Source organism: Pseudomonas sp. Y5-11 (assembly GCF_022368695.1).
Classification (GTDB): domain Bacteria; phylum Pseudomonadota; class Gammaproteobacteria; order Pseudomonadales; family Pseudomonadaceae; genus Aquipseudomonas; species Aquipseudomonas parakoreensis.
On record NZ_CP058974.1, the window covers coordinates 5,800,554 to 5,910,913 of the forward strand.

General features: G+C 60.2%; 91 protein-coding genes. 51 read left to right on the forward strand and 40 right to left on the reverse strand.

Annotated elements, in window-relative coordinates:
* Positions 1-75: 75 nt before the first annotated feature.
* From HXW87_RS26070 to HXW87_RS26080, 3 genes are all read right to left on the reverse strand, one after another.
* Positions 76-930, reverse strand: a complete 855-nt coding sequence (locus HXW87_RS26070; protein ID WP_239777999.1) for an ATPase — start codon at positions 928-930, stop codon at positions 76-78.
* Positions 931-1,046: 116 nt separating this feature from the next.
* On the reverse strand, positions 1,047-2,039 hold the full coding sequence (locus HXW87_RS26075) for an NAD-dependent epimerase/dehydratase family protein (protein ID WP_239778000.1): 993 nt from the start codon (positions 2,037-2,039) through the stop codon (positions 1,047-1,049).
* Between the two features lie 53 nt (positions 2,040-2,092).
* Positions 2,093-2,986, reverse strand: coding sequence for a LysR family transcriptional regulator ArgP (locus tag HXW87_RS26080; protein ID WP_041068427.1), 894 nt, complete (start codon positions 2,984-2,986; stop codon positions 2,093-2,095).
* Between the two features lie 96 nt (positions 2,987-3,082).
* Between HXW87_RS26080 and HXW87_RS26085 the strand changes: the two genes are divergently transcribed.
* The 10 genes from HXW87_RS26085 (at position 3,083) to HXW87_RS26130 (ending at position 17,212) form a co-directional block, all read left to right on the forward strand.
* Positions 3,083-3,484 (forward strand): ACT domain-containing protein, encoded by a 402-nt coding sequence (locus HXW87_RS26085; protein WP_121186941.1) that lies wholly within the window; start codon positions 3,083-3,085, stop codon positions 3,482-3,484.
* A 6-nt stretch (positions 3,485-3,490) separates the two neighbouring features.
* Positions 3,491-4,093, forward strand: coding sequence for a LysE/ArgO family amino acid transporter (locus tag HXW87_RS26090; protein ID WP_047296156.1), 603 nt, complete (start codon positions 3,491-3,493; stop codon positions 4,091-4,093).
* Between the two features lie 176 nt (positions 4,094-4,269).
* The gene (locus HXW87_RS26095; RefSeq protein ID WP_003227660.1) at positions 4,270-4,866 is read left to right on the forward strand and encodes a Fe-Mn family superoxide dismutase; all 597 of its coding nucleotides are present in this window, start codon (positions 4,270-4,272) and stop codon (positions 4,864-4,866) included.
* A 321-nt stretch (positions 4,867-5,187) separates the two neighbouring features.
* Positions 5,188-7,239, forward strand: coding sequence for a GGDEF domain-containing phosphodiesterase (locus tag HXW87_RS26100; RefSeq protein ID WP_041068421.1), 2,052 nt, complete (start codon positions 5,188-5,190; stop codon positions 7,237-7,239).
* 228 nt (positions 7,240-7,467) lie between these two features.
* Entirely contained in the window at positions 7,468-8,811 is a 1,344-nt protein-coding gene (locus HXW87_RS26105) for an imelysin family protein (RefSeq protein WP_239778001.1), read from the forward strand.
* 292 nt (positions 8,812-9,103) lie between these two features.
* On the forward strand, positions 9,104-10,531 hold the full coding sequence (locus HXW87_RS26110; protein ID WP_239778002.1) for a di-heme oxidoredictase family protein: 1,428 nt from the start codon (positions 9,104-9,106) through the stop codon (positions 10,529-10,531).
* 26 nt (positions 10,532-10,557) lie between these two features.
* Entirely contained in the window at positions 10,558-11,622 is a 1,065-nt protein-coding gene (locus HXW87_RS26115; RefSeq protein ID WP_108183658.1) for an imelysin family protein, read from the forward strand.
* Positions 11,623-11,636: 14 nt separating this feature from the next.
* Entirely contained in the window at positions 11,637-12,737 is a 1,101-nt protein-coding gene (locus HXW87_RS26120; RefSeq protein WP_131671121.1) for a DUF1513 domain-containing protein, read from the forward strand.
* Positions 12,738-13,020: 283 nt separating this feature from the next.
* The gene (locus HXW87_RS26125) at positions 13,021-14,169 is read left to right on the forward strand and encodes an efflux RND transporter periplasmic adaptor subunit (RefSeq protein WP_239778003.1); all 1,149 of its coding nucleotides are present in this window, start codon (positions 13,021-13,023) and stop codon (positions 14,167-14,169) included.
* Between the two features lie 13 nt (positions 14,170-14,182).
* A complete protein-coding gene (locus tag HXW87_RS26130; protein WP_239778005.1) occupies positions 14,183-17,212 on the forward strand; it encodes a multidrug efflux RND transporter permease subunit in 3,030 nt (1,009 codons plus the stop codon).
* A gap of 184 nt (positions 17,213-17,396) precedes the next feature.
* On the opposite strand, the gene HXW87_RS26135 is transcribed toward HXW87_RS26130, so the two are convergent.
* From HXW87_RS26135 to colR, 5 genes are all read right to left on the reverse strand, one after another.
* Positions 17,397-17,624: a hypothetical protein gene (locus tag HXW87_RS26135; protein ID WP_041068407.1), complete on the reverse strand. Its 228-nt coding sequence runs from the start codon at positions 17,622-17,624 to the stop codon at positions 17,397-17,399.
* 2 nt (positions 17,625-17,626) lie between these two features.
* Positions 17,627-18,340: a lipopolysaccharide kinase InaA family protein gene (locus tag HXW87_RS26140; RefSeq protein ID WP_086791790.1), complete on the reverse strand. Its 714-nt coding sequence runs from the start codon at positions 18,338-18,340 to the stop codon at positions 17,627-17,629.
* Positions 18,341-18,344: 4 nt separating this feature from the next.
* Positions 18,345-19,013, reverse strand: coding sequence for a class I SAM-dependent methyltransferase (locus HXW87_RS26145; protein ID WP_041068703.1), 669 nt, complete (start codon positions 19,011-19,013; stop codon positions 18,345-18,347).
* Positions 19,014-19,164: 151 nt separating this feature from the next.
* Positions 19,165-20,439 (reverse strand): HAMP domain-containing sensor histidine kinase, encoded by a 1,275-nt coding sequence (locus HXW87_RS26150; protein WP_239778007.1) that lies wholly within the window; start codon positions 20,437-20,439, stop codon positions 19,165-19,167.
* Positions 20,429-21,112 (reverse strand): two-component system response regulator ColR, encoded by a 684-nt coding sequence (colR, locus tag HXW87_RS26155; protein WP_041068401.1) that lies wholly within the window; start codon positions 21,110-21,112, stop codon positions 20,429-20,431. The genes HXW87_RS26150 and colR overlap by 11 nt, the downstream gene beginning before the upstream one ends.
* Before the next feature lie 203 nt (positions 21,113-21,315).
* On the opposite strand from colR, the gene HXW87_RS26160 reads away from it, so the two are divergent.
* Complete coding sequence (locus HXW87_RS26160; protein WP_239778008.1) at positions 21,316-23,265, forward strand: LTA synthase family protein; 1,950 nt, start codon at positions 21,316-21,318, stop codon at positions 23,263-23,265.
* Between the two features lie 216 nt (positions 23,266-23,481).
* Here HXW87_RS26160 and groL read toward each other — a convergent pair whose 3' ends face one another.
* The 4 genes from groL to HXW87_RS26180 all read right to left on the reverse strand — a co-directional run bounded on the left by groL (position 23,482) and on the right by HXW87_RS26180 (position 27,004).
* Positions 23,482-25,128, reverse strand: a complete 1,647-nt coding sequence (groL, locus tag HXW87_RS26165) for a chaperonin GroEL (protein WP_007964008.1) — start codon at positions 25,126-25,128, stop codon at positions 23,482-23,484.
* Between the two features lie 50 nt (positions 25,129-25,178).
* Positions 25,179-25,472, reverse strand: coding sequence for a co-chaperone GroES (locus HXW87_RS26170; protein ID WP_007916610.1), 294 nt, complete (start codon positions 25,470-25,472; stop codon positions 25,179-25,181).
* Between the two features lie 258 nt (positions 25,473-25,730).
* Positions 25,731-26,207: an FxsA family protein gene (locus HXW87_RS26175; RefSeq protein ID WP_095668424.1), complete on the reverse strand. Its 477-nt coding sequence runs from the start codon at positions 26,205-26,207 to the stop codon at positions 25,731-25,733.
* Between the two features lie 65 nt (positions 26,208-26,272).
* Positions 26,273-27,004 carry a HugZ family protein gene (locus HXW87_RS26180; RefSeq protein WP_095668423.1) on the reverse strand — a complete coding sequence of 244 codons (732 nt, stop codon included), beginning with the start codon at positions 27,002-27,004 and terminating at the stop codon, positions 26,273-26,275.
* Between the two features lie 163 nt (positions 27,005-27,167).
* Between HXW87_RS26180 and HXW87_RS26185 the strand changes: the two genes are divergently transcribed.
* Positions 27,168-27,926: an SDR family oxidoreductase gene (locus tag HXW87_RS26185; protein WP_239779189.1), complete on the forward strand. Its 759-nt coding sequence runs from the start codon at positions 27,168-27,170 to the stop codon at positions 27,924-27,926.
* A gap of 95 nt (positions 27,927-28,021) precedes the next feature.
* Here HXW87_RS26185 and apbC read toward each other — a convergent pair whose 3' ends face one another.
* A complete protein-coding gene (gene apbC / locus HXW87_RS26190) occupies positions 28,022-29,116 on the reverse strand; it encodes an iron-sulfur cluster carrier protein ApbC (protein WP_182402265.1) in 1,095 nt (364 codons plus the stop codon).
* 321 nt (positions 29,117-29,437) lie between these two features.
* On the opposite strand from apbC, the gene metG reads away from it, so the two are divergent.
* The 8 genes from metG to HXW87_RS26230 all read left to right on the forward strand — a co-directional run bounded on the left by metG (position 29,438) and on the right by HXW87_RS26230 (position 36,483).
* A complete protein-coding gene (gene metG / locus HXW87_RS26195; RefSeq protein ID WP_121186959.1) occupies positions 29,438-31,489 on the forward strand; it encodes a methionine--tRNA ligase in 2,052 nt (683 codons plus the stop codon).
* Between the two features lie 132 nt (positions 31,490-31,621).
* A complete protein-coding gene (locus HXW87_RS26200) occupies positions 31,622-32,191 on the forward strand; it encodes an Rnf-Nqr domain containing protein (protein WP_121186961.1) in 570 nt (189 codons plus the stop codon).
* Complete coding sequence (rsxB, locus tag HXW87_RS26205) at positions 32,188-33,411, forward strand: electron transport complex subunit RsxB (protein ID WP_239778010.1); 1,224 nt, start codon at positions 32,188-32,190, stop codon at positions 33,409-33,411. Before HXW87_RS26200 ends, rsxB begins: the two co-directional genes overlap by 4 nt.
* Positions 33,398-34,381 carry an RnfABCDGE type electron transport complex subunit D gene (locus HXW87_RS26210; protein ID WP_239778011.1) on the forward strand — a complete coding sequence of 328 codons (984 nt, stop codon included), beginning with the start codon at positions 33,398-33,400 and terminating at the stop codon, positions 34,379-34,381. Before rsxB ends, HXW87_RS26210 begins: the two co-directional genes overlap by 14 nt.
* On the forward strand, positions 34,378-34,983 hold the full coding sequence (locus tag HXW87_RS26215) for an RnfABCDGE type electron transport complex subunit G (protein ID WP_182402271.1): 606 nt from the start codon (positions 34,378-34,380) through the stop codon (positions 34,981-34,983). Before HXW87_RS26210 ends, HXW87_RS26215 begins: the two co-directional genes overlap by 4 nt.
* Positions 34,980-35,561 carry an Rnf-Nqr domain containing protein gene (locus HXW87_RS26220; RefSeq protein WP_182402273.1) on the forward strand — a complete coding sequence of 194 codons (582 nt, stop codon included), beginning with the start codon at positions 34,980-34,982 and terminating at the stop codon, positions 35,559-35,561. Before HXW87_RS26215 ends, HXW87_RS26220 begins: the two co-directional genes overlap by 4 nt.
* Positions 35,558-36,196 (forward strand): endonuclease III, encoded by a 639-nt coding sequence (gene nth, locus HXW87_RS26225; protein WP_003227707.1) that lies wholly within the window; start codon positions 35,558-35,560, stop codon positions 36,194-36,196. Before HXW87_RS26220 ends, nth begins: the two co-directional genes overlap by 4 nt.
* 107 nt (positions 36,197-36,303) lie before the next feature.
* Entirely contained in the window at positions 36,304-36,483 is a 180-nt protein-coding gene (locus HXW87_RS26230) for a hypothetical protein (protein ID WP_041068377.1), read from the forward strand.
* An 87-nt stretch (positions 36,484-36,570) separates the two neighbouring features.
* Here the strand turns inward: HXW87_RS26230 and HXW87_RS26235 are convergent, their stop codons facing one another.
* Positions 36,571-37,197: a response regulator transcription factor gene (locus tag HXW87_RS26235; RefSeq protein WP_003227711.1), complete on the reverse strand. Its 627-nt coding sequence runs from the start codon at positions 37,195-37,197 to the stop codon at positions 36,571-36,573.
* Positions 37,198-37,693: 496 nt separating this feature from the next.
* On the opposite strand from HXW87_RS26235, the gene HXW87_RS26240 reads away from it, so the two are divergent.
* Complete coding sequence (locus HXW87_RS26240; RefSeq protein ID WP_239778013.1) at positions 37,694-38,398, forward strand: hypothetical protein; 705 nt, start codon at positions 37,694-37,696, stop codon at positions 38,396-38,398.
* Between the two features lie 149 nt (positions 38,399-38,547).
* Here HXW87_RS26240 and HXW87_RS26245 read toward each other — a convergent pair whose 3' ends face one another.
* Both HXW87_RS26245 and HXW87_RS26250 read right to left on the reverse strand, forming a co-directional pair.
* Positions 38,548-39,765 (reverse strand): argininosuccinate synthase, encoded by a 1,218-nt coding sequence (locus tag HXW87_RS26245; RefSeq protein WP_027612065.1) that lies wholly within the window; start codon positions 39,763-39,765, stop codon positions 38,548-38,550.
* Positions 39,766-39,894: 129 nt separating this feature from the next.
* Complete coding sequence (locus HXW87_RS26250) at positions 39,895-40,803, reverse strand: OmpA family protein (RefSeq protein ID WP_086791774.1); 909 nt, start codon at positions 40,801-40,803, stop codon at positions 39,895-39,897.
* Between the two features lie 160 nt (positions 40,804-40,963).
* Here HXW87_RS26250 and pyrC point away from each other — a divergent pair, with 160 nt between their 5' ends.
* Together pyrC and rnt are read left to right on the forward strand one after the other, a co-directional pair.
* The gene (gene pyrC / locus HXW87_RS26255; RefSeq protein WP_239778014.1) at positions 40,964-42,010 is read left to right on the forward strand and encodes a dihydroorotase; all 1,047 of its coding nucleotides are present in this window, start codon (positions 40,964-40,966) and stop codon (positions 42,008-42,010) included.
* Entirely contained in the window at positions 42,007-42,684 is a 678-nt protein-coding gene (gene rnt / locus HXW87_RS26260; RefSeq protein ID WP_003227721.1) for a ribonuclease T, read from the forward strand. The genes pyrC and rnt overlap by 4 nt, the downstream gene beginning before the upstream one ends.
* A gap of 74 nt (positions 42,685-42,758) precedes the next feature.
* On the opposite strand, the gene HXW87_RS26265 is transcribed toward rnt, so the two are convergent.
* Positions 42,759-43,361, reverse strand: coding sequence for a peroxiredoxin (locus HXW87_RS26265; protein ID WP_007963972.1), 603 nt, complete (start codon positions 43,359-43,361; stop codon positions 42,759-42,761).
* Positions 43,362-43,675: 314 nt separating this feature from the next.
* On the opposite strand from HXW87_RS26265, the gene HXW87_RS26270 reads away from it, so the two are divergent.
* Positions 43,676-43,894 (forward strand): bacterioferritin-associated ferredoxin, encoded by a 219-nt coding sequence (locus HXW87_RS26270; protein WP_003227725.1) that lies wholly within the window; start codon positions 43,676-43,678, stop codon positions 43,892-43,894.
* Between the two features lie 200 nt (positions 43,895-44,094).
* Entirely contained in the window at positions 44,095-44,568 is a 474-nt protein-coding gene (gene bfr / locus HXW87_RS26275; protein WP_007963971.1) for a bacterioferritin, read from the forward strand.
* 184 nt (positions 44,569-44,752) lie between these two features.
* Here the strand turns inward: bfr and grxD are convergent, their stop codons facing one another.
* From grxD to HXW87_RS26290, 3 genes are all read right to left on the reverse strand, one after another.
* Positions 44,753-45,094, reverse strand: coding sequence for a Grx4 family monothiol glutaredoxin (grxD, locus tag HXW87_RS26280; protein ID WP_003227729.1), 342 nt, complete (start codon positions 45,092-45,094; stop codon positions 44,753-44,755).
* Between the two features lie 97 nt (positions 45,095-45,191).
* On the reverse strand, positions 45,192-47,297 hold the full coding sequence (locus tag HXW87_RS26285; RefSeq protein WP_239778016.1) for a molybdopterin oxidoreductase family protein: 2,106 nt from the start codon (positions 47,295-47,297) through the stop codon (positions 45,192-45,194).
* A gap of 137 nt (positions 47,298-47,434) precedes the next feature.
* Complete coding sequence (locus HXW87_RS26290; RefSeq protein WP_027612069.1) at positions 47,435-47,725, reverse strand: hypothetical protein; 291 nt, start codon at positions 47,723-47,725, stop codon at positions 47,435-47,437.
* A gap of 404 nt (positions 47,726-48,129) precedes the next feature.
* Here HXW87_RS26290 and argF point away from each other — a divergent pair, with 404 nt between their 5' ends.
* Positions 48,130-49,050 (forward strand): ornithine carbamoyltransferase, encoded by a 921-nt coding sequence (argF, locus tag HXW87_RS26295; RefSeq protein WP_047296204.1) that lies wholly within the window; start codon positions 48,130-48,132, stop codon positions 49,048-49,050.
* A complete protein-coding gene (locus HXW87_RS26300) occupies positions 49,047-50,156 on the forward strand; it encodes an ABC transporter ATP-binding protein (protein ID WP_239778017.1) in 1,110 nt (369 codons plus the stop codon). Before argF ends, HXW87_RS26300 begins: the two co-directional genes overlap by 4 nt.
* A 188-nt stretch (positions 50,157-50,344) precedes the next feature.
* Here HXW87_RS26300 and HXW87_RS26305 read toward each other — a convergent pair whose 3' ends face one another.
* Both HXW87_RS26305 and ybaK read right to left on the reverse strand, forming a co-directional pair.
* A complete protein-coding gene (locus HXW87_RS26305) occupies positions 50,345-51,127 on the reverse strand; it encodes a PhzF family phenazine biosynthesis protein (protein WP_239778018.1) in 783 nt (260 codons plus the stop codon).
* A 95-nt stretch (positions 51,128-51,222) separates the two neighbouring features.
* Positions 51,223-51,693: a Cys-tRNA(Pro) deacylase gene (ybaK, locus tag HXW87_RS26310; RefSeq protein ID WP_047296209.1), complete on the reverse strand. Its 471-nt coding sequence runs from the start codon at positions 51,691-51,693 to the stop codon at positions 51,223-51,225.
* 362 nt (positions 51,694-52,055) lie between these two features.
* Between ybaK and HXW87_RS26315 the strand changes: the two genes are divergently transcribed.
* The 11 genes from HXW87_RS26315 (at position 52,056) to HXW87_RS26365 (ending at position 64,869) form a co-directional block, all read left to right on the forward strand.
* Positions 52,056-52,907 (forward strand): MIP/aquaporin family protein, encoded by an 852-nt coding sequence (locus HXW87_RS26315; RefSeq protein ID WP_027612073.1) that lies wholly within the window; start codon positions 52,056-52,058, stop codon positions 52,905-52,907.
* A 78-nt stretch (positions 52,908-52,985) separates the two neighbouring features.
* On the forward strand, positions 52,986-54,488 hold the full coding sequence (gene glpK, locus HXW87_RS26320) for a glycerol kinase GlpK (protein WP_047296213.1): 1,503 nt from the start codon (positions 52,986-52,988) through the stop codon (positions 54,486-54,488).
* A gap of 238 nt (positions 54,489-54,726) precedes the next feature.
* Positions 54,727-55,482: a DeoR/GlpR family transcriptional regulator gene (locus HXW87_RS26325; RefSeq protein WP_007916700.1), complete on the forward strand. Its 756-nt coding sequence runs from the start codon at positions 54,727-54,729 to the stop codon at positions 55,480-55,482.
* Between the two features lie 314 nt (positions 55,483-55,796).
* Entirely contained in the window at positions 55,797-57,332 is a 1,536-nt protein-coding gene (glpD, locus tag HXW87_RS26330; RefSeq protein ID WP_182402279.1) for a glycerol-3-phosphate dehydrogenase, read from the forward strand.
* 491 nt (positions 57,333-57,823) lie between these two features.
* Positions 57,824-58,750 (forward strand): glutamate/aspartate ABC transporter substrate-binding protein, encoded by a 927-nt coding sequence (locus HXW87_RS26335; RefSeq protein WP_182402281.1) that lies wholly within the window; start codon positions 57,824-57,826, stop codon positions 58,748-58,750.
* 190 nt (positions 58,751-58,940) lie between these two features.
* Positions 58,941-59,687, forward strand: coding sequence for an amino acid ABC transporter permease (locus HXW87_RS26340; protein WP_182402283.1), 747 nt, complete (start codon positions 58,941-58,943; stop codon positions 59,685-59,687).
* A complete protein-coding gene (locus tag HXW87_RS26345; RefSeq protein WP_047296216.1) occupies positions 59,687-60,358 on the forward strand; it encodes an ABC transporter permease subunit in 672 nt (223 codons plus the stop codon). Before HXW87_RS26340 ends, HXW87_RS26345 begins: the two co-directional genes overlap by 1 nt.
* On the forward strand, positions 60,355-61,089 hold the full coding sequence (locus HXW87_RS26350; protein WP_042560754.1) for an amino acid ABC transporter ATP-binding protein: 735 nt from the start codon (positions 60,355-60,357) through the stop codon (positions 61,087-61,089). Before HXW87_RS26345 ends, HXW87_RS26350 begins: the two co-directional genes overlap by 4 nt.
* 215 nt (positions 61,090-61,304) lie before the next feature.
* Complete coding sequence (locus tag HXW87_RS26355; RefSeq protein WP_047296219.1) at positions 61,305-63,206, forward strand: sensor histidine kinase; 1,902 nt, start codon at positions 61,305-61,307, stop codon at positions 63,204-63,206.
* Between the two features lie 44 nt (positions 63,207-63,250).
* Positions 63,251-64,531 carry a sigma-54 dependent transcriptional regulator gene (locus HXW87_RS26360; RefSeq protein WP_230679393.1) on the forward strand — a complete coding sequence of 427 codons (1,281 nt, stop codon included), beginning with the start codon at positions 63,251-63,253 and terminating at the stop codon, positions 64,529-64,531.
* An 8-nt stretch (positions 64,532-64,539) separates the two neighbouring features.
* A complete protein-coding gene (locus HXW87_RS26365; protein WP_179295015.1) occupies positions 64,540-64,869 on the forward strand; it encodes a GlpM family protein in 330 nt (109 codons plus the stop codon).
* A 152-nt stretch (positions 64,870-65,021) separates the two neighbouring features.
* Here the strand turns inward: HXW87_RS26365 and HXW87_RS26370 are convergent, their stop codons facing one another.
* Together HXW87_RS26370 and HXW87_RS26375 are read right to left on the reverse strand one after the other, a co-directional pair.
* Positions 65,022-65,690, reverse strand: a complete 669-nt coding sequence (locus HXW87_RS26370; RefSeq protein ID WP_239778020.1) for a DsbA family oxidoreductase — start codon at positions 65,688-65,690, stop codon at positions 65,022-65,024.
* A gap of 179 nt (positions 65,691-65,869) precedes the next feature.
* Positions 65,870-66,889, reverse strand: a complete 1,020-nt coding sequence (locus HXW87_RS26375) for an alpha/beta hydrolase (protein WP_239778021.1) — start codon at positions 66,887-66,889, stop codon at positions 65,870-65,872.
* A gap of 264 nt (positions 66,890-67,153) precedes the next feature.
* On the opposite strand from HXW87_RS26375, the gene HXW87_RS26380 reads away from it, so the two are divergent.
* Positions 67,154-72,319, forward strand: a complete 5,166-nt coding sequence (locus HXW87_RS26380) for a DUF6543 domain-containing protein (protein ID WP_239778022.1) — start codon at positions 67,154-67,156, stop codon at positions 72,317-72,319.
* Between the two features lie 120 nt (positions 72,320-72,439).
* Positions 72,440-73,357 carry a transcriptional regulator MetR gene (metR, locus tag HXW87_RS26385; RefSeq protein ID WP_239778024.1) on the forward strand — a complete coding sequence of 306 codons (918 nt, stop codon included), beginning with the start codon at positions 72,440-72,442 and terminating at the stop codon, positions 73,355-73,357.
* Positions 73,358-73,393: 36 nt separating this feature from the next.
* On the opposite strand, the gene HXW87_RS26390 is transcribed toward metR, so the two are convergent.
* From HXW87_RS26390 to HXW87_RS26410, 5 genes are all read right to left on the reverse strand, one after another.
* Positions 73,394-73,891, reverse strand: a complete 498-nt coding sequence (locus HXW87_RS26390) for a GNAT family N-acetyltransferase (protein ID WP_047296233.1) — start codon at positions 73,889-73,891, stop codon at positions 73,394-73,396.
* Between the two features lie 2 nt (positions 73,892-73,893).
* Complete coding sequence (locus HXW87_RS26395; protein ID WP_041068320.1) at positions 73,894-74,532, reverse strand: LysE family translocator; 639 nt, start codon at positions 74,530-74,532, stop codon at positions 73,894-73,896.
* 24 nt (positions 74,533-74,556) lie between these two features.
* On the reverse strand, positions 74,557-74,991 hold the full coding sequence (locus HXW87_RS26400) for an NUDIX domain-containing protein (protein WP_182402295.1): 435 nt from the start codon (positions 74,989-74,991) through the stop codon (positions 74,557-74,559).
* Between the two features lie 76 nt (positions 74,992-75,067).
* Complete coding sequence (locus HXW87_RS26405; RefSeq protein WP_239778025.1) at positions 75,068-76,393, reverse strand: APC family permease; 1,326 nt, start codon at positions 76,391-76,393, stop codon at positions 75,068-75,070.
* A 207-nt stretch (positions 76,394-76,600) separates the two neighbouring features.
* Positions 76,601-77,422 carry a carbon-nitrogen hydrolase family protein gene (locus tag HXW87_RS26410; RefSeq protein WP_239778026.1) on the reverse strand — a complete coding sequence of 274 codons (822 nt, stop codon included), beginning with the start codon at positions 77,420-77,422 and terminating at the stop codon, positions 76,601-76,603.
* 125 nt (positions 77,423-77,547) lie between these two features.
* Here HXW87_RS26410 and HXW87_RS26415 point away from each other — a divergent pair, with 125 nt between their 5' ends.
* Both HXW87_RS26415 and HXW87_RS26420 read left to right on the forward strand, forming a co-directional pair.
* A complete protein-coding gene (locus HXW87_RS26415) occupies positions 77,548-78,348 on the forward strand; it encodes a LuxR C-terminal-related transcriptional regulator (protein WP_041068300.1) in 801 nt (266 codons plus the stop codon).
* Between the two features lie 241 nt (positions 78,349-78,589).
* Positions 78,590-80,209 (forward strand): FMN-binding glutamate synthase family protein, encoded by a 1,620-nt coding sequence (locus HXW87_RS26420; protein WP_145594724.1) that lies wholly within the window; start codon positions 78,590-78,592, stop codon positions 80,207-80,209.
* Here HXW87_RS26420 and HXW87_RS26425 read toward each other — a convergent pair.
* The 4 genes from HXW87_RS26425 to HXW87_RS26440 all read right to left on the reverse strand — a co-directional run bounded on the left by HXW87_RS26425 (position 80,130) and on the right by HXW87_RS26440 (position 85,340).
* Positions 80,130-81,767: a glycosyltransferase family 39 protein gene (locus HXW87_RS26425; protein WP_239778027.1), complete on the reverse strand. Its 1,638-nt coding sequence runs from the start codon at positions 81,765-81,767 to the stop codon at positions 80,130-80,132. The genes HXW87_RS26420 and HXW87_RS26425 overlap by 80 nt on opposite strands.
* Positions 81,764-82,123 (reverse strand): polysaccharide synthesis protein GtrA, encoded by a 360-nt coding sequence (locus HXW87_RS26430; RefSeq protein WP_239778029.1) that lies wholly within the window; start codon positions 82,121-82,123, stop codon positions 81,764-81,766. Before HXW87_RS26430 ends, HXW87_RS26425 begins: the two co-directional genes overlap by 4 nt.
* A gap of 114 nt (positions 82,124-82,237) precedes the next feature.
* Positions 82,238-83,725: a glucosyltransferase domain-containing protein gene (locus HXW87_RS26435; RefSeq protein ID WP_239778030.1), complete on the reverse strand. Its 1,488-nt coding sequence runs from the start codon at positions 83,723-83,725 to the stop codon at positions 82,238-82,240.
* A gap of 196 nt (positions 83,726-83,921) precedes the next feature.
* A complete protein-coding gene (locus HXW87_RS26440; RefSeq protein ID WP_095668395.1) occupies positions 83,922-85,340 on the reverse strand; it encodes an amino acid permease in 1,419 nt (472 codons plus the stop codon).
* Positions 85,341-85,965: 625 nt separating this feature from the next.
* On the opposite strand from HXW87_RS26440, the gene HXW87_RS26445 reads away from it, so the two are divergent.
* From HXW87_RS26445 to HXW87_RS26455, 3 genes are all read left to right on the forward strand, one after another.
* Complete coding sequence (locus HXW87_RS26445) at positions 85,966-86,424, forward strand: transposase (RefSeq protein ID WP_239778031.1); 459 nt, start codon at positions 85,966-85,968, stop codon at positions 86,422-86,424.
* Positions 86,425-86,690: 266 nt separating this feature from the next.
* Positions 86,691-89,804 carry a transglycosylase domain-containing protein gene (locus HXW87_RS26450; RefSeq protein WP_239778032.1) on the forward strand — a complete coding sequence of 1,038 codons (3,114 nt, stop codon included), beginning with the start codon at positions 86,691-86,693 and terminating at the stop codon, positions 89,802-89,804.
* Positions 89,805-89,960: 156 nt separating this feature from the next.
* The gene (locus tag HXW87_RS26455) at positions 89,961-94,649 is read left to right on the forward strand and encodes an NEL domain-containing protein (protein ID WP_239778034.1); all 4,689 of its coding nucleotides are present in this window, start codon (positions 89,961-89,963) and stop codon (positions 94,647-94,649) included.
* 122 nt (positions 94,650-94,771) lie between these two features.
* Here the strand turns inward: HXW87_RS26455 and HXW87_RS26460 are convergent, their stop codons facing one another.
* From HXW87_RS26460 to HXW87_RS26480, 5 genes are all read right to left on the reverse strand, one after another.
* Positions 94,772-95,266, reverse strand: coding sequence for a CS1 type fimbrial major subunit (locus HXW87_RS26460; protein WP_047296272.1), 495 nt, complete (start codon positions 95,264-95,266; stop codon positions 94,772-94,774).
* Between the two features lie 60 nt (positions 95,267-95,326).
* Positions 95,327-96,070: a pilus assembly protein gene (locus HXW87_RS26465; RefSeq protein WP_047296274.1), complete on the reverse strand. Its 744-nt coding sequence runs from the start codon at positions 96,068-96,070 to the stop codon at positions 95,327-95,329.
* Between the two features lie 59 nt (positions 96,071-96,129).
* The gene (locus tag HXW87_RS26470) at positions 96,130-97,395 is read right to left on the reverse strand and encodes a hypothetical protein (RefSeq protein ID WP_095668390.1); all 1,266 of its coding nucleotides are present in this window, start codon (positions 97,393-97,395) and stop codon (positions 96,130-96,132) included.
* Positions 97,396-99,918: a CS1-pili formation C-terminal domain-containing protein gene (locus tag HXW87_RS26475; protein ID WP_239778035.1), complete on the reverse strand. Its 2,523-nt coding sequence runs from the start codon at positions 99,916-99,918 to the stop codon at positions 97,396-97,398.
* A 113-nt stretch (positions 99,919-100,031) separates the two neighbouring features.
* Complete coding sequence (locus tag HXW87_RS26480) at positions 100,032-100,508, reverse strand: CS1 type fimbrial major subunit (RefSeq protein ID WP_174376817.1); 477 nt, start codon at positions 100,506-100,508, stop codon at positions 100,032-100,034.
* Between the two features lie 516 nt (positions 100,509-101,024).
* Here HXW87_RS26480 and HXW87_RS26485 point away from each other — a divergent pair.
* Positions 101,025-101,606: a PadR family transcriptional regulator gene (locus tag HXW87_RS26485; protein WP_182402306.1), complete on the forward strand. Its 582-nt coding sequence runs from the start codon at positions 101,025-101,027 to the stop codon at positions 101,604-101,606.
* Positions 101,603-102,388: a siderophore-interacting protein gene (locus HXW87_RS26490; RefSeq protein WP_239778036.1), complete on the forward strand. Its 786-nt coding sequence runs from the start codon at positions 101,603-101,605 to the stop codon at positions 102,386-102,388. Before HXW87_RS26485 ends, HXW87_RS26490 begins: the two co-directional genes overlap by 4 nt.
* Positions 102,389-102,487: 99 nt before the next feature.
* Here the strand turns inward: HXW87_RS26490 and HXW87_RS26495 are convergent, their stop codons facing one another.
* Together HXW87_RS26495 and HXW87_RS26500 are read right to left on the reverse strand one after the other, a co-directional pair.
* Entirely contained in the window at positions 102,488-103,126 is a 639-nt protein-coding gene (locus tag HXW87_RS26495; RefSeq protein ID WP_239778037.1) for a Pr6Pr family membrane protein, read from the reverse strand.
* A 1-nt stretch (position 103,127) separates the two neighbouring features.
* Positions 103,128-103,358, reverse strand: a complete 231-nt coding sequence (locus HXW87_RS26500; protein WP_041068262.1) for a VF530 family protein — start codon at positions 103,356-103,358, stop codon at positions 103,128-103,130.
* A 300-nt stretch (positions 103,359-103,658) separates the two neighbouring features.
* On the opposite strand from HXW87_RS26500, the gene HXW87_RS26505 reads away from it, so the two are divergent.
* From HXW87_RS26505 to HXW87_RS26520, 4 genes are all read left to right on the forward strand, one after another.
* Positions 103,659-105,020 (forward strand): carbohydrate porin, encoded by a 1,362-nt coding sequence (locus HXW87_RS26505; protein ID WP_239778039.1) that lies wholly within the window; start codon positions 103,659-103,661, stop codon positions 105,018-105,020.
* A gap of 223 nt (positions 105,021-105,243) precedes the next feature.
* A complete protein-coding gene (locus HXW87_RS26510) occupies positions 105,244-107,655 on the forward strand; it encodes a glucose/quinate/shikimate family membrane-bound PQQ-dependent dehydrogenase (protein ID WP_239778040.1) in 2,412 nt (803 codons plus the stop codon).
* 362 nt (positions 107,656-108,017) lie between these two features.
* Positions 108,018-108,902: a hypothetical protein gene (locus HXW87_RS26515; protein WP_239778042.1), complete on the forward strand. Its 885-nt coding sequence runs from the start codon at positions 108,018-108,020 to the stop codon at positions 108,900-108,902.
* Positions 108,903-109,683: 781 nt separating this feature from the next.
* Complete coding sequence (locus HXW87_RS26520; RefSeq protein ID WP_047296289.1) at positions 109,684-110,049, forward strand: DUF6124 family protein; 366 nt, start codon at positions 109,684-109,686, stop codon at positions 110,047-110,049.
* Positions 110,050-110,360 lie beyond the last annotated feature (311 nt).

The following is a 110,360-nucleotide window of genomic DNA, read 5'->3' on the forward strand; positions in this document are numbered from 1 at the left end:
CTGGGAGCTGCTGCGCAGCCCCATCGGGGCTGAATCCCCTCACCACAAAGGTCCCTGGCTACAGTTCATGAGGCCCTACGGCCGGGCATTGATCTGCTGTTGCAGGTTCTGGATCTGCGCCTGCAGGGTGTTGAGGTTGCGGGTCATCTGGCCACGAAATGCGTCGAACTCGGCGGTATTGCCGCCACCCTGCGCAGCGGCCGGGCGATTGTCCTGTTCACTCTTGAGGACGACAATTTCCTGCTCCAGACGCTCGATCGCCGCGTTCGAATTGCCCTGCTTCTTCAGTGCCGTGATATCAGCGCCGAGGCTTTTCAGCTGAGCGTCATAACTCTTGAGCTGGGCGTCGACCTTGCCGGTGTCGGCCGGGGCGCTTTTCAGGGTCGCCAGTTCGGCACTCAAGGCTTTGACCTGAGCCTGCAACTGGGTATTGGCGTTCTGTTGCTCGGTGGTCTGCGCGGTCATTTGCGCCAGACGCTTGTCCAGATCACTGGCCTGACCGACCACGCCTTGCTGCTGCTTGCTTTGATCCAGCAACTGGGTTTCCAGCTGTTTGATCTGCAGCTTCAAGGCTTCGCTGTCGCTGTTGACGTTGCTCTGGCTGGCCACCACCTTGCCGGAAATGTCCTGTAACCGCCCCGCCGCTTCCTCGCTGATGCGCGCAAAGCTTTCCTGAGTCGCGACCAACTGCTGCTCCATCAGCGAAATCTGCTGAAAACTCCACCAGGCCAGACCGATGAAGGCGAAGAACAACGCGCCGACCAGTGCCCACAGCGGCCCGGTACTCGCAGCCTTGACCTTGACCACCGGCGGCGTGCGCGAGTGCACGGAGGTGCGGGCGCTGGGCGGAATGTCATCGTCGTCAAAGGTGTCGGCCCGCAGGCTCGGCACATCGTCGAAATCGTCGTTGGCATCGTTACGCATGGACATTGAGGCAACCTTTGTGGAACGCGGTGATGGCTAAATGCTGCGAAGTATAACCGCCGCAGCCGCAGGGATTGACCCTCAAGCGGCAGTGCGGTTCATTACTGGCCGGGCGACTTGTATCAACGGATGTCCTGGGCTTTCCACCAGCCACAGAACTCGTCGAGGGCCGACCACAGGCTGACTTTCGGATCGTAGTCCAGATAATGCCGGGCGCGGCTGATGTCGAGGGTGAAATTTTTCTTCATGACCTGCATGCCCAGCCGCGACAGGGTCGGCTCCGGACGGCCCGGCCAGAGTTTGCACACGCCTTCATTGAGCGCAGCAACGCTGTAGGCCAGGCCGTACGAACGGTATTTGGTGACCTGCGGCACTTCCATCTTGCGCATCACGTAATTGACCACATCCCACAACGGTACCGGCGCGCCATTGCTGATGTTGTAGGCCTTGCCCAGCGCGGAGCCGGCCGCCAGCAAGCTGCTGAGCAGCGCTTCGTTGAGGTTCTGCACACTGGTGAAGTCGACTTTGTTCAGACCGTCGCCAATGATCGCCAGACGGCCCTTGCGCTGCATGTTCAACAGCCGCGGGAAGATGCTCATGTCGCCGGCACCGGTGACAAAGCGCGGACGCAGGGCGATGGTTTCCAGACCGAACTCCTGCGCACCGAAGACCTTTTGTTCGGCCAGGTATTTGGTCGCCGCGTAGTGATGTTTGAAACGCTTGGGCACTTGTTCTTCGGTCAGACCGAGGTGATCGCGGCCATCGAAATAGATCGACGGCGACGACAGATGCACCAGGCGCCGCACGCGTTGTTTGAGACAGGCTTCGACGACGTTTTCAGTGACCTGCACGTTGCCCTGATGAAAGTCCTGATAGCGTCCCCACAAGCCGACGGCACCGGCGCAGTGCACCACGGCTTCGACGTCGGCGCAGAGTTCGCGCACCAAGTCCGCATCGGCGAGATCGCCCGGGACGAACTCGGCCCCACGGCGCACCAGATGCTCGACGCTTTCGGCCCGGCGACCGTTGACCCGCACGTCCAGGCCTTGCTCCAGGGCGAAACGCGCAAAGCGCCCGCCGATGAAGCCGCTTGCGCCGGTGAGCAGAATTTTCATGTAACGCTCCGATGACTTTCGTTTACCTGATACGTCTGTCTTGACGCTGATCATCAGCCCAAGGGCACCAGCCAGCGCGATGAAGAACGTAGCAATTGTTCGGTCAGCAAGGCCAGCAGCTGACCGCCATTGCGCCAATGATGCCAGTACAACGGCACATCGATCGGTTTATCTGGCAACAGTTCGCGCAATACGCCGCGTTGCAGCTGCTCGCGCACTTGCAGTTCCGGCACCAGTCCCCAGCCAAAACCGGCTTCGGTCAGGCGCACAAATCCTTCGGAGGACGGACACAAATGGTGCTCGAATCCGCCATCGACACCCAGCGACGCGAGATAGCGATGCTGGAGGAAATCGTCCGGGCCAAACACCAGCGCCGGGGTGCGCGGCAACTGTTCGGCGCGCACCCCGTCGGGGAAATGCCGCTCGATGAATGCCGGACTGGCCAGCGCCCGATAGCGCATCGCCCCGAGCAACACGCTGCGCGCACCGGCCACGGGGCGTTCGCTGGCGCAGACACATGCCGCCACTTCCCCGGCCCGCATGCGCTTGAGGCCGACGGTCTGATCTTCCACTACCAGATCCAGCAATAAATGCTGCTCGGCGCAAAAATCGCCCACGGCTTCGGCCCACCAGGTCGCGAGGCTGTCGGCGTTGAGGGCGATGCGCAAACGCTCCGGCAGGCCCTCCTCGTCGAGTGCGGGGACCAGGGTCTGCAAGTCCCGCTCAAGCAGGCGCACCTGCTGCACATGGTTGAGCAGACGTCGGCCAATCTCGGTCGGCGACGGCGGCGTACCGCGCACCAGCACCGGTTGGCCAACCCGCGCTTCCAGCAGTTTGATCCGCTGGGAGATCGCCGATTGCGACAGGCCCAGCACCTGCGCGGCACGTTCGAATCCGGCCTGCTCGACCACGGCGGCCAACGCGGAAAGCAATTTGTAGTCGAACATCAGTTTTCCTAATGAGCGATCAGCACTATTGGTTTTTCTTATACAGCTTTCGACCGGAGAATAGCCAGCAAGCACTCTTTATCAAGGAACACGGCAATGGCTGGCGAAACCTCTCTCACGACTCTGCTGCGCAGCATGAGCCCGCAGCTCAATGCCGGCGAATACGTGTTTTGCACCCTGCGCGACGCGCCGTTGCCCAATGGTCTGGAAATTGTCGGCAGCTTCCGCGAGCAGGAAGGCCTGACCGTGATTCTCGAGCGTTCCCAGGCTGAACACGCCGGGTTCAGTTTCGATTATGTCGCGGCGTGGATCACCCTCAACGTGCATTCGGCACTGGAAGCGGTCGGCCTCACTGCTGCGTTCGCCACGGCATTGGGCAAGGCCGGGATCAGTTGCAACGTGATCGCCGGTTACTACCACGATCATTTGTTTGTCGGTCAGGCCGACGCCGAACGCGCCATGCACGTGCTGCGCGATCTCGCAGCCAACGCGGAGTAATTATTGATGTGGCAAAGCTACGTGAACGGGCTGTTGGTGGCCCTGGGGCTGATCATGGCGATCGGCACCCAGAATGCTTTCGTATTGGCTCAGAGCCTGCGCCGCGAACATCACCTGCCGGTGGCGGCGCTGTGTGTCGCCTGCGATGCGCTGCTGGTGGCGGCCGGGGTGTTTGGCTTGGCCACTGTGTTGGCGCAGAACCCGACGTTGCTCGCGGTGGCGCGCTGGGGCGGCGCCGTCTTTCTGATCTGGTACGGCAGCCAGGCGCTGCGCCGGGCGTTCTCGAAACAGAGTCTGGATCAGGGCGAAAACCACACTGTGCGCTCGTTGCGCGCGGTGATGCTCAGCGCATTGGCAGTGACGCTGCTCAATCCGCACGTTTATCTGGATACCGTATTGCTGATCGGCTCGCTCGGTGCGCAGCAGTCGGTGCCGGGGGCTTATGTAGTGGGCGCCGCGAGCGCGTCACTGCTGTGGTTTTTCACCCTCGCCCTCGGTGCCGCATGGCTCGCGCCGTGGCTGGCGCGGCCGAGTACCTGGCGGATTCTCGATCTTCTCGTGGCAGTGATGATGTTCACCGTAGCCGGTCAGTTGATCCTGGCCTCGTGATTTATTCCAAAAGGCTCTGGAACCTCTATCCCACACAGTTGTTGCGTGGTTAAGCCTTGACCCCGGTGCTATGATCCGAACCCTGCGCCGCAAAGAGTAAAAACTCGTCGGTGCATTTCTGGCCGCCCGTGATCGGCCTTGCGCTCACCGCAACAGACCTGATTAGGAGAATCATCATGGCTTTCGAATTGCCGCCGCTGCCTTACGCACACGATGCCCTGCAGCCGCACATTTCCAAGGAAACCCTGGAATTTCACCACGACAAGCACCACAACACCTATGTCGTGAACCTGAACAACCTGGTGCCAGGCACCGAGTTCGAAGGCAAGACCCTGGAAGAGATCGTCAAGACTTCCTCGGGCGGCATCTTCAACAACGCCGCTCAGGTCTGGAACCATACGTTCTACTGGAACTGCCTGGCGCCAAACGCCGGCGGTCAACCAACCGGCGCACTGGCTGAAGCCATCAACGCAGCGTTCGGTTCGTTCGACAAGTTCAAGGAAGAGTTCAGCAAAACCTCGATCGGCACCTTCGGTTCCGGCTGGGGCTGGCTGGTGAAGAAGGCTGACGGTTCCCTGGCCCTGGCCAGCACCATCGGCGCCGGTAACCCGCTGACCAGCGGCGACACCCCGCTGCTGACCTGCGACGTCTGGGAACACGCTTACTACATCGACTACCGCAACCTGCGTCCGAAGTACGTTGAAGCGTTCTGGAACCTGGTCAACTGGAAGTTCGTTGCCGAGCAGTTCGAAGGCAAAACCTTCACCGCTTAAGCTGCGCGCCAGTCAAAAAACCCGGCTATTGCCGGGTTTTTTTATGCCTGCGTGTATCTCACGATGAACACCGTCTCCGGCCACTTGCCGGTGAAGCACAGCGGGCTACCATCAAATCAGCAAAAATTTGTTCCAGCCTGCTCAAGTTGAGGGCCGAAACTACCGACACAGTACAAATAGAGCTGACACTCCAGACAGCAGCATTTCGGCCAACGCCACAGGCAAATATCCTTGGGCTTGATTGTCCCTTTGACTGCCAACACGGGATTGCCAATACTCATGGCAACTTGACGCTACCCGCACGGAACAAGGAATAACCCTTTGAAGCTGGAACTCAAGAACAGCTTGTCGGTGAAGTTGCTCCGGGTCGTGCTCCTTTCGGCATTGATCGTCGGCGTGGTCTTGAGCTGCGCCCAGATTGTTTTCGATGCCTATAAAACCCGCCAGGCGGTGGCCGGCGACGCGCAGCGCATCCTCGACATGTTCCGTGATCCCTCGACTCAGGCGGTCTACAGCCTGGACCGGGAAATGGGCATGCAGGTGATCGAAGGCCTGTTCCAGGACGACGCCGTGCGCCAGGCCTCCATCGGCCATCCGAACGAAGCGATGCTCGCGCAAAAATCCCGTGAGTTGCAGCACTCCAACAGCCGCTGGCTGACCGATCTGATCCTCGGCCAGGAACGCACCTTCACCACCCAACTGGTCGGTCGTGGCCCCTACAGCGAATACTACGGCGACCTGAGCATCACCCTAGACACCGCCACCTATGGCGAGAGTTTCATCGTCAGTTCGGTGATCATTTTCATTTCCGGCGTACTGCGCGCCCTGGCCATGGGCCTGGTGCTGTATCTGGTCTATCACTGGCTGCTGACCAAGCCGCTGTCGCGGATCATCGAGCACCTCACCGAAATCAATCCCGATCGCCCCAGCGAGCACAAGATTCCGCAGCTCAAGGGCCATGAGAAAAACGAACTGGGGATCTGGATCAACACCGCCAACCAGTTGCTCGAGTCCATCGAGCGCAACACCCACCTGCGCCACGAAGCGGAAAACAGCCTGCTGCGCATGGCCCAGTACGACTTCCTCACCGGCCTGCCGAACCGCCAGCAATTGCAGCAGCAACTGGACAAGATTCTGGTGGACGCCGGCAAGCTGCAACGCCGGGTCGCGGTACTGTGCGTGGGGCTGGATGATTTCAAGGGCATCAACGAGCAATTCAGCTATCAGACCGGCGACCAGTTATTGCTGGCACTGGCCGATCGCCTGCGCGCCCACAGCGGTCGCCTTGGCGCCCTTGCTCGTCTGGGTGGCGACCAGTTTGCCCTGGTGCAGGCCGATATCGAGCAGCCTTACGAGGCGGCAGAACTGGCGCAAAGCATCCTCGATGATCTGGAAGCGGCGTTTGACCTCGATCATCAGCAGATCCGCCTGCGCGCGACCATCGGCATTACTCTGTTCCCCGAAGACGGCGACAGCACCGAGAAGCTGTTGCAGAAGGCCGAGCAGACCATGACGCTGGCGAAGACCCGCTCGCGCAATCGCTATCAGTTCTACATCGCCAGCGTCGACAGCGAGATGCGCCGCCGTCGCGAACTGGAAAAAGACCTGCGTGACGCGCTGATTCGCGACCAGTTCTACCTCGTCTATCAGCCGCAGATCAGCTACCGCGATCACCGCGTGGTCGGGGTCGAAGCACTGATTCGCTGGCAGCATCCGGAGCATGGTCTGGTGCCGCCGGACCTGTTCATCCCGCTGGCCGAGCAGAACGGCACCATCATCGCCATCGGCGAATGGGTGCTGGATCAGGCCTGCAAACAACTTCGGGAATGGCACGATCAGGGCTTCGTCGACCTGCGCATGGCGGTCAACCTGTCCACCGTGCAACTGCACCACGCCGAGCTGCCGCGGGTGGTCAACAACCTGCTGCAGATCTACCGCCTGCCGCCGCGCAGCCTCGAGTTGGAAGTCACCGAAACCGGCCTGATGGAAGACATCAGCACCGCCGCCCAACACCTGCTGAGCCTGCGCCGCTCCGGGGCGCTGATTGCCATCGACGACTTCGGCACCGGCTACTCATCGCTGAGTTACCTGAAAAGCCTGCCGCTGGACAAGATCAAGATCGACAAGAGCTTCGTTCAGGACCTGCTGGATGACGACGACGATGCGACCATCGTTCGCGCCATCATCCAGCTGGGCAAGAGCCTGGGCATGCAGGTGATCGCCGAAGGCGTGGAAACCGCCGAGCAAGAGTCCTACATCATCTCCGAAGGCTGTCACGAAGGTCAGGGTTACCACTACAGCAAGCCGCTGCCTGCCCGGGAGTTGACGGCCTACCTCAAGCAAGCCCAACGCAGCAACGCGGCTATTTTATAAAGTCAAAAGATCGCAGCCTGCGGCAGCTCCTACAGGGATCGCATTCCCCTGTAGGAGCTGTCGAGTGAAACGAGGCTGCGATCTTTTGATCTGCGCCATCACACCGGCGTAAACAAGAAATATTTCCAGCCACAACCCTTTACACATAATGCGAAAGATTTGCATTATGTCGCAGCTTTGCGCACCCCCGCGCCCTGTCCATTCCATTACCGAAGCAGGATGTTCGCCATGATTCGTATGCCTCTGGCTACCGCCAGTCTGCTGGCCATCGCTATTTCCCTCGCCGGTTGCGGCGAAGGCAAAGACAAGGCTGCCGCTCCGGCCGCGCCGACGCCGGCCGCCAGCACCGCCGCTGCACCGGCCCCCGCCGCTGCCGGTAAAGTCGATGAAGCCGCCGCCAAGGCTGTGGTTGCGCACTACGCGGACATGGTCTTCGCCGTCTACAGCGATGCCGAATCCACTGCGAAAACCCTGCAAACCGCGGTCGACGCGTTCCTCGCCAAGCCGAACGCCGACACCCTGAAAGCCGCCAAGGCTGCCTGGGTCGCTGCGCGCGTGCCTTACCTGCAGAGCGAAGTGTTCCGCTTCGGCAACACCATCATCGACGACTGGGAAGGTCAGGTGAACGCCTGGCCGCTGGACGAAGGCCTGATCGACTACGTCGACAAGTCCTACGAACACGCACTGGGCAACCCGGGTGCCACCGCCAACATCATCGCCAACACTGAAGTACAGGTCGGCGAAGACAAGGTCGACGTGAAGGACATCACACCGGAAAAACTCGCCAGCCTCAACGAGCTGGGCGGTTCCGAAGCCAACGTCGCCACTGGCTACCACGCGATCGAATTCCTGCTCTGGGGCCAGGACCTGAACGGCACCGGCCCGGGCGCCGGCAACCGTCCGGCGTCGGATTACCTGGAAGGCGCCGGCGCCACTGGCGGTCACAACGATCGTCGCCGTGCCTATCTCAAAGCCGTGACCCAACTGCTGGTCAGCGACCTGGAAGAAATGGTCGGCAACTGGAAGCCGAACGTGGCTGACAACTACCGCGCCACCCTGGAAGCCGAGCCGGCTGAAAGCGGTCTGCGCAAAATGCTGTTCGGCATGGGCAGCCTGTCCCTGGGTGAACTGGCGGGCGAGCGCATGAAGGTTTCGCTGGAAGCCAACTCGCCGGAAGACGAACAGGATTGCTTCAGCGACAACACCCACAACTCGCACTTCTACGATGCCAAAGGCATTCGTAACGTGTACCTGGGCGAGTACTCCCGGGTTGACGGGACCAAGATGACCGGCGCCAGCCTGTCGTCGCTGGTGGCCAAGGCTGACCCGGCTGCCGACACCGCGCTGAAAGCCGATCTGGCCGCTACCGAAGCCAAGATCCAGGTCATGGTCGATCACGCCAACAAGGGTGAGCACTACGACCAGTTGATCGCTGCGGGCAACACCGCCGGCAATCAGATCGTGCGTGACGCCATCGCCGCGCTGGTCAAGCAGACCGGTTCGATCGAAGCCGCTGCCGGCAAGCTGGGCATCAGCGACCTGAACCCGGACAACGCTGATCACGAGTTCTGATCAAGCGCGTCTGCGTCAAAAAAGGCGACCTTCGGGTCGCCTTTTTCATGCCTGCTTTTTGCGGTGATGCTGATGGCCTCATCGCTGGCAAGCCAGCTCCGACAGGTTTCGCGGCGTTCACACACTCCGGGTACAACACAAATACTGTGGGAGCTGGCTTGCCAGCGATGGCTGCGCCTCGGTCTCGAGTGAAACCCTGCCGCAAATCAAGCAAACGATAATTCCTCTTATTCAAACTCCCCCGCCCTGTTAGACTTTGCGCCTTTGTTTTCGCCCGTCCGCAGGATGTCTGATGCCCTCGCTGCTGCTTCGCTTGTCCGCACTGTTTCTGGCCCTGGGCCTGAGTGCCTGCGATGACGCCCCGCGCTTTACCAAGGCTGAGCCCGGTGAAGCGCGTTCGGGCGGGGCGACGACCGTGCGCAAGACCGATCAGAATGCGTTCTCGCTGCCTTCGGCCAATCTGCCGCCGTCGCGTCGGGTCGACTTCAGTGTCGGCAACAGTTTCTTCCGCAGTCCGTGGGTGATCGCGCCGTCGACCACCACCGCCCGCGATGGCCTCGGCCCGTTGTTCAACACCAACGCCTGCCAGAACTGCCACATCAAGGACGGCCGTGGCCACCCGCCGGCACCGGATGCGGCGAACGCGGTGTCGATGCTGGTGCGCCTGTCGATTCCCGATTCGCCGGCCTACGCCAACGTCATCGAGCAACTCGGCGTAGTGCCGGAGCCCGTCTACGGCGGCCAGTTCCAGGACATGGCCGTACCCGGAGTCACGCCCGAGGGCAAGGTGCGCGTCGAGTACACCCCGGTGCCGATTCGTTTCAAGGACGGCACCGAAGTCGAGCTGCGCAAACCGGTGCTGCAATTCACTCAGTTGGGCTACGGCCCGATGCACCCGGACACGCGCTTCTCGGCCCGGGTTGCGCCGCCGATGATCGGCCTCGGCCTGCTCGAAGCGATTCCCGAGGACGCGATACTCGCCAACGCCGCCGCGCAAGCCAAAGAGAACAACGGCATCAACGGCCGAGCGAATCGGGTCTGGGATGACGCGCAGCAAAAGACCGTCATGGGTCGATTCGGCTGGAAAGCCGGGCAACCCAATCTCAATCAGCAGAATGTCCACGCGTTTTCCGGAGACATGGGCCTCACGACCAGCCTGCGCCCCTTCGATGACTGCACCGACGCGCAAACCGCGTGCAAACAGGCACCCAACGGCAATGGCCCGGACGGCGAGCCGGAAGTCAGCGACAACATCCTGCGTCTGGTGCTGTTCTACACGCGCAACCTGGCGGTGCCGGCGCGCCGTGGCGTCAACGACGGGCAAGTGCTGGCCGGCAAGAACCTGTTCTTCCAGGCCGGTTGCCAGTCCTGCCACACCCCGAAATACACCACCGCCGCCAACGCCGCCGAACCTGAACTGGCCAATCAAGTGATTCGCCCGTACAGCGATCTGCTGCTGCACGATATGGGCGAGGGTCTGGCCGACCACCGCAGCGAATTCCAGGCCTCCGGCCGCGACTGGCGCACCCCGCCGTTGTGGGGCATCGGCCTGACGCAGGCAGTCAGTGGCCACACTCAGTTTTTGCATGACGGCCGCGCCCGCAACCTGCTCGAAGCCGTGCTCTGGCATGGCGGCGAAGCGCAGCAGGCGCAGCAACAGGTTTTGTCTTTCAACGCCGAGCAGCGTGCCGCGCTGCTGGCGTTCTTGAACTCACTTTAAACACTTAAAAGAATCGGGAGCCCGACATGTTCCGTCCCAAATTGTTGTTCACCAGCCTTGCCGCACTTGCTCTTGGCGCCTGCTCGCCGCAGGACCCGCAAGCAGTCACGTCGGCGGCCATCGCCAAATCGGTGATCCTGCCGACCTACACCCGTTGGGTCGAAGCTGACAAGCAACTGGCGGTCAGCGCCCTCGCCTACTGCCAAGGCAAGGAAACCCTGGAAACCGCCCGCGCCGACTTCCTGCACGCGCAGAAAGCCTGGGCCGAACTGCAACCGTTGCTGATCGGGCCACTGGCCGAGGGCAACCGTTCGTGGCAGGTGCAGTTCTGGCCGGACAAGAAAAACCTCGTTGGCCGTCAAGTCGAGCAACTGGTCACCGCCCAGCCGCAGATCGACGCCGCCGCACTGGCCAAATCCAGCGTGGTGGTGCAGGGCCTGTCGGCTTACGAATACATCCTCTTCGATGAAAAACCGGACGTCGCCAACGCCGAGCAAAAAGCCAAATACTGCCCGTTGCTGATCGCCATCGGCGAGCGCCAGAAGCAACTGGCCGAAGAGATTCTGCAGAGCTGGAACAACACCGACGGCATGCTCGCGCAAATGAGCAAATTTCCCAACCAGCGCTACGCCGACTCCCACGAAGCGATCGCCGATCTGCTGCGTGTGCAGGTCACCGCCCTCGATACCCTGAAGAAAAAACTCGGCACGCCAATGGGCCGTCAGAGCAAGGGGGTGCCGCAACCGTTCCAGGCCGATGCATGGCGTAGCCAGTCGTCGCTGACCGCGCTGGAAGCCAGCCTCGCTGCCGCCAAAACCGTCTGGGAAGGCGTCGACAACAAGGGCCTGCGCGGTCTGTTGCCGGCCGAGCAGAAACCGTTGGCAGACAAAATCGACGCCGCTTACGCCGCATCGCTGGAGCTGTTCGGCAGCACGCAGCGCTCGCTGACCGAAATGCTCCAGGACGACGCCGGTCGTCAACAACTCAACGATCTCTACGACAGCCTCAACGTCGTCCATCGCCTGCACGAAGGCGAACTGGCCAAGGCGCTGGGCATCCAACTGGGCTTCAACGCCAACGACGGTGACTGATGAGGGCAAGTGCCATGCTGCGACGCCAGGCTCTGACTTTAGGTAGTTTGCTGCTGGGAGCAGTGACACTGGGCGGCTGGACGCTGTTCAAGCGCAAGGATCAGAGCCCGCTGCTGCTCTCGGCGCGCGACGACACCGACGGCAAGCATTACGCCGTCGGTTATCGGCTGGACGGTACTCGGGTGTTCGCCACCCAGGTCGGCCAGCGTTGTCACGACATAATCAACCACCCGACGCTGCCGATCGCGCTGTTCGTCGCCCGCCGCCCGGGCACCGAGAGTTACCTGATCGACCTGCGCGACGGGACCTTGCTGCAAACCGTGACCTCGCAGCCGAACCGGCATTTCTACGGCCACGCCGTGGTGCACAAGGACGGCGAATACCTGTACGCCACCGAGAACGACACCACTGATCCGGGGCGTGGCCTGCTCGGGGTGTACAGGTTCGAAGGCGAGCGGCTGGTGCACAGCGGCGAGATCTCCACCCATGGCCTCGGACCACATCAAGTGTCGTGGATGCCCGATGGCGAAACCCTGGTGGTGGCCAACGGCGGGATCCGCACCGAGGCCGAAAGCCGCGTCGACATGAACCTCAACGCCATGGAACCGAGCCTGGTGCTGATGCAGCGCGACGGCACGCTGCTGAGCAAGGAAACCCTTGCGCAGCAGATGAACAGCGTGCGCCACCTGGGCATTGCCAGCGACGGCACCATCGTCGCCGGCCAGCAGTTCATGGGCGCCTCGCATGAGCGTTCCGAACTGTTGGCGATCAAGCGTCCGGGTCAGCCCTTCGTGGCGTTCCCGGTGCCGGAGCATCAGTTGCAGTCGATGGGGCATTACACCGCCAGCGTTGCGGTGCACAGTGAACTGCGACTGGTGGCGTTGACCGCACCGCGCGGCAACCGCTTCTTCATCTGGGATCTGGACAGCGGCGAAGTGCGCCTCGACGCGCCGCTGCCCGATTGCGCCGGCGTCGGTGCGGTGCAGGACGGCTTCGTCGTGACCTCGGGTCAGGGCCGTTGCCGCTACTACGATTGCCGCCAGGATGAGCTGCTGGCCAAGCCGCTGGAACTGCCGGCGGGGCTCTGGGACAACCATCTTCATCTGATGGCGTAACCCACCTGTTCTGAGTACGACTCATAACCTGTGGCGAGGGGATTTATCCCCGATCGGCTGCGCAGCAGTCGCAAAACCATCGCACCCGGTTCAATTGACAGTCCGCGGTTGCAAGTTTTGGGGCGGCTTCGCCACCCAACGGGGATAAATCCCCTCACCACAGGTTCAGTGTTCAGACTTCTTCACTCCGAACTCCCCTGTAATAACTGGCAGTTGGAATCCCCACCTGACTCGGGGTAATGTGCCCGCCTGTCTCACCTGATTTATCCAAGGAACTGGAAAAATGCTGCGTCGCCGCATGCTGATCATGTTGGGTGTTGTCTTGCTGGTCGTCCTGGTATTGGGCGGGTACAAAGCCTTTTCGATCTACACCATGATCCAGGGCTTTGCCAAACCGAAACCGCCGATCAGCGTCGCCGTGGCTCGCGCTACCGAACAGCCGTGGCAGATGCGTTTGCCCACCGTCGGTTCGCTCAAGGCCTTGCAAGGCGTCGAGCTGAGTCTTGAAGTCGCCGGCACCGTCACCGAACTCAAATTCGAATCCGGACAGAAGGTCAAGGCCGGGCAGCCACTGCTGCAGCTCGACAGTGCCGTCGAAGCCGCCCTGCTGGAAACCGCCAAGGCTGACCTGGGCCTGGCGCAACTGGATTTCGGCCGTGGCAGCCAGTTGATCGACAGCCGGGCCATCTCCAAAGGTGAATACGACCGGCTCTCGGCGGTGCTGCAAAAGGAGCGGGCCACGGTCAATCAGCTCAATGCAGCACTGGCGAAAAAGCGCATCGTCGCGCCGTTCAGCGGCACCATCGGGATTCGTCAGGTCGACATCGGCGACTACCTCGCCAGCGGCACTAAAATCGCCACCCTGCAGGATTTGAGCAGCCTCTACGCCGACTTCTATGTGCCGGAGCAATCGGTGCCAAAACTGGCCATCGGCCAACCGGTGCAGATCGGTGTCGCGGCCTATCCCGGACAGACCTTCCCCGGCGCCATCAGCGCGATCAACCCGATTGTCGAGAGCACCACGCGCAATATTCTGGTGCGCGCGACCCTGGCCAACCCCGACGGCAAGTTGCTGCCGGGCATGTTTGCCAGCCTCGACGTGCTGCTGCCCGATCCGCAACAACACATCGTGGTGCCGGAAAGCGCGATCACCTACACCCTCTACGGCAACTCGCTGTACGTGGTCGGGCAACAGAAGGCCGAGGATGGCAGTGTGGTCAAGGACGACCAGGGCCAGCCGGTGCTGATCGCCGAACGCCGTTTCATCGAGACCGGTGAACGCCGCAATGGCCTGGTGATGATCAACAAGGGCGTGCAGAGCGGCGAACAAGTGGTGACCGCCGGCCAGATCAAACTGGACAACGGCGCACACATTGCCATCAGCGACGACAAGACCCTCGGCGAGCAGAACAGTCCGCCCCGCGCCGACTGATCAAGGAATCCCCATGGCTTTTACCGATCCGTTCATCCGCCGCCCGGTGCTCGCCACCGTGGTCAGCCTGCTGATTGTGCTGCTGGGTTTCCAGGCCTGGAGCAAACTGCCGCTGCGCCAATACCCGCAAATGGAAAACGCCCTGATCACGGTGACCACCGCCTACCCCGGGGCAAACGCCGAGACCATTCAGGGCTACATCACCCAACCGATGCAGCAAAGCCTGGCCAGCGCCGAAGGCATCGACTACATGACCTCGGTCAGCCGCCAGAACTTCTCGGTGATCTCGATCTACGCGCGCATCGGCTCCAACACCGACCGCTTGTTCACCGAACTGCTGGCCAAGGCCAACGAGGTGAAGAACAAACTGCCGCAGGACGCTGAAGACCCGGTGCTGAGCAAAGAATCGGCCGACGCCTCGGCGCTGATGTACATCAGCTTCTTCAGCAAGGATTTGAGCAACCCGCAGATCACCGACTACCTGTCGCGGGTGATCCAGCCGAAACTGGCGACCCTGCCGGGCATGGCCGAGGCGGAGATTCTCGGCAATCAGGTGTTCGCCATGCGCCTGTGGCTCGACCCGGTGAAGCTCGCCGGTTTCGGCCTCAGCGCCAGCGATGTGACCAACGCCGTGCGCCAGTACAACTTCCTCTCCGCCGCCGGCGAGGTGAAGGGCGAATACGTGGTCACCAGCATCAACGCCAACACCGAACTGAAATCCGCCGAAGCCTTCGCGGCGATTCCGCTCAAGGTCAGTGGCGACAGCCGCGTGCTGCTCAGTGATGTGGCGCGGGTCGAGATGGGCGCGGAAAACTACGATTCGATCAGCTCGTTCGGCGGCACGCCGTCGGTGTACATCGGCATCAAGGCCACGCCCGGGGCCAACCCGCTGGACGTGATCCGCGAAGTGCGCAAGCTGATGCCGGAGCTGGAAGCACAGCTGCCGCCCAACCTCAAAAGCGAGATTGCCTACGACGCCACCCTGTTCATCCAGGCCTCGATCGATGAAGTGGTGAAAACCCTGTTCGAAGCGGTGCTGATCGTCATCGTGGTGGTGTTCCTGTTCCTCGGCGCGTTGCGCTCGGTGGTGATCCCGGTGGTGACCATCCCGCTGTCAATGATCGGCGTGATGTTCTTCATGCAGATGATGGGCTACTCGATCAACCTGCTGACCCTGCTGGCAATGGTGCTGGCCATCGGTCTGGTGGTGGACGACGCGATCGTGGTGGTGGAGAACATCCACCGGCATATCGAGGAAGGCAAGACGCCGCTGGAGGCCGCACTGGAAGGCGCACGGGAAATCGCCATGCCGGTGGTGTCGATGACCATTACCCTGGCGGCGGTGTATGCGCCGATCGGCTTTCTCACCGGACTGACCGGGGCCTTGTTCAAGGAGTTCGCCCTGACCCTGGCCGGCGCCGTGGTGATTTCCGGGATTGTCGCCCTGACCCTGTCGCCGATGATGTGCGCCCTGCTGTTGCGCCACGAAGAAAACCCCAGTGGCCTGGCGCACCGCCTCGACCGTATTTTCGACAGCCTCAAACGCCGCTACCAGAGCATGCTCCACGGCACATTGAACACGCGGCCGGTGGTGCTGGTGTTCGCAGTGATCGTGCTGTGCCTGATCCCGGTGTTTCTCAAGTTCACCAAGTCGGAACTGGCTCCTGATGAGGATCAGGGCATCATCTTCATGATGGCCACGGCCCCCCAGCCGACCAACCTCGATTACCTGAGCACCTACACCGACGAATTCATCAAGATCTTCAAAGAGTTTCCGGAGTACTACTCCTCGTTCCAGATCAATGGCTACAACGGTGTGCAAGCGGGCATCGGCGGCTTCCTGCTCAAGCCGTGGAACGAGCGCAGCCGCACCCAGATGCAGATCCTGCCCGAGGTGCAAGGCAAACTGGCGAGTATCCCCGGCCTGCAGATTTTCGGTTTCAACCTGCCCTCCCTGCCCGGCACCGGTGAAGGTCTGCCGTTCGAGTTTGTGGTCAACACGGCCAACGACTACGAGTTGCTGTTGCAAGTCGCTGACCGGATCAAGAAACGTGCGATGGAGTCGGGCAAGTTCGCCTTCGTCGACCTCGATCTGGCGTTCGACAAGCCGGAAGTGGTAGTCGACATCGACCGCGCCAAAGCCGCGCAGATGGGCGTGTCGATGCAGGACCTCGGTGGAACACTGGCGACGCTGCTGGGCGAGGCGGAAATCAACCGTTTCACCATCGAAGGCCGCAGTTACAAGGTGATTGCCCAGGTCGAGCGACCGTTTCGCGAGAACCCCGGCTGGCTGAACAATTACTACGTGAAAAACACCCAGGGCGAGCTGCTGCCGCTGTCGACCCTGATCAAGGTCAGCGACCGGGCACGGCCGCGCCAGCTCAACCAGTTCCAGCAACTCAATGCGGCGAAGATTTCCGGATTCCCGCTGGTCAGCATGGGCGAAGCCATCGACACCGTGCTGCAGATCGCCCGGGAAGAAGCGCCGGCGGGTTTCGCTTTCGACTATGGCGGCGCCTCGCGCCAGTACGTGCAGGAAGGCAGCGCCCTGTGGGTAACCTTCGCCCTCGCGTTGGCGATTATTTTCCTGGTGCTGGCGGCGCAGTTCGAAAGCTTCCGCGACCCGTTGGTGATTCTGGTGACGGTGCCGCTGTCGATCTGTGGTGCATTGATTCCGCTGTTCCTTGGCTGGTCGAGCATGAACATCTACACCCAGGTCGGCCTGGTGACATTGATCGGGTTGATCAGCAAGCACGGGATCCTGATCGTCGAATTCGCCAACCAGTTACGCAAGGACAAAGGCCTGACCGCGCGCGAAGCGGTCGAGGAAGCCGCGGCAATCCGCTTGCGTCCGGTGTTGATGACCACGGCGGCGATGGTGTTCGGCATGGTGCCGTTGATTCTGGCGACCGGTGCCGGTGCGGTGAGCCGGTTTGATATCGGCATGGTGATTGCCACGGGGATGTCGATCGGCACCTTGTTTACCCTGTTTGTGCTGCCGTGCATCTACACCCTGCTGGCAAAGCCCGATCCCAAATCATGACCATGTCCGTGTAGGAGCTGCCGAAGGTTCGGGCCGCGTTCGGACGATCTTTTGATTTTGTTTTTCAAAGCCGAGATCAAGATCAAAAGATCGCAGCCTGCGGCAGCTCCTACACAGGGGATTTTCATTCATGCATAAAAAAGGCCTCGCATCTGCGAGGCCTTTCATTTTGGCTTCAATCGGTTCAACTCTGTGGCCTCATCCCTTGAGAAAGTCCGAACATGAACAACAACAGATCATGGTCGGGTTTAGTCGCCACGGTGGCTTTCGCCACCCGTGGTACTGCGCAGTGAGCATCGCCGGTCGTGGCACCGATCACCTGCATGCGGGGCTGCTCCCAGGCCGCCACCGCCAATGAAGCAACTGCCAAGGCTCCAACCAAAAACAAACCTCGTGCAATTTCGAGTTTCATCGCTATAAACCTTTGATAGCGCTGCCAAACGCCGTCTCATAAAAGTAGACGAGTTTTTTCCAGTCCGTGTCGCTGAACGACGAATGGCGACGCAATTGCTTCATGTCATGGGAGGCCGCGCGATAAGCGGTCAGACGCTGGCGGCATTTTTCCAGATCGATCAATGCCACTTCGACCTGCGCCGCGTCGCCCTCACCGGTCACCCGTACAAATACGTGTTTGATGTAGATACAGCTGTGCTGCCAGCGGCCCTTGTGCATGCGCGCCAGGTTTTCTGCCAGGTCCTTGAGCACGCGCTCGTAGACGGCTTCGCCGTATTGCGCACGACCACCGGCGGCTTCCCACTTTTCAAGTTCGTCGAAGCCGTCCAGTGATTTGGTCACCAACAGCGCACGCCACTTGTGTTGCGGATCGGGCTGCGCGCCGCAGAACACGATTTGCGGTACGCGGACGCCGAGACGGCTGACGCCGGTCAGCGCATCCAGCTCGCGCAAGACCGTCGGACGGCCGAAAGGGTGCAACCAGCTGCGATAGATATGTCCGGTCTGGCGCTTGGCATACAGTAACTGGCCGTCACGGCCCACGACCCGTTGCACACCACTTTCCCCGCCACGGCGTACGTTGGGCTCTTCCACCCATTCACCGCGCTGGTTCCAGTAGTAATCGAAGCGATCCTGGGGAGCGACTTCCGTTTCTGCTGCTATTTGCACCACCATCCTGTTACCTCTTGCGTAATACGTAAACCCGCCACATGGCATAGAGCGGGATAAAATCGAGTTGTTCCTGAATGCGAAAACCTGCTTCTTCGAATTCTTTTTCAACTGTCACAGCCGGTAACACAAACCGGTTCTGGTAACCTTCCTGCCCGCGACGCCGCTCGGCGCGCTTGCGCTTCCAGGCCTTGAAATTACCGTCCACCCACAACGAAATGATGACGCTATCACGGGTGACGCGCTCGAACTCGCGCAGAATCGCCCGCCGGTGCTCGGCTTCACCGATGTGATGCAGCAATCGCATGCAGAAAATGCTGTCGACGGCGTTATCGGGCAAAGCAATGTCGAACGCTGAGGTGTGCAAAGGTTGTACCCGTTTCACGACGTCAGCCGGTTGCGATTGCATCGCGGTCTTGATCATCGACTCGGAATTGTCCGCACCAATGATCACCCGGTTGGGCTTTTCCGCCAGCAACGGCCAGAAACGCCCTGCACCACACGGCAGATCCAGAACCAGCCCCGGCTCGCCGGCCAGCGTCAACGCCTTGCGGGCCAACTGCTCGTCCCGCCAGTGAGACAACCGACGACCTAGACCGTCCTGATGCTTGCGCAAATATTTTTGTGCATGCTGGTCATCATACTTTTCGGAAAAATCGAGCTTGATCGGTCTGCTCATCATGGGGGCTCCTGAATGACTGATACCCTTACCATAGGTAGTGGCATGTCAGCGTCAGGTCGTCCCTATGTGAAAATTACGTCAGGTAAACCGGCAAATTATTACAGGGTTTTACACGCGAAAAGCAATAGCGCGGGGCCATCAACGATCTTCAGCGCTTGCCCAGCGTGACCTCGAAGCGGCAACCATTAGGCTCCATGGTGCTCAACGTCACCTCCCAGCCCTGGTTTTCACAGATTCGCTGCACCAGTGACAAGCCCAGCCCCAAGCCTTCACCGCGCTTTTCATTGCCACGCACGAAGGGCTGGAACATGGCTTCGCGTTTTTCCTCGGGAATGCCCACGCCAGAGTCTTCGACGACGAAACCGTTGTCGTTGAGTGTCAGGCGAATGAATCCGTGTTCGGTGTAGTGACAGGCATTGCGCAGCAAATTACCCATGACCGCGCTGAGCAGGGTGGCATTGAAACAGGTGTCCGGCGGGTTGCCCGGCTCGAATATCAGCCGCAACCCTTTGGACTCGATGGGTTCGCGCCAGATACCCAGCAGTCCGTCGGCCACCTGGGCGAGGTTCTGCTGCGGCGCGGAACCGGCGTCTTCCCGCTGAGCGCGGGCGAGCATCAGGAAGGTCTGCACCAGTTCGCGCATTTCCTCGCTGGCTCGGGCAATTCGCTCGACCTGGGCCCGACCGCGCTGATCCAGCCCGGGGTTTTCCAGAAGCAGCTCGCAGGAACTGGCCAGCACCATCAACGGCGTACGCAGTTCGTGACTGACATCGCTGGTGAACAGCCGCTCGCGGGTCAGTGCCTGTCGCAGACGCCCGAGCGTGGCATCGAACGCCACCGCCAATTCGCCGACTTCGTCAGCCGCATAGTCCGGTGCCAGGGGCGGCGCCAGCCCCAGTAATTGATCGCGATGGCGCACTTGCCGCGCCAGGCGCACCACTGGCGCCATGACCTTGCGTGCCAACACCCAGCCGAGAAACACCGCCAGCGCCAGACTGAGCACAAAACCCACCAGCACCACGGCAAACAGCACGCGTTCACGTTCTTCGAAATCGCTTTGATCCTGCAGCAGGACATAACGACGGCCGTCGACGATCTCGACCATCGCGTGATAAGACAACTGCTCGCGGAACACTTCGTGGAAGCCCGCATCAAGGTGACGCAGATCCTTGGGCAGCTCGAAATCGCCTGGCCCACCGCTGAAATAGAACAACTGATCCGGTTCCGGGCGATGGCTCCAGTCCGAGACGTTGTCCATCAGCAACAGACGCTGCAGGTCGCCGCCCAGCCCCGCCGAAATCAGTTTTTCCTCCACCAGGTGCACGGTCGCCACAATACCCATGGCAAAGGCCCCGGCCACCAGCGCACTCATCAGCGCAAAGGCGATGATGATCCGCTGGGAAAGGCTTTGCTTAAACTCCATCACGCCCCTCGGCCAGGCGGTAACCCACGCCGTGCACGGTTTGCAGCAACGGCTTGGCGAAGGGCTTGTCGATCACCTGACGCAATTGGTGGACATGGCTGCGCAGGCTGTCGCTGTCCGGGCAGTCATCGCCCCACAGCGCTTCTTCGAGAATTTCCCGGCGCAGGACATGCGGACTCTTCTGCATCAACACCGCCAGCAGTTTGAGGCCGACCGGGTTGAGCTTGAGCAGCTTGCCCTCGCGGGTCACTTCCAGGGTGTCGAGGTCGTAGCTCAAGTCACCGACCTGCAACGCACGGCGTCCGCCACCCTGGGTCCGGCGCATGACGGCCTCGACGCGCGCCGCCAGTTCGGACAGGGCAAACGGCTTGACCAGGTAATCGTCGGCCCCGGACTTGAAGCCCTGCAGACGATCGTCCAGTTGATCGCGAGCGGTGAGCATGATCACCGGTGTGTCGCGCCGCGCGTCTTCACGCAGGCGCTTGCACAGGGTGTAGCCATCGATCCCGGGCAACATGATGTCGAGCACAATCAGGTCGTAATGCTCGGTGGCCGCCAGATGCAAGCCTGACAAACCATCCTGGGCACAATCGACGGTATAGCCTTTGAGCCCCAGGTAATCGGCCAGATTGGCCAGGATATCGCGGTTGTCTTCGACCAATAGAATTCGCATTGGCATTTCCTCCGTACACAGTAACGGCCGTCTTGGCCCGCGCAGCTTAAGGCCTCCGCCGATTCAGGGCTAGGGCCGGCATACGCGCAAGTCCATTTGCCCGGACAAATTAAATAATTAACAAAGTTTTCACTATCGATTCACAACCTGATTACAGTGACGCCGCGACACTCGCGCGCCATTGATATAAGGAAAACGAGACAATGGACTCTTTCAAGACCGCGCCCGTGCGCTTTCTGCTGCTGATCACCGGCACCTGGCTGGTCATTTTTCTCCTGACGCGAGCGGTCCTGTTGCTGACTCACCTGGATGAGGCCGGTGGCCTCGCCCTTTCCGTGTTCGGCATCGGTGCGCTGTATGACCTGGGGTTCCTTGCCTACGCGGCACTGCCAATGGGCCTGTACTTGCTACTCTGCCCGCCGGGCCTGTGGCGCCGTCGCGGACATCGCGGGTTCCTGCGCGTCCTGCTGACGATCAGCCTGTTCGCCATGTTGTTCGTGGCGGTGGCCGAATGGCTGTTCTGGGACGAGTTCGGCGTGCGCTTCAACTTCATCGCCGTCGATTACCTGGTGTACTCCGACGAAGTGCTGAACAACGTCCTTGAATCCTACCCGATCGGCAAACTGATGAGCCTTCTCGCCGTATTGGCCGTGGTCATCAGTTTCGCTTTGCGCAAGCCGTTCAATGCCGCCATGAATGCCCCGCTGCCAGCGCTGCGCGGACGCCTGCTCAGCGCCTTGGGCCTGCTGATCGTCGCGGGCCTGAGCCTGCAACTGCTCAGCCAGGACGCCCCACGCGCCCAGGGCGGCAACGCCTACCAGAACGAGCTGGCCAGCAACGGCCCGTATCAGTTCTTCGCCGCGTTCCGTAACAATGAATTGGACTACACCCAGTTCTACAAAAGCCTGCCGGCGGAAAAAGTCGCCAGCCAGATCCGTTCCGAGCTGAGTGAGAGCGACGCGCGCTTCATCGGCAAAGATCCACAGGACATTCGCCGGGTGATCGACAACCCGGGCACCCCGCGCAAGCCGAACATCGTGCTGGTGACCATCGAAAGCCTGAGCGCCAAGTACCTGGGCAGCAACGGCGACGGTCGCAACCTGACGCCGAACCTCGACGCCTTGCGCAAGCAGAGCCTGTACTTCAATAACTTCTACGCCACCGGCACCCGCACCGACCGCGGTCTGGAAGCCATCACCCTGGCCATCCCGCCAACGCCGGGCCGCTCGATCGTCAAGCGCATCGGCCGTGAGAGCGGTTTCGCCAGCCTTGGCCAACAGCTCAGCGCCGTAGGTTACGACAGCGTGTTCGTCTATGGCGGACGCGGTTACTTCGACAACATGAACGCGTTCTTCAGCGGCAACGGCTATCGCGTCGTCGATCAGAGCAGCGTCGATGAAGCCGAAATCCACTTCAAAAACGCCTGGGGTATGGCTGACGAGGATCTGTATCGCCAGACCCTGAAGCTGGCGGACGCCGATTACGCCAGGCAACAGCCGTTTCTGCTGCAATTGATGACCACCTCCAATCACCGCCCTTACACCTACCCGGACAACCGCATCGACATCAAGTCCGGTAACGGCCGCGATGGCGCGGTGAAGTACACCGACTATGCGATTGGCCAGTTCCTCGAGCAGGCGCGGCAGAAACCGTGGTTCGACAATACGATCTTCATTTTCGTCGCTGACCACACTGCAGGCAGTGCCGGTAAAGAAGACTTGCCGATCACCAACTATCAGATCCCGCTGTTCATCTATGCGCCGAAAATGATCGAGGCTCGCGAAAGCGCGCAACTGGCCAGCCAGATCGATCTGGCCCCGACGCTGCTGGGCCTGCTGAACCTGGATTACACCTCGACGTTCTTCGGCCGCAACCTGTTGCAGGACAACCCGCTGCCACCGCGCGTGGTGGTCGGCAACTACCAGCATCTGGGCCTGTTCGATGGCAAGGATCTGGCGATCCTCAGTCCGCGCCAGGGCTTGCGCCGGCATGACGATGCGTTGACCGAGAGCCGCGAGTCGCGGGTCAGCAGCGACGACCCGCTGATTACCCGCGCGATCACCTATTACCAGACCGCCAGTTATGGCTTCAAACAGCAGTTGCTGAGCTGGAAGCCTGTGAAAGAAGAGGCTCCGCAGGTCAGTGATCGTTAACTGAAGACGGACGTTGTTGTGTCAGTCAGCCTCTGTGTTGACTGACATGACGCCTTCGCTGGCGAGCCAGCTCCCACAAGGATTGCGCTAAACCTGTGGGAGCTGGCTTGCCAGCGATGGGCGCACCTCGGTATAGCGCCAACGACAAATCGAAGGCAATAAAAAACCCCGCCTGCTCATCGCAGGCGGGGTTTTTCGTTACAGGGTAAGGCTGGCTTACATCATGCCGCCCATGCCACCCATGCCGCCCATGTCTGGCATACCGCCGCCAGCCGAGCCTTCTTTCTTCGGTGCATCAGCAACAGCTGCTTCGGTGGTCAGGATCAGACCGCCGATCGAGGCTGCAGCTTGCAGAGCGGAACGGGTGACCTTGGTTGGGTCCAGGATGCCCATTTCGATCATGTCGCCGTATTCGCCGGAAGCGGCGTTGTAACCGAAGTTACCTTTGCCGTTCTTCACTTCGTTGACCACTACGCTTGGCTCGTCACCGGAGTTGGCAGCGATCTGACGCAGCGGCGCTTCAACAGCGCGACGCAGCACAGCGATACCGACGTTCTGGTCAGCGTTGTCGCCGGTCAGTTCGGTCAGGGCTTCCAGAGCGCGGATCAGCGCAACGCCACCGCCAGGTACCACGCCTTCTTCAACGGCTGCACGGGTTGCGTGCAGGGCGTCTTCAACGCGGGCCTTCTTCTCTTTCATTTCAACTTCGGAACCAGCGCCAACCTTGATCACTGCAACGCCGCCGGACAGTTTGGCCAGACGCTCTTGCAGTTTTTCACGGTCGTAGTCCGAGGAAGTTTCGGCAACCTGGGCGCGGATCTGAGCGATACGTGCTTCGATGTCGCCTTGTACGCCAGCACCGTCAACGATGATGGTGTTCTCCTTGGACAGGGTCACGCGCTTGGCGTTACCCAGGTGCTCCAGGGTGGTGCTTTCCAGGCTCAGGCCGATCTCTTCGGAGATCACGGTACCGCCAGTCAGAACGGCGATGTCCTGCAGCATGGCCTTGCGACGGTCGCCGAAGCCTGGCGCCTTGACGGCTGCAACCTTGACGATGCCACGCATGTTGTTCACGACCAGCGTCGCCAGGGCTTCGCCTTCAACGTCTTCGGCTACGATCAGCAGTGGACGGCCGGCTTTGGCAACGGCTTCCAGCACTGGCAGCATTTCGCGGATGTTCGAGATCTTTTTGTCGACCAGCAGGATCAGCGGGCCGTCGAGCTCGGCCACCATGGTGTCCGGCTTGTTGACGAAGTACGGGGACAGGTAGCCACGGTCGAACTGCATGCCTTCTACAACCGACAGTTCGTTTTCCAGGCCCGAGCCTTCTTCAACGGTGATCACGCCTTCTTTACCGACCTTTTCCATGGCTTCGGCAATGATGTCGCCGATGGAGTTGTCGGAGTTGGCGGAAATGGTGCCGACCTGAGCGATGGCCTTGGTGTCAGCGCATGGCTTGGACAGGGCTTTCAGCTCTTTGACGATGGCGATGGTCGCTTTGTCGATACCGCGCTTCAGGTCCATCGGGTTCATGCCGGCAGCGACGGCTTTCAGGCCTTCGTTGACGATCGATTGAGCCAGAACGGTCGCAGTGGTAGTACCGTCACCAGCGTCATCGTTGGCACGGGAGGCAACGTCTTTGACCAGCTGCGCGCCCATGTTTTCGAAGCGATCTTCGAGTTCGATTTCCTTGGCGACGGAAACGCCGTCCTTGGTGATGGTCGGAGCGCCGAAGCTCTTCTCGAGAATCACGTTACGGCCTTTCGGGCCCAGGGTCGCTTTTACCGCGTCAGCCAGAACGTTGACGCCTTTGAGCATCTTGGAGCGAGCGGCATCGCCGAACTTAACTTCTTTAGCAGCCATGATCGATATTCCTTAAATACTTTGTAGTAACGGGAAAATGAACGGGGGTATCAGCCTTCGATAACAGCGAGGATTTCGTTCTCGCTCATTACCAGCAGGTCTTCGCCGTCAACTTTCACAGTGTTGCTGCCGGAGTAAGGACCGAACACAACCTTGTCGCCTTCCTTCACGGACAGTGCACGCACTTCACCGTTTTCCAGAGCCTTGCCCGGGCCTACAGCGAGAATCACACCGTGGTTGGCTTTTTCAGCAGCCGAACCTGGCAGGACGATACCGCCAGCGGTTTTCTTTTCTTCTTCGCTGCGACGGATGACGACGCGGTCATGCAGAGGACGAAGCTTCATTGTCGATCTCTCCTAATTGTGGTTTTCATCGGCCGGTGTAGTCCCGGCGGGTTTAACAAATCCGGCCTGCGCCGGTTGCGGTTCGTCGAGCGAACCGCGGAAGTCTGTCCGGCTTGAATGCCGGAAACCTTTCGGTGACCGATACATAAGGGCGCATAAGCTGATTACAAGGGCGGGGACAGAAAATTTTTCATCCTGTGCCCCTTGAATGCCGCGCATAAACAAACGGCACCCGAAGGTGCCGTGTCTATGCAGGGGTTACTGGCTGTCGCGATGTTCGAACTCGCCTTCGATCACATCACCCTCGCGGCCCAGAGGCTGGCGCGGTGCAGGACCGCCACGGGGTTGCAGGTCATCGGCAAAGGCCCGCTGACGCATCGCCTGTTCTTCGGCGCGCTGACGCATTTTATTGGCCAGCAAACGACGGGTGAACGGCAACAACATCACCAGACCGACCACGTCACTGACGAAACCCGGCAGGATCAACAGGCCGCCAGCCAAGGCGAGCATCAAGCCTTCAAGCATGGTCTGTGCGGGCAACTCACCGCGATTCAGGCTTTCACGGGCACGCAGCGCAGTTGCCAGACCGGCGACGCGCAGTACGAACACACCGAACATCGAGCCGAGAATGATCAGCAGCAGGGCCGGGAAAAACCCGATCGCCCCTGCCACTTTGACGAATACGAACAGCTCCAGCACCGGAAACAGCAGAAAGAGCAACAAAAAAGGGCGCATCAAAGATTCCTCAACGCAAGAAATGCCTTGCAGTAAGCCTTAGATGACGTCGCCCTTTCGTGAATTCAAGCGTCGGCCACCGCATTTTTTGGCCAGACCTCGGCGTGAGCCAGAGAAACCAAGGCTTCGCGCACTTGTATCGGCGTATGACAAGGCGCTTGAAAGGGCAACCAGTACAGTGCCTGACCGATGCGCAGGTGCATGCCTTCGCTGTCGATTCCGGCCAGTTGCGCCGGCACGGTTTGCGGCAACCCGCTGAGCTCCACGTAATGCGCGATGGCTTTGGCGTGATCGCTGTTCATGTGCTCGACCATGCTGATTTCCGCCTTGCCGGCAAACGGGTTGGCCAGGGTCAACTGATCGACCCAGTGAATCGCGCCGAAACCGCCGATGTAGCGGTGACGTACCGGGTTGAGCACCCAGAAATCAAAATCGTGGGCCTTATGGTAGTTCTGCGAATCGGGGAAATACCGGTAGTAACGCTCGGCGGCGGCTTCGATAGCCGCCGGATCTTCGAGCTTTTGCGCCTCGGCCAGATAGGTCAGGCGACCAACGGCCTGCACGTCGTCGGCCTCACGCTCGCCCACCAGCAGCGAACACTTCGGGTCCTTCTGCAAGTTGTGAGTGTGTTGGGCGATGCGGCTGATCAGGATCAGCGGACGGCCTTGCTCGTCCAGGCAATACGGCACCACTGAGCCGAACGGGAAACCGGGCATCGATTTGGAGTGGGTCGACAATACGCCACGGTATTCCTTGAGAAGCAATTCTCGGGCATTCTTGGCCGCTTCAACGCTCAATTTATGACTCCTTAAATAGAATCCGTCGAAAAAACGGACAGGCGCCTGGGGATAAGTCCCTGTAACGCCATCGGGCAATGCTCATGTGCAATCTGGCCATACCGGTACGGATCGAGCGTCGCCAATAACAAAAACCACTCAGACCGGCTATCGGGGCATGCGCATGCAACTCAACGACAAAGTAATCATTATCACCGGCGGTTGCCAGGGTTTGGGCCGTTCCATGGCCGAGTATTTCGCCGGCAAAGGCGCCAGGCTTGCACTGTTTGACCTCAATCAGGAAAAACTCGATGACGCGGTGGCAGCCTGCAAGGCCAAGGGTGTCGAGGCGCGCAGCTATCTGTGCAACGTGGCCAATGAAGAACAGGTTGAACACATGGTCGCGCAGGTTGCCGAAGATTTCGGCGCGATCCACGGCCTGATCAACAACGCCGGAATCCTGCGCGATGGCCTGCTGCTCAAGGTCAAAGATGGCGAAATGACCAAAATGAGCCTGGCCCAGTGGCAGGCGGTGATCGACGTTAACCTGACTGGCGTGTTCCTGTGCACCCGTGAAGTGGCGGCGAAAATGGTCGAGCTGAAGACCAGCGGCGCGATCATCAACATTTCCTCGATCTCCCGCGCCGGTAACGTCGGCCAGACCAACTATTCTGCGGCCAAGGCAGGCGTGGCCGCAGCCACCGTGACTTGGGCCAAGGAACTGGCGCGTTACGGCATTCGTGTGGCGGGCATTGCGCCGGGCTTCATCGAAACCGAGATGACCCTGGGCATGAAGCCCGAAGCGCTGGAGAAGATGACCTCGGGGATTCCGCTCAAGCGCATGGGCAAGCCGGAAGAGATCGCCCATTCGGCCGCGTACATCTTCGAGAACGACTACTACACCGGGCGGATTCTGGAGATGGATGGCGGGTTGCGCATCTAAAGCAAGATCAAAAGATCGCAGCCTGCGGCAGCTCCTGCACAGAGCTTTTCTGTAGGAGCTGCCGCAGGCTGCGATCTTTTAGCAAACGACGCCGATCAATCGTCACTGATGCTGATATTCGGCATTGCCGGCGTCGCCGCTTCCTGCAACACAATGCGCGCGCCGACGTGGCGGGCCAGTTCCTGATAGACCATGGCGATCTGGCTGTCCGGCTCGGCGATCACCGTTGGCTTGCCGCCATCGGCCTGCTCGCGGATCAGCATCGACAGCGGCAGCGAGGCCAGCAGTTCGACACCATATTGAGTCGCCAGCTTCTCGCCACCGCCCTCACCGAACAGATGCTCGGCATGTCCGCAGTTCGAGCAGATGTGCACCGCCATGTTTTCCACCACGCCCAGCACCGGGATGTTGACCTTGCGGAACATTTCCACGCCTTTGCGTGCGTCCAGCAGCGCCAGATCCTGAGGGGTGGTGACGATCACCGCACCGGCTACCGGGACTTTCTGCGCCAGGGTCAGCTGGATGTCGCCAGTGCCTGGCGGCATGTCGATGACCAGATAATCCAGATCGCCCCACGCGGTTTGCGTAACCAGTTGCAGCAAGGCGCCGGAGACCATCGGCCCGCGCCAGACCATCGGCGTGTTGTCGTCGGTCAGGAACGCCATCGACATGACTTCGACACCGTGGGCCTTGAGCGGCACGAACCACTTCTGATCCTTGACCTCGGGGCGAGTGCGCTCGGGGATGCCGAACATGATGCCCTGGCTCGGGCCATAGATGTCGGCGTCGAGAATCCCCACCCTGGCGCCTTCGCGGGCCAGCGCCAGTGCGAGGTTGGCCGCAGTGGTCGACTTGCCCACACCGCCCTTGCCCGACGCCACGGCGACCACGTTCTTGACGTTGGCCAGGCCCGGGATCTGGGCCTGGGCCTTGTGCGCGGCGATCACGCTGTCGACCTCGACCCTGGCGATCGTCACCCCATCGAGGTTTTCGATGGCCAACTGCAGCAACTGCGCCCAGCCACTCTTGAACAGGCCGGCGGCGTAGCCGATTTCCAGCTGAACCTTGACGCGGTCGCCATCGATCTCGATGTGCTTCACGCAACCGGCGCTGACCGGGTCCTGGTTCAGGTAGGGGTCGGTGTATTGGCTGAGGACGGCTTCCACCGCTGCGCGAGTGACGGCACTCATGGGCAACTCCGATAACAAGACTGGGAAAAGATGGCGGGTATCGTACGCTGGACGCTGATTTGTGGCGAACTGATTACTTCAACCCGTTAACCCCTGTGGCGAGGGGATTTATCCCCGATCGGCTGCGCAGCAGTCGCAAAACCATCACCCGCAGTGTGTCTGACAGGCCCTGATATCGGGTTTGGGGGCGGCTTCGCCACCCATCGGGGATAAATCCCCTCGCCACAAATGCTCTCAAAGTACCCAGCGGCACAGGGTGAAAAATATGCGCCAGCGCTTTATAGTGGCCGACCTCCGTTTCATCAAGTAGCGAAGCCCCACATGTCCGAACCACGCAAGATCCTCGTCACCAGCGCCCTGCCCTACGCCAACGGTTCGATCCACCTTGGCCATATGCTGGAATACATCCAGACCGATATGTGGGTGCGCTTCCAGAAGCATCGCGGCAATCAATGCATTTATGTCTGCGCCGACGACGCCCATGGTTCGGCGATCATGCTGCGCGCGGAAAAGGAAGGCATCACTCCGGAACAACTGATCGCCAATGTGCAGGCTGAACACAGCGCCGACTTTGCCGAATTCCTGGTCGACTTCGACAACTTCCACTCCACTCACGCCGAAGAAAACCGTGAGCTGTCGAGCCAGATCTACCTGAAACTGCGCGATGCCGGGCACATTGCCCAGCGCTCGATTACCCAGTATTTCGACCCGGAAAAGAAAATGTTCCTGGCCGACCGCTTCATCAAGGGCACCTGCCCGAAATGCGGCACTGAAGACCAGTACGGCGACAATTGCGAAAAATGCGGTGCGACCTACGCCCCGACCGACCTGAAGGATCCAAAGTCGGCCATCTCCGGCGCGACTCCGGTGCTGAAGGATTCCCAGCACTTCTTCTTCAAGCTGCCAGACTTCCAGCAGATGCTGCAGACCTGGACCCGCAGCGGCACCCTGCAGGACGCCGTGGCCAACAAGATCGCCGAGTGGCTGGACGCCGGCCTGCAGCAGTGGGACATCTCCCGCGATGCGCCGTACTTCGGTTTCGAGATTCCGGACGAGCCGGGCAAATATTTCTATGTGTGGCTGGATGCGCCGATCGGCTACATGGCCAGCTTCAAGAACCTCTGCGACCGAACGCCGGAGCTGGACTTTGACGCGTTCTGGGGCAAGGACTCGACCGCCGAGCTGTACCACTTCATCGGCAAGGACATCGTCAACTTCCACGCCCTGTTCTGGCCTGCCATGCTCGAAGGCGCCGGTTTCCGCAAGCCGACCGGGATCAACGTGCACGGCTACCTGACCGTCAACGGCCAGAAGATGTCCAAGTCCCGTGGCACGTTCATCAAGGCGCGCACCTACCTGGATCACCTGTCGCCGGAATACCTGCGTTACTACTACGCGGCCAAACTGGGCCGTGGTGTCGATGACCTCGACCTGAACCTCGAAGACTTCGTGCAGAAGGTCAACTCCGACCTGGTCGGCAAAGTGGTCAACATCGCCAGCCGTTGTGCCGGTTTCATCCACAAGGGCAACGGCGGCCTGCTGGTCGACAACAACGCTGCGCCAGAGCTGACCGAGGCCTTCCTCGCCGCAGCACCAGGCATTGCCGACGCCTATGAAGCCCGCGACTTCGCCCGCGCCATGCGCGAAACCATGGCCCTGGCCGACCGCGCCAATGCCTGGATCGCCGACAAGGCGCCATGGTCGCTGAACAAACAGGAAGGCAAGCAGGATGAAGTCCAGGCGATCTGCGCCACCGGCATCAACCTGTTCCGCCAACTGGTGATCTTCCTCAAACCGGTGCTGCCGCTGCTGGCCGCCGACGCCGAGGCATTCCTCAATGTCGCCCCGCTGACCTGGAACGACCACACCACCCTGCTGGCCAACCATCAGTTGAACGAGTTCAAACCGTTGATGACCCGCATCGACCCGGTAAAAGTGCAGGCCATGACCGACGCCTCGAAAGAAGACCTGACCGCCAGCCAGACCGACACCGGTGCTGCCGCACCTGCGGGCAATGGCGAACTGGCCAAGGATCCGCTGTCGCCGGAAATCGACTTCGACACCTTCGCCGCCGTCGACCTGCGCGTGGCCCTGATCGTCAAGGCTGAACACGTGGAAGGCGCGGACAAGCTGCTGCGCCTGACCCTGGACATCGGTGATGAGCAGCGCAACGTGTTCTCCGGAATCAAGAGCGCCTACCCGGACCCGTCGAAACTCGACGGTCGCCTGACCATGATGATCGCCAACCTCAAGCCGCGGAAAATGAAGTTCGGCATGTCCGAAGGCATGGTGATGGCCGCCGGCCCTGGCGGTGAAGAAATCTACCTGCTGAGCCCGGACAGCGGCGCCAAGCCGGGTCAACGCATCAAGTAAGACCCAGCGGTAAAACGATCCCACAGGCATGTTCTGCAGGCCTGTGGGATTTTTCATATCTGGCCCACCCTTCGCGGGTGCCGGATAATGCCTAACCTTAAGTGACACCCGCCCGTTGCTGCCGGCAGAACCATGACCGAACTTGCGCTTACGCTGATCAGTGCCGCCCTGCTCAACAACTTCGTGTTGCATTGGCCGCTGGGTGTCGATCCGTTGCTGGCCGGCAGTCGGCGCCTGGTGCATGCGCTGGGGCTGGCGACGGGGTGCCTGATGCTGAGCGTCGGCATCTTCGGTTACGCAATCTGGCACTGGCTGCTGGTACCGCTGCAACTGCAGGCCCTGCACCTGTTCGTGTTCTTGCCGCTGAACGTGCTGCTGATCGCGCCAGTATTGAAACTGCTGACCCGTGCGCTGCCTGACTGGCCCTTCGATGGGCTATGGCCATTGTTGTTGGGCAATGCCGGCGTGCTGGGGCTGGCCTTGATCAATGCGCAAAATGATCATGGCCTGTTGCAGGCGGCGGCACTGAGCCTCGGCGCCGGGCTAGGTTTCTGGCTGGTGCTGAGCCTGTTCAGCGACTTGCGTGAACGCACGGCGGACAACGACATTCCCCTGCCCTTTCGCGGCTTGCCGATCGACCTGATCGGCGCCGGACTGATCGCAGTGATTTTTCTCGGATTCAGTGGACTGATCAAAACATGAGTCTGATTCAACTCATCGACGCCCTCCTGCCGCAGACCCAGTGCGGCAAATGCGGCCACCCCGGGTGCAAGCCCTATGCGCAAGGCATCGTCGACGGCGAACCGATCAACAAGTGCCCGCCCGGCGGCGACGAAACCATCGCCGCCCTGGCTGAACTGTTGAAAGTACCGGTGCTGGAACTGGACGTCAGCCGCGGCGCGGCACCGCCACAAGTGGCCTACATCCGCGAAGCCGAGTGCATCGGCTGCACCAAGTGCATCCAGGCCTGCCCGATCGACGCCATCGTCGGCGCGGCGAAACTGATGCACACCGTGCTGATCGACGAATGCACCGGTTGCGACCTGTGCGTGGCACCGTGTCCGGTGGATTGCATCGAGATGCACCCGCTGCCGCTCGGCACCTTGCCGGTGGTCGGTGGTCTGGCGACCCGCCTTGAAGAGCTGCACGCACGCACGGCCAAACGCGATCATGCGCGCCAGCGTTTTGAACGCCGCAACGCCCGCCTGCAACGTGAAGAACAGCACAAACAGGCTGAGCGCGAAGCCCGCGCGCAACGGGCGGCGCAACCGGCGGCGCAACCGGCGGCGGCCACTCTCGACCCGGTGCAGGCAGCTCTGGAACGGGTGCGCGCGCAGAAAGCCGCAACCGCCGATGCGGCGCTGAAGAAAGCCAAGATCGATGTCGCCATGAGCCGCGCGCAATTGCATAAATCGCTGAAAGCCTTCGGCCATCCACCGACCTTCGAACAGCAATCGCAACTGATCGTGCTGCAGCAGCAGTTCGAAGCGGCAGAACAGGCGCTGGCGAAACTCGAAAGCAGCGCCGCCGTTCCAGCCGCTGCGGCTCCGGCTCCAGGGAAAGACGCGGATCTGAAACGGGCAAAAATCCAGTTGGCCATGCGTCGCGCCGAACTGAAAAAGGCTCAGACCGCTGAAGTACCCGCGCAGCAGATTGCCACGCTGGAACAGGCCCTGCGTGATGCCGAGCAAGCCCTGCATGTGGCCGAGGCGGCCAGTGAGCAGCCTGTGCCTGATCGGGTCCGGGTGGAAAAGCGCCCGATCGACAACCAGCTCCGCCAGTTGAAAACCGAATTGGCCTACGCCCGCGCCGACCTGAGCAAACTCGAACGCCGCGCCGACACACCGAATGACATCCTCGACAAGGCCCGCGCTCGCCTGCTGGCCGCCGAGCGTCAGGTGCAAGACCATGTCGCCCCGTGAGGCACCGGATGATCGCCTGCAACAGGCGATGAAGCAGGTGCTGCTGGCCACGCTGCCGGGATTGTTGGCACTGTTCTGGTGTTACGGCTGGGGCGTGCTGATCAATTTGATTCTGGCGGCGAGCACGGCGCTGCTGATCGAAGCTGGCGTCACCCGCCTGCGGCGCCAACCTTTGCAACCGACGCTCAGCGATGGCAGCGCGCTGGTCAGCGCGACACTGCTGGCCGCTGCCCTGCCGCCTTACTGCCCGTGGTGGCTGACCGTGACCGCGGTGGCTTCGGGTCTGCTGTTCGGCAAGCATTTGTACGGTGGTGTCGGCAAGAATCCGTTCAACCCGGCCATGCTCGGTTTCGCCCTGGCGATGCTGCTGTTCCCACAACCGATGACCCACTGGCCGGCACACGGCATGAATCTGCAGGCCGCTTTTGCCCAAGTCCTGAATCTGGGCCAGGCCCCGGACGCCTGGGTGCAGGCCACTGCGCTGGACAGTCTGCGCATCAACAAGAGCCTGACCATGGATGAGTTGTTCGCCGCCAATCCGGCGTTCGGCCGCTTTGGCGGACGCGGCGTGGAGTGGATCAATCTGGCGTTTCTCGCCGGCGGGCTGTGGCTGTTGCAGCGCCGGGTAATCGCCTGGCAAGCGCCGGTCGGCATGCTGGCCAGCCTGTTTGTCGTCAGCCTGCTCTGCTGGAACGGTTCGGGTTCCGATTCCCACGGCTCACCGCTGTTTCATCTGTTGAGCGGGGCAACCATGCTCGGTGCCTTTTTCATCATCACCGAACCGGTGTCGGGCGCCAAAAGTCCGCTGGCCCGGCTGCTGTTCGGCGTTGGCGTCGGCTTGCTCACCTACCTGATTCGCACATGGGGCGGCTACCCCGACGGTGTCGCGTTTGCGGTGTTGCTGATGAATCTCTGCGTGCCAGCGCTGGAACGTTTTGCCGCCGCCCGCCAGACGCAGGTGCAATCATGAGCCGCACGGTTTCTGTCGTGACGCTCGTGCTGCTGGCCGGCGCGGGGCTCGGCCTGACTTATGTGGTGCAACGCGCCAGTGCGCCGCAGATTGCCAGCGAGCAAGCCCTGCTCGACAGCCGCAAGCTGCTCGATGTGCTCGCGGCCGATGCATACGACAATCAGCCGCTGGAGCAGCCACTGGCATTGACTGATGCGACGTTGAGCCACAGCAAATTGCTGGCGGGTTACCGCGCCAGCAAAGCCGGACAGCCGGTGGCGGTGCTGTTGCGCACGCAGACCGAGGGTTATGCCGGCGTTATCGAACTGCTGATCGCCATCGATGCCAACGGCAGACTGCTGGGCGTAAAAACCCTGCGGCACAACGAAACGCCCGCGCTCGGCGGGCGGATTGGCGACTGGCCGAACCACTGGCTGGCGACATTTACCGGTCAATCGCGTCACGCGCCTGACGACGCAGGCTGGGCGCTGAAAAAGGATCAGGGACAGTTCGATCAACTGGCGGGCGCGACCATCACCTCCCGGGCCACCGTCAATGCAATCCACGACGCCTTGCGCTACTTCGATGAGCACCGGGCAACCTTGCTCGGGATCGGATCATGAACCGGCCGACAAACCTGACGAATGCCTTGATGCTGGTTGTTCTGCTTGGCACCAGTACAACACTGGCTAGCGCATTGGGCATGCTGCTGATGTCGGGCGTCGTCGTGGCGGTTTACGGTGTCTGTTTCGGCGCATTGCGCTCGCGACTGTCTGACCGCGACCGGATGCTGGCCAGTCTGCTGCTGGCCGCCACCCTGACCAGTTGCGCCAATATCCTCGCGCAACGCTGGGCGTTGCAGTGGCAACAGTCACTCGGAATCTATACCGGGCTGATCGCCTTGCAATGCGTGGTGCTGGAATACAATGGATTCTTTGCCCAGGCATTTGGCCTGCGCCTGAAGTTTTTTGGCCTGTCGAGCGGGTTGCTGATCGCGCTGGCTGGACTGCGTGAACTGTTCGGTCAGGGCCATATCGGCCGTGGCCTGCCTGAGCACTGGCAAGGCCTGGTGCTGTTCGACGAAGGGCTGCACCTGTTCACCCTGGTTCCCGGCGCCTTTATCGTGCTTGGGCTTCTGCTCGCCGCCCGCCAGGCCTGGACCCGTTCGAACGCTCTCTCCAAGGAAACACATCATCCATGAATGCCGCAAAACGTCTGGAAATCTTCCGCAGACTTCATGAAGACAATCCCGAGCCGAAGACCGAGCTGGCCTATTCCTCGCCGTTCGAGTTGTTGATCGCGGTCATTCTTTCGGCGCAATCAACCGACGTCGGCGTCAACAAGGCCACGGCCAAACTGTTCCCGGTGGCTAACACCCCCGCTGCGATCCACGCACTGGGCGTCGAAGGGCTGTCCGAATACATCAAAACCATCGGTCTCTATAACAGCAAAGCGAAAAACGTGATCGAGACCTGCCGCATGCTGGTCGAACTGCACAATGGCGAAGTCCCGCAGACGCGCGAGGAACTGGAAGCGCTGCCCGGCGTCGGCCGCAAGACGGCCAACGTGGTCCTGAATACCGCTTTCCGTCAGTTGACCATGGCGGTCGACACGCACATTTTTCGTGTGAGCAACCGCACCGGTATTGCCCCGGGTAAAAATGTCGTTGAAGTTGAAAAGAAGCTGATGAAATTTGTGCCAAAAGACTACCTGCTGGATTCTCACCACTGGCTGATTCTGCACGGTCGCTATGTGTGTCTGGCGCGCAAGCCACGCTGTGGCAGCTGCCGGATCGAAGATTTGTGCGAGTACAAACACAAAACCTCGGACGATTGATTGGCTATTGGAATAATTGATTTACCGATTGAAAAAATCTTTTTTACCCGCAGCAGGAATATCGATATAAGGAGCGCCAAAGGCAGTCTTAGCCTGGAGTTCACCTTATGACTGACAGCAAAGAACAACTGGATGTAGATGACGATTTCACCGCTGTAGAAACCGACGACGCCGAACCGGTGGTCGAAGTCGCCAAGACCAATCTGAGCAAACGCCGCACCATCGACAACCTGCTTGAGGAGCGCCGACTGCAAAAGCAATTGGCCGACTACGATTTTGATCTTTGACACTTGAAAGCCTCCCTGACCGGAGGCTTTTTACTTTCTGCAGCATCTGACATGGCGCAGCGCACGTTGCCTCGGGCTTCAGGAGCATCAGACAAGCCCGTTGCGTTGCGCCAGTTCAATCAGATCCACCAACGACCGGGCATTAAGTTTCAATAGCAGGCGGGTCTTGTAAGTGCTGACCGTCTTGTTGCTGAGAAACATGCCATCGGCGATTTCCTTGTTCGTTTTACCCCGCGCCAACTGCTGCAACACCATCATTTCCCGCCCTGACAGGCGGTCTACCATATCGGCCTCGCTGGCATTACCAAGGCTGGTACGTACGGTATGCAGGGCCTGATTGGGAAAATAACTGTATCCGGACAGTACGGCTTTGATCGCACTGAGCAGCTCCGTCAGATCCTGCTGTTTACAGACATACCCTGCCGCCCCCGATTGCATGCAGCGCATTGAAAAATGCCCTGGGGCCTGGGAAGTCAACACCAATACTTTCAGGGGCATCGGTGTCGAGTTCAGGCGCGCAATAACTTCAAGACCATCGAGCTTCGGTATTCCAATATCCAGGATAACGATGTCCGGCATCTGTTCACGCGCAAGTTGCAAGGCATCTACACCGTTATCCGTTTCTGCAATGACTTCGTAGCCATGACGTTCCATCAGCATACGCACAGCAAGACGAATGACGGGATGATCATCCACGATCAGCACTTTATTCATGGGCAAGTCCAGTTTCGCTGTTCGAATTTTTAGAGCACGCACAATAGCCCAGTCACTTCCGACATGGCACAAGAGAGTTCCATTGCACTCCCAGCGAAAGACATTCCCTACAACAAATAAAGACTATTCCTACAAAAAAACCCACTGACGCACTATTTCCATGACACGACTGTTTTTCCACCCCCTGCACCGACGTGAAAAATACTACGCCCTGAAGCCCTTGCGCACTCGCTTTCAGAGCAAGTTGCTCATCGAATGCAGACCGAATATTCCTGTTCGACGAATACCTGTGACTCACCCGCCATCGGCACTTGGCAGATGACCAATTGTAAAAAGCAACATACAAACCATTCAAAGCACTTTAACAATCAATGTCTGAAACAAGATACTTCTACCCAACTGATTTTCTTTAATATAAAAATAGCCTCAAGCATAAACTTCAACCCACACCCAACCACTCCACCTATCGGAAACACACATTTAATGAGCACTTCCCATGATAAAAGTCAGAAAAAAGATAACCAACCCCATGACTATAATTGCGATATTTGCATTTATTTCCGAATCATCAGCCGCCATTTCCTTGCCTTTTTTAGATAACGACGAAAGGGAGGTCTATGTCTGGTTTCTGATCAGCTTCCCGTTTTACTTGTTGCTGCTGTTTTTTCTAACACTGAACTTCAACTACCGCTCTCTGTACGCCCCCTCGGATTTCGAGAAAGATGACAGCTTTCTAAAAACCTTTGAGGAACTCAAGACCACCGAGAGTACCCCTGATTTGTCTCCAACAGACTCTTCAATTGCAAGCGGCAAGAAATCAAATTCGAATAAACCAGAACGAACGCTACTAAAACAAGGTACTGACCAGACGTACTCCCATCGGTCTGCTGAAATAGCCTGCCCGGAGGAACCGTGGATAGAACACAACATTCAGTTCCCTAAACCCATGGGCACGTTGCGTGCCATAGATGTACGTCCGATGAACAATTCACAGGCGTTCAATATTCTGGTCGAACACTTTCCGCGCCTGAGCAAGCAATCAACCAAGGCAGTGCTGTTTTTGACCGATCCCGTATCCGAAGTTTTGCTCAAGCAAAGGACGCTCAGCCTTATCAGACAGTCGAAGAAAAGCGGCGGCGCGAAACTCTTTGTCGCCTATAACGTGAGTACACAAAGCACTACGGTTCTGAGAGAACTATGAAACGCAAGGCAGATGCCTGAAATGGGTATTCAAGAAAACCCCGGAATGGGCCGTAGCGACAGACAATCCAGGAGAGCGCCAGACGAGCACAAAAAAATGGCGGCTTTGTCCAGAGACAAGCCGCCATTTTTCATACAGGCCTGCGTGACTTAAAACAGCTTGCGGCCCTTGTTGGCTGCAATGCGCATGCGCAGCGCGTTGAGCTTGATGAAGCCCGCCGCATCGGCCTGGTTGTATGCGCCGCCGTCTTCTTCGAAGGTCGCGATATTGGCGTCGAACAGCGAATCGTCGGACTTGCGACCGGTGACGATCACGTTGCCTTTGTACAGCTTCAGACGAACCACACCGTTCACGTTGACCTGCGAAGCGTCGATCATCTGTTGCAGCATCAGACGCTCCGGGCTCCACCAGTAACCGGTGTAGATCAGGCTGGCGTATTTCGGCATCAGCTCGTCTTTGAGGTGAGCGACTTCGCGGTCCAGAGTGATCGATTCGATGGCGCGGTGTGCACGCAGCATGATCGTGCCGCCCGGGGTTTCGTAGCAACCACGGGACTTCATGCCGACATAGCGGTTTTCCACGATGTCGAGACGGCCGATGCCGTGAGCACCACCGATCTTGTTCAGTGTCGCCAATACGGTGGCCGGGGTCATTTCGACGCCGTCGAGGGCAACGATGTCGCCGTTACGGTAGGTCAGTTCCAGGTATTGCGGGGTGTCGGGAGCCTTCTCCGGGGAGACGGTCCAGCGCCACATGTCTTCTTCGTGCTCGGTCCAGGTGTCTTCCAGCACGCCGCCTTCGTAGGAGATGTGCAGCAGGTTGGCGTCCATCGAGTACGGGGACTTCTTCTTGCCGTGACGCTCGATCGGGATCGCGTGCTTCTCGGCGTAGTCCATCAGCTTCTCGCGCGACAGCAGGTCCCACTCACGCCATGGCGCGATCACTTTCACGCCTGGCTTGAGGGCGTAGGCACCCAGTTCGAAACGCACCTGGTCGTTGCCCTTGCCGGTGGCGCCATGGGAAATGGCGTCGGCGCCGGTTTCGTTGGCGATTTCGATCAGGCGCTTGGCAATCAGCGGACGTGCGATGGAAGTACCCAGCAGGTACTCGCCTTCGTAAACGGTGTTGGCGCGGAACATCGGGAACACGAAGTCACGCACGAATTCTTCGCGCAGGTCGTCAATGTAGATTTCTTTGACGCCCATGGCCTGAGCCTTGGCGCGAGCCGGCTCGACCTCTTCGCCCTGACCCAGGTCAGCGGTGAAAGTCACCACTTCACAGTTATAAGTATCCTGCAGCCACTTGAGGATCACCGAAGTGTCCAGGCCGCCGGAATACGCCAGAACGACCTTGTTTACGTCCGCCATGCCATCACTCCACGGGGTTCTACGGAAAGCCGAGGAGTCTACCGCTCAAATCCGATAATTTACAGAGGCGCGACAGCTTAAGACGACAAAGCGACAGAATCTGTCGAGAGCGCGACGATGACCGGCGGGTCAGGAAGTCGCCGCAGCATTGGCGGGTGTGCTGGCTTGCGGCGCTGGCGCGGTGGTCGGCGCCACTCGTGCAAGCTTCACGCTGACCCGGCGATTCTTCGCCCGGTTAGCCGCATTGTTGTTCGGCACCAGCGGGTACTGCTCGCCGTGGAAGCGCACGGTGATCTGCGATTCGGCGATGCCGTTGGCCTTGAAGAAGTCGACCACCGCCAGCGCGCGCCGGCGCGACAGTTCACGATTGGTGAGGCGATTACCGCTGTTGTCGGAATAGCCATCCAGTTCGATGTGATTGACCGTCGGGTCGGCCTTCATGAACTCGAGCATCACCTGCAGCCTGGCCTTGGCGTCGGCATCCAGATCGGTGCCTTCGCCAGGAAAGCCTATCTGCGAGTGTTTGACCTGATCGAAATTCTGCGGCAGCAGCTTCGCCACGCAGGTCTGGTATTCGTTGAACGCCTTGCTGAACTTCACCGGCAACAGACGCACTTCAGAAACCCGGCCATCGCCGGACGCACGACGCACCACCGGACTGCGACCGTCGAGCAAACCGCTGATCAGTCCGCCGGCCTGGGATTGCGAACTGTTGAACAGCACGTTGCCGGTGCCGATCCTGACACTGCCCAGATTGATGTCGTTGCGCCCCGGCTGCCAGGGCGCGGCCGCCGCGAGCAACGTCGCCGAACCGCCGCCGAGCATGGCGTTGTAGGCATTGAGACGAAAGATCGCCTGCTCGCCGGCCTTGCGCACGAACTGGCCCGAGCCGAAATCGGTGATCGGCTGGGTCAGACGGCACTCGAACTTGTCGCCCTCGACCGTCCACTCAATGTTCTCCAGACGCGTCTGGTAGGTGAGCGCCATCGCGGGGAGGCTGGCAAACACACTGAGCAAGGCTAAATATCGCTGGCGCACGGGAGGCTCCATTGGCTTCTGTCACACAAAGACCGATTCACACTATGTTTACGGCATACCTACGGGCTATCGGAAGGTTCCGGCAAAACTTGATAGCGAGTGCCTGCAAGAGTCTTTTCCGGTAGCATTCCCCTCAGTTTGACCCGCCTGGAATCCCCTCATGTCCGACCGCCTGACCCTGCTGCGTCCCGACGACTGGCACATTCATCTTCGTGATGGTGCCGTGTTGACCAATACCGTTGCCGATGTGGCGCGCACCTTTGGCCGCGCCATCATCATGCCCAACCTGGTACCACCGGTGCGCAACGCCGCTGAAGCCGATGGCTATCGCCAGCGGATTCTCGCTGCCCGCCCGGCCGGCAGTCGTTTCGAACCGCTGATGGTGCTGTACCTCACCGACCGCACCCAGCCCGAAGAAATTCGTGAGGCCAAGGCCAGCGGTTTCGTGCACGCTGCCAAGCTGTATCCGGCTGGCGCCACCACCAACTCCGATTCCGGAGTGACCAGCATCGACAAGATCTTCCCGGCGCTGGAAGCCATGGCCGAAGTCGGCATGCCGCTGCTGATCCACGGCGAAGTCACCCGTGGCGATGTCGATGTCTTCGACCGCGAAAAGATTTTCATCGATGAACACATGCGCCGTGTGGTCGAGCGTTTCCCGACGCTCAACGTGGTGTTCGAACACATCACCACCGGCGACGCCGTGCAGTTTGTCAACGAAGCCTCGGCCAACGTTGGCGCGACCATCACCGCGCATCACCTGCTGTACAACCGCAACCACATGCTGGTGGGCGGGATCCGGCCGCACTTCTACTGCCTGCCGATCCTCAAGCGCAATACCCATCAGGAAGCCCTGCTCGACGCCGCCACCAGCGGCAGCGCGAAGTTCTTCCTCGGCACCGATTCGGCGCCGCACGCCCAGCACGCCAAGGAAGCCGCCTGCGGCTGCGCCGGCTGCTACACCGCGTACGCCGCCATTGAGCTGTATGCCGAAGCGTTCGAACAGCGTAATGCGCTGGACAAGCTCGAAGCGTTTGCCAGCCTCAACGGCCCGCGCTTCTACGGTCTGCCGGCCAACACCGATCGCATCACCCTGGTTCGTGAAGAATGGACCGCCCCGACCAGCCTGCCATTCGGCGAGCTGAACGTTATCCCGCTGCGCGCCGGTGAAAAACTGCGCTGGCGCCTGCTGGAGGAACACGCGTGAGTGAAGACCATTTCGACGACGAACTGGACGGTCAAGGTGGCGGCGGTGGTTCCCGTCATCCAATGGCAGCGCGTTTTCGCGGTTACCTGCCGGTTGTCGTCGACGTAGAGACCGGTGGCTTCAACTCGGCCACCGACGCTCTGCTGGAGATTGCTGCGACCACCATCGCCATGGATGAAAAGGGTTTCGTTTACCCGGACCACACCTACTTCTTCCGCGTCGAGCCATTCGAAGGCGCGAACATTGAAGCAGCCGCGCTGGAATTCACCGGGATCAAGCTCGATCACCCGCTGCGCATGGCGGTCAGCGAAGAAACCGCGCTGACCGACATCTTCCGTGGCGTGCGCAAGGCACTGAAAGCCAACGGCTGCAAACGGGCGATCCTGGTCGGCCACAACAGCAGTTTTGATCTGGGCTTCCTGAATGCCGCCGTGGCGCGTCTGGACATGAAGCGCAACCCGTTCCATCCGTTCTCCAGCTTCGACACCGCGACGCTGGCCGGCCTGGCTTACGGGCAAACCGTTCTGGCGAAAGCCTGTCAGGCCGCCGACATCGACTTCGATGGCCGTGAAGCGCATTCGGCGCGTTACGACACCGAGAAGACCGCCGAGCTGTTCTGCGGCATCGTCAACCGCTGGAAGCAGATGGGCGGCTGGGAAGACTTCGACGACTGATCCTCGTCGGGTATTTCCTGCGCATGAAAAAACCGGCCACTTGGGCCGGTTTTTTTGTACCTCGACGTTGCGCCTTACAGGGCAGCAGCGTTCTCGGTCAGGTAAGCCGCGACGCCTTCTGGCGAAGCGTTCATGCCTTTGTCGCCTTTCTTCCAGTTGGCAGGGCAAACTTCGCCGTGCTCTTCATGGAATTGCAGAGCGTCGACCAGACGGATCAGCTCTTCCATGTTACGACCCAGCGGCAGGTCGTTGATGATCTGCGAACGGACGACACCCTTGTCGTCGATCAGGAACGCGCCACGGAAAGCCACGCCGCCTTCGGATTCAACGTCGTAGGCCTTGGCGATTTCGTGCTTCATGTCGGCAGCCATGGTGTATTTCACCTGGCCGATGCCGCCGTTGTTGACCGGAGTGTTGCGCCAGGCGTTGTGGGTGAAGTGCGAGTCGATCGACACGGCGACCACTTCCACATTGCGCGCCTTGAAGTCAGCCATGCGGTTGTCCAGAGCGATCAGCTCGGACGGGCAGACGAAGGTGAAGTCCAGCGGGTAGAAGAACACCAGGCCGTATTTGCCTTTGATGGCCGAGGACAGGGTGAAGCTGTCAACGATCTCGCCATTGCCGAGTACGGCCGGGACGGTGAAGTCAGGGGCTTGTTTGCCTACGAGTACGCTCATGGATATCTCCTGGTGAATAACTTTGAAGTTCAGGGTCCGGGCCAGCCTGCCACCCTCAGGCGACAGCCCTGTGACACGAACCCTCTTCGCAAGGGCTGACCATCATACACTGCGTTTTTCGCCTGTCCTTAACGGTTTTTTGCCCAATGCAGGTAACGGACCCGCATTTTCGGGGCCAGGCAATTCGCCATTAATCACCGTTCGTCAGTGACCCGCCTTTCGATCGAAAACCATTCAGAAAGCACTTTGACAATCATTCTCGTTAACATTAAGATCCATCGCAATTGAGTCACAACCAGCGACGGTTCTCACTTATGTATGTTTGCCTCTGCACTGGCGTCACCGACGGACAGATCCGCGAAGCGATCTATGAAGGTTGCTGCAGCTATAAAGAAGTCCGCCAGGCCACCGGCGTCGCCAGTCAATGCGGCAAATGTGCCTGCCTGGCCAAGGAAGTGGTTCGCGAAACCCTGACCAAGCTGCAAACCGCTCAGGCTGCGATCCCCTATCCGGTAGAATTTACAGCTGCGTAATTACCCAGATTTCGAAGAACCGGACTTATGTCCGGTTTTTTTATGTCCGCAAATCAAGTGCTTAGGTGCCAGACGCGGAACACAAACATTCTTATTCAGATTTAATTTCATTTATTATTCAATAACTTAGGTTTGACACTTATAAGTACCCGGCTCAAACTCCGCCTTATATACAGCTATTACAGGGCAGGACTCCCATCATGAAAGGCGACATTACAGTCATCCAGCATCTCAACAAGATCCTTGCCAATGAGCTGGTCGCGATCAATCAGTACTTCCTGCATGCCCGCATGTATGAAGATTGGGGCCTGAACAAGCTGGGCAAGCACGAGTACCACGAATCCATCGATGAGATGAAACACGCGGACAAGCTGATCAAGCGCATCCTGTTCCTCGAAGGACTGCCAAACGTGCAGGACCTGGGCAAGCTGCACATCGGCGAGCACACCCGGGAAATGCTGGAGTGTGACCTGCGCATCGAGAAGACCGGCCACGCCGACCTGAAAGCCGCCATCGCCCATTGCGAATCGGTTGGCGACTTCGGCAGCCGTGAACTGCTTGAAGACATTCTCGAATCCGAAGAAGAGCATATCGACTGGCTGGAAACCCAACTGGGCCTGATCGATAAAGTCGGTCTCGAGAACTATCTGCAATCGCAGATGGGCGAAGAGTAGGAGCTGCCGCAGGCTGCGATCTTTTCAGATTGCACCGGCAACTCGCGTTAACTTTTCCAGCGCACTAAAAAGCCCCGCCCTCTTTCGAGGTGCGGGGCTTTTTATTGGCTGAAGATCAAAAGATCGCAGCCTCGTTTCACTCGACAGCTCCTACAGCAGAAGCATGTGCCGAGTGAAAGCCCGATCAGGCTTCGGACTTGGCCGCAGCCGCCTTGGCCGATGCTTCCTTGACCAGAGTCTGCAGCTCACCGTTGGCGAACATTTCAGCCATGATGTCGCTGCCGCCGACCAGTTCACCACCAACCCACAGTTGCGGGAAAGTCGGCCAGTTGGCGTACTTTGGCAGGTTGGCGCGGATTTCCGGGTTCTGCAGGATGTCGACGTAGGCGAACTTCTCGCCACAGCCCATTACAGCCTGCGCAGCTTTCGCGGAAAAGCCACACTGTGGGGCATTCGGCGAGCCTTTCATGTAAAGCAGAATGGTGTTGTTGGCAATCTGCTCTTTAATCGTTTCGATGATATCCATGGAGCACCTCGGCTGAACTTTCCGACTCATGGGTCGGCACGGTGACGCATTGTAACGGAATCCCGAGCGCGCTGCTCGGTCTCCCCGACAGGCATATTCAAGCCGCCACCACCGTCACCGGTACGCCATTGAGCGCCGCGTTGCCCGACAGCTCGTCGAGCTGGCATTCATCGGTCAGGTCGTTGGCGCTCGACCCCGGCTGACCACTGGCAATCGCCATCTGCACGCCCGGGCGCGCGTGCCCCCAGCCATGGGGCAGGCTGACCACGCCTTTCATCATGTCCAGGCTGCCGAGTACCTCCACTTCGATCTGTCCGACCCGCGAACTGACGCGCACCAATTGCCCGTCGTCGAGTCCGCGACTGGCCAGATCGTCGGGGTGCATCAGCAGTTGATGACGCGGCTTGCCCTTCACCAGACGATGGTAATTGTGCATCCACGAATTGTTGCTGCGCACATGGCGCCGGCCGATCATCAACAGCTCATCGGCTGCCGGCGCCTGCAAGGCCGCAAAGCGTGCGAGATCAGCGAGGATCTCCGGCGGCGCAGCCTGCACCCGTTGATCTGGCGTCTTGAGGCGGGCGGCAAGATTCGGTCTCAACGCCCCAAGATCAATCCCGTGCGGATGATCGAACAATGTCGCCAACGACAGCTTCCGATCGGACGTATCGCCATACAGTCCCATGCGCAGGCCCATATCGATCATCTTCGCCGGCGGCAGGGTCGGTTTCAGTTCCTTGCCGGTCTTTTCGGCAAAGGCTTTGGCCAGGCCGACGAAGATCTCCCAATCGTGCAACGCTCCCTCTGGTTTGGCGAGAATCGCCCGGTTGAAGCGAGTGACGTTGCGCACCGCGAACAGGTTGAACGTAGTGTCGTAGTGATCGTTCTCCAGCGCCGAGGTCGACGGCAGGATCAGGTCGGCGTAACGCGTGGTTTCGTTGATGTACAGGTCGATGCTGAGCATGAACTCCAGACCGTCCAGCGCCTGCTCCAGTTGCCGGCCGTTGGGCGTCGACAACACCGGATTGCCGGCCACCGTGATCAGCGCGCGGATCTGCCCTTCGCCTTCAGTGAGCATCTCTTCGGCCAGCGCCGACACCGGCAGCTCGCCGCCGTATTCGGGCCGTCCGGACACCCGGCTCTGCCATTTGTTGAAATGCCCGCCCGAGGTCGACGCCACCAGATCCACCGCCGGCTCGGTGCACAACGCGCCGCCCACCCGGTCAAGGTTGCCGGTGACCAGATTGATCAACTGCACCACCCAATGACACAAGGTGCCGAACGCCTGGGTCGAAACGCCCATACGCCCGTAGCACACCGCACTCGGGGCGGCAGCGAAATCCCGCGCCAGTTGGCGGATCTGCTCGGCCGGCACCGCACACAGCGGACTCATGGCTTCGGCAGTGAAGGTTGCGACGGCTGCGCGCACTTCATCAAGGCCATCAACCGGCAAGTGGCTGTCACGGGTCAGGCCTTCGCTGAACAAGGTGTTGAGCACCCCGAACAAAAGCGCCGCGTCGCCACCAGGCCGCACGAACAGGTGCTGATCGGCGATGGCCGCCGTTTCGCTGCGCCGTGGATCGACCACCACCACTTTGCCGCCGCGGGCCTGAATCGCCTTCAGGCGTTTCTCGACATCCGGCACGGTCATGATGCTGCCGTTGGACGCCAGCGGGTTGCCGCCGAGGATCAACATGAAATCGGTGTGATCGATGTCCGGGATCGGCAGCAGCAAGCCATGGCCGTACATCAGGTAACTGCTCAGGTGATGCGGCAACTGATCGACCGAAGTCGCCGAGAAGCGATTGCGCGTCTTCAGCAAGCCGAGAAAGTAGTTGCTGTGAGTCATCAGCCCATAGTTGTGCACGCTCGGGTTGCCCTGGTAGACCGCCACCGCATTCTGCCCGTGACGCTCCTGAATCGCCGCCAGACGCTCGGCCACCAGTGCAAAGGCCTCGTCCCACTCGATCGGCAGCCATTCGCTGCCGACCCGGCGCATCGGCTGACGCAGGCGATCGGGGTCATTCTGGATGTCTTGCAGGGCCACGGCCTTGGGGCAGATGTGCCCGCGACTGAAGGTGTCGAGCGCGTCACCCTTGATCGAGGTGATCGCAACGTTGCCATCGGTTTCGGTGGTCTCGATGGTCAGGCCGCAAATGGCTTCACACAGGTGGCAGGCACGGTGATGGAGAGTCTTGGTCATGGCCAGTCTCTGTCTTGTTCTGGGCAGGCAACGGGCATGCCTGCGGGAACAAAACTATGGCCCCCGCGCAGATCCTGCGCCAGCGACGTTTGTCCTGTGAATCGACGGTTATCAGGCGAGCCGATAAGCCGCCATGATCAATTCGACGGCAGCTGCGGCGGCGCGGCCAGCTGAATTTCCTGAATGGTTTCGATCTGCTCGTGGGCGACGTGCACGCCGGTGAGTTCGCCGATCAGTCGCCAGTGCTCGTCGAGCCCGGCACTGATGGTCGCCATGCGATCGATCATGTGACGGCCGGCGGTCTTGACCACTTCGTCTTCGCTGCGCAGCAGTTCGAAGGACATTGAAGTCACCGACGCGGTGAGATGGGTCAATGAGCGAGCCGTGTGACCCAGCAGTTCCATTAACAGTTTTTCTTTCGATTCCATGCGGAGGCTTCCTGCGTCGCTCGAAACTTATTTATAACCCAGCACTTTGCTTTAGCAAATGTTTCAGTCCGAGCATCCGACCAAGTGATGGCATGGCGCCACGGTCGTAAACCGACTCAGGCGACTCGATCCCCGCCACACTCGATTGCCAAGCCCTGCAAGGCCGGTGTACAAAGAGCCTCGCTGCGGCCTTGAACCGGTCTTCATATGTCCGCCAGCAAGATACGAAACATCCTCCGAGTCCCGCAAAATCCGTAGCCTATTGGCGTAACGCGACATTTAGTGTCAATATCGCGCCTTCCCCTATTTCGTCGCCCCGTGCGGCTTACGCCGCAGGTCTCGCCCGTTGTTCCGTTAAACAAGGCTTTGAGCATCTGCGGTTTGTAACAAAAAGGTAGTCAATGATGAGCGCAAGGCACTTTCTCTCCCTGATGGATTGCACGCCCGAAGAGCTGGTCAGCGTGATCCGTCGAGGCGTTGAGCTCAAGGACCTGCGTAACCGCGGCGTACTGTTCGAGCCGCTGAAAAACCGCGTCCTGGGGATGATCTTCGAGAAATCCTCGACCCGTACCCGGATCTCCTTCGAGGCCGGCATGATCCAGCTCGGTGGCCAGGCGATCTTCCTGTCGCCGCGTGACACCCAACTGGGCCGTGGCGAACCGATTGGCGACTGCGCCATCGTCATGTCGAGCATGCTCGATGCGGTGATGATCCGTACCTTTGCCCACAGCACCCTGACCGAATTCGCCGCCAACTCGCGCGTGCCGGTGATCAACGGCCTGTCCGATGACCTGCACCCGTGCCAGTTGCTGGCCGACATGCAGACCTTCCTCGAACACCGTGGCTCGATTCAGGGCAAGACCGTGGCGTGGATCGGCGACGGCAACAACATGTGCAACAGCTATATAGAAGCGGCGATCCAGTTCGACTTCCAGTTGCGCGTTGCCTGCCCGCAAGGCTACGAGCCCAATCCTGAGTTCGTCGCCCGCGCCGGCGATCGCGTGACCATCGTCCGTGATCCGCAAGACGCCGTGCGCGGTGCGCACCTGGTGAGCACTGACGTCTGGACTTCGATGGGTCAGGAAGAGGAAACTGCCAAGCGCCTGAAGCTGTTTGCACCGTTCCAGGTGACCCGCGCCCTGCTCGATCTGGCGGCTGAAGATGTGCTGTTCATGCACTGCCTGCCAGCGCACCGCGGTGAAGAAATCAGCCTCGACCTGCTCGATGACCCGCGCTCCGTTGCCTGGGATCAGGCAGAAAACCGTCTCCACGCACAGAAGGCCCTGCTCGAGTTCCTCGTCGAACCGGCATATCACCACGCATGAGTCATGAATTACTGCTGAACCTGCGCAACCTCGCTTGCGGCTACCAAGATCAACGCGTGGTGCAGAACCTCAATCTGCACCTCAACGCCGGCGACATCGGCTGCCTGCTCGGCTCGTCCGGCTGCGGCAAGACCACCACCCTGCGCGCGATTGCCGGTTTTGAACCGGTGCACGAAGGGGAAATCACTCTGGGCGGCGAAACCATTTCCAGCGCCGGTTTCACTCTGGCCCCGGAGAAACGCCGAATCGGCATGGTGTTCCAGGACTACGCACTGTTCCCGCACCTCAGCGTCGCGGACAACATCGCCTTCGGCATCCGCAAGCACCCGAACAAGGCGCGCGTTACCGAAGAGCTGCTGGAACTGGTCAACCTGAAGAACCTCGGCAAACGCTTCCCGCACGAGCTCTCCGGCGGCCAGCAACAACGCGTCGCCCTCGCCCGCGCCCTGGCGCCGGAACCGCAACTGCTGCTGCTCGACGAACCGTTCTCCAACCTCGATGGCGAACTGCGGCGCAAGCTTAGCCACGAAGTGCGCGACATTCTCAAGGCCCGTGGCACCAGTGCAATTCTGGTGACCCACGACCAGGAAGAAGCCTTCGCCGTGAGCGATCACGTTGGCGTATTCAAGGAAGGTCGGCTGGAACAGTGGGACACACCCTACAATCTCTACCACGAGCCGGCGACGCCGTTTGTGGCCAGTTTCATTGGTCAGGGTTATTTCATTCGCGGCCAGCTCGGCAGCCCGGAATCGGTGCAGACCGAACTCGGCGAACTGCGCGGCAACCGGGCCTATACCTGGCCAGTGGGCGGCGCGGTGGATGTGTTGCTGCGTCCGGATGACATCGTTTATGCGCCGGAGAGCGCGTTGAAAGCACGCATTGTCGGCAAGACCTTCCTCGGTGCCTCGACCCTGTATCGCCTGCAACTGCCGACCGGCGCGCAGCTGGAATCGATCTTCCCCAGCCATGCCGACCATCAGGTGGGCGCAGATGTCGGGATCCGGGTTGCTGCAGAACACCTGGTCCTGTTCCAGGCATCGGGCAGCACCGCCGCACAAATCCCGGCAGTGGAAAACGGCGTCCGCCGCTACAGCACCGCCCTCTGATCAAACAGAACATCGGAGTGTGGAGGTTTTTTGTGGTGAGGGGATTTATCCCCGATGGGGCGCGAAGCGGCCCTTTAGCCTGCACCGCAGAGTGCCTGGCACTGTGCAAGTAATGGTTTGGGGCTGCTGCTCAGCCCATCGGGGATAAATCCCCTCACTACAAAGGCTCACTCCAACAAAGTTTTGCGTTAACCGAGGATCAGCGTGCCGCTGGCAACCAGCGTCGCATTGCCGCCGATCTTCACCCGATCTCCCTCCAGCCGACAGAACAACTCCCCGCCCCGCGCCGAACGCTGGCACGCGGTCAAACTGGACTTGCCCAGACGTTTCGACCAATACGGAATCAGGCTGCAATGCGTCGAGCCGGTCACCGGATCTTCGTTGATGCCGATTGCCGGGGCGAAATAACGCGAGACAAAATCATGCTGATTGCCGCGCGCTGTCACGATGGCGCCAAGCCACGGCAGTTTCGCCAGCGCGACCATGTCCGGTTTGCAGTCGAGCACTGCCTGCTCCGACTCCAGTACCACGAACAACTCGTTGGAACCGAGCACATCCACCGCCTCGACACCCAGCGCCCGCTCGACATCCAGCGTCACGCCAATCGCTGATGGCACGATCGACGGAAAGTCCAGCCACAGGCGATCGCCTTCGCGGCTGACGCTCAACGGCCCGGACTTGCAGGTGAAATCCAGACGCTCGACGTTTTCTTTGTAGACCTCGAACAACACGTAGGCACTCGCCAGCGTCGCATGCCCGCACAACGGCACTTCGGTGGTCGGAGTGAACCAGCGGATGTGCCACGCGGCGCCTTCACGCACCACGAACGCGGTTTCCGCCAGATTGTGTTCGGCGGCGATCTTCTGCATCAACTCATCCGCAAGCCATGCGTCGAGCCGATACACCATCGCCGGATTGCCACTGAACGGTCGATCACTGAACGCGTCGACCTGATGAAACTCAAGCTGCATAACCTTCTCCCTAAGTCCGTGGGCAGAGCATGCGGCGCGGGCCGGATCAGCGCCAGTGACAGAACCGGCCAATTTTCTTCATACAGAATTCAGCGTTACACCCGACCGATGTCGGCAAATTTGCCCTGGGTGTGCTCGGCGAGTACGGCGGGCGCCAACTCGACCTCCAGGCCGCGTCGGCCAGCACTGACATAAATAGTCGCAAAACCCTGAGCCGAGTTATCGATGAAGGTGCGCAGACGCTTCTTCTGCCCCAGCGGACTGATCCCGCCCAGCAGGTAACCGGTGGAGCGTTGCGCCGCAGCCGGGTCAGCCATTTCGACTTTCTTCACGCCCGCCGCGTGTGCCAGCCCCTTGAGATCAAGGCTTCCGACGACCGGTACCACCGCCACCAGCAATTCACCTTTTTCGCTGGCAGCGAGCAACGTCTTGAACACCTGCGCCGGCTCCAGCGCCAGTTTCTCTGCGGCCTCCAGCCCGTAGGACGCGGCCTTTGGGTCATGTTCGTAACTGTGCACGCGATGTTCGGCACGAACTTTTTTCAACAAGTCCAACGCAGGGGTCATGGCAGCTCCAGGCTCGGCATCAACAGAAAAATCCTGCGCCGGATTCTAGGTCATCACAGCGCAAAAGGCTCTAGCGCAAGCCCCGTTTTCCGGGCTTTGCGCGTGAGCCGCCAGGCTATCGCCGCCGCCATCGGCAGGACCATTCAGCAGGTTGATAGTTGAATTGTGACCGATGGTTCACTTTCGACCTTTGACAGGTTTGTTTCTTGTCTATATTTTTTCGAATCTGAATAATGTAAGAATTATCGTCACCGCAGCACCCAGCAGTAAACCGGGAACAGGATGGGGATCCTGCCTCGGGGAAAATCGCGCCTTGCCCTGACGGCAAACGCGCCAGACAACAACAAAAACCGAGGTTTTCAATGACAACTGCTTTACAGCAACCATCGCTTTCCGGCCAATGCCTGGCCGAGTTTCTGGGGACTGCACTTCTGATCTTTTTCGGCACCGGCTGTGTCGCCGCGCTCAAAGTCGCGGGTGCCAGCTTCGGCCTGTGGGAAATCAGCATCATCTGGGGCGTCGGCGTGAGCATGGCGATCTACCTGACCGCCGGCGTTTCCGGCGCGCACCTGAACCCTGCCGTGAGTATCGCCCTGAGCATTTTCGCCGACTTCGAAAAGCGCAAACTGCCGTTCTATATCCTGTCGCAGATCGCTGGCGCCTTCTGCGGCGCGCTGTTGGTTTACACGCTGTACAGCAATCTATTCTTCGATTACGAACAAACTCACCACATGGTGCGTGGCACCGCCGCCAGCCTCGAATTGGCCTCGGTGTTCTCGACGTTCCCCAATCCAGTGCTGTCCACCGCCCAGGCGTTCCTGGTCGAGATGATCATCACCGCGATCCTGATGGGCGTGATCATGGCCCTGACCGACGACAACAACGGCCTGCCGAAAGGCCCGATGGCCCCGCTGCTGATCGGTTTGCTGATTGCCGTGATCGGCAGTTCGATGGGCCCGCTGACCGGTTTTGCGATGAACCCGGCACGTGACTTCGGTCCGAAACTGATGACTTTCTTCGCCGGCTGGGGTGAAATTTCCTTCACTGGCGGCCGCGATATTCCGTACTTCCTGATACCGATTTTTGCACCGATTGTCGGTGCCTGCCTCGGCGCTGCCGGGTATCGCGGGCTCATTGCCCGTCACCTGACCGGCGCCACACCTGCTACAAAGGATGCAGAACCGGCCATTGACGGCAAACCAAGAACTTCTTGAAACAGTCGGCGCGGGTTCCTGCCCATTCAGAACCCGCGCCACGGCCCACTCTCCCTTATTTCGTCCAAGGCAATCGACATGACCGACATTCAGAATAAGAACTACATCATTGCCCTCGATCAGGGTACGACCAGCTCCCGCGCGATCATCTTCGACCGCGACGCGAACGTGGTCTGCACCGCCCAGCGCGAATTCGCCCAGCATTACCCGCAAGCCGGTTGGGTCGAACACGATCCGATGGAAATCTTTGCCACCCAGAGCGCGGTGATGGTCGAAGCGCTGGCCCAGGCCGGTCTGCATCACGATCAAGTCGCCGCCATCGGTATCACCAACCAGCGTGAAACCACCGTGGTCTGGGACAAGACCACTGGCCGTCCGGTGTACAACGCCATCGTCTGGCAGTGCCGCCGCAGCACCGAGATCTGCCAGCAGCTCAAGCGCGATGGCCATGAAGACTACATCCGCGACAACACCGGTCTGGTCACCGACCCGTACTTCTCCGGCACCAAACTGAAGTGGATCCTCGACAACGTCGAAGGCAGCCGCGAACGTGCGCGCAACGGCGAACTGCTGTTCGGCACCGTCGACAGCTGGCTGATCTGGAAATTCACCGGCGGCAAAGTGCACGTCACCGACTACACCAACGCCTCGCGCACCATGCTCTTCAACATCCACTCGCTGGAGTGGGATTCGAAGATGCTGGAAATCCTCGACATCCCGCGCGAGATGCTTCCGGAAGTGAAAGCGTCTTCGGAAATCTATGGTCGCACCAAAAGCGGGATCGCCATCGGCGGGATCGCCGGTGACCAGCAAGCGGCACTGTTCGGCCAGATGTGCGTCGAGCCGGGCCAGGCAAAAAACACCTACGGCACTGGCTGCTTCCTGCTGATGAACACCGGCGACAAAGCGGTGAAATCGCAGCACGGCATGCTCACCACCATCGCTTGCGGCCCGCGTGGTGAAGTGGCTTACGCCCTGGAAGGCGCAGTCTTCAACGGTGGCTCGACCGTGCAGTGGCTGCGCGATGAACTGAAGATCGTCAACGACGCTCATGACACCGAATACTTCGCCAATAAAGTGAAGGACAGCAACGGCGTGTACCTGGTACCGGCGTTCACCGGTCTGGGCGCTCCCTACTGGGACCCGTATGCCCGTGGCGCACTGTTCGGCCTGACGCGCGGCGTACGCGTGGATCACATCATCCGCGCCGCGCTGGAATCGATCGCCTACCAGACCCGCGATGTGCTCGACGCCATGCAACAGGACTCCGGTGAACGCCTCAAGGCCTTGCGCGTGGACGGCGGCGCGGTGGCGAACAACTTCCTCATGCAGTTCCAGGCCGACATCCTCGGCACCCAGGTCGAGCGCCCGCAAATGCGCGAAACCACGGCACTGGGCGCGGCGTATCTGGCCGGTCTGGCGTGCGGTTTCTGGGGCAGCCTGGAAGAACTGCGCGGCAAAGCGGTAATCGAGCGCGAGTTCGAACCGAGCCTGGACGAAGTCGAGAAAGAGAAACTGTACAAAGGCTGGAAAAAAGCCGTCAGCCGCACCCGTGACTGGGCGCGTGAAGACGCTGAATAAGCCAGTCTGAGGACTGACTTAAGCTGTCCAAACAGCGTGAAAGCGTAGCGAGCGAAGGCAAGACAAGGCAAAAACAGGCGAGGACGCGGAGTTTACGGGTTTGTAAATGAGCAGTCCGAGCCTGTTTTTAACGCAGGATTGCCGAGCGCAGTAGCTTTCACGTTGTTTGGAAACTGGTCGGGAGGAGATTCCTGCGTCATCATGGGCAAATTTTGCACGGCAGCCCAAAGGAAGCCCCATGAATCTGCCTCCCCGTCAGCAGCAAATCCTCGAGCTGGTCCGCGAACGCGGCTATGTGAGCATCGAGGAAATGGCCACGCTGTTCGTTGTCACCCCGCAAACCATCCGCCGCGACATCAATCAGCTCGCGGAAGCCAATCTGTTGCGTCGCTACCATGGCGGCGCGGCCTACGATTCCAGCGTCGAAAACACCGCCTATGCGATGCGCGCCGATCAGATGCGCGACGAAAAACAACGCATCGGCGAAGCCATCGCCGCGCAGATCCCCGATCACGCTTCGCTGTTCATCAACATCGGCACCACCACCGAATCGATTGCCCGCGCCCTGCTCAATCACAACCATCTGAAGATCATCACCAACAACCTGCACGTCGCCTCGATGCTCAGTGCCAAGGATGATTTCGATGTGCTGCTGACCGGCGGCAACGTGCGCCGTGACGGCGGCGTGGTGGGTCAGGCGAGCGTGGATTTCATCAATCAGTTCAAGGTCGATTTTGCGCTGGTGGGCATCAGCGGCATCGACGAAGACGGCAGCCTGCTCGACTTCGATTATCAGGAAGTGCGCGTGTCGCAAGCGATCATCGCCAACGCGCGGCAGGTGATTCTGGCGGCGGACTCCAGCAAGTTCGGGCGTAACGCGATGATCCGCCTCGGTCCGATCAGCCTGATTGACTGCCTGGTGACCGATCAGCAACCCGTGCCGGCGCTGGCGCAGTTGCTGAGCCAGCACAAGATTCGTCTGGAAGTCGTTTAACCCCGTCGACATTCCCCTGTGGCGAGGGGATTTATCCCCGATGGGCTGCGAAGCAGTCCCAAAACCACCCAATGCGGTGTGCCTGATATCCAACATTGAGGGGCCGCTACGCGGCCCATCGGGGATAAATCCCCTCGCCACAGAGAGCATCCCTGCCTCAATAATGTTCGAAAATTTTCTCTTAGCCGCCCTTCGATGAGTTTTTTCAATCGAAGGCGACTGGCTGCGCGCGTCTTTATGGGCTACCATTTTCGCAAATGAACATTTATGTTCGATTTCAAAGACAGAAAATCAAAAGAGCCCGAGGCCAGCCGATGTCCACCTCTACCTTGCGTACGCCCCCGATTGCCGAGATTTACGATGTTGCCGTGATTGGCGGCGGGATCAATGGCGTGGGGATTGCAGCGGATGCCGCCGGTCGCGGTCTTTCGGTGTTCCTTTGCGAAAAGGATGACCTGGCCAGCCACACTTCGTCGGCCAGCAGCAAGCTGATCCACGGTGGCCTGCGCTACCTCGAACATTACGAATTTCGTCTGGTGCGTGAAGCACTGGCCGAGCGCGAAGTGCTGCTGGCCAAGGCGCCACACATCGTCAAGCCGATGCGATTTGTGCTGCCGCATCGCCCGCACCTGCGTCCGGCGTGGATGATCCGCGCGGGCCTGTTCCTTTATGACAACCTCGGCAAGCGCGAAAAGCTGCCAGGTTCGAAAAGCCTGAAGTTCGGCGCCGACAGCGCACTGAAAAGCGAAATCAAGAAAGGCTTCGAATACTCCGACTGCTGGGTCGATGACGCCCGCCTCGTTGTGTTGAATGCGATGGCTGCCCGTGAACACGGCGCGCACATTCACACCCAGACCCGTTGTGTCAGCGCCCGCCGCGCCAAGGGCCTGTGGCACCTGAACCTGGAACGCGCCGATGGCAGCCTGTTTTCGATCACCGCCAAAGCGCTGGTGAACGCCGCCGGTCCATGGGTCGCCAAGTTCATCCGTGACGACCTGAAAATGGAGTCGCCGTACGGCATTCGCCTGATTCAGGGCAGCCACATCATTGTGCCGAAGCTGTACGAAGGCGATCACGCGCATATCCTGCAAAACGAAGATCAGCGCATCGTTTTCACCATTCCGTACCTGAACCACTTCACTCTGATCGGCACCACCGACCGTGAGTACACCGGCGATCCGGCGAAAGTTGCAATCACCGACGGCGAAACCGATTACCTGCTGAAAGTGGTCAACGCCCACTTCAAGAAGCAGATCAGTCGCGACGACATCCAGCACAGCTACTCGGGCGTGCGCCCGCTGTGCAATGACGAATCCGACAACCCGTCGGCCGTGACCCGCGACTACACCCTGGCCCTGTCTGGCGGCGGTGAAGAGGCACCGCTGCTGTCGGTGTTCGGCGGCAAGCTGACCACCTACCGCAAGCTCGCAGAGTCGGCGATGGCCCAGTTGATGCCGTACTTTACCCAGATGCGCCCAAGCTGGACCGCTGCCGCGACCCTGCCCGGCGGTGAAGACATGACCACCCCGCAAGCCTTGAGCGCACAGATCCGCGACAAGTTCGACTTCGTCCCGAGCGAAATCGCCCGCCGCTGGGCCACCACCTACGGCAGCCGCACCTGGCGCATGCTCGAAGGCGTGGAAACGCTGGCCGACATGGGCGAACACCTCGGCGGCGGGCTCTATACCCGTGAGGTTGACTACCTGTGCAGCGAAGAATGGGCGACCACGGCGCACGATATTCTGTGGCGTCGCAGCAAACTGGGCCTGTTCACCACCCCGGCCGAGCAGGAGAAACTGGCGGCCTACCTGGGCAAGGTCGAGCAGAACCGCAAGACTGAAGCGGCGTGAATTGAACCTCGCTTAAACGAAAGCCCCTGAATCTCGAGATTCAGGGGCTTTTTGCTGCGTGACTTACTTTGTCTGCCACTAACCCTGTGGCGAGGGGATTTATCCCCGATGGACTGCGAAGCGGTCCTCGCCTTTGCGCTGAAGAAGGCCGCTTCGCGACCTATCGGGGATAAATCCCCTCGCTACAAGGTTATGCGGGTTCGAGCGATCATCTATACGAGAGCAGCGATTAAAGATCGTTCGGATTTCCGAACGCGACCTCCCGGTCAATTCGGATAACCGGATCAGTTTCATCGAAAAACACCGACACGAAACTTTAATCACCTTATAAATCAAGCCATTAGCCACTATCGACTGGTCTGGCACGACTCATGCTCTACACTCTCTCGACGAATGCCTGCCGTGCCAACACTTCAGGAGCCGTCAGGCATTCGAAGCACAAAAGGGCCGACGAACTGGCTCCATAAAAAAAACAATTCGAGGAAAATTTGATGCGCATCGTTTCCCCTATCCTGGGCGCAGCCATTGCGGCCGCTCTGATCAGCACACCAGTTTTCGCCGCCGAACTCACCGGCACCCTGAAGAAAATCAACGATTCCGGCACCATCACCCTCGCTCACCGCGACAGCTCCATCCCGTTTTCCTACATCGCGGATGCTTCCGGCAAGCCAGTGGGCTACTCCCACGACATTCAAGTGGCCATCGTTGAAGCCCTGAAAAAAGACCTGAACAAGCCAGACCTGCAGGTCAAGTACAACCTGGTGACCTCGCAAACCCGTATCCCGCTGATCCAGAACGGCACCGCGGATATCGAGTGCGGCTCTACTACCAACAACGCCGAACGCGCCCAACAGGTCGACTTCACCGTCAACATCTTCGAAATCGGCACTCGTCTGCTGGTCAAGAAAGACAAGGATGGCAACCCGTCCTACAAAGACTTCGCCGATCTCAAGGGCAAAAACGTCGTGACCACCGCTGGCACCACGTCCGAGCGCATCATCAAAGCGATGAACGCCGACAAGCAGATGGGCATGAACATCATCTCCGCCAAGGACCACGGCGAATCCTTCAACATGCTGGAAAGCGGCCGCGCCGTTGCCTTCATGATGGACGACGCCCTGCTGGCCGGCGAAGAAGCCAAGGCCAAGAAGCCGGACGACTGGGTCATCACCGGTACTCCGCAATCGTTCGAAGCCTACGCGTGCATGGTTCGCAAAGACGACCCGGCCTTCAAGAAGGCTGTGGATGACGCCATCGTCGGCCTGTACAAATCCGGCAAGATCAACGAGATCTACAAGAAGTGGTTCGAAACCGCGATTCCGCCAAAGGGCCTGAACCTCAACTTCCCGATGAGCGACAAGGTCAAGGAACTGATCGCCAACCCGAGCGACAAGCCGGCGCCTGACGTAAAAATCTGATTCCTGACTAACCTTATCCCCTGAGGGAGCCACCCTCCCTCAGGCGTCTGTTACCTGCTGGTTTTACAGTGGAACACTCGACCTGGCGGTTTTCGAGCCGATCGCGTGTGCCCGACGTTCAACGTCGGACGGGAAAGGATCTTCCCCAAGCGGGTGCTTGTACATCGATCGATTTCGAGGGGAGACCCTAATGAATTACAACTGGGACTGGGGCGTGTTCTTCAAGTCCACCGGCGTGGGCAGCGAGACATATCTCGACTGGTTCATTTCCGGTCTGGGCTGGACCATTGCCATCGCCGTCGTGGCCTGGATCATCGCTTTGCTGCTGGGCTCCATTCTGGGGGTCATGCGCACCGTGCCGAGCCGCCTCGTGTCGAGCATCGCGACGTGCTACGTCGAGCTGTTTCGCAACGTGCCGCTGCTGGTTCAGCTGTTCATCTGGTACTTCCTGGTGCCCGACCTGCTGCCGCAGAACCTGCAGGACTGGTACAAACAGGATCTGAACCCGACCACCTCGGCCTACCTGAGCGTCGTCGTGTGCCTGGGCCTGTTCACCGCCGCCCGGGTCTGCGAGCAAGTGCGCACCGGTATCCAGGCGCTGCCGCGGGGCCAGGAATCCGCCGCCCGCGCCATGGGTTTCAAGCTGCCGCAGATCTACTGGAACGTGCTGCTGCCCCAGGCCTACCGCATCATCATTCCGCCGCTGACCTCGGAATTCCTCAACGTCTTCAAGAACTCCTCCGTGGCGTCCCTGATCGGCCTGATGGAACTGCTGGCGCAAACCAAACAGACCGCCGAATTCTCGGCCAACCTGTTTGAAGCGTTCACCCTGGCCACGCTGATCTACTTCACCCTGAACATGAGCCTGATGCTGCTGATGCGCATGGTCGAGAAGAAAGTCGCGGTGCCCGGCCTGATCTCCGTGGGGGGTAAATAATGGACTTCGATTTCAGCGGCATCATCCCCGCGATCCCGGGCCTGTGGAACGGCATGCTCATGACCTTGAAGCTCATGCTCATGGGCGTGGTCGGCGGCATCGTGCTCGGTACGATCCTCGCGCTGATGCGCCTGTCGTCCAGCAAACTGCTGTCTCGCGTGGCCGGCGCCTATGTGAACTATTTCCGCTCGATCCCGCTGCTGCTGGTGATCACCTGGTTCTACCTGGCGGTACCGTTCGTGCTGCGCTGGATCACCGGCGAAGACACCCCGATCGGCGCGTTCACGTCCTGCGTCGTGGCCTTCATGATGTTCGAAGCCGCGTACTTCTGTGAAATCGTCCGTGCCGGCGTGCAGTCGATCCCCAAAGGCCAGATGGCCGCCGCACAAGCGATGGGCATGACCTATGGCCAGACCATGCGTCTGATCATCCTGCCCCAGGCGTTCCGCAAGATGACCCCGTTGCTGCTGCAACAGTCGATCATCCTGTTCCAGGACACCTCGCTGGTCTACACCGTGGGCCTGGTGGACTTCCTCAACTCCGCCCGCTCCAGCGGCGACATCATCGGTCGTTCCAACGAGTTCCTGATCTTTGCCGGTGTCGTTTACTTCATCATCAGCTTTTCCGCCTCGCTGCTGGTCAAGCGTCTGCAAAAAAGGTTTGCCGTATGATCTCCATCAAGAACATCAACAAGTGGTATGGCGACTTCCAGGTGCTGACTGATTGCAGCACCGAGGTCAAGAAAGGCGAAGTGATCGTGGTCTGCGGCCCGTCGGGCTCGGGCAAGTCGACCCTGATCAAATGCGTCAACGCGCTGGAGCCGTTCCAGAAAGGCGACATCGTCGTCGATGGCACCTCGATTGCCGACCCGAAGACCAACCTGCCGAAACTGCGCTCGCGCGTCGGCATGGTGTTCCAGCATTTCGAGCTGTTCCCGCACCTGACCATCACCGAAAACCTGACCATTGCGCAGATCAAGGTATTGGGCCGCAGCAAGGAAGAAGCGACCAAAAAAGGTCTGCAACTGCTGGAACGCGTTGGCCTGTCGGCGCATGCCCACAAGCACCCGGGGCAACTGTCCGGCGGTCAGCAGCAGCGTGTGGCGATCGCCCGCGCGCTGGCGATGGACCCGATCGTCATGCTGTTCGACGAACCGACCTCGGCGCTCGATCCGGAAATGGTCAACGAAGTGCTCGACGTGATGGTGCAACTGGCCCAGGAAGGCATGACCATGATGTGCGTGACCCACGAAATGGGTTTCGCCCGCAAAGTGGCTGACCGGGTGATTTTCATGGATGCCGGCAAGATCATCGAAGACTGCCCGAAAGAGGAGTTTTTCGGCGACATCAGCGCCCGCTCCGAACGCGCGCAGCATTTCCTCGAGAAAATCCTGCAGCACTAAAAGCAACACACTGAACTCTGTGGCGAGGGAGCTTTGTGGCGAGGGGATTTATCCCCGATGGGCCGCGAAGCGGCCCCAGCATTTCAAACTCGAACCGCATCTGCCGGTTTGACGACTGCTTCGCAGCCGATCGGGGATAAATCCCCTCGCCACAGGTTCCGCGCTCGAACAAACCAGGATGCTTTAACCATGCTGGTTGACCCAAGGCAACTGTGATGAAATGCGACCCCAATCTCTATCGCGCAGCGCCGCCATCACTTGCCGTGAAGCCTCGTCTGATTCGCCATCTGTTTCTGCCGCCGCTGATCATCGTGCTGATGATCGGACTGGGTTACGCCGGTTTCTGGACCAGTGAACATTTCGGCATCCGCAGCCTCAGCGAAAACGGCCAGCGTCAGCTTGAACTGCACGCGCGCACCGTCGAGAGCGAGATCAGCAAATACACCTACCTGCCCAGCCTGCTGGAACTGGAAACCAGCGTCCCGCAATTGCTGGCCGATCCAACCCCGGAACACCGGCAAACGGTCAATGCTTACCTTGAAGGCCTGAACCGGCGCAGCCGCAGTCGGGCCATCTATGTCATGGACACCACCGGCCGCGTGATGGCCACCAGCAACTGGCGCGACGTCGACAGTTACCTCGGTGAAGACCTGTCGTTCCGCGCCTATTTCCAGAAAGCCGTGCGCGGCGAGCCCGGACGTTTCTACGGCATCGGCAGCACCAGCGGCGAACCCGGTTACTACCTGGCCCACGGCCTGGAAGAGCACGGCAAGATCATCGGCGTCGCCGTGGTCAAAGTGCGTCTCGAAGCCCTGGAAGAACGCTGGCAGCGCGCCCGTCTGGAAGCCTTCGTCAGCGACGAGAACGGCATCATCATTCTTTCCAGCGATCCGGCGCGGCGCCTGAAATCGGTGGTCCCGCTGAGCGATGAAACCAAAGAGAAGCTCGCCCGCAGCCTGCAGTATTACTGGTTCCCGCTCAACGAACTGCAACCACTGGCCCGCGAAACCCTGGCCGAAGGCGTGGAGAAACTGACCTTCCCTGCCAACAGCGAAGTGAGCGCCGATGACGACAGCATCAGCTATCTGGCCCAGACCCGGCCACTGAGCGACACACCGTGGAATTTCACTTTGCTCACGCCGTTGCAGGACCTGCGCCGCGAAGCGATCAACCAAGGCATTCTGGTGGCCGTGGCGTTCGCTCTGGTGGCGTTTTTGCTGATTGCCTGGAACGAGCGGCGCAAGGTCATCGCCACCCGCCTCGCCGCCCGCGAAGCCTTGCAGGAAGCCAACAGTCAACTCGAGCGACGGATCACCGAACGCACCGGCGACCTGCGCGCCAGCAACGAGCGCCTCAAGAGCCAGATCCGCGAACGACGGCAAGCCGAAGAAACCCTGCGCCGCGCTCAGGACGAACTGGTGCAGGCCGGCAAACTCGCGGCCATCGGCCAGATGTCGACCAGCATCGCCCACGAATTGAACCAGCCGCTGGCCGCGATGCGCACCCTGTCCGGCAACACCATTCGATTCCTCGAACGCGGCCAGCTCGACGTCGCCAGCACCAACCTCAAGACCATCAATGACCTGATCGACCGCATGGGCCGAATCACTGCCAGCCTGCGCTCGTTCGCCCGACGCGGGGACGACAAGGGCCAGGCCAGTCTCGGCAAAGCGGTGGACGCCGCGCTGCAGGTGCTGGGTGCCAGGGTCGAGAGCGCGTCACTGCAACTGCATCGGCAATTCATCGACGTGCAAGTGCAGATCGACCAGACCCGCCTCGAACAGATTCTGGTCAACCTGATCGGCAATGCCCTCGACGCCATGCAGGCGCAGCCGCAGCCGGAACTGTGGCTGGAGGGTGAAGAATTCAACGGCAAATATCGTCTGCGGGTGCGCGACAACGGCCACGGCGTCGATGCCGAGGCGCGCAAGCATCTGTTCGAACCGTTCTTCACCACCAAACCCGGCGAACAGGGCCTGGGCCTCGGCCTGACCCTCTCCGCGAGCCTCGCTGCCGCCACCGGCGGGCACCTGGGTGTCGAACATCCGGCCAGCGGTGGCACCACCTTCGTCCTCAGTTTACCGTTGGTAAGCCCTACTCCTGCCGAGCCAATATGAACCACGACCTTAGTGTGCTGATCGTCGAAGACGACCCCCATGTGCTGCTCGGCTGCCAGCAGGCACTGACCCTGGAAGACATTCCCTGCATCGGTGTCGGCAGTGCCGAAGAAGCGCTGGAGCAGGTCGGCGACAACTTCGCCGGCATCGTCATCAGCGACATCCGCCTGCCGGGCATCGATGGCCTGGAGCTGCTGACCCGCCTCAAGCAACGCGACCGCAGTCTGCCGGTGGTGCTGATCACCGGTCATGGTGATATTTCCATGGCGGTCGGTGCGATGCAGAAAGGCGCCTACGATTTCATGGAGAAACCGTTCTCGCCGGAGCGTCTGGTCGACGTCGCCCGCCGCGCACTGGAGCAACGCAGCCTCGCCCGCGAAGTCTCGTCGCTGCGTCGGCAACTGGCCGAACGCGACTCCCTCGAAGGCCGGATCATCGGTCGTTCCCCCGCGATGCAGAACCTGCGCGAGCTGATCGCCAACGTCGCCGACACCTCGGCCAACGTATTGATCGAAGGCGAGACCGGCACCGGCAAGGAACTGGTCGCGCGCTGCCTGCACGATTTCAGTCGCCGCCACACCAAGCAATTCGTCGCGCTGAACTGTGGCGGCCTGCCGGAGAACCTGTTCGAAAGCGAGATTTTCGGCCACGAAGCCAACGCCTTCACCGGTGCCGGCAAACGGCGTATCGGCAAGATCGAACACGCCGACGGCGGCACGCTGTTCCTCGATGAAGTGGAAAGCATGCCGCTGCCGTTGCAGATCAAACTGCTGCGTGTATTGCAGGAACGCACCCTCGAACGCCTCGGCTCGAACCAGAGCGTCGCGGTGGATTGCCGGGTGATTGCGGCGACCAAATCCGACCTCGACCAAGCGAGCAAGGCCGGCGAGTTTCGCAGCGACTTGTACTACCGCCTCAACGTGGTGACGCTGGAACTGCCGCCGCTACGCGAGCGCCGTGAGGACATCCTGCAACTGTTCGAACACTTCACCCAGCAGTCGGCGCTGCGCTTCGACCGCGCGTTGCCTGAGCTGGACAACCAGACCCTGTCGAACCTGATGAGCCACGACTGGCCGGGCAACGTGCGCGAACTGCGTAACGTCGCCGAGCGCTTTGCCCTCGGCCTGCCGGCGTTCAAGAAGTCCGGCGCCAGCAGCGGCGGTCAGGGGCTGGCGTTCGCCGAAGCGGTGGAAGCCTTCGAGCGCAACCTGCTCAACGATGCCTTGCAACGCAGCGGCGGCAACCTGACTCAAGCCAGTCTGGAGCTGGGCATGGCCAAGACCACGCTGTTCGACAAAGTGAAAAAATACGGGTTGAGTCACTGATGGATCTGATTCTCAAAGCCGCCCTCGGCGCAGCAGTGGTGGTGATTCTCGCCGCGCTGTCGAAGACCCGAAACTATTACATCGCCGGGCTGGTGCCGCTGTTTCCGACCTTTGCGCTGATTGCCCACTACATCGTCGGCAAGGGCCGTTCGGTCGATGATCTGAAGGCGACCATCGTGTTCGGCATGTGGTCGATCATTCCGTACTTCATCTATCTGGCGACGCTGTACGTGATGGTTGACCGCATGCGCCTGGAGGCGTCACTGGCGGTGGCGGTTGTCGCGTGGTTGATTGCCGCCAGCGTATTGGTCTCGGTGTGGGTGCGCCTGCACACTTGATCCCTGTAGGAGCTGCCGCAGGCTGCGATCTTTTGATCCTGCTCTTTAAAGGCAAAGATCGCAGCCTGCGGCAGCTCCTACAGGGTTGGTATTCAGTTGTTGACGGTGCCCCGAATTGGCATTCAGTTGTTGACGGTGCCCCGAATTGGCATTCAGTTGTTGACGGTGCCGCCCCGGGTTTCGCTCATGATCTGCCGGATCGCTCCGACAAAGGTGTCCACCGGTTGCCCGCCCGTCACCGCGTACTGACCGTTGAACACCACGGTCGGCACTGAGCTCACGCCGCGTTGCAGCCACAGTTGCTCTTCTTCGCGCACTTCATCGGCAAATTCGTCGCTGGCCAGAATCGCTTCGGCACGCTGTCGATCCAGCCCCACGCTTTCGGCAATCTGCGCCAGTTGCGCATGATCGGACGGATTACCGCCATCCGTGAAATAGGCTTTGAACAGCGCTTGCTTCAACGGCAACTGCACCCCCTCAATGCCGGCCCAATGCAACAGACGATGAGCATCGAAGGTGTTGTAGATGCGGCTGTTGCCATCGGTACGAAAGGCGAACCCGACCTCGGCGCCACGGGCACGAATCGCTTCGCGGTTTTTCTGTGACTGCTCCGGGGTCGAACCGTACTTTTCGCTGATGTGTTCGGTGATGTTCTGCCCGTCCGGGCCCATCTTCGGGTTCAGCTCGAACGGCTGGAAATGAATCTCGGCCTGCACTTCATCGCGCAGAATCTCCAGCGCCTGCAACAAGCCATTCAAACCGACGATGCACCACGGGCAGGAAACGTCGCTGACAAAATCGATTTTCAAAGCGGAACTCATCACACACCTCGCGGACAGAAGTCCGAAAGATACACCTGTAGGAGCTGCCGAAGGCTGCGATCTTTTGATCTTCAAAAGCAAAAGATCGCAGCCTTCGGCAGTTCCTACAGAGAATGCCTGCCAATTTGTGTGCGGGCTTGCTCGCGAAGAGGCCCGAATCAACACCCTTAAAACCTCAGCTACAGCAGGTTGCCGCTCGCCGCCGGTTCGATCTGCGCCCAGTGCGAAGTGTCTTCACGATGCGCTTGCAAATACGGCAACACCGCCGCCAGCAACGGTGCCTTGAACGCTTCCTGAAAACGATGGGCCAGCCCCGGAATCAGCTTCAACTGACTGCCACGAATATGCGCCGCCAGATGCACGCCGTGCATCACCGGCAACAGCGGATCCGCCGTGCCGTGCACCACCAGGGTCGGCACCCGCAGTTGATTGAGCAACGTCACCCGGCTCGGTTCGGCGAGGATCGCCATGATCTGGCGCTTCACGCCTTCCGGGTTGAACGCCCGGTCGTAGGCCACCGCTGCCTGATGCAGCAACGCCTGCCGGTCATCCGCGACGGCCGGGCTGCCAAGCGCTGCCAGCAGATCGGCCTGCTGTTCCAGCGCCACTTCGCGATTCGGCGCGCCACGCCGCGCCAGCAGTTGCACCAGCGCCGCACTCGGTGCCGGCAAACCTTCGGCGCCGGAACTGGTCATGATCAGTGTCAGGCTTTCCACCCGTTGTGGCGCCATCGCCGCCAAGTGCTGGGCGATCATCCCGCCCATGCTGGCACCCAGGACGTGAAACTGCTCGATGTGCAGCGCGTCCATCAAACCCAGCGCGTCGTCGGCCATGTCGCTCAGCGAGTACGGTGCCGACACCGGCAATCCGAGCTTGTAGCGCAGCACTTCAAAGGTCAGGTTCGCCTCGGCCGGGGCCTGCCGCCAGGTCGACAGACCGACATCGCGGTTGTCATAGCGGATCACCCGAAAACCCTGCTGACAGAGCGCAACCAGCACCTCGTCCGGCCAGTGAATCAACTGGCCGCCCAAACCCATGACCAGCAACAGCGCCGGATCCGAAGCACGGCCGATGCTCTGGTACGCCAGGCTCACCTGGGCCAGATCGACCCGTTCAGTCGGTACATTGACGTCACAACGCGAAGCCGCCATCGACGGCAGGCCGAACAACAGCGCGGCCAACAGAAAAAATAAACGCATGAAGAAACACCGAAACGCAGAACCCCAGAGCGCGAGTCTGATGAAGTTTGTTCAAGCGCGCTGCCACAGTTGCGTGACAGTTTGATGAAGTTTGCCGAGCGGTCATTCTCCGACAACGAATCAGGCCGTAACGGTCTGTACATCCTCAGCAACAAAACCATTACCCAGCGATAACCATGTACCGCATGGGCTCGTGACAGCGCGCCTCTAATAGGCATGAAAACCGGAATTACCCGGACCGCATGCCCTCTGGAGCCCTGTCGCATGACCCATTCGCCTCCCCTTGTACCAGCCGACTTCGGCCTTGATCAGCGGCTACAACCCAACGTCGATCAGCATCTTCACCTGTTGGCCACGGCGCGCTTGAACGACTGTCACCGGCAATGGCTGGATCTCATGGCCCGGCATCCCGGCCAACCCGAAAGCGCCTGGTGGAGTGCCCGCGCGCCCGGCACTGCGCAGTCGCGGCGTGAGTACGCCCTGAGCCTCTATCACCAGCATTTCGAGGCTGCACTTCAATGGGCGACTGCCGAAGGCAGGCTCGACACCTCACAACGCCACAGGCTTGAGCCGCTTCTCACCCCGTCGAGCCAGGTCGCGGCGGATCTGCGGGTCGCGCAACCGGTACTCAATCGTCTCGATAAAAGCCGGCTGCGCCTGTACGGCACGTTGCTGCTCCAGCTGGAGGAAACGCTGCTGCTTTACCTGCCCGCGCACCCACAACCGTTGCTCCGCTTCGAAAAACAAGCCGACCTTGAGCGCTGGCTGACGGATCAGCAACCGGAGCGACTGCAAGTCTCCTCGCTGGACTTCATCGAATTCGGTAGTGATCCGCTCAAGCGCGGCGTTGAACCACTGCTGTCGGGTTCGCCCGTCACTGGCGACAACGGGATCGCACTCGACAGGTTTTTCCCCATCACGCCCGCCCAGCCGGAGAGCGCCGGACCAAGCATCGATGAAGTTGCGCCCTTCGGCTTGCTGGTGGCCGACATTCCCCTGGATCTGCGCCGGCAGACGCTGGCGCTTGAACAGCGTGCGCTTGACCGCTTGTTTGGCGACGCCGAGCCGAACAGTCCGCAGCGTCAACAACTGGCACAACGACTCGACGCCTTGAGCGAGGCTCAGCAGGCCAGTCATGACGCGGCATCGGCCCTGCTCGACAGCCCCACTCCGCTGACCCTGCTCGAATTACGCCGCCGCTCGAACGAGTATTACCAGGCCCTGCTGCAGGCCCGCATGGCAGGACTGCGCGCGGAGGTCGAACTGCAACGGACGCTGGAGCAACTGTCCGTCGCCGAATATCGGCGAGTCATCGCAATGCTGGACGCACCGGGACACCACCTGCCGCCAACGGAGGGGGTCATCGCCTGCATATCGTTGGCCACTTCAGATGACAACATCAGCGCCGTCGAGGAGCTGCCAGGTGTACTGATCATCGCCCCCCCGGCAGCGCTGGCCCCCGGTTCCACCGACAGCCTGCTGCTTTACTGGCCCGGCGAGTTCGGCGGCCTGCAACGTTTTGCTTCGCGTGCGGCACTGGAGCAGAACGTGTTCAAACGCTCGCCCCACGACGGCGGGCTGGCCCTGCACCTGACACCACTGACCGATGACCCGCTCGCCTGGTCACTCGATCAGCAGCTCTATCAATGCGAACAACAGGCCGCACAGATCCTGCGCGACAACCCGCTGCCCGGCCGTGCCGACGCGCGCCAGGCCGAGATGGAGAAGCTGCGCGAACAACACTTGCCACGCCTGACCGTGCCGATCGCGCAGGCCCGCGAACGGGCATTTGCCGAACGTCAGGCGCAAGATCGCAGCGCTGCGCTGGCCGGCAGCCTGCCCGAGTGGCTCGACAACCTCGACGCGGCGCACCGTACCACGCTCAAAGCGCTGATCAGCCACTACCTCGGCGCCATGCATCGCGCCAATGCGTTGCTCGAACGGGAGTTGCCGTCGCGTCAGGCCTTCGCCGAAAAACGCATCGATGCCCGCTTGCGCACGGACTTCGCACTCAAACAAAGCGTGAGCGTGAGCCTCGATCTGCCCGACTCGACGGTCTGGCAAAAAACCGTGATGGAAGGCGCCGCGTCTGGCACGCCGCAACGCACTGTCCTGACCGCGAGCGACAAGCGCAGCGATCTCGCCCTCGAACAACTGGCACAGCACAACATCGATCAGGCCATGTGGTGGCGTCTGTCGTTCATGCAGGCCAGGATCAGCGCCGAGGACGAAACCGATCGGCAGCGTGTCGAGGCCGGGCTCAACCCGGTCTACTTGCGCAAACTGGTGACAGAGCTCGATCTGCCCGGACGTTACGAAGAACAGATTCGCCAGGTGTTTTTCGGCGCGTCGACAGAACCTGCGTTTCAGCAGGCCTGGCGCCGCGAATGCCTGAGCGAACCGTGGCGGCTGATGCTCCGGTTGCAAGGTGAATGCGCCCTGCTGCAACGGCACATCGACAGTGCCGGCCATGCCGTGTTGCAGGTTGCCATTGATGCGACTTCACCCCAGGCGTATGCCGTTGATGGACAACGCATCGCGCTGCGGCCGGTGCACCTGACGGTCGGTGGCGAAGACACCGCGCATCAGGGACCGAGCACGCTCGCCGGGCTGACGTTCATTGTCGAGCAAAACAGTGGCCTGACCCTGCTCTACCTGCCTGACAGCACCGACGCCCTCTTCCTGCGGCAGTACGAATCGCTGGAGCAGGCACGGGTGGATCTGTTCAGGCGTTGTGTGGACAGCAACATGGTCAATTACCTGGCCGGGCGTGCCGTGGGCGGCGATTTCGCCAGCCATGTCAGTCGCATCAACCAGGCGCAATTGCGCAAGTTCGATGCCCTGATCGGCGTCGGAATGGCCTGGCCGGCGACCACATCGCTGGCCATTCATCTATTGAACGTGCACATGGGCCGGTTGCTGGAGGCCCATCGCAGCAGTTCGCGTTCCAACGATGCGTTGTATCTGGAACGCTGCGCACTGAAATCCGGGGCATTGTTCAACTACCTGAAAATGGCCATCGGCATGGTACCGTTCGTGGGTACGGCGGTGGCCCTGTATGACGCCTGGAACAGCGCCAATCTGGCCGTCGCGGCGTTCTTGCGCGGCGAGCTCGGGCATGGTCTTGCGGAAGTGGAGGCGGTGCTGCTGTCACTGATCGACGCGGCAATGGATGTGCTGCCCGGAACCGTCTCGGCCCCCGCAGCAGCACGTCTGGTCACCCGTCAGCGACAACGCACGGCCCTGGGCGGATTCGCCACGGTGTCGTCGTCCTGGCAACGGGCCCGGCAATGGCTCGACCGCTTCAAGGGTTACGAGTACGAATCCGACATTTCCCTGGCCGGCCTGCACCCGGCCACCCACGGTGTCTATCGCAACGTCTATCGTCACGCCGATGGCGACTTCATTGTTCGTCAGGGGCGCATCTATCGGGTTCAGCTCAGCGATCTGCCGCGTGGCTGGAGGCTTTACGGCACACGGCTGCGCAGCTACAAACAACCGATCGCCCTCGACGACAGCGGCCAGTGGAACACTCACTATGCGGTGCATGGCACTGTAATGGACGGTGGCGGTGCTGGCGGCGGCGCGGTACTCGGACATCTGGCCGACGGCCTGGAACCGCTTTGGCCTGCACCGATCCGCCAGTGGTTACCGCGCTGGTGGACCGATCGGCAACTGCGCCGGCAAATGACCCTGACCAACACCGCCGACAACTACACCCGCCGCCTCGATGCTCAGACCCGCGCCACCAACCAGTTGCTGGAAAACTACCAGAACCTCGATCTTGCCGGGCGCAAGCCTCTACAGACAGCCGTTGACGCAGCCTGCCTGAATGATATCGACGTCGCGATCGCCCAATACGACAACCTTGTCGAATTGCTGCCCCTGAGCCACGGCCGCAAACGTCTGCAGATTGAAGCCATCCAGAGCCGCTGCGCCTGGATCGTGGTCGACCGCGCCGTGCAGCGCGTCACCGTTGCCCGCGATCGCTTGCTGGAGCACTTGAACCGGATCGACGCACTGGTCGCCGAGTCCGATGCTGTCCCCTCCGACCAGACCGCTGTCCATATCACACTCATGGCCCGGCGCAAGCGGGTGCGCGAGGATTTCCTCAAGGAGTTCGATCAACTGCACGCGATCACCGAGCAGGCCAGACTGTGGAACAACCGCATCAGCAACCGCGCGCAGAAAGCCCGGATGGCGAAGGACATGGCCGCTATCAACCGCAACCTGGGAGACAACACCCATCACTACCTGAGGACTGCGCATCTGCTGGAAATCATTACCCGCTACGACGCGGTCACTGACCTGTCCTGGGCGTATTTCCATACCCAGCTCAAAGACGCCCGGGTCAAGGTCGGGCGCGCGTTGCTGACCCAGCATCACCTGCCAGAGGTCAGCGCCAGCGTGGTCCAGCACAATCGGATCCTCGAAGATTGCCTGCAGATCTATGCCGGTTTTCGTCGTCAGCTCAACGCCTGGATGCTGGGTTATGCACAGCATCTGGATCTGGAACAGGTCGGCTTGTTCCTCGAGGGGCTGACCCAGGTCGAAGCGCAGGCGCGGCACGCGATCAGGCACCGTGCGCCAATCAAGCCGAAAGAGCCTGGCGGCAAGCAACTGTTCGAAACCGAGGACAACCAGTTGCTGATCGGCACGGAAAGCATCGACGCCGGCACCCGGGAAAAACGCATCACCATCGAAGGCATCGACGGGTTCCGCGAAACCTGGCTGCCGCGCTCCAGTGGCAAATACCATCTGCAAGTGCGCACCGCCCCGACGGCAGCAACGTTGCCGACTGACGTTCAGCCGCTGCTGGTCGAAGCGCGCAGACGTCTGGCAGCTGTTCCGGCCTACAGCAACAAGGTGCAGGGCTATGCCCGCCAGGACATGCTGCCGGTAGATCTGGAACACATGTTCAACAGCGAAGCGACGGAGTTGAGCATCCGTGCCCAGGCCATCGAGCGACTGTCGCCGACCGAACCGGTGGTACTGCAACTGCACGACAAGGCCCGCGAACTGCGCCGTACCGGTCGTACGCTGCGCATTGATCAGTCACTGCGCAGCAAGACGCCCACCGAAGGCTATCTGGATTATCTGCTGCAACAGCAAGTGGTGGACATCCGCCGCGAAGGTCCGCTGCGGGCACTGGGCAAAAGGGCTGACGGGCGCAAGGATTTCCTTCAGGAATACGCCGTGCGCGACCTCACCTCCTCGCCGCCGCGCACGCTGTGGTACGCGCACTTTCACTACACCTCGGACAAGGTGCCGTTCGCTGACTTCGTCAAGGCGCACCTGAAATTGCCGGAGCAACGCAACCTCGGCCTGCAATGGCAGCAGGTTCAGGCCGCCAGTGGTGCACAGGTCGAGGCGATCTGGCGCGGCGATATCGGTAAACCGCTGGGTATCCGGCATTTCGCAGAGCTCTAGGGCAAAAAGCAGCGGGGCATGGCGATGCCCCGCTTCTGCTCGAATGGTCGACAGCACTGTCAACATGAGACAAACTCACCGCCTTTGAATTTGTCACAAGTTTTCCTCATGGGGCCAGCCGTGCTTGAAATCCGTCATCTGAAAACCCTGCATGCCCTGCGCGAGGCCGACAGTCTGGTCGATGCCGCCGACCGTCTGCACCTGACCCAATCGGCGCTGTCGCACCAGTTCAAGGAACTGGAGGAGCGCATGGGCATGCCGTTGTTCGTGCGCAAGACCAAACCGGTACGCTTCACCAGCGCCGGTCTGCGCCTGCTGCAACTGGCCGACGCGACCCTGCCGCTGTTGCGCGCCGCCGAGCGCGACATCAGTCGTCTGGCCGGCGGCACCGCTGGACGCCTGCACATGGCGATCGAATGCCACAGCTGTTTCCAGTGGCTGATGCCGACCATCGACCAGTTCCGTGACGCCTGGCCGGAAGTCGAACTCGACCTCGCCTCGGGTTTCGCCTTCGCCCCGCTGCCAGCGCTGGCCCGCGGTGACCTGGATCTGGTGGTGACTTCCGATCCGCTGGACATCGCCGGCATCACCTACGTGCCGCTGTTCACTTACGAAGCGATGCTCGCAGTGGCGAACCAGCATCCACTGGCGAGCAAACCGTACATCGTTCCCGAGGACCTGCTGGCTGAAACGCTGATCACCTACCCGGTGGAACGCGACCGGCTGGACATCTTCACCCGCTTCCTCGAACCGGCCGACATCGAACCGGCGCAGGTTCGCACCTCTGAGCTGTCGGTGATGATGATGCAACTGGTCGCCAGCGGCCGTGGCGTGTGCGGCATGCCGCACTGGGCACTGCACGAATACAGCTCGCGCGGCTATGTGAAAGCCAAGCGCCTGGGCGAGAAAGGTCTGTTTGCCACGCTGTACGCGGCGATCCGCGCCGACATGCTCGATGCGCCGTACATGCGCGATTTCCTGCTGACCGCCAAGGACACCTCGTTCTCGACGCTGGATGGGGTCAGTGCGGTGCGTTGATTCACATCCACTTGTGAGCGCCGGTTCAGTGTGGCATCAGAGTTCGCGCCACATGTGAATCTTGTCGAAGTAGTCTTCACCCACCCGCACCGCCAATGGCTCCAGGCCGAACTGGATGAAGCCGCAGCGCTGGTACAGGTTGAACGCGGCGTCGTTGCCGGCGGTGACGGTGAGCTGGAGGACTTTCAGTTCGGGATGGGTTTGGGCTTCAGCGATGGCAGCCTCGACCAGCTGATGGCCCAGGCCGTGCTGGCGAAAATCGGCTGAGACGTACAGGCCGAACAAGGTCGACTTGTGGCGGGCCTTCTCTCGCGGTTCGAACGCCAGGCCGACGATGCCGGCCAGTGTGCCTGCCTCGAACGCACCGAGCACCACATCCAGCTTGCTGGTCAGCCGCGCTTCCCACCAGCTCAGCGGCATCACCGCGCGCTCGCGCACGCTGGAGGTGAAGGCCTGCGGATGGCGGTCGTAGGCTTCGAGCATCAGCTCGCGATAAGCCAGCGCATGGCTGGCGTCGAGGCGTTCGATCCACATGCTCAGGCGGTCCTGCGTTGTTCAAGCATCAGGCGCACCGCCAGACCGGCGAGTACAAACCCCATGAAATAACGCTGCAGCGCCAGCCATGTCGGGTTGCGCACGAACCAGGAAGCAATGCCTGCCGCAAACAGCGCGATCAACAGATTGACGCTGAAACTGACGCTGATCTGGGTCAGGCCGAGGAGGATACTCTGGGTGAATACCGAGCCGTGTTCGGGGCTGATGAATTGTGGAAACACTGAGAGGTAGAACACCGCAATCTTCGGGTTCAACGCACTGGTGAGAAAGCCCATGGTGATCAGTTTGCGCGACGAGTCCGGGGGCAATTGCTGCGCCTCGAACGGCGAGCGCGCACCGGGTTTGAGCGCTTGCCAGGCCAACCACAACAAATACAGCGCACCAGCCCACTTCAGCACCTCGTAGGCCATCGGCACCGCGAGAAACACCGCGCTCAAACCGGCAGCCGCGGCAAACATGTGCACGAAGAAACCACCCACCACACCGAGCAACGACGTAACCCCGGCCTTGCGTCCCTGACAGATCGAACGCGAGATCAGGTAAATCATGTTCGGCCCCGGCGTCAGTACCATCAACAACGCGGCGGCGGCGAAGATCAACAGGTCTTGAAGCGGGATCATGGTGGACATCCTGTGCGTGGGGGATCAGGCGATCGCGGTCAGCGAGTGGCGATAAAACGGCAGGATCAGGTCGCGTGTCAATGGCGCCAGAACGACAGCAGGATCACTGACCGGATCGACCCAGAGCACTTCCTCGATTTCGGCAGCGGGCGTCACATCGGCGTCGATTGTCAGCTGAAAAATCTCCGCCTGCACCACAAACCCCGGCTCGTTGGCGGCCGGCGCCGAGAACTGGCCGAGAAAAGACGCCTGCGCCGGATCGATCGTCAGCCCGAGTTCTTCTTCCAGCTCGCGGGCCAGCGCGTGCACCGGCAACTCGTGCGCTTCGATCTTGCCGCCCGGTTGCATGAACGCCGTGGTGCCACGCTTGCGCACCAGCAGGGTCTGGCCTTGAGGGTTGAGCAACAGCGCAGCGGCGATGCGGATCACGGCGGGCATTTCAGTGGAAAAATTCGACATGTAAGACAAGCCTTTGGCGCAAAAACGGCAAGCATCACATGCTTGCCGTTACCGAGCAAAGTCACTGTTGGAGATCTTACGTCGCTTCCTGAAAATCCATCTCCGGCGGCTGCCGCCGAAAGCCGCCAGTGAGCACCGCCAGATACACCACGCCAATCGCCAGCCAGCTCAAGCCCAGATACACCGCCAGATGATCAAGGCTGACCATCAGCCACACGTCCGCCAGCAGCCCGATGAACGGAAAGATCAGAAACAGCACCAGCTCACGCGGGCCTTTTTTCTCTCCACCGATCCAGTAATGAAAAATCACCGACAGGTTGACCAGGCTGAACGCCAGGAACGCACCGAAGTTGATGAACGAGGTTGAGGTGGTCACATCGAGTTTCAGCGCCAGCAATGCCACGACCGCACACAGCAGGATGCTGTTGACCGGCGTGCCGAAGCGCGCATGCAAGGTGCCGAAAAACGACTTGGGCAACACGCCATCGCGCCCCATGGCAAACAGCAAGCGCGAACCGCTGGCCTGGGCCGACAGCCCCGAAGCGAACTGGCCGACGATCAGGCCGATGAGGAAGATCGAGACGAACAGGTCGCCGCCGATGTTGCGTGCGATTTCATAGGCCGCCGAGTCGACGCTGTCGAACTGGAACGATGGGTGGGCGATCTGCACGAAGTACGACACACCGACGAAGATCAGCCCGCCGATCAAGGTGATCAACATGATCGCCCGTGGAATGGTGCGGCGTGGGTCGCGGGTTTCTTCGGTCAGCGTACTAACCGCGTCGAAGCCGAGGAACGAATAACAGGCAATCGCCGCGCCGCTCATGATCAGCGGCATTTGCATGTCACCGTTGAAGAACGGTTTGATCGACCACAACGGCGTGCGCGCATCACCGCCGACGTAGTGCACACACAGCGCGACGAAGGCGATCAGCACCAGAAATTGCACCAGCATCAGCAAGGCATTGATGCCATTGGCCAGTTTCAGGCCAACGATGTTGATTGCGCTGGTGATGCCGATGAACGCCAGTACCCAGATCCACTGCGGGATCGACGGGAATGCCGAAGCGAGGTACGCCGCGCCGATCAGCCAGATCGCCATCGGCAGAAACAGGTAATCGAGCAACACCGCCCAACCGGCGATGAAGCCGAGCCTGGGGCTGATCGCCTTGCGCACGTAGCTGTAGGCGGAACCGGCAAGCGGGAACGCGGCGGCCATGCGCCCGTAACTCATGGCGGTGAAGAACATCGCCACCAGTGCTGCCAGGTACGCGGCCGGGACCATGCCGGCGGTGGATTGCGCGAGGATGCCAAAGGTGCCGAGGACAATGATCGGCGTCATGTAGGCGATGCCGAACAGCACCACCGACCCTAATGACAGGGTGCGTTGCAAACGAGCCATGGGCGACTTACTCCGAATGTTATTGGATTTATGGCAGAGCCGAGTTCGGCGAATGTTTCGGGTGTGGCTTTGTTGTTTTTTGGATCAAGCAGTTGTGTGGTCTGGGCTGGCCTCTTCGCGAGCAAGCTCGCTCCCACAGGGGGACGCGGTCAATGTGGGAGCGGGCTTGCCCGCGAAGGCGTCAGTCCGACCGACACAGAATCCCGATCAGCACGCAGGAATCAGCAACTCACGCCGTCCGCACGCGTGCTCCACCACCTCCCCCGGCAGCTTCAACCGCTGATCATCCAGATAGCGGTAATCCTGGCGCGCGACCTGCAACCGGTCGAAATCCAGTTCGACGCTGAACGTCCCTTCTTCGCGCCCCGCCTCGAACAGCAACGTCCCCAGCGGATCGACCAGCGCACTGCCGCCGGCAAACATCAAGCCGTCATCCCCGGCCTCGACACGATTGACCATCAGCGCAAACGCCTGGTTTTCCTGAGCACGGGCCATGATCGCGGTGCGGTGAGTCGGGGCGTACGGGTCCATGTTGCCGTTGGTCACGATCAGCAACTCGGCGCCCAGTTGCGCCAGTGCGCGGGCGGACTCCGGGAACTCGATGTCGTAGCAGATCAGCAAGCCGACGCGCACACCGTTCCACTCGCAGGTGGCGTAGCGGTCGCCGGCCTCGAACACGCCGCGATCCGACGCCCAAAGGTGGGTCTTGCGGTATTTGAGGGCGATGCCTTCGGGGGTGATCAGCAGCGTGGTGTTGTAGAAGCGACCGTTGTCGTTCTCAGCCATGCCGATCACCACGGCGATGTTGTGCTCGCGGGCAGCGGCCAGTACCGCGCGGACGGTCGGGCCATCCAGCGGCTCGGCGATCTGTGCCACGGTGTCGGCCGTCGGGAAGCCCATCAAGTGGGTTTCCGGGAATACGATCAGTTGCGTGTCGGCACCGCACGCGGCAATCGCCGCGAGGGCGCGTTCGAGGTTGTATGCGGTGCCATTGTCACGGCCCGCCAGTTGGGCGAGTTCGACTTTCATTGCGAGTCCTTGTGGGTCAGGGCCGGGCGCTGAAAGATTGCCCGGTGGCTGTCTGTGGGCCAGTATGCGCAGCAAGCAACCGGCAGGGAATCACGCGGCCGGGGTAACCCGATAGGGGTAGATTCATGACCGTTTCGTTTGATGACATCACTTGGCACCGCGCCGTCGGGCAGTTGATCGATGCGCTGGACAAGCCGAATTTCTGGGCACAACTGGTGCGTCTGCTCGACCAGTACGTGGCGTTCGATAGCTGGGTGGTGTTGCTGTTCAGTGCCGATCAGCACCCGCAAGTGTTCGCCGAATGCCCCGCCGAGGACGGCAGCCCTGACCCGCTGTTTCAGGATTATCTGCGCGGGTTGTACTTGCTCGATCCGTTCTACATCGCCTGCCGCGAGCAGTCGCGCACCGGGCTGTATCGCCTGTCGGAGGTGGCACCGGAGCATTTCGAGCTGACCGAGTATTACCAGCGATACTTTCGTCTGAATGTGGTCGCCGACGAAATCCAGTTCAATTGCCAACTCGAAGGCGAACGCACGCTGTGCCTGTCGCTGGGCAGTGAACAACGTTTCACTGGCGAACAGATCGCTTTGCTGTCATTGATCCAGCCGTGGGTGCTGGGTCTGTTGCGCCAGCGCCTGCCGTACGAAATCAACGAAACCGTGGCCCTCGCTGCCGCGCCTGCACCGGCCGACTGGCGGGTGCAACTGGAAGCATCGGTGCAGCAACTCAAGGGCGCGCAACTGACTGCCCGGGAACTGGATGTCGGGCGTTTGATGCTCAGCGGTTGCTCCAGTAAAGAAATCGCCCGTAAGCTGGAAATCTCCGTAGAAACCGTGAAAGTCCATAAGAAACACATGTACAGCAAGCTGGGGATCAAATCCCAGTCGGAGCTGTTTTCGATTTTTCTCCAGGCGCAGAACGCCTGATAACGCGTGGAAATGCTTTCCTGTGGGAGTTGATTTGCTGTGGTGAGGGGATTCATCCCCGATGGGCTGCGCAGCAGCCCCAAGTCTATGCATGCGGTCTTTCAGTTACACCGCAGTGAATGGTTTTGGGGCGGCTTCGCCACCCATCGGGGATAAATCCCCTCACCACAATAAATCTCATCAACAGGCCCGCCTGCTGTCACAGGTTTGCAAACCATTGAGTCCGAACCAGGGAAACCGTATGAGCCTGTCACTCCTGAGCCGCTACGCCTTCTTTGCCGTCTGCGTGATCTTCACCCTCGCCAGCCTGCCCTTTCTCGAACACGACTGGCTGTGGCCGATCACCGCCGTCACCGGCGTGCTGAGCCTGCTCGGTCTGTTCGACCTGCTGCAGAGCCCGCACGCGGTACGCCGCAACTACCCGATCCTGGGCAACATCCGCTATCTGGTCGAAGGCATCCGCCCGGAGATCCGTCAGTACCTGCTTGAATCCGACAGCGACGCCCTGCCCTTCTCCCGCGCCCAGCGCTCGCTGGTCTATTCGCGGGCGAAGAACGAAACCGCCGACAAACCCTTCGGCACGCTGATCGACGTCTATCAATCGGGCTTCGAATTCATCGGCCACTCGATGCGCCCGGCGCCATTGAGCGACCCGAGCAGTTTCCGCGTCACCGTCGGCGGCCCGCAATGCACGCAGCCGTATTCGGCGTCGGTGTTCAACATTTCGGCGATGAGCTTCGGCTCGCTCAGCGCCAACGCCATCCGCGCGTTGAACCAGGGCGCCAAACTCGGCAACTTCGCCCACGACACCGGCGAAGGCAGCATCAGCCCGTATCACCGCGAACACGGCGGCGACCTGACCTGGGAACTGGGCAGCGGTTATTTCGGCTGCCGTACCAGCGATGGCCGTTTCGACCCGGAACGCTTCGCCGCCCAGGCGCAGAATCCGCAGGTGCGGATGATCGAAATCAAGATGAGCCAGGGCGCCAAACCCGGCCACGGCGGGATTCTGCCCAAGCACAAAGTTACCCAGGAAATCGCCGACACCCGCGGCATCCTGATGGGCGAAGACTGCATCTCGCCGTCTCGCCACAGCGCGTTTTCCACGCCGATCGAAATGATGCAGTTCATCCAGCAACTGCGCGAACTGTCCGGCGGCAAACCGGTGGGCTTCAAGTTCTGCCTCGGGCATCCGTGGGAGTTCATGGGTATCGCCAAAGCCATGCTGGAAACCGGCATCCTGCCGGACTTCATCGTGGTCGACGGCAAGGAAGGCGGCACCGGTGCCGCGCCGGTGGAGTTCACCGACCACATCGGCGTGCCGATGCGCGAAGGCCTGCTGTTCGTGCATAACACGCTGGTCGGCCTGAACCTGCGCGACAAGATCAAGCTCGGCGCCAGCGGCAAGATCGTCAGCGCGTTCGACATCGCCAGCGTGCTGGCCATCGGCGCCGACTGGGCCAACTCCGCGCGCGGCTTCATGTTCGCCATCGGCTGCATCCAGTCGCAAAGCTGCCACACCAACAAATGCCCGACCGGCGTCGCCACCCAGGACGCCCTGCGTCAACGCGCCCTCGTCGTCCCGGACAAGGCCCAGCGCGTCTACAACTTCCACCGCAACACGCTCAAGGCACTGGCAGAAATGTTGGCGGCGGCCGGTCTTGAGCATCCATCACAACTGTCGGCCAAGCACCTGGTGCGGCGCATGTCGGCGACCGAGATCAAGCTGTTCTCGCAGCTGCATGTGTTTCTCAAGCCAGGTGAGTTGCTCACGGGCGAGGTCAATGGCGAGTTCTACTCGCGGATGTGGCAGATGGCCCGGGCTGACAGTTTCGAGCCGCAGGAGGTGGCTGCGGCTTAAGGCCACCGGTCGCGACTGACGCGGTGTTGACGCTGAACAGGTAGGCCGCCGCCGAGCCGCTCCACAGCGTCTGCCGCGTTTGCCAATCGCCGCTGAACAGGGTGCGGAAGTGATCGGGCGATTCCAGCGGTATCCACCAGACTCGGTGCCGGCGGCATTGCACCAGCGCCGGGTCATGGAAATAGATCCAGCGCTTGGCGAGCGGGATCAGCGCGTAGCCACCGCCAACCGAGGAGGCGAGGAACGCCGGGAACGCCGTGCGCACATGAAACCGCGGCTCAATGGCGCTGGTGTTGTAGTAGAGAAACGGCAAGTACGAAATCAGCGAGTCGAGGACGATGTCATCGCCGGGCTGGGCCTCGCGTTCGATCTGGCTGGCCAGCCCATCCAACCGGTAGTCCCGGCGCATCTCGGTGCCATTCATGCCATCGGCCTGGCGATAGACCATCGCCAGACCGTAGCATTGTCCGACGACCACCAGCACGAACAGCGCCATGGCCGGGCGCGGGTATCGGCGTGCCAACGAGTCCAGTGCCACGGCGATAAGCAGGGGGATGCCGGGGGCCGCGAACACCAGATAGCGCGCAAGAAACAGCGGCATGAACAGCGCCAGGACAAACAGCGAGATCGTCGGAATAAAAAAGTAGCCGAGCAGCAACGGCCGGTAACGCCGTTCGCCGATGCCTTGCGCCACGATCAGCGTTGCGCAGAGCACGATCAGCAGCGAAGGCGCCAGCCGCCACCACGACGCGGGTGCCACGCGCGGCTCCATCAACATGAATTGCCAGGGCAGCCCCAGTGCAGCCTGCACGGTCACAGGCTCGATCCACGCCGCGACACCGGCGGACAACTGTTCAAGCAGATTCGGCAGCCACGGCACAAACAACAGCACAATCGCCGCGTTGGCCAGGCACCACGCGCGGGGTGAAAGGCTCGCGGCGTGATCCGCTCGCGCCCGCCACCAGAACAGCCAGTGCACCAGTACGCAGCCCGCGGCGAAATAATGCGTGTAAAACGCCGCGCTCATCAGCAACACGTACAGGCACGGCCAGCGTTTTTGCCCGGGTGTCCGCGCCCAGCAGACCAGCGCCACGGTCGCGGCCATCAGCCAGAATCCGAGCAAGGTGTACATCCGCACTTCCTGGCTGTAGCGCACCGAAACGGGCAGCAGCGCCAGCAACAGTGCCGCCATCCAGGTCGCCCGCCGCGTGGCCACCAGACGCATCAACTGGATGCCGAGCAACACGCTGCCAACGTCCGCCAACACGCTCAAGCCCCGTGCCGCCCCGGCAGAATCGCCCCAGGCCATGCCCCAGTAATGCAGCAGCACGTAATACAGCGGCGGATGCACATCCAGTGCGGTCAACGCCCAGATGCGCGCCGGCGTTTCTCGAGCCAGCAGCACACTGTAGGCCTCGTCATACCAGATCACGGGGACAGTAATGGAGTAGAACCGCACACACAGCGCGATAATCAGAACTGTCGCCAGAGCCAGCTGATCGGCCCGCACTGAAACATTCGCGTCTTTGAAAAAAGGTGCGGCTACCCAGAGTTTCATGTCCGTTGTCCTCGAAACAGCACGAACCGGAAAAAGCAGTACCCCAACATCAGGTTCAGCGCGGTAAACACTGTCACCGTCAGCAGCCCGCCCCAGTCGCGCGTATCGGCAATCGCGCCGATACCGAAGCTTGTGCCCCCCAGCAGTGCGATAAACAGCACGTAGCCGAGCACCCATGTCTTGCTGTCGAAGGTGTAAAGCAGGTTCACGTAAAACGAGAACGCCGCCACGCAGAATGCGGCGAAGTTACTGGCTGCCTGGGTCAACCCGATGGCGCTGCACAGGACGAAAAAAATCTGCCAGTGGATAAGTGCATCAGCGATGCCAATCACTGTCAGCGCAGGAAATCCTTTCATTACGGTTCCTTGCCATGGCTTGGTCCGGCTGACTTTCGAAGCTAGGGCAAGGCGCTTGAGTGGTCTACTGTCAGAAATTACAGGTGCGGGATGGATTGCGACGGACGGTCAGGGTTACCACTGCAGCAACCTGCCGTGAGGCGGTTCCTTCATGACGATGAAACCGTAATCGCCAATCAGGTAAATCCGGTAATACAGGCTGTCCACCAGCGCTGGAAAACCCTGATAACCGACGTGGGTGGCGTTGCGCCGCTCGCGTTCGGCGACCACGTTGGTGATGCCCGCCGACGGCAGATTTTCCGCGAGGATGAAGTAGTCGACGTTGAGCAAATAGTGCAACACCGGCAGCTGTTTGAATGAACCGGCCGCACTGGCCAGCCAGCGATCGGAGTAGCTGACTGAGAGGTAAATCCGTTTCGCTTCACGTAGTTCACGATGGGCGGCGATGTCGTGGCTCAGGCTGTACAGCGCGCTGTTGGCAAAGGTTTTCTGCAGGCTCAGCACCCGGCCATAGGCGAAGGACAGCGAGAGTGTCGCCAGCAGCGGAATGATCAGCAGCAAGGGCAAGCGGCGGTGCCCGGACGCCAGCGCAACGTGCGCCAGATAGAACAGCCCCAGCAGTAACACGCCGAACCCCATCAGGGTCCGCGCGCCTTCATTGAAATCCCGAAACAGCAGGGTGATTCCGGGCACCAGCAAGATCAGAACGGGCAGCGTGAGCAAACACAGCAGCAGGCTTGGCCAACGGCGTTGGCGGCCCCGAACCAGACGCAGACAGCCCGCGAATGCACACAACACCAGTGCAGCGAAAACCCACGAGTAGCCGCCGTGAAACAGCAGCGCAACATTCTGTAGCACCCGAGAGAAATTGATACCGATCTGCAACAGCGGGTGGGTGTCCGGGTTCAGCAGATCCGTTCTTCGCAACGTCTCCATGAACGGATAAGCCGTGACGCTATAGATCAGGATGCCGAGGCCCGCTTGTGCGAGCTTCCAGCCCAGCATCCGCAAGATCTGCGGCCACTGCGTTTGCCGCTGAACAGCCCTGATCAACTCGACACCACACAGACCGAGAAACACATTGAGGCTGATCTGATACAGCCCGATCGCCAGCGCCAGCAACGCCGCCGGTACCAGCCAGCGCTGTACCCGCGATGAAGCGTCGAACGTGATGGCGTAAATCACCGCGACCATGCTCAAGGCCATGATCGGGCCGTCGTATTGATAGGACAGGTTCTGCAGCAGAAACGGGTTGTACCAGAGCGGCAACGCGACCAGGCAACAGGCCAGTGTCGGTTCGACAAAGTAGTGAACGGTCAGCCGAGTCAGCGCCAGACTCATCGCCACGACGGCGAGCAACAGGGGTAACGGATAGATGTTCGGTGCCGCCCCGGTGAACGTCAGCGCCTGATAAAACCAGTCGGCAAACAATCGGCCCTGCCCGGCCCAGGCATTAGCGGCGGCCAGCGTACGCCAGTTGTCGTCGATGTAAGGAAAGTCAGCGAGGATCAGCGGCAGGACGTACAGCGCGGTGGCAAGCAGGAAGAACAGCACGACTTGCCGCTGACTGAGCTCTCGCTCGAGAAATGCGCTCGCCCTCATGTCTGCGCCTCGGTTACTGCCGCGCGGGATTGCTGAGTGATACAGGTTTGAGCCTTGCTTCTGGGTTTGTATCGCTCTTTCAGACCGGCGGTAAAACGGTAAAAGATCGCAGCCTGCGGCAGCTCCTACAAGGTGGATACATTTCCGTGTAGGAGCTGCCGCAGGCTGCGATCTTTGGCTTTTGCTATCGCCTACATCAAGTCGCCGAACGCACCGCGCCCTGCGTTTCACCGCTCGGCTGCAACTTGAACACGTAGAACAACACCGTCAGCAGCACCAGGAACGCCGGCCCGACATACAGCGCCACACGGGTGTCCGGGAAGTACGCCATCAGGCCGACCACCAGCACCAGGAACGCCAGCGCGAAATAAGAGCTGACCGGGTAAAGCCACATCTTGTATTTCAGCCCGGCACGTTCGCTGGCGCTCAAACCTTTGCGGAATTTCAGTTGCGCCAGCAGGATCATGACCCAGGTCCAGATCGCGCCGAAGGTGGCGATCGACGTCACCCAGACGAAGACTTTCTCCGGCACCAGGTAGTTGAGCAGCACACCGATCAACAAGGCGAAAATCGACAGCAGCAACGCCCGGCGTGGCACGCCGTTGGAGGTCTTGGCGAATCCGGCGGGGGCCTGGCCGTTCTGCGCCAGGCTGTAGAGCATGCGCCCGGTGCTGAAGATACCGCCGTTGCATGACGACAGTGCCGCCGTGATCACCACGAAGTTGATGATGCCGGCGGCGGTCTTGATGCCCAGACGCTCGAAGGTCATCACGAACGGGCTGCCTTGAGTGCCGATTTCGTTCCACGGGTAGATCGACAGGATCACGAACAGCGCGCCGACGTAGAACAGCAGAATGCGCCAGAACACCGAGCCGATCGCATCGGGAATGGTCTTCTGCGGGTTCTTCGCTTCACCGGCGGTCAGGCCGATCATCTCGACACCGAGGTAGGCGAACATGACCATTTGCAGGGACATCAGCACCCCGGTCACGCCGTTGGGCATGAAGCCGCCGTGGGCCCACAGGTTGGAAATCCCCAGCGCCACGCCGTCGTTGCCAAACCCGAAGGCAATGATGCCGACGCCGCCGATGACCATGGCGATGATAGTGACGATCTTGATCAGGGCGAACCAGAACTCGAATTCACCGAAGGCCTTTACCGCGATCAGGTTGATCGAGCCCATGCTGACCAGCGCCGCCAGGGCCCAGATCCAGCGCGGCACATCGGGGAACCAGATGCCCATGTACACCGCAACAGCCGTGATTTCCGCGACGCAGGTCACCAGCCACAGGAACCAGTAGTTCCAGCCAGTAAGAAAACCCGCGAGCGGGCCGAGGTAATCCTGGGCATAGCGGCTGAACGAACCGGCCACCGGGTTGTGCACGGCCATCTCGCCGAGGGCGCGCATGATCACCAGGATCGCCAGGCCGCCGAGAATGTAGGAGAGCATGATCGCCGGACCGGCCATTTCAATGGCCTTGGCCGAACCCAGGAACAGGCCGACACCGATACAGGCGCCGAGCGCCATCAGGCGGATATGCCGTTCACCGAGTTCACGTTTGAGCGGGCCGCCGTGAGCGGTCTCGCCATGGGGCAGGTGATTGCCGACTGGCATAGGGATACAACCTCGTCTTGTTATTGGATATGACCGCCGAGTGGCGAAGCGTCGACCGATAGGCCTGAACTTCCCGAAACCGCGCCGGCCTCGTGGGCAAACGCGTCTCGCAGGTCCCGACCTGCAAGATCAGCGGGGCGTGCAGTATAAAAAGCTTGTGACAGGGCTTTTCACTCTATAAGCCCTAACATTTAGCGGGAAATCTCGGCATTCCGCCGGTTTACGGAGAGGCATTACCTGGACTCCGTAGGATTTTTCCCCACTAAAAAGGCCAGCGAGTATTGCACAGCATTGGTGCATCGTCATGCCCCTGCGTTGGTGGTATTGCGTAGGTGATGGCTCTAGCACAGCTGTTTCGATGTACTTGGCTGTCTATTCCCCTGTGGCGAGGGAGCTTGCTCCCGCTCGGCGGCGAAGCCGTCGTATTAACGCGCACGCGATGCTTCAGACAAATTGCGACTACAGGGATTGGGACTGCTGCGCAGTCCAGCGGGAGCAAGCTCCCTCGCCACACAGAAGGCGACATCTGCAAATTTTCGGAAATTTCGTACAGTCATCGCAGACTCAATTCTTGAATGCTGCGACTAGCGTGAATAAGGATTGAACTCGCAAAGGACGCAACGGAATGCGTAACCCCCCAAATTCACATCGGCTCCGCCGAGGGCGTTGTTCGGAGTTAGGACGTGCTTATCTCATAACTACTGTGGTGCATCAGCGGCGCAGAATATTCAGCGATTGGCAGGTGGGGCGTTTGTTGATTGCGGAACTCAGGCGAGCTCATGATCAACGATGGGTCGATTCGATAGCCTGGGTGGTGATGCCTGACCACTTACATTGGTTGGTCCAGCTGGAAGAAATACATATTGAACGTCTGATGCAAGCGGTGAAATCCCGCAGCACATTGACGATCAATCGCGCCTTGAACCGAAAAGGCGCGTTTTGGCAAACCGGCTATCACGACCATGCCATCCGTGACGGCGAAAACTTGAAACCATACGCGCGGTACATCATCGCCAATCCGCTGCGGGCTGGTCTGGTCGAAAAAATTGGCGACTACCCGCTTTGGGACGCCTGCTGGCTCTAAAGCTCCCACTTCCCCTGTGGCGAGGGAGCTTGCTCCCGCTCGGCGGCGAAGCCGTCGTAAGCCCTGCGCACGCGGTGTTTCAGAAAGATCGCGACTACAGGGATTGGGGCCGTTGCGCAGTCCAGCGGGAGCAAGTTCCCTCGCCACAGCTGCATTTTTATTCAGAAACCAACCCACTCAAACCCCGCACATTTTTTTCCCCATCACCAACCACCGTCTAAGCTTCAGTCAAGTCCGATCAATCTGCGTGAATGGATCAATCGACTATGGGCGCTTTGTGGCAAACCGATTCGAGTAAAGCCGTGGTTCCGACTGAACGTGTGGATGAAGCGCCTGTCCCCCCCAAAAAACGCCGCAACCGGCATGGCTGGAAGGCGTTCTGGTTATTGCTGCTGATTATTGCCATCGTCGTGGGTCTGGCCGCGAGCAAGGAGATGCGCACCTCGCGTTTCCAGTCCCGGGAGCTGAGCCAGTACGCGGCGTCGCTCAAATATCAGCTGGAACCCGGCCCCAGCGAAGCGATCCGCTATCCGGGCAACGGGCCGTTCGATCTGCGTCTGGGCTACAGCTCCCTCGATGAATTCTTGCCGCGCCTGCTCAAGCGCGACTACGTGATCACCGAGCAGACGCGGTTTTCTCCGGCGCTGCTGAGCTACACCGACAAAGGCCTGTTCGTACCCTATGCGGAAAAGATCCAGGCCGGGCTGTCGATCACCGATTGCCGCGCCGCGCCTTTGTATCAGTACAAGTATCCGCAGCAGCTGTATTCGAGTTTTGCGGCCATTCCGCCGGTGGTGGTCAGCAGTTTGCTGTTCATCGAAAACCGCTTTCTGCTCGATCCCAAACAACCGCTGGCCAACCCGGCGGTGGACTGGCCGCGCTTCGGCATGGCCGCCTGGTCACAGGTGGCGAAGTTGCTGCACCTGCCGGGGCAATCGGCGGGCGGCAGCACTTTGGCGACGCAACTGGAGAAGTACCGGCACTCGCCCGATGGCCTGACGGTGTCCGGTGCGGAGAAGATCCGCCAGATGATTTCCGCCAGCGTGCGCGCCTATCAGCCCGGGCCGCAAACCCTCGGCGCGCGGCAGAACATCATTCGCGACTACCTCAACAGCGTGCCCCTCTCTGCCGTACCGGGGCATGGTGAGGTCCATGGCATGGCCGAAGGTTTGCGGGTCTGGTACGGCAGCGATTTCAACCAGGCCAATGCACAGCTGAACAGCTCGGCCACCGACCCGACAACCATGGCCGACAAAGGCCTGGCCCTGCGCGAAATGCTCTCGCTGATGATCGCCCAGCGCCGTCCTTCGCACTACCTGACCAAGGGCCGTGAAGAACTCGCCGACCTCACCGACAGCCACTTGCGCCTGCTCAAGCAGAACGGCGTGATCGACAGCGCACTGGCCGATGCCGCGCTGGCGAGCAAGGTCACTTACCGCGACTGGCAGACCCAGCCGACCCTCCAGCCGATCGAAACCAACAAGGGCATCAGCGTTGCCCGCAGCCGTCTGGCGACAATGCTCAATCGCCCGCTGTACGACCTCGATCGGCTCGACCTGTCAGCCACCAGCACCTTGCAGGGCGATCTGCAAACCCAGGCCACCGACTACCTGAAAAAACTCGCCGATCCCGCGTTCGCCGGGCAGATCGGTCTGATTGGCGAACGCCTGCTCACCCCCACCAGCACCACCCAGGTGCGCTACAGCTTCACCCTGTTCGAACTGACCCCGGACGGCTCGCGGGTACGCGTGCAGACTGACAGCACCGATCAGCCGTTCGACATTAACGAGGGCAGCAAGCTGGAGCTCGGCTCGACGGCGAAAATGCGCGTGCTCACCACTTATTTGCAGATCATCTCCGAACTGCACGACAAGTACGGCGCCATGAGCGTGCCGGAACTGAAGAAAGTCGAAGTGCCGGATCAGGATCGCTTGAGCCAATGGGTAATCGATTATCTGATCCAGAACAAGGATCACGACCTGTCGAAAATGCTCGGTGCCGCGCTCGACCGCAAATACTCCGCCAGCCCCGGCGAGGCGTTTTTCACCGGTGGCGGCCTGCATGTGTTCCATAACTTTCGCAAGGAAGACAACGGCCGCATGCCGACCTTGCGCGACGCCCTGCGCGAATCGATCAACCTGCCGTTCATTCGCCTGATGCGCGATGTGGTGCGCTACGTCACCTACTCCGGCCCCAACAGCAGCGCCGAATTGCTCAAGGACGACCGCGACCCGCGACGGCAGGAATACCTGGCCAGTTTCGCTGACCGCGAAGGCACCTCGTTCCTGCTCAAGTTCTGGAAGAAGTACAAGAACAAGGACACCCAGGCGCGCCTCGACACCTTCCTCGACAGCATGCGCCCGACGCCGATCCGCATGGCCGCCGTGCATCGTTACTTGCTGCCCAATGCCAGTCAGGAAGACTTCAACAGCTTCGTGCGCGCGCACCTCAAAGGCGCCAAGCTCACCGAAAAACTCACCGACGATCGTCTGATCCGGCTGTACGACGCCTACGGCCCCGGCACCTACGATCTGCCGGATCAGGGCTTCATCGCCAAGGTGCACCCGCTGGACCTGTGGTTGATGGGCTACCTGCTGCACAACCCGGATGCCACCTTCAGTCAGGTCGTCAAGGCCAGCCAGTTCGAGCGCCAGGAGGTCTACAGCTGGCTGTTCAAGAGCAAGCACAAGGGCGCCCGTGACAGCCGCATCCGTACCATGCTCGAAATCGAGGCGTTCCTCGAGATTCACCAGCGCTGGCAGAAAGTCGGCTATCCGTTCGACCATCTGGTGCCGTCGCTGGCCACCGCCATTGGCAGCTCCGGCGATCGCCCGGCAGCACTCGCCGAGCTGATCGGCACCATCCTCAACGACGGCGTGCGCATGCCGACCCTGCGCATCGACAGCCTGCATTTTGCCGCCGGCACGCCTTATGAAACGCGCCTGACCAACGACCCGCATGTCGGTAAACGGGTGATGCCGTCGGAGGTCGCAACGGCGATGCGCGAAGCCCTTTCGCAAGTGGTGGACTCGGGCACGGCGAAACGGGTGTCCGGCAGTTTCAAGACCGCCGACGGCACACCGTTGGTGATGGGTGGCAAGACCGGCACCGGCGACAACCGCATCGAAGCCATCGGCTCCGGCGGGCGGATCCTCAGTTCCAAGTCGATCAACCGCACCGCGACCTTCGTGTTCTACATCGGCAACAACCACTTCGGCACACTCACCGCGTTCGTCCCCGGGCGTTCGGCGGAGAACTTCAAGTTCACCTCGGCGCTGCCGGTGCAGGTGCTCAAGGGCATGGCGCCGATCCTTTCACCGTACCTGCAGCCGGGTACGCATACCCTGTGCCAGCCCGACCCGCTGACCGCAGCACGTTAGGTTCGCTCCGGGGCGGTATCGGAGTATTTTTTGCCATTGAATTTCCGCTGTGTCGCGGCGTAAACCTGCCGTGCTTTCAACCTGTTTTTGCGCTTTTTTCGCGCCGGGTCATTTCTTAGTCTGATCGCTCCATTTTGATCAACGGACGATCAGGCCATGCCCAACCCTTCCCTGACACTGTATCGATCGCAGCAGACGCCTTCTGCCCAAGGTCATAAAAGTGTCCATTACGATCTGGTTAAAGACGCCCTTCCCGACTGGCTGTACAAGGCTTCGGCAGCACGGATCGAATCATTGAAAAACGTCACCCTGACCATGCCTGCATGGCATCGCAGCGCTGCGGCCAGCGAGCATCAACAGCTCAAGGATGAAATACGCCAGGCATGGATCGCGCAGAACAGCATCGATCGCGCGCTGAGCACGCTGCAGGATCCGCGCACCTTTGCCAGACCTTTGCTGCAACAGGCCCTGAAGACGCGCTTCGGTGTCGAGGACGACGTCGAAGACACCTGGGTACGGCTGTACATGCCGGCCAAGACCTCCTGGTGGGCGCATGACTTTGCCAACGGCACGCAAAGTCGCACGGTGTCGCTGCTGGACGCGGCATTGCACAACTTTTCCAGCGACGAAACGTTCGCTGCCGACTCCTGCTTTATCACCCGTCCCGATGCGCTCGGGCAGTTTTCGGTCAAGGCGCTCACGCACAGGATCAGCGTCGAGCAGTTCAAGGCATTGTGTCGCGAGCTGGATATCGGCGCGCGCTACCAGACCCACTTGCACGAATTCGTGCTTTCGAAAAACCCGGTGGCCCGTCAATACCTGCAGATCAAGGTGACACGCAGCCAGAAACAGACATTGCGGGTCGCCGCGCGCATGGCCCTGCTTAAAGGCGACATCGACCGTCTGGCATTTGAAGTGGTGCAAGGCATGCTCGAAGACCGTGCCCAGGTACTGTGGCACGGCAAGGCTGTGCGCTATCACACGCTGACGATGATGGACACAGCACTGACAGGCATTGTCCTGATCTGCGCCGACCCGCTTGCCGCCACGCGGCCCGTGCCGGTTCTGGCCTATGTGCCCAACGACCCGGAACACCCGCTCAAGCAATATCCCGATTCACTGGCGTTTATGGCCGAGCTGACCCGCCAGTTGCGGGACACCTCAGCGTCCTCGTCCTACCAGCGGTTTTTCAGTCAGTTTGTCCCGCAGCGTCAGCGAGGCTATTTCTTCGCCCGATTGAACGAGCGCCTCAGTCATGTGACATGGCAGCCGACGCCCTCCGGGTCGAATTTGCCCAACTGGCGCGATACGCCTGTGGATCATCCCAACCTGCAATTTCGCGTGGCGCCGGTTCAACAGGATCGCGAAACACGCTTTACCGGTGACCTGTGGCAGTACCTCTACCAGCAGAAACTCAACAAGATGCTCAACGATGCCCGGGAGATTGCGATAGCCACCGAATACGCCGATCGTATGGCCCGCTGGGCATGGTGGGACAACCTGGAAAAAATCCTGACGGACATGCTCAATCTGGCGATGCTGGTGGCCGTGCCCTTCGCTCCCGAGCTGGGCGTATTGATGCTGGCCTATACCGCGTACCAGGTCACCGATCAGATTGTTGAGGGAGTCGTCGATCTGGCCGAAGGTCACTTGGCCCAAGCCGGCGCTCAAGCCATCGGTGTGCTGGAAAGTATCGTGCAACTGGGGATTTTCGCTGCAGGTGCCGAATTGGGCAACGCGGCGCTGGTCAAGCTCTCGCCGTTTTTTGAAAACCTGAAACCGGTAAAACTGGGCGACGGCCAGACACGCCTCTGGAACCCTGACCTCACTCCGTATCGCGTCACCGACCAGATACTGCCCGCCTCCATCCGTCCTGATGCGCAAGGCTTGCACGTACTGGGCAACAAGCACGTGGTGAAACTGGATCAGCAGGTGTTCGAAGTGACCCGGGATCCGCTGAGCGGTGAACACCGGATTCGTCATCCACGCCGCCCCGACGCCTATGCGCCGACACTCAGGCACAACAGCCATGGCGCATGGGTCGGTGAGTCGGAAAACCCGCGTCAGTGGCAAGGCCCGCAGTTGATGCGCCGAATCGGCCATGCCACCGATGGATTCAGCGATGCGCAACTGGAACAGATTCGCCAGTTGACCGGCACCGACGAGAACATCCTGCGGCGCATGCATGTGGAAAACACCCCGCCCCCGCCTCTGCTCGCCGATACCCTCCTGCGCCTGGCAAGCCACCCGGCACCAAAGGACGTGGCGCAAGCTCTTTCTGCCCCGGCCGCCCGGGTACTGCGCGACTGCCCGCAACTGACGCCGGTGCTGGCCGAACGCGTGATTGGCCTGGCCCGTCCACTGGAGATGCAGCGGATCACCCTGCGACGGCAGGTGCCGCTGCGTCTGAAAACCCTGGCCCGCGAGCTGGAGTTTGAGGTGCAGTCGGTTCGAGCGGCGCAAGGGCTGCAGCGCGAAGCGCTGATCACGGTCGAGAGCGAACGCCTGGCCCTGGGCGCGTTGCGTCATCACAGCGATGCCTTTGGCGCGCTGCGGATCGACATCCGTGACGGAACATTCGACGGCCCCCTGCGCAGCAGTGCCGGCGTCGAGTCGGCCGAGCGGAACCGGGTGCTGGTGCGCACCGGCGAGAACCTTTATCAGGTGCGTGATGGCTCGAATCAACTGCTGCATCGGGCTTGCGGTCTGTATGAAGCGATTCTCCATGCGGGCGAACATCAGGGCCGCAGCGTGCTGGGTTACAGCACCCGCGACGCCGCGCAGCTCAAACAATGGATCATTGCCAAAACCACCGCGCCGAGCGAACGGCGCACGGTGCTGGCCGAACCGCCGATCCGCCCCGTTGTTCAATTCGACACTCAACTGTTGGTGCGCGGAGGTGGTTTGAGCCGAGACGGCGAGAGCCTGCATGAACGTATCGAGGATCTGTATCCGCACTTCACGGCGCGCGAGGTCGATGCCTTTGCCCAGGCCTTGACCGAACAGGGCGAACCGCTCAAAGCCATCGAGGCAATGGAGAACGATCTGGAAGAACTGCGTGAAACGATCAATCGCTGGCGCTATCAGCAACCGGACACCTGGGGACCGGGCAGTCATCAGTTTCGCGATGGCGGCGGATTACATATCCACAACCGTCTGCTCGATTGTCTGGAACGCAAGACCGAAAACTTGGGGCAACGCACCGATCCATCCTCCTACGCGCTGGACCTGTCGCGCGAGATGCTTGCGCTGGATCTGGAAACCTGGTGGGCCAAACGTCCGGCGATGAAAAAATTTCTCGACAAGGTCACCGTACTCAAACTCGATAACACCCGATTTGCCACTGATTCCAGCGGTTTGCTCAAGGACTTCCCGCACCTGATCGAACTGAGCGCCAAAGGCTGTGATCTGACCCGTTTGCCAGAGCGCATCGGCACGTCCTTGCGCCGGCTCGAACGTTTGCGCCTGAGCGATAACAAGATTGTGCTGGATGCCGCTGCCGTCGAGCGTTTACGTACCCTGACGTATCTGGAGGTGCTCAAACTCGATGACAACCCGCTGGGGCTGTCGCCTAACCTGTCACGCATGCCCAGGCTCAAGGTGGTGGGCCTGAAGAACACCGGGCTGACCGCCTGGCCTGAAGGCATTCTGGCCAGGCCTCGTCCGCGTGGCCTGTTACTCGACCTGCGCGGCAATCCGCTGGCGACAATTCCGGAGGTGGTCAGCGGCTCCGAGGCACAGTGGCTGGTGGCCCGTACGCGCCTGGACGTGATCAGGCTCTCGGAGGTCAATCAGGTGATCTACCAGGCCCATCGACGCGCGGTGGGTCTGCCCGAGGAAACGCTTCTGCCGGCCGACCCGGTACGCAATTTCTCGATCATTTCCGCGTTTGGCGCCGATTATTGGAGCGACGTGCCCGGTTGGGGCATCAACCGCGAAACGCCTTGGTCGGAGCTGGTGGAAGAACCGGCTGCGCAACCGTTCATGGCGACGCTGCTCGGCGTTCGCGAATTCGCCGACTATCGCGCCGGCGGTGAACTGCGCCAGCAATTGATGCAACGTGTGTGGCGCATGCTCGACGCCGTGCACCACGACACTCGCTTGCGGGAAAAACTCTTCACCATGGTGGTCGCTCCGGTGGACTGTGCGGACGCCGGCGCTCAGTTGTTCAACCACATGGGCATCAACGTGCTGGCTTCCGAGGCCTACGCCTACGCGATCGGCCCCCGGGAACTGGAAAACAGACTGGTCACCCTGGCCCAGGGCGCGGCGCGCCTGGAACAGGTGAACGACATTGCCCGAGCGGACGTCGAGAGCCGCGGTGGCACCCCGGACGATGTCGAAGTCTACCTGGCCTACCAGACCGGCCTGGCCAGACGCCTGGGCCTGCCCTGGCAGACCGAGTCCATGTTGTTCCGACCGGTGTCGGGCGTGACTGACGCGATGATTGATACGGCGTACGACACGGTGCTGGCACTGGGTGAAGGCGATGGTCTGGTGGACAAGATGCTCGAACAGGACTTCTGGCAGAACTACCTGCAAGAGCAGTTTCCCGCGCGCCTGGCATCGAACAAGCATCGCTACCTGAAGCTGTTCGAACAACTGGAAACCGTGCGCGAAGTGCAGCAGCAATGGCTGGATTCGACCACGGATCAACAGCGCACCGAGCGGCGCAACCGACTGCGCGAACTCGCTGCCGGTCTGCCGATCCCCGACACCGTCCTGTTCGCTGATACACCGATCAGCGAAGCGGCCTATAACCGCGTGCTGATCGATTTGGTGGACGAGGAAAAGGCTCTGGCCAGACGTTTGACTCGTGATGCCATGAGACGCGCCGGTCTGTAACGGTACGTACACCGCGCTGGCCCAATCGCAGGCGTGCGCCGCCGGCCCACTGGGCCAGCGCAGTCCCCGGTGGCAGAACGGCTGTCAGCCAGTCTGCCACCGGAAAAAGCGCAATGGCGGTCTTAGACACCCGAGGGAGGCGTGGCACTGAAGATCAGTTGTACGGTGCCATGGTACGTCCCGGGTTTATAGCCATCGGCGGGCACCTTCGGCTGGATCTCCAGTGCAAAGCGCCCGCCTTTACTGGCCTGAGCCGCCGAAACCACTTCCCGGGGGGTGGGGTCATGGCTCAACGGTTGCCCATTGAAACTGACCTGCAAAAAGATAGCGTCCCGCCCGTTGAACAGATAAGGCTCGGCATCCAGCCGCGCTTCGATCGCGCTGGTGCTGTGTTTGACATCGAAATTCTTGCGCAGCCCCTGCAAGGTCGAGGTATGGATATTCCACGGCAGCGTCTGCTGCAGATGAATCCAGTTGGCTTCGGCGGGAAGCACATAGAAGTCCAGAGTCGGTATATCCACCGACACCTCGAACGTGCGCGCTTCCCTGGCCGCGAACGCTTGCGCACTTGCCAGCGCCATCACGCTGCACAAAGCAATGGTCGATTGCTTGATCATGTCTGCTACCTGTTGCATCGAAAAAAGCGGCAGGGCGAATCCCCCTTTTGCCGCCGCGGGTTACTGGCTGGCGACACGCAGCGCTTTCCTGGCTGCACCTTCGACCAGATTGAAACGGTATTCCCGGCCCGGTTTCTTCTCGAATTCGAACGACTTGCCAGCCAGGAGGTGGTGCTTGGTGGTCGGTTCGCAGTCGGTCTCGTTCTTTTGCGAGCAGTTGCGAAACTCATCGATCACCACCACCGTATTGCCGTTGTTACGCAGCCGATAAACCCCGGCACGGTCATCGATGACCGTGTCGAACCGAGCGTCTTTCGGCCGGACAAAGAACACCGTGCCAAACCCGGTCATGACATTGACGCCGGCCGAGAGGTTTTCCTTGTAAGCCTCGCGCTCTTCGCTGGAAACGGCGAACTGGTCTTCCTTTTCCGGGACCACCGGCACAAAGCGCACCCGGAAATAGCGCTCGGTATCGCGCTTGCCCATCAGCACCAGACGGGTGGCCTGCATGCCGTTGGCCGGAACAATCAACCGCGCCGGACTGGCCATCAGTCCATCACGGCTGCTGCCATCGGCTTGCTGCCTGACCGGGACTTCGCGGTGACTGCCATCAGCGTCGTAAATGATCTCCAGAATGTTGACCTTGACGAATGCGGTGCCGTCGCCGCTGTTGAATACCCGCTTGAGATAGGTGCTCTTGTCGCTGTCGAGGTAGTCGTAGACCGTTCCGACATTGATTTGCGGCCCGGCCTGAACACCTGCGCAACACAGGCTCAACCCCAGTAAAACCCATAGACCTTTCATACCTTTGAACCTCGTGAAGTTGAACATGGCGCTGGCACGCCTCATCGATCTACGGCCCATCAAATGTCCGAATCCCAGATCACCGTGATATTGCCGACGTAGGTGCCACCCACCCCGGGTATCAATATGATCGGCAGAACATATTCCGGGATTTCAAAGTGCAGGACGCCGGCTCCTCTATCCACATAAAAACCGGGCTGGAACTGTTGCGCGCTGGCTTGGCCGACACGCAGACGACGGCGGTTGACCGGTTGGCCGGAAAGGTCAGTCAACCCATTGGGCAACGTGACGCTGACCCGTACTTCGATGTAGTTGTCTGCCGAAGCCGGGTTTTGAATCACACATTCGAGCAGCCCGCGGGAGTCGCATTCCAGGTGCATTTTGAAACGCGATGAGGCCGAAATATGAAAAGGCTGATCGCGAAACAGTCGCACCGGTTTGCGTCCGGCCTGCAACCAGCTTTGCCAGCCACCGGCAGGCACCAGGCGAATTTTTTCGCCGCCCGGCGGAATGTCGACTTTCAAGGTGTGCTGAACTTCCAGGTTGAAATCCAGCGTCAGCTCGGTGTCGTCAGGAATCATCACGTCACCGAAATCGAAATCGCCTCTTGGTCCCATGCTGTATCTCAACGTACCGGTGTAATTGCCGGACGACATTTTCAGCGGGTCGGGTGTCCGTAATTCGTAGGCAAAATCGAGGTAGCCGTAAGTCATTCCGGGGATGTTGAACTGAGCAATTTTGGTGCAGGAACGTTCGTCGGGAACCTTCCAGAAAAAAGCGTAGGTTGACGCCCCGAGAAAGCCCACTCCGGTGGTGCCACAGGGAGGCGCCGGATTGACCCAGCCGTAGCCGTGCCACAGGCGGTTGTGACCCTCACTTGCGGTCGAGGAGCCCGTCAGACTGGCCGCTGAATGACTCAGCACATAGTTGGACCCCACACCTGAGATACGCACTTCCAGATTGCGGGTTTCACCGGTTTCGGTATGGCTGACGGTCAAGGTGCGCCATGCCCCCGGCACTTTGAACATCGCACTGTTGCGCTGGCTGGCATTGGCCTGAATGGGCTGACTGGACTGCACCTGAGTCATCAGCCGCAGGCTGAAGGTATTGCTGTCGCGGCAGATTTGCGGGTAATACTCGCAGTACCCGGTGGAAGGTGTCTGATTGATGAACTCGTTTTTCTGCGGGTTGGCGGGATCGGGTTTGAACAACGCTCGGATTTGCAGCGACGCCGCCTCAACGGGCGGTGCCGCCAACAACCCCAACAGACATAGCCACTGCCCACGGCGCAGCCAGCGCGACGCGCATTTTTTGAAGCTGACCATTCAACTGGCCTCCTGTCGTGTGAACGAGACGTCGGCCAATGTGTCGGGTGAGCAGCGCAGATCGCCGATCATCAGCACGTTGCTTTCACTGCGGTGTTTGTCGGTATCGAGCCGGAACTGGCACAACAACTGATCGGCGTAGCGCACTTCCAGGGTCGGTGAGCCGACATGCATCTCCATCGAGAAGAACCCGTCGACCTCGCTCACCCCACGGCTGGCGTGGTTGATCACGTGGTGGCCCTTGAGCGGCCGCCCTTGCGGATCGAGCAGACGTCCGAGCACGGTCACGGTTTTCATCACGCGCACCTTGCGGTACTCCACGCCTCCCTTGTTCAGGTGGTAGCGGGTGCGCGCCGGTTCGATGTTCGCGGCGGGGGCGTGGTTGCCCTGGAAGTCGAAGCTCACCGAGCTGTTCCTGTAGGCGGTCAGCGGGATGAAATTGCGCCCCGCCCGCAACGCCGCGCTGCCTGCGCCGAGATCGTCGGCACGCAAGGCAATGTCGTCGATGTCTGACTCGACATCGACGATCATCCCGGCGCCACGTCCCGGATGCTGGCTGGTCATGACCAGTTGCTGGCCTCCCATGACCACCGTGCTGTCGAGGTTGAGGCCGCCAGTGAAGTTGCCGTTATAGGACGAGCGCTGAAGAAAGCCGTCGCCATTGACCTGATCGGTACGAAAGCTGGCCAGACTCGCCAGGCCGACCCCGTATGTGTCGGTCAGCGCAGTGACCGACACGCTTTGCAGGACATGGTCCTGCAGGTCTTTGCGATAGCCGAACGAGCCATTGTTGTCGCGGCTGCCATCACGGGCGGTACGACTGCCGATACTGGCGGACAGTTGCTGGCCAGGCCCGCCCAGCGCCATGTTGATACTCAGGTCGATCCCGCGATTGCGTGCATCGCCACTGCTGTAACTGCCCGGCCGATCGAACAGCGACAGGCGCCAGTTGGCGTCACTGCCAAACAGCTCGGTGCGTTGTGTCCAGCTCAGGTCCATGCCCACGCCTTCGACGTTGCCTTCGCTGTGCGAGACCCGCGCACTCAGAGAGTTCTTGCGACTGATGCGGTGGTTGAGCGCCAGCGACGAATTGCTGGTTTCGCCGATGAACACGTTGCGCTGGCGTACGCGGGTGCCATCGGGCAGCGTGTCGTAGCTGTTGCGGGTGTCGAGCCAGCTGCGGTTGTGGCTGACCACCAGGCTGCCGGCGCCGTAGTTGTACAAACCCTGCACATCGGCGCCGGTGCCGTGATCTTCGGTCTGGTAAAGGTTGGCGTAGAGGCTGATGCTGTCCGCCAGGCTCCAGTCGATCGAGCTGCCGTACTGCAACGTGTCGCGTACCTGGCGCGCCGACAGGCCGAGGATCACACGCGGGTGCAACAAATAGTTGAGCGCGGCACCGGCGGTGAGATCGCCGCTTTGCTGTTGCTCCCAATTGCTCAGCAGTTTGCTTTCCTGTCCGGCGAACACGTTGTAGCGCCAGCGCTCGTCGAGGTTTTGCCAGTTGAGCGGTTTATAGACCAGCTCCTGGGTGGTCGACGTGGTCTGGCCGTCTTCGATCAGGCGCACTTCCACCTCATAAATGCCACCGGGCAGCGGTCGGGTGTCGAGGGTCTGCAGACCGGCAGTGACTGACTGGGTGTTGATCAACAGTCCATCGCGATAGATCTCCACCGATGCCTGGCGATTGGCGGTGACGAAAATCGGGTAGACGCTGGGCCGCGGGCTATCGACCGCCAGACTGTCGGAGCTGCCATACATCACGCCGACCGCCGTGTCCGGGCTGGTGCCGAACGAACGGGGCTGGCGGGTCAGGCCTTCGGAATTGGGGGTGAAATAGCCCAGACGGAAAAAACTGCCCTGCAGTTCGCGCTGGGTGTAGAGCTCGTGCACCGCGTGATAGGTCTTGGTGTCCGGCCCGCCAAGGCGCGCCAGCTGCATATTGAGGGACTGGCTCCAGTTGCCGAGACTGGCACTGGCTTCCAGACCGAAACGTCCGCCCAGATCCTGATCCTGGCCGCCGTTGAGGTTCAGCTGATTGCGCAACATCAAGCCGTGGCTGCCACCTTCCGGCTGATCATGAAAACGCTGGACCTGCAGATCGCGCTCGGCGTTGGCAGTGGCGATCGACAGCAGCGAGTTTTGCAGGTTGTAATGCAACTCCAGCAATTGCTCGGGACACTGTCCGCTGCATTTGCCGAGGGCCACACCGGGTTTGAGAATGCTGGCCCACGTTTGCTGTTCGATTGCGCTGTAACGGCTGTCACTGGTGTCAGTGAACTCAAGCAAGGTAATGCGATCATCGCGTGACAACACAATCATTGCCTCGCCCAGCGGTTGTTGATCAAGTTCGACACGAACCGCCAAAGGCACATCAAAGAAATGCTCTTCGAAGTCCGCCGGCAGACCTTTCGCCTGAGCCAGCAAACTTCGCGGGGTATTATCGACTGGAGGCGGCGCCGCCAGTACGCTGCTGCTAAAAAGCAACGCAAGCGCAGTCGCGATGGGCGTCATCGGATACATGAATTAATACTCTGATTACCGGAAGTAAAAGCCCGGCCGGGCAACTTGCAAGTTGCAAATCGCCGACCGGTTACGCCACTTGAACAAGTAACGTCAGGTATTGCCGTTATTACTTACACCGAAGGTTCGACGACCAGCATGACCACACCGGTGTAATCGCCAGCGGCCGGTTTGGCACCGGTGGCGCTGATCTTGAACGGTGCGCGATAACGCGTATTGGACTCGGTATCACCCACCACTTCCTGCGAAGTGGTGGTCAGCGTCTTGCCGTTGAGTTCAACCTTCAGATCGATGGTCTGGTTGCCGGCGATCAGCTTCGGCACGCCTTCCAGACGCGCATGGACCTTGCCTGCGGTATGCAGCACATCGAAGTGGCCATTGACTTCGCGCATCGAAGCGGTCGCCGGGTTGTAGCTCATGTCCTGATCCTTGTTGACCAGATCGGCATCCACCGGCACCGCATAGAAGTCATCGGCCGGTACGTGCGCCACGATGCTGATCGAGTGCTTGGCTTCGGTCGCGGCAAACGCCATCGAGGCGCTCATGGCCAATACAGTCAGAGGGGCGGCAAAGGCGAGTTTCTTGAACATCATTGAGTACCTGTCTTATATAAATTAGTTGAGTCGTCAACCAGTCAAGGCAAACAGAACAGTCACGAGCAGTCCCTGTTCACCCCTAACTTTCAACGCCGAAGCATGTTCAACCAATTTATCTTCAAAGTAAGCAGGCAACGTCCTGCGACCTTGTAGCCTGGACGCCATCAGATGAGAAAGAAAAAACTACAAAACTCAGGAAAGTTCTTGTCCGACTGTAAGATACCGGCTACAGCGCGCCATCCGAGTGACTGTACGCGCCACAACTTTGCAGCAACTTCCGTCAGACATGTACGACACTTTTCCGGAAATAAAGGGCGAAACAGAACATTAGAGACTCAGCACTAATCTGCGCCTTTGCCGGGGGATTTAATACTGCGTTTTCTTGATCATTTTCCGGTTTTTTCGGGCCGCAGATTCGATCGATCAGGTGAGCACCGTTGGTCAGGCCCCCTTGCATGACGGGTAAGATATATCTTAAGTTGTATCTAAACAAGACGAGAGAGAAGGAAAATGAGAGACCATCATGCCCCCCATCACCACCGCGAACACGGCGACGGCCGTGACGGCTTCGAAAAACGCCCCGGCCGTGAACGCGGCGGACGCGGCCCACGGGTGTTCGCCCCGGGCGACCTGAAATTGTTGCTGCTGGCGCTGATCGCCGAGCAGCCGTGCCACGGCTACGACCTGATCCGCCAGATCGAAGGCATGTTCGACGGCGCGTACAGCCCAAGCCCCGGGGTGATCTACCCGACCCTGACTTTCCTCGAAGAAAGCGACCTGATCAGTGGCGACGCCGAAGCCGGCAAAAAGCGCTACAGCGTCACTGAAGCCGGTCGTCTGTCTTTAAGTGAGCAAGCCGTCGCACTGGACGGTGTGCGCATGCGCATTGACGTCAGCAAACGTTCGTTGCGCGGCCACGACCGGCCGCCGGAGATTCACGAGGCCGTGCACAACCTGCGCCATGCCCTGCAAATGCACCACGGGCGCTGGAGCGCCGAAGAAATCCTGCGTGTGCGTGACCTGCTCAACGACACCGCCAAAGCCATCGTCGACGGCCCCGCCGTTCAATCTGCCCCGGAGAAAGCCGAATGACTGCAGTCGATACCCAAACCATTCACCGCGTGATGCACGACATCAAACGCCGCAAGCTCGAAGTGCTGCGCGTGGTCGACCTGACCCCGCGCATGCGCCGCATCACCCTCGGCGGCCAGGAGCTGGCCGGGTTCATCAGCCTGGGCACCGACGATCACGTCAAACTGCTGTTCCCGCAGAACGCCGAACAGGCAGCAGCGCTGGAGACCATGGTGCTCGGCGCGGGCAAGGACAATGGCCCGATGCCCGAGATGCGCGACTACACCCCGCGTCGCTATGACCTGGAAAAGCTCGAGCTGGACATCGACTTCGTCCTGCACGGCGACGGCCCTGCCTCGACTTGGGCCGAACAGGCCAGGCCAGGGCAATTCCTGCACATTGGCGGCCCGCGCGGCTCGATGATCGTGCCGGACATCTTCGACAGCTACCTGCTGATCGGCGACGAAACCGCCCTGCCCGCCATCGCCCGACGCCTCGAAAGTCTGGCGGCCAATCGCAAGGCACTGGTGGTGATCGAAGTGGAGAACGGTGCCGAGCAACAGGTGCTGGAGAGCGCGGCGCAGGTCAACGTGATCTGGGTGCTGCGCGAAGGTGGCAAGGACAACCTGCTGACCACCGTCAGACAGCTGCAGGTGCCCAAGGGCAATCTGTATGCGTGGGTGGCGACCGAGACCAAAGTCTCGCGGCAGATCCGCCGGGTGCTGCTGGATGAGCATGGGCTCAATGAACAGTTCGTCAAAGCCGTGGGCTACTGGCGGGCCGAGGGTTCCGCAGAAGAGTGATTTGCCCTGTAGGAGCTGCCGCAGGCTACGATCTTTTGATCTTGTTTTTGAACAATCAACGTCAAAAGATCGTAGCCTGCGGCAGCTCCTACAGGTGCTTTAACTTCGTGCAAATCTCCAGCGATCCAGGCCGATCACCAGCAAGCCAATCAGCACAAACCCCACCAATATCCCCCCGGCATTGATGAACACCTGTGCATAACCGAGCAGCGCCACATCAATGAACGGATACGCATACGCACCGAGCAGATGCCCGCGCAGCAACGCGTAAATGAAATACACCAATGGGTAAATCAGCCACAGCGGCAGGTGCCAAAGGCGCAACGTGCCTTTGGGTACGCAAAACCACCAGTAGCCGAGAAACAGCAGCGGCATCACGTCGTGCAGCAGTTCGTCAGCGATAAACTGCCAGCCCTGCGGATGCCACAAATGCCGCAGCAGAATGCTGTAGGCGAGACCGACCACGGCGATGCTCACGGCAATCCCGCTGCTGACCCACGGCTGCAGAAACCAGCGTTGCGCGGCGGATTCACGCCGGGTAACCGCGCAGGTCAGCACGCTCGCCACCAGGGTGTTGGTCAATACGGTGAAGTAGCTGAAAAAACTCACCAGCCCGCCCAGCAGGCTGGCGTCGACACTCAGCCGTGCGAGGAAAATCAGGTACAGCTGAATGCTCAGCCCGGCCCAACCGAGGCTGGCGATGACCGTGATCAGGCGTCGCCGCATAACGGCGTCCATCTCAGAGCGGTCGCTTGGTGCGCATCAGTTTCACGTACAAGCGCTCGACCTTCTCCCGTGCCCAAGGCGTTTTGCGCAGGAACGTCAGGCTCGACTTGATGCTCGGATCGCTCTTGAAGCAGCGGATATCGATACGCTCGGCCAACCCTGACCACTCGTAATGCGCCACCAGCGCATTGAGGATCTGTTCGAGGGTGACGCCATGCAGCGGATCAGGAGAGTGGTCGTTCATGCCAAGCCTTTGGACGGAGTGAAAATGCACAAGCCGCGCACCTTAGCCGAGGGGCCGGTCAGGTGGAAGGCCTTGCATCAAATGTAGGCCAACCGGAGAAGATCGCAGCCTGTGATCCGCGCCACAATGCGCCCGTTTGACGCACTGTTACCGAATCCGAAACGCTGCATGTCTGCAAAAGCCCTTTGTCTTTTTGTTGCAGATCATTATCCTGCCGCCCTTCAGCTGAATCGCTTCACTGCCTGCGTCAAATTGAAGCGTTCGGTTCACCCCCAGAAAACATCAAAAAAAGACTGATCCATGCCTGATTTTTCCTTCTCCCGAGACAGCGCTATCTCAGCCCTGCGCCTGATCGGTGGCTGCACCGCGCTCGGCTTCGTCACCTGTACCCAGGCGACCCCCGCCTTCGACAGCGACTCACCGTGGATGCTCGGTGACTGGAACGGCACCCGTAGCGAACTCGCGGAAAAAGGCTACGACTTCAAACTCGATTACACCGGGGAAATGGGCAGCAACCTGCACGGCGGCTACGACCACGATCGCACCGCGCGCTACAGCGATCAGTTCGGTCTGGGCACGCATCTGGACCTGCAAAAAATCCTCGGCTGGGACGATGCCGAATTTCAGCTGACCCTCACCAAGCGCAGCGGCAACAACATCAGCAACGACCGGATCAACGATCCACGCGTGGGCGGCTTCACTTCGGCCCAGGAAGTCTGGGGCCGTGGCCAGACCACGCGCCTGACGCAGATGTGGTACCAGCAGAAATTCTTCGACCAGAAGCTCGACATCAAGGTTGGCCGTTTCGGTGAAGGCGAAGACTTCAACAGCTTCCCGTGCGACTTCCAGAACCTGGCGTTCTGCGGTTCGCAGGTCGGCAACTGGGTCGGCGGCATCTGGTACAACTGGCCAGTCAGCCAGTGGGCGCTGCGGGTCAAATATCACCTGACCCCAGAGTTGTACGCGCAGGTCGGCGCTTACGAGCAGAACCCGTCGAACCTCGATCGCGGCAACGGTTTCAAACTCAGCGGCAGCGGCACTCAGGGCGCCGTGCTGCCGGTGGAGCTGGTGTGGACGCCAAAGCTCAATGGTCTGCCGGGCGAATACCGCGCCGGTTACTACTACAGCAGCGCCAAGGCCTCTGACGTCTATAAAGACCAGAACGGCCAGCCTGCCGCGCTGAGCGGCGAAGCCTACCGCAGCGCGTCGAGCAAACACGGCGTGTGGTTCGGCGCGCAGCAGCAAGTCACCAGCATTGCCAGCGATCATTCGCGCGGCTTGAGCGTGTTCGCCAACGCGACGATGCACGACAAGAAAACCAACGCGATCGACAACTACGTGCAGGCCGGCGTCGTCTACAAAGGCCCGTTCGATGCCCGCGCCAAGGACGACATCGGTTTCGCCCTGGCCCGCGTGCACGTCAACCCGGCCTTCCGCAAAAACGCCGAAGCGAGCAATCAGGCGCAGGCGGTCTACGACTACGACGACCCGTCCTTCCTGCCACCGCAGGACACCGAATACAGCGCCGAACTGTATTACGGCGTGCACCTCGCCAACTGGCTGACCGTGCGCCCGAACCTGCAATACATCCGCCACCCCGGTGGCGTGAACGACGTCGATGACGCGCTGATCGCGGGGATCAAGATCCAGTCGTCGTTCTAAAAAACACTGAAGAAACCTGTGGGAGCTGGCTTGCCAGCGATGCGATTTCACATTCGACATTATTGTCGGCTGACACTCCGCCATCGCTGGCAAGCCAGCTCCCACAGGGAAACTCATGAAATTCGTTAGCTAGACAAGTTTTTATCTGAACCATACCTGCGCCCAATCGTCATCTAAAGTGACTACAGCGCGGGACTACATAAACGTCACGGAGAATCACACTATGAGCACCGAAAGTGCTTCGAGTCGGGGCCGTCTGCTACCGAGCCTGCTCGGCATTCTGCTTCTACTGATGGGCCTGGCCATGCTGGCCGGAGGGGTCAAGCTGAGCATGCTCGGCGGCTCGCTGTACTACCTGCTGGCCGGTATCGGCATTGCGCTGAGCGGCGTTCTGTTGCTGCTGCGTCGTCGTGCCGCGCTGGGCCTGTACGCCATCGTGCTGTTCGCCAGCACGGTCTGGGCCCTGTGGGAAGTCGGTCTGGACTGGTGGCAACTGGTGCCGCGCCTGGCCCTGTGGTTCGTCCTCGGCATCGTGATGTTGCTGCCGTGGTTCCGTCGTCCGCTGCTGCTCAATGGCCCGGCGCCGATGGGCACCGGTGGTCTGAGTGTGGCCGTGGTTCTGGCCGGCGTCACTGCCCTGGCCAGCCTGTTCACCCACCCGGGCGAAACCTTTGGCGAACTGGGCCGCGACACCGCGGACATGACCAGCACCGCACCGCAAATGCCTGATGGCGACTGGCAGGCCTATGGCCGCACCGAGTTCGGCGACCGCTATTCGCCGCTGAAGCAGATCACTCCGGCCAACGTCGGCAAGCTGCAAGAAGCCTGGCGCATCCAGACCGGCGACCTGCCAACCGCCGATGACCCGGTCGAGCTGACCAACGAAAACACCCCGCTCAAAGCCAACGGCATGCTCTATGCGTGCACCGCGCACAGCAAAGTGCTGGCGCTGGACCCGGACACCGGCAAGGAAATCTGGCGCTTCGACCCACAGATCAAGAGCCCGGTGGGCTTCAAGGGCTTCGCCCACATGACCTGCCGTGGCGTGTCGTACTACGACGAAGCGGCTTACGCCAAGTCTGAAAACGCTGCGTCCGCCGTTGTCTCCGAAGCCGGCAAAGCCGTTGCTCAGGCCTGCCCGCGTCGCCTGTACCTGCCAACCGCCGATGCCCGCCTGATCGCGCTGAACGCCGACACCGGCAAGATCTGCGAAGGCTTCGGCAACAACGGCGTGGTCGACCTGACCCAAGGCATCGGCCCGTTCACCGCCGGTGGCTACTACTCCACCTCGCCGGCCGCGATTACCCGTGATCTGGTGATCATGGGCGGTCACGTTACCGACAACGAATCGACCAACGAGCCATCGGGCGTGATCCGCGCTTTCGACGTGCGCGACGGTCACCTCGTATGGAACTGGGACAGCGACAAGCCGGACGCCACCGAGCCATTGGCCCCAGGCGAAACCTACAGCCGCAACTCGGCCAACATGTGGTCGCTGGCCAGCGTCGACGAAAAACTCGGCATGGTTTACCTGCCATTGGGTAACCAGACTCCAGACCAGTGGGGCGCTGACCGCACCCCAGGCGCCGAGAAATTCAGCGCCGGCATCGTTGCCCTCGACCTGGCCACCGGTAAAGTGCGCTGGAACTACCAGTTCACCCACCACGACCTGTGGGACATGGACGTTGGCAGCCAGCCAACCCTGCTCGACATGAAAACCGCCGACGGCGTGAAACCGGCGCTGATCGCCCCGACCAAACAGGGCAGCCTGTACGTCCTCGACCGTCGTGACGGCACGCCGATCATCCCGATCAAGGAAATCCCGGTACCACAAGGCGCCGTGAAAGGCGACCACACCGCACCGACCCAGGCCCGTTCGGACCTCAACCTGCTGGCCCCGGAACTGACCGAAAAAGCCATGTGGGGCGCCAGCCCGTTCGACCAGATGCTGTGCCGCATCCAGTTCAAGGAACTGCGCTACGAAGGCCAATACACGCCTCCGTCGGAACAGGGCAGCCTGATCTACCCGGGTAACGTCGGCGTGTTCAACTGGGGCGGCGTCTCGGTCGACCCGGTTCGCCAGATGCTGTTCACCAGCCCGAACTACATGGCCTTCGTTTCGAAAATGGTGCCACGCGAGAAAGTCGCCGCCGGCAGCAAACGCGAAAGCGAAACCGCTGGCGTGCAACCGAACACCGGCGCGCCCTACGCGGTGATCATGCACCCGTTCATGTCGCCACTGGGCGTACCGTGCCAGGCCCCGGCCTGGGGCTACGTTGCCGGCATCGACCTGACCACCGGCAAAGTCGTCTGGAAACGCAAAAACGGCACCAGCCGCGACAGCTCGCCGATCCCGATCGGCTTCACCCTGGGCGTGCCAAGCATGGGCGGCTCGATGGTGACTGCCGGCGGCGTCGGCTTCCTCAGCGGCACCCTGGACCAGTACCTGCGCGCCTACGACGTGAACACTGGTAAAGAACTGTGGAAATCGCGTCTGCCGGCTGGCGGCCAAGCGACTCCGATGACCTATACCGGCAAGGACGGCAAGCAATACGTGCTGCTCGTTGTGGGCGGTCACGGCTCGCTGGGCACCAAAATGGGTGACTACGTGATTGCGTACAAACTGCCGGAATAAGTTTTAACGGCGGTAATAGAAAGGCGATGCTCCGTGAGGGGTGTCGCCTTTTTTTCCGTCCGGGTCTATGACAACGCTACAAATCTGTGGGACCCGAGCGACAAAATCTTTCGCTCATTTTCGCTTGATACAACCATGCTGATGGTGTGTCGCTTGGGACCGTGCTGGTAACACTCCCATGCTCCGTGAATGCCTGAATGCCTGAATGCTCATGACTCATGTCTACTGGCAAGTCGCCTAGGCTCACAAGCAATGGCATAATGCCCCTATATAGTTCCAAGGAATAGCGCATTAGAAACTGTAAATTTTCGTAATCCTTCATCTCTCCCTAACTACGGATATCCCCCAATCAAGGACGTCACATGCGCTTGCACTCAATCCCGAACGTAGTCGTGCTACTTACAATAATTCTCTTATTGTTTATTTCTTGTTGGGCTTCGACCTATTTCGGCCTGAACCATGCATTATTTGAGCTCACCGAGAATCAAATTATGTACCTATACTCAACATCTGCTCAGGTACTAGCCGCTGTCTACGGTTTAACCCTCACGGGGTATATCTTTTTGCGTGGTGACTTGAACCGCGAAGCAAGAAGCGACGAAACTCGAGCCAAATCCATTGAAAAACTAGAGGGTAGATACTTCTGGCAACTGGCAGTAATTACCGCTCTCGTGATGTTTACGATCCTTCTAACAAATCTGGTTAGTGCACAGGAAAACTCAAAAAACACTGAACCCCTCACGTACCTTATGAATTTCAGCCAGTCATTCTTTGCTATTTCTTTTGTGGCCATTGCTTTCTTTGTTGTAGATATTGTTGGACCCGGCAATATCCAAGCTGCGAGTCAAGCCCTCCAAGACAAAATCGATCCCGAACACAACGTAAAAACAATGCAAGGAGACTTGTCAGAGTTTCTCAAACTGTATAACAACATAGAATCTATTTTAAACACAAATACCAACATCACCGTTCTGACGCCGGACTTTTCTAACAAAAAATACAACAAACACACTTCAAATACCCGACTTGCTGAAATTCTGTTACGCAGGGAAAAAATAAATAACGAATTATTTTCTCGCCTAAAAAACTTGATTACCTTGAGAAACGCTATAATCCATGGAGCAGACCCATCAGTAAGCCAACATATGGTAGAGGAATCCAAATCAATTCTTGAGGAGCTTAATAAGTCCTTGGGCAATGTGGATCAGATGCACTCCGAAACCGATAACAGCATAGTAGGCCCTTAGTTCTGAAAATCTGGCGTTTTACTAGATATTTTTGCGAAGGATAACGCTCCAATATTTATCAAAGAAACTACACAAAGTCGCCGAGCGCGCCCTCGACCACCATTTCAATCCCATTCCGAAAAATGCCTTGGCCGCCGACCGAGCCAGATGTTCCAGATCGCACCAGACATGGACGGCAAGCTGCTCGTGGTGGGTGGTCACGGCTCGCTGGGCACCAAGATGGGTGACTATGTGATTGCGTACAAACTGCCGGAATAAGTTTTAGCGGCGGTAATAGAAAGGCGATGCTCCGTGAGGGGCATCGCCTTTTTTGTGCCCACCCAATATCCCTGTAGGAGCTGCCGAAGGCTGCGATCTTTTGATCTGGCTTTTAAAAATCAAAGTCAAAAGATCGCAGCCTTCGGCAGCTCCTACAGGGTGGAATGGGCCGGTTTGTGGGAAATGTGTTCGTCCTACAAATGCTGGTGATTGCGCGGAGTTTTCCGACAGGTCGCGTCGGTTGTGCCTCGGAAGTTGGCTGGATAGGCTCTGGTGGTCGCTGGAAATTCAGCGGCCGGGCGTCGCGGCCCGAGCAATCCATTCGATTTGATGCATAATCGCCAGCCCAAACGGGAGCGCTCAGGTGCTCTGTGTTTGGTTTGATGGTGGCTGTGCGCGGGATACCTTCGGGTATGCCGAGATTGCCGAATGGCTCGGTCCGCGAACCCGCGTACAGCTGCCACCCTCAGTCGCGTCGCGGCGATTGAGAGTGACAGCCCCACTTCTCATTCGGAGCTTCACCATGATCAAACCCACACCCAATCCCCCCGAAACCTCCCCCTACGAATCCCTCGATTCAAAAAAACTCCACGATGCCGCCGAGCGTGCGCTGGATCACTACCTGAAACCCTCCGCCGCCGCGGTGAGATTCCACAAACCGAGCAGCATGTTCCAGGTCGCCCCGGACATGGACAACGAAAGCCTGCTGGTTCACGCTTGCGAATCACTGGCCCAAGCCAGCCTCATGACCAGCGACATCGCCGCGTACATCGACATCCCGCAGCGCCGGACGATACTGGCCATTCAGCAAATCATCATGCTCGCCGAACTGGCGGTAAACCGAGTGCTGGATAACCACGAAATCTCGCAATCTCCAACACACAACTAATCCCCTGCTCGCGAAGGCGCCAGCGCATTCAATATTTAAGGTGCCTGACCCACCGCTTTCGCGAGCAGGCTCGCTCCCACAGGTAAATTGAGTGCGTTCCGCCAGAACATGGCCGGCTGTCAGGCTGCCATCGCTGGCAAGCCAGCTCCCACAGTTTTGATTGTGAATGCCCCATGCGGCGCAGCCGCCCCACTCAAAACAATGAGCGCAAGCTCGAGTACCGCTCTTGATCTCCCACAGGTAAATTGAGTGCATTCCGCCAGAACATGGTCGGCTGTCAGGCCGCCATCGCTGGCAAGCCAGCTCCCACA

Coding starts and splice junctions, on each gene's coding strand:
- HXW87_RS26070 (WP_239777999.1), bottom strand. CDS start 930: ATGTCCATGCGTAACGATGCCAACGACGATTTCGACGATGTGCCGAGC.
- HXW87_RS26075 (WP_239778000.1), bottom strand. CDS start 2,039: ATGAAAATTCTGCTCACCGGCGCAAGCGGCTTCATCGGCGGGCGCTTT.
- HXW87_RS26080 (WP_041068427.1), bottom strand. CDS start 2,986: ATGTTCGACTACAAATTGCTTTCCGCGTTGGCCGCCGTGGTCGAGCAG.
- HXW87_RS26085 (WP_121186941.1), top strand. CDS start 3,083: ATGGCTGGCGAAACCTCTCTCACGACTCTGCTGCGCAGCATGAGCCCG.
- HXW87_RS26090 (WP_047296156.1), top strand. CDS start 3,491: ATGTGGCAAAGCTACGTGAACGGGCTGTTGGTGGCCCTGGGGCTGATC.
- HXW87_RS26095 (WP_003227660.1), top strand. CDS start 4,270: ATGGCTTTCGAATTGCCGCCGCTGCCTTACGCACACGATGCCCTGCAG.
- HXW87_RS26105 (WP_239778001.1), top strand. CDS start 7,468: ATGATTCGTATGCCTCTGGCTACCGCCAGTCTGCTGGCCATCGCTATT.
- HXW87_RS26110 (WP_239778002.1), top strand. CDS start 9,104: ATGCCCTCGCTGCTGCTTCGCTTGTCCGCACTGTTTCTGGCCCTGGGC.
- HXW87_RS26115 (WP_108183658.1), top strand. CDS start 10,558: ATGTTCCGTCCCAAATTGTTGTTCACCAGCCTTGCCGCACTTGCTCTT.
- HXW87_RS26120 (WP_131671121.1), top strand. CDS start 11,637: ATGCTGCGACGCCAGGCTCTGACTTTAGGTAGTTTGCTGCTGGGAGCA.
- HXW87_RS26125 (WP_239778003.1), top strand. CDS start 13,021: ATGCTGCGTCGCCGCATGCTGATCATGTTGGGTGTTGTCTTGCTGGTC.
- HXW87_RS26130 (WP_239778005.1), top strand. CDS start 14,183: ATGGCTTTTACCGATCCGTTCATCCGCCGCCCGGTGCTCGCCACCGTG.
- HXW87_RS26135 (WP_041068407.1), bottom strand. CDS start 17,624: ATGAAACTCGAAATTGCACGAGGTTTGTTTTTGGTTGGAGCCTTGGCA.
- HXW87_RS26140 (WP_086791790.1), bottom strand. CDS start 18,340: ATGGTGGTGCAAATAGCAGCAGAAACGGAAGTCGCTCCCCAGGATCGC.
- HXW87_RS26145 (WP_041068703.1), bottom strand. CDS start 19,013: ATGAGCAGACCGATCAAGCTCGATTTTTCCGAAAAGTATGATGACCAG.
- HXW87_RS26150 (WP_239778007.1), bottom strand. CDS start 20,439: ATGGAGTTTAAGCAAAGCCTTTCCCAGCGGATCATCATCGCCTTTGCG.
- colR (WP_041068401.1), bottom strand. CDS start 21,112: ATGCGAATTCTATTGGTCGAAGACAACCGCGATATCCTGGCCAATCTG.
- HXW87_RS26160 (WP_239778008.1), top strand. CDS start 21,316: ATGGACTCTTTCAAGACCGCGCCCGTGCGCTTTCTGCTGCTGATCACC.
- groL (WP_007964008.1), bottom strand. CDS start 25,128: ATGGCTGCTAAAGAAGTTAAGTTCGGCGATGCCGCTCGCTCCAAGATG.
- HXW87_RS26170 (WP_007916610.1), bottom strand. CDS start 25,472: ATGAAGCTTCGTCCTCTGCATGACCGCGTCGTCATCCGTCGCAGCGAA.
- HXW87_RS26175 (WP_095668424.1), bottom strand. CDS start 26,207: ATGCGCCCTTTTTTGTTGCTCTTTCTGCTGTTTCCGGTGCTGGAGCTG.
- HXW87_RS26185 (WP_239779189.1), top strand. CDS start 27,168: ATGCAACTCAACGACAAAGTAATCATTATCACCGGCGGTTGCCAGGGT.
- apbC (WP_182402265.1), bottom strand. CDS start 29,116: ATGAGTGCCGTCACTCGCGCAGCGGTGGAAGCCGTCCTCAGCCAATAC.
- metG (WP_121186959.1), top strand. CDS start 29,438: ATGTCCGAACCACGCAAGATCCTCGTCACCAGCGCCCTGCCCTACGCC.
- HXW87_RS26200 (WP_121186961.1), top strand. CDS start 31,622: ATGACCGAACTTGCGCTTACGCTGATCAGTGCCGCCCTGCTCAACAAC.
- rsxB (WP_239778010.1), top strand. CDS start 32,188: ATGAGTCTGATTCAACTCATCGACGCCCTCCTGCCGCAGACCCAGTGC.
- HXW87_RS26210 (WP_239778011.1), top strand. CDS start 33,398: ATGTCGCCCCGTGAGGCACCGGATGATCGCCTGCAACAGGCGATGAAG.
- HXW87_RS26215 (WP_182402271.1), top strand. CDS start 34,378: ATGAGCCGCACGGTTTCTGTCGTGACGCTCGTGCTGCTGGCCGGCGCG.
- HXW87_RS26220 (WP_182402273.1), top strand. CDS start 34,980: ATGAACCGGCCGACAAACCTGACGAATGCCTTGATGCTGGTTGTTCTG.
- nth (WP_003227707.1), top strand. CDS start 35,558: ATGAATGCCGCAAAACGTCTGGAAATCTTCCGCAGACTTCATGAAGAC.
- HXW87_RS26230 (WP_041068377.1), top strand. CDS start 36,304: ATGACTGACAGCAAAGAACAACTGGATGTAGATGACGATTTCACCGCT.
- HXW87_RS26235 (WP_003227711.1), bottom strand. CDS start 37,197: ATGAATAAAGTGCTGATCGTGGATGATCATCCCGTCATTCGTCTTGCT.
- HXW87_RS26240 (WP_239778013.1), top strand. CDS start 37,694: ATGATAAAAGTCAGAAAAAAGATAACCAACCCCATGACTATAATTGCG.
- HXW87_RS26245 (WP_027612065.1), bottom strand. CDS start 39,765: ATGGCGGACGTAAACAAGGTCGTTCTGGCGTATTCCGGCGGCCTGGAC.
- pyrC (WP_239778014.1), top strand. CDS start 40,964: ATGTCCGACCGCCTGACCCTGCTGCGTCCCGACGACTGGCACATTCAT.
- HXW87_RS26265 (WP_007963972.1), bottom strand. CDS start 43,361: ATGAGCGTACTCGTAGGCAAACAAGCCCCTGACTTCACCGTCCCGGCC.
- HXW87_RS26270 (WP_003227725.1), top strand. CDS start 43,676: ATGTATGTTTGCCTCTGCACTGGCGTCACCGACGGACAGATCCGCGAA.
- bfr (WP_007963971.1), top strand. CDS start 44,095: ATGAAAGGCGACATTACAGTCATCCAGCATCTCAACAAGATCCTTGCC.
- grxD (WP_003227729.1), bottom strand. CDS start 45,094: ATGGATATCATCGAAACGATTAAAGAGCAGATTGCCAACAACACCATT.
- HXW87_RS26285 (WP_239778016.1), bottom strand. CDS start 47,297: ATGACCAAGACTCTCCATCACCGTGCCTGCCACCTGTGTGAAGCCATT.
- HXW87_RS26290 (WP_027612069.1), bottom strand. CDS start 47,725: ATGGAATCGAAAGAAAAACTGTTAATGGAACTGCTGGGTCACACGGCT.
- argF (WP_047296204.1), top strand. CDS start 48,130: ATGAGCGCAAGGCACTTTCTCTCCCTGATGGATTGCACGCCCGAAGAG.
- HXW87_RS26300 (WP_239778017.1), top strand. CDS start 49,047: ATGAGTCATGAATTACTGCTGAACCTGCGCAACCTCGCTTGCGGCTAC.
- HXW87_RS26305 (WP_239778018.1), bottom strand. CDS start 51,127: ATGCAGCTTGAGTTTCATCAGGTCGACGCGTTCAGTGATCGACCGTTC.
- ybaK (WP_047296209.1), bottom strand. CDS start 51,693: ATGACCCCTGCGTTGGACTTGTTGAAAAAAGTTCGTGCCGAACATCGC.
- HXW87_RS26315 (WP_027612073.1), top strand. CDS start 52,056: ATGACAACTGCTTTACAGCAACCATCGCTTTCCGGCCAATGCCTGGCC.
- glpK (WP_047296213.1), top strand. CDS start 52,986: ATGACCGACATTCAGAATAAGAACTACATCATTGCCCTCGATCAGGGT.
- HXW87_RS26325 (WP_007916700.1), top strand. CDS start 54,727: ATGAATCTGCCTCCCCGTCAGCAGCAAATCCTCGAGCTGGTCCGCGAA.
- glpD (WP_182402279.1), top strand. CDS start 55,797: ATGTCCACCTCTACCTTGCGTACGCCCCCGATTGCCGAGATTTACGAT.
- HXW87_RS26335 (WP_182402281.1), top strand. CDS start 57,824: ATGCGCATCGTTTCCCCTATCCTGGGCGCAGCCATTGCGGCCGCTCTG.
- HXW87_RS26340 (WP_182402283.1), top strand. CDS start 58,941: ATGAATTACAACTGGGACTGGGGCGTGTTCTTCAAGTCCACCGGCGTG.
- HXW87_RS26345 (WP_047296216.1), top strand. CDS start 59,687: ATGGACTTCGATTTCAGCGGCATCATCCCCGCGATCCCGGGCCTGTGG.
- HXW87_RS26350 (WP_042560754.1), top strand. CDS start 60,355: ATGATCTCCATCAAGAACATCAACAAGTGGTATGGCGACTTCCAGGTG.
- HXW87_RS26355 (WP_047296219.1), top strand. CDS start 61,305: ATGAAATGCGACCCCAATCTCTATCGCGCAGCGCCGCCATCACTTGCC.
- HXW87_RS26370 (WP_239778020.1), bottom strand. CDS start 65,690: ATGAGTTCCGCTTTGAAAATCGATTTTGTCAGCGACGTTTCCTGCCCG.
- HXW87_RS26375 (WP_239778021.1), bottom strand. CDS start 66,889: ATGCGTTTATTTTTTCTGTTGGCCGCGCTGTTGTTCGGCCTGCCGTCG.
- HXW87_RS26380 (WP_239778022.1), top strand. CDS start 67,154: ATGACCCATTCGCCTCCCCTTGTACCAGCCGACTTCGGCCTTGATCAG.
- HXW87_RS26390 (WP_047296233.1), bottom strand. CDS start 73,891: ATGTGGATCGAACGCCTCGACGCCAGCCATGCGCTGGCTTATCGCGAG.
- HXW87_RS26395 (WP_041068320.1), bottom strand. CDS start 74,532: ATGATCCCGCTTCAAGACCTGTTGATCTTCGCCGCCGCCGCGTTGTTG.
- HXW87_RS26400 (WP_182402295.1), bottom strand. CDS start 74,991: ATGTCGAATTTTTCCACTGAAATGCCCGCCGTGATCCGCATCGCCGCT.
- HXW87_RS26405 (WP_239778025.1), bottom strand. CDS start 76,393: ATGGCTCGTTTGCAACGCACCCTGTCATTAGGGTCGGTGGTGCTGTTC.
- HXW87_RS26410 (WP_239778026.1), bottom strand. CDS start 77,422: ATGAAAGTCGAACTCGCCCAACTGGCGGGCCGTGACAATGGCACCGCA.
- HXW87_RS26415 (WP_041068300.1), top strand. CDS start 77,548: ATGACCGTTTCGTTTGATGACATCACTTGGCACCGCGCCGTCGGGCAG.
- HXW87_RS26420 (WP_145594724.1), top strand. CDS start 78,590: ATGAGCCTGTCACTCCTGAGCCGCTACGCCTTCTTTGCCGTCTGCGTG.
- HXW87_RS26425 (WP_239778027.1), bottom strand. CDS start 81,767: ATGAAACTCTGGGTAGCCGCACCTTTTTTCAAAGACGCGAATGTTTCA.
- HXW87_RS26430 (WP_239778029.1), bottom strand. CDS start 82,123: ATGAAAGGATTTCCTGCGCTGACAGTGATTGGCATCGCTGATGCACTT.
- HXW87_RS26435 (WP_239778030.1), bottom strand. CDS start 83,725: ATGAGGGCGAGCGCATTTCTCGAGCGAGAGCTCAGTCAGCGGCAAGTC.
- HXW87_RS26440 (WP_095668395.1), bottom strand. CDS start 85,340: ATGCCAGTCGGCAATCACCTGCCCCATGGCGAGACCGCTCACGGCGGC.
- HXW87_RS26445 (WP_239778031.1), top strand. CDS start 85,966: ATGCGTAACCCCCCAAATTCACATCGGCTCCGCCGAGGGCGTTGTTCG.
- HXW87_RS26450 (WP_239778032.1), top strand. CDS start 86,691: ATGGGCGCTTTGTGGCAAACCGATTCGAGTAAAGCCGTGGTTCCGACT.
- HXW87_RS26455 (WP_239778034.1), top strand. CDS start 89,961: ATGCCCAACCCTTCCCTGACACTGTATCGATCGCAGCAGACGCCTTCT.
- HXW87_RS26460 (WP_047296272.1), bottom strand. CDS start 95,266: ATGATCAAGCAATCGACCATTGCTTTGTGCAGCGTGATGGCGCTGGCA.
- HXW87_RS26465 (WP_047296274.1), bottom strand. CDS start 96,070: ATGAAAGGTCTATGGGTTTTACTGGGGTTGAGCCTGTGTTGCGCAGGT.
- HXW87_RS26470 (WP_095668390.1), bottom strand. CDS start 97,395: ATGGTCAGCTTCAAAAAATGCGCGTCGCGCTGGCTGCGCCGTGGGCAG.
- HXW87_RS26475 (WP_239778035.1), bottom strand. CDS start 99,918: ATGTATCCGATGACGCCCATCGCGACTGCGCTTGCGTTGCTTTTTAGC.
- HXW87_RS26480 (WP_174376817.1), bottom strand. CDS start 100,508: ATGTTCAAGAAACTCGCCTTTGCCGCCCCTCTGACTGTATTGGCCATG.
- HXW87_RS26485 (WP_182402306.1), top strand. CDS start 101,025: ATGAGAGACCATCATGCCCCCCATCACCACCGCGAACACGGCGACGGC.
- HXW87_RS26490 (WP_239778036.1), top strand. CDS start 101,603: ATGACTGCAGTCGATACCCAAACCATTCACCGCGTGATGCACGACATC.
- HXW87_RS26495 (WP_239778037.1), bottom strand. CDS start 103,126: ATGGACGCCGTTATGCGGCGACGCCTGATCACGGTCATCGCCAGCCTC.
- HXW87_RS26500 (WP_041068262.1), bottom strand. CDS start 103,358: ATGAACGACCACTCTCCTGATCCGCTGCATGGCGTCACCCTCGAACAG.
- HXW87_RS26505 (WP_239778039.1), top strand. CDS start 103,659: ATGCCTGATTTTTCCTTCTCCCGAGACAGCGCTATCTCAGCCCTGCGC.
- HXW87_RS26510 (WP_239778040.1), top strand. CDS start 105,244: ATGAGCACCGAAAGTGCTTCGAGTCGGGGCCGTCTGCTACCGAGCCTG.
- HXW87_RS26515 (WP_239778042.1), top strand. CDS start 108,018: ATGCGCTTGCACTCAATCCCGAACGTAGTCGTGCTACTTACAATAATT.
- HXW87_RS26520 (WP_047296289.1), top strand. CDS start 109,684: ATGATCAAACCCACACCCAATCCCCCCGAAACCTCCCCCTACGAATCC.